This is a genomic window from Paraburkholderia nodosa, from assembly GCF_001718195.1.
Taxonomy (GTDB): Bacteria; Pseudomonadota; Gammaproteobacteria; order Burkholderiales; family Burkholderiaceae; genus Paraburkholderia; species Paraburkholderia nodosa_A.
In genome coordinates this window covers 455898-568234 of sequence record NZ_MCNV01000001.1, presented here as the reverse complement: position 1 = coordinate 568234, position 112337 = coordinate 455898, and the positions used below count along the sequence as shown (strand labels likewise).

At 65.1% G+C, this 112337-nt stretch carries 108 protein-coding genes; 55 read left to right on the top strand and 53 right to left on the bottom strand.

Annotated features, from left to right (window positions below):
• The first annotated feature begins 36 nt into the window (after positions 1-36).
• Positions 37-861 carry an IclR family transcriptional regulator gene (locus BFD71_RS02470; protein WP_069261668.1) on the top strand — a complete coding sequence of 275 codons (825 nt, stop codon included), beginning with the start codon at positions 37-39 and terminating at the stop codon, positions 859-861.
• A 60-nt stretch (positions 862-921) separates the two neighbouring features.
• Here BFD71_RS02470 and BFD71_RS02465 read toward each other — a convergent pair whose 3' ends face one another.
• From BFD71_RS02465 to phnF, 4 genes are all read right to left on the bottom strand, one after another.
• Entirely contained in the window at positions 922-1842 is a 921-nt protein-coding gene (locus BFD71_RS02465; protein ID WP_069261667.1) for a LysR family transcriptional regulator, read from the bottom strand.
• A 125-nt stretch (positions 1843-1967) separates the two neighbouring features.
• Complete coding sequence (phnN, locus tag BFD71_RS02460; RefSeq protein ID WP_069261879.1) at positions 1968-2519, bottom strand: phosphonate metabolism protein/1,5-bisphosphokinase (PRPP-forming) PhnN; 552 nt, start codon at positions 2517-2519, stop codon at positions 1968-1970.
• The gene (locus BFD71_RS02455) at positions 2516-3244 is read right to left on the bottom strand and encodes a DUF1045 domain-containing protein (protein WP_069261666.1); all 729 of its coding nucleotides are present in this window, start codon (positions 3242-3244) and stop codon (positions 2516-2518) included. Before BFD71_RS02455 ends, phnN begins: the two co-directional genes overlap by 4 nt.
• On the bottom strand, positions 3241-3996 hold the full coding sequence (gene phnF, locus BFD71_RS02450) for a phosphonate metabolism transcriptional regulator PhnF (protein ID WP_069261665.1): 756 nt from the start codon (positions 3994-3996) through the stop codon (positions 3241-3243). The genes BFD71_RS02455 and phnF overlap by 4 nt, the downstream gene beginning before the upstream one ends.
• A 220-nt stretch (positions 3997-4216) precedes the next feature.
• On the opposite strand from phnF, the gene phnG reads away from it, so the two are divergent.
• The 10 genes from phnG to BFD71_RS02400 all read left to right on the top strand — a co-directional run bounded on the left by phnG (position 4217) and on the right by BFD71_RS02400 (position 14435).
• A complete protein-coding gene (phnG, locus tag BFD71_RS02445) occupies positions 4217-4735 on the top strand; it encodes a phosphonate C-P lyase system protein PhnG (RefSeq protein ID WP_069261664.1) in 519 nt (172 codons plus the stop codon).
• The gene (phnH, locus tag BFD71_RS02440) at positions 4732-5373 is read left to right on the top strand and encodes a phosphonate C-P lyase system protein PhnH (protein ID WP_069261663.1); all 642 of its coding nucleotides are present in this window, start codon (positions 4732-4734) and stop codon (positions 5371-5373) included. The genes phnG and phnH overlap by 4 nt, the downstream gene beginning before the upstream one ends.
• Positions 5373-6497, top strand: a complete 1125-nt coding sequence (locus BFD71_RS02435; RefSeq protein WP_069261662.1) for a carbon-phosphorus lyase complex subunit PhnI — start codon at positions 5373-5375, stop codon at positions 6495-6497. Before phnH ends, BFD71_RS02435 begins: the two co-directional genes overlap by 1 nt.
• Positions 6494-7423, top strand: coding sequence for an alpha-D-ribose 1-methylphosphonate 5-phosphate C-P-lyase PhnJ (locus BFD71_RS02430; RefSeq protein WP_069261661.1), 930 nt, complete (start codon positions 6494-6496; stop codon positions 7421-7423). The genes BFD71_RS02435 and BFD71_RS02430 overlap by 4 nt, the downstream gene beginning before the upstream one ends.
• The gene (phnK, locus tag BFD71_RS02425; protein WP_069261660.1) at positions 7420-8190 is read left to right on the top strand and encodes a phosphonate C-P lyase system protein PhnK; all 771 of its coding nucleotides are present in this window, start codon (positions 7420-7422) and stop codon (positions 8188-8190) included. The genes BFD71_RS02430 and phnK overlap by 4 nt, the downstream gene beginning before the upstream one ends.
• 10 nt (positions 8191-8200) lie before the next feature.
• The gene (gene phnL, locus BFD71_RS02420) at positions 8201-8971 is read left to right on the top strand and encodes a phosphonate C-P lyase system protein PhnL (protein WP_176732806.1); all 771 of its coding nucleotides are present in this window, start codon (positions 8201-8203) and stop codon (positions 8969-8971) included.
• Between the two features lie 46 nt (positions 8972-9017).
• On the top strand, positions 9018-10151 hold the full coding sequence (locus BFD71_RS02415; RefSeq protein ID WP_069261658.1) for an alpha-D-ribose 1-methylphosphonate 5-triphosphate diphosphatase: 1134 nt from the start codon (positions 9018-9020) through the stop codon (positions 10149-10151).
• Between the two features lie 477 nt (positions 10152-10628).
• Entirely contained in the window at positions 10629-11396 is a 768-nt protein-coding gene (locus BFD71_RS02410) for an ABC transporter substrate-binding protein (protein WP_069261657.1), read from the top strand.
• A gap of 244 nt (positions 11397-11640) precedes the next feature.
• Entirely contained in the window at positions 11641-12756 is a 1116-nt protein-coding gene (locus tag BFD71_RS02405) for a succinylglutamate desuccinylase/aspartoacylase family protein (protein WP_069261656.1), read from the top strand.
• Positions 12757-13259: 503 nt separating this feature from the next.
• Complete coding sequence (locus BFD71_RS02400) at positions 13260-14435, top strand: porin (protein ID WP_069261655.1); 1176 nt, start codon at positions 13260-13262, stop codon at positions 14433-14435.
• Positions 14436-14598: 163 nt separating this feature from the next.
• Here BFD71_RS02400 and BFD71_RS02395 read toward each other — a convergent pair whose 3' ends face one another.
• Positions 14599-14940 carry a zinc ribbon domain-containing protein YjdM gene (locus BFD71_RS02395; protein WP_069261654.1) on the bottom strand — a complete coding sequence of 114 codons (342 nt, stop codon included), beginning with the start codon at positions 14938-14940 and terminating at the stop codon, positions 14599-14601.
• A gap of 167 nt (positions 14941-15107) precedes the next feature.
• Between BFD71_RS02395 and BFD71_RS02390 the strand changes: the two genes are divergently transcribed.
• Complete coding sequence (locus BFD71_RS02390) at positions 15108-15524, top strand: DUF6232 family protein (protein ID WP_069261653.1); 417 nt, start codon at positions 15108-15110, stop codon at positions 15522-15524.
• A gap of 55 nt (positions 15525-15579) precedes the next feature.
• Here BFD71_RS02390 and BFD71_RS02385 read toward each other — a convergent pair whose 3' ends face one another.
• Complete coding sequence (locus BFD71_RS02385) at positions 15580-18033, bottom strand: glycogen/starch/alpha-glucan phosphorylase (protein ID WP_069261652.1); 2454 nt, start codon at positions 18031-18033, stop codon at positions 15580-15582.
• Between the two features lie 602 nt (positions 18034-18635).
• Between BFD71_RS02385 and BFD71_RS02380 the strand changes: the two genes are divergently transcribed.
• A complete protein-coding gene (locus BFD71_RS02380; RefSeq protein ID WP_083245022.1) occupies positions 18636-19988 on the top strand; it encodes an MFS transporter in 1353 nt (450 codons plus the stop codon).
• Between the two features lie 86 nt (positions 19989-20074).
• Here the strand turns inward: BFD71_RS02380 and ltaE are convergent, their stop codons facing one another.
• Together ltaE and BFD71_RS02370 are read right to left on the bottom strand one after the other, a co-directional pair.
• On the bottom strand, positions 20075-21079 hold the full coding sequence (gene ltaE, locus BFD71_RS02375; protein WP_069261650.1) for a low-specificity L-threonine aldolase: 1005 nt from the start codon (positions 21077-21079) through the stop codon (positions 20075-20077).
• Positions 21080-21232: 153 nt separating this feature from the next.
• Complete coding sequence (locus BFD71_RS02370; protein ID WP_069261649.1) at positions 21233-21955, bottom strand: peptidoglycan DD-metalloendopeptidase family protein; 723 nt, start codon at positions 21953-21955, stop codon at positions 21233-21235.
• Between the two features lie 290 nt (positions 21956-22245).
• On the opposite strand from BFD71_RS02370, the gene BFD71_RS02365 reads away from it, so the two are divergent.
• Complete coding sequence (locus tag BFD71_RS02365; RefSeq protein WP_069261648.1) at positions 22246-22566, top strand: hypothetical protein; 321 nt, start codon at positions 22246-22248, stop codon at positions 22564-22566.
• 130 nt (positions 22567-22696) lie between these two features.
• Positions 22697-23509, top strand: coding sequence for a DUF2968 domain-containing protein (locus BFD71_RS02360; RefSeq protein ID WP_069261647.1), 813 nt, complete (start codon positions 22697-22699; stop codon positions 23507-23509).
• Here BFD71_RS02360 and BFD71_RS02355 read toward each other — a convergent pair whose 3' ends face one another.
• The 12 genes from BFD71_RS02355 to BFD71_RS02300 all read right to left on the bottom strand — a co-directional run bounded on the left by BFD71_RS02355 (position 23510) and on the right by BFD71_RS02300 (position 35602).
• A complete protein-coding gene (locus tag BFD71_RS02355; RefSeq protein ID WP_176732805.1) occupies positions 23510-24433 on the bottom strand; it encodes a dihydrodipicolinate synthase family protein in 924 nt (307 codons plus the stop codon).
• A 17-nt stretch (positions 24434-24450) separates the two neighbouring features.
• Entirely contained in the window at positions 24451-26178 is a 1728-nt protein-coding gene (locus BFD71_RS02350; RefSeq protein WP_069261646.1) for an IlvD/Edd family dehydratase, read from the bottom strand.
• 474 nt (positions 26179-26652) lie between these two features.
• A complete protein-coding gene (locus BFD71_RS02345) occupies positions 26653-26979 on the bottom strand; it encodes a DUF4148 domain-containing protein (RefSeq protein WP_069261645.1) in 327 nt (108 codons plus the stop codon).
• A gap of 209 nt (positions 26980-27188) precedes the next feature.
• Positions 27189-28601, bottom strand: a complete 1413-nt coding sequence (gene gndA, locus BFD71_RS02340; RefSeq protein ID WP_069261644.1) for an NADP-dependent phosphogluconate dehydrogenase — start codon at positions 28599-28601, stop codon at positions 27189-27191.
• A gap of 121 nt (positions 28602-28722) precedes the next feature.
• Positions 28723-29337, bottom strand: coding sequence for a DUF938 domain-containing protein (locus BFD71_RS02335; RefSeq protein WP_069261643.1), 615 nt, complete (start codon positions 29335-29337; stop codon positions 28723-28725).
• Positions 29338-29384: 47 nt separating this feature from the next.
• Positions 29385-30002 (bottom strand): pyridoxamine 5'-phosphate oxidase family protein, encoded by a 618-nt coding sequence (locus BFD71_RS02330; protein ID WP_069261642.1) that lies wholly within the window; start codon positions 30000-30002, stop codon positions 29385-29387.
• Positions 30003-30030: 28 nt separating this feature from the next.
• Positions 30031-30897, bottom strand: a complete 867-nt coding sequence (locus tag BFD71_RS02325; protein ID WP_069261641.1) for an NAD-dependent protein deacetylase — start codon at positions 30895-30897, stop codon at positions 30031-30033.
• Positions 30898-30918: 21 nt separating this feature from the next.
• Positions 30919-31179 (bottom strand): oxidoreductase-like domain-containing protein, encoded by a 261-nt coding sequence (locus BFD71_RS02320; RefSeq protein WP_069261640.1) that lies wholly within the window; start codon positions 31177-31179, stop codon positions 30919-30921.
• Positions 31180-31265: 86 nt separating this feature from the next.
• Positions 31266-32030, bottom strand: a complete 765-nt coding sequence (locus BFD71_RS02315) for an SDR family oxidoreductase (protein ID WP_069261639.1) — start codon at positions 32028-32030, stop codon at positions 31266-31268.
• Positions 32031-32057: 27 nt separating this feature from the next.
• Positions 32058-32999, bottom strand: a complete 942-nt coding sequence (locus tag BFD71_RS02310) for a transporter substrate-binding domain-containing protein (RefSeq protein ID WP_069261638.1) — start codon at positions 32997-32999, stop codon at positions 32058-32060.
• A 180-nt stretch (positions 33000-33179) separates the two neighbouring features.
• The gene (locus BFD71_RS02305) at positions 33180-34073 is read right to left on the bottom strand and encodes a LysR family transcriptional regulator (protein WP_069261877.1); all 894 of its coding nucleotides are present in this window, start codon (positions 34071-34073) and stop codon (positions 33180-33182) included.
• Between the two features lie 119 nt (positions 34074-34192).
• Positions 34193-35602, bottom strand: a complete 1410-nt coding sequence (locus tag BFD71_RS02300; protein ID WP_069261637.1) for a DUF2252 domain-containing protein — start codon at positions 35600-35602, stop codon at positions 34193-34195.
• A gap of 258 nt (positions 35603-35860) precedes the next feature.
• Here BFD71_RS02300 and gltS point away from each other — a divergent pair, with 258 nt between their 5' ends.
• The 3 genes from gltS (at position 35861) to BFD71_RS02285 (ending at position 38951) form a co-directional block, all read left to right on the top strand.
• The gene (gene gltS / locus BFD71_RS02295; protein WP_069261636.1) at positions 35861-37075 is read left to right on the top strand and encodes a sodium/glutamate symporter; all 1215 of its coding nucleotides are present in this window, start codon (positions 35861-35863) and stop codon (positions 37073-37075) included.
• A gap of 86 nt (positions 37076-37161) precedes the next feature.
• A complete protein-coding gene (locus BFD71_RS02290) occupies positions 37162-37782 on the top strand; it encodes a LysE family translocator (RefSeq protein WP_069261635.1) in 621 nt (206 codons plus the stop codon).
• A gap of 191 nt (positions 37783-37973) precedes the next feature.
• Positions 37974-38951: a 2-dehydropantoate 2-reductase gene (locus BFD71_RS02285; RefSeq protein ID WP_069261634.1), complete on the top strand. Its 978-nt coding sequence runs from the start codon at positions 37974-37976 to the stop codon at positions 38949-38951.
• Between the two features lie 123 nt (positions 38952-39074).
• Here BFD71_RS02285 and BFD71_RS02280 read toward each other — a convergent pair whose 3' ends face one another.
• Both BFD71_RS02280 and oxlT read right to left on the bottom strand, forming a co-directional pair.
• Positions 39075-40196 (bottom strand): LysR family transcriptional regulator, encoded by a 1122-nt coding sequence (locus tag BFD71_RS02280; protein WP_083245021.1) that lies wholly within the window; start codon positions 40194-40196, stop codon positions 39075-39077.
• Positions 40197-40218: 22 nt separating this feature from the next.
• On the bottom strand, positions 40219-41574 hold the full coding sequence (gene oxlT / locus BFD71_RS02275; RefSeq protein WP_069261632.1) for an oxalate/formate MFS antiporter: 1356 nt from the start codon (positions 41572-41574) through the stop codon (positions 40219-40221).
• A 371-nt stretch (positions 41575-41945) separates the two neighbouring features.
• On the opposite strand from oxlT, the gene BFD71_RS02270 reads away from it, so the two are divergent.
• On the top strand, positions 41946-42890 hold the full coding sequence (locus tag BFD71_RS02270) for a LysR family transcriptional regulator (protein WP_069261631.1): 945 nt from the start codon (positions 41946-41948) through the stop codon (positions 42888-42890).
• 94 nt (positions 42891-42984) lie between these two features.
• Here BFD71_RS02270 and BFD71_RS02265 read toward each other — a convergent pair whose 3' ends face one another.
• The 5 genes from BFD71_RS02265 to BFD71_RS38820 all read right to left on the bottom strand — a co-directional run bounded on the left by BFD71_RS02265 (position 42985) and on the right by BFD71_RS38820 (position 47504).
• Entirely contained in the window at positions 42985-43959 is a 975-nt protein-coding gene (locus BFD71_RS02265; protein WP_069261630.1) for a hypothetical protein, read from the bottom strand.
• Positions 43960-44010: 51 nt separating this feature from the next.
• Entirely contained in the window at positions 44011-44823 is an 813-nt protein-coding gene (locus BFD71_RS02260) for a fumarylacetoacetate hydrolase family protein (protein WP_069261629.1), read from the bottom strand.
• 16 nt (positions 44824-44839) lie between these two features.
• On the bottom strand, positions 44840-46087 hold the full coding sequence (frc, locus tag BFD71_RS02255) for a formyl-CoA transferase (protein WP_069261628.1): 1248 nt from the start codon (positions 46085-46087) through the stop codon (positions 44840-44842).
• Positions 46088-46558: 471 nt separating this feature from the next.
• Positions 46559-47287 carry a GntR family transcriptional regulator gene (locus BFD71_RS02250; RefSeq protein ID WP_069261627.1) on the bottom strand — a complete coding sequence of 243 codons (729 nt, stop codon included), beginning with the start codon at positions 47285-47287 and terminating at the stop codon, positions 46559-46561.
• On the bottom strand, positions 47268-47504 hold the full coding sequence (locus BFD71_RS38820; protein ID WP_081771534.1) for a hypothetical protein: 237 nt from the start codon (positions 47502-47504) through the stop codon (positions 47268-47270). Before BFD71_RS38820 ends, BFD71_RS02250 begins: the two co-directional genes overlap by 20 nt.
• 557 nt (positions 47505-48061) lie before the next feature.
• Here BFD71_RS38820 and BFD71_RS02245 point away from each other — a divergent pair.
• Positions 48062-48499: a DUF2917 domain-containing protein gene (locus BFD71_RS02245; RefSeq protein WP_069261626.1), complete on the top strand. Its 438-nt coding sequence runs from the start codon at positions 48062-48064 to the stop codon at positions 48497-48499.
• Positions 48500-48613: 114 nt separating this feature from the next.
• Here BFD71_RS02245 and BFD71_RS02240 read toward each other — a convergent pair whose 3' ends face one another.
• Positions 48614-49777, bottom strand: coding sequence for a porin (locus BFD71_RS02240; RefSeq protein WP_069261625.1), 1164 nt, complete (start codon positions 49775-49777; stop codon positions 48614-48616).
• A 616-nt stretch (positions 49778-50393) separates the two neighbouring features.
• Here BFD71_RS02240 and mprF point away from each other — a divergent pair.
• Both mprF and BFD71_RS02230 read left to right on the top strand, forming a co-directional pair.
• Positions 50394-53003: a bifunctional lysylphosphatidylglycerol flippase/synthetase MprF gene (mprF, locus tag BFD71_RS02235; protein WP_069261624.1), complete on the top strand. Its 2610-nt coding sequence runs from the start codon at positions 50394-50396 to the stop codon at positions 53001-53003.
• On the top strand, positions 53000-54373 hold the full coding sequence (locus BFD71_RS02230; RefSeq protein ID WP_083244998.1) for a virulence factor family protein: 1374 nt from the start codon (positions 53000-53002) through the stop codon (positions 54371-54373). The genes mprF and BFD71_RS02230 overlap by 4 nt, the downstream gene beginning before the upstream one ends.
• A 181-nt stretch (positions 54374-54554) precedes the next feature.
• Here the strand turns inward: BFD71_RS02230 and BFD71_RS02225 are convergent, their stop codons facing one another.
• The 4 genes from BFD71_RS02225 to BFD71_RS02210 all read right to left on the bottom strand — a co-directional run bounded on the left by BFD71_RS02225 (position 54555) and on the right by BFD71_RS02210 (position 58579).
• Complete coding sequence (locus BFD71_RS02225; protein ID WP_069261623.1) at positions 54555-54818, bottom strand: cupin domain-containing protein; 264 nt, start codon at positions 54816-54818, stop codon at positions 54555-54557.
• A 187-nt stretch (positions 54819-55005) separates the two neighbouring features.
• Positions 55006-56607 carry an alkyl hydroperoxide reductase subunit F gene (gene ahpF / locus BFD71_RS02220; protein WP_069261622.1) on the bottom strand — a complete coding sequence of 534 codons (1602 nt, stop codon included), beginning with the start codon at positions 56605-56607 and terminating at the stop codon, positions 55006-55008.
• A 187-nt stretch (positions 56608-56794) separates the two neighbouring features.
• The gene (gene ahpC, locus BFD71_RS02215; protein WP_069261621.1) at positions 56795-57358 is read right to left on the bottom strand and encodes an alkyl hydroperoxide reductase subunit C; all 564 of its coding nucleotides are present in this window, start codon (positions 57356-57358) and stop codon (positions 56795-56797) included.
• 312 nt (positions 57359-57670) lie between these two features.
• Positions 57671-58579 carry a LysR family transcriptional regulator gene (locus BFD71_RS02210; RefSeq protein WP_069261875.1) on the bottom strand — a complete coding sequence of 303 codons (909 nt, stop codon included), beginning with the start codon at positions 58577-58579 and terminating at the stop codon, positions 57671-57673.
• A gap of 167 nt (positions 58580-58746) precedes the next feature.
• Between BFD71_RS02210 and BFD71_RS02205 the strand changes: the two genes are divergently transcribed.
• The 5 genes from BFD71_RS02205 (at position 58747) to BFD71_RS42720 (ending at position 61619) form a co-directional block, all read left to right on the top strand.
• Positions 58747-59472 carry a pirin family protein gene (locus BFD71_RS02205; RefSeq protein WP_069261620.1) on the top strand — a complete coding sequence of 242 codons (726 nt, stop codon included), beginning with the start codon at positions 58747-58749 and terminating at the stop codon, positions 59470-59472.
• A 132-nt stretch (positions 59473-59604) separates the two neighbouring features.
• On the top strand, positions 59605-60018 hold the full coding sequence (locus BFD71_RS02200) for a DoxX family protein (RefSeq protein WP_042268447.1): 414 nt from the start codon (positions 59605-59607) through the stop codon (positions 60016-60018).
• 195 nt (positions 60019-60213) lie between these two features.
• Complete coding sequence (locus tag BFD71_RS02195; RefSeq protein ID WP_069261619.1) at positions 60214-60771, top strand: FUSC family protein; 558 nt, start codon at positions 60214-60216, stop codon at positions 60769-60771.
• Between the two features lie 265 nt (positions 60772-61036).
• Complete coding sequence (locus tag BFD71_RS41960; RefSeq protein WP_256094453.1) at positions 61037-61165, top strand: hypothetical protein; 129 nt, start codon at positions 61037-61039, stop codon at positions 61163-61165.
• A gap of 40 nt (positions 61166-61205) precedes the next feature.
• Positions 61206-61619: a rubredoxin gene (locus BFD71_RS42720; protein WP_083244997.1), complete on the top strand. Its 414-nt coding sequence runs from the start codon at positions 61206-61208 to the stop codon at positions 61617-61619.
• A gap of 26 nt (positions 61620-61645) precedes the next feature.
• Here the strand turns inward: BFD71_RS42720 and BFD71_RS02185 are convergent, their stop codons facing one another.
• Positions 61646-62500, bottom strand: coding sequence for a helix-turn-helix transcriptional regulator (locus tag BFD71_RS02185; RefSeq protein WP_069261618.1), 855 nt, complete (start codon positions 62498-62500; stop codon positions 61646-61648).
• Between the two features lie 130 nt (positions 62501-62630).
• On the opposite strand from BFD71_RS02185, the gene BFD71_RS02180 reads away from it, so the two are divergent.
• From BFD71_RS02180 to BFD71_RS02165, 4 genes are all read left to right on the top strand, one after another.
• Positions 62631-63461 (top strand): carbon-nitrogen hydrolase family protein, encoded by an 831-nt coding sequence (locus BFD71_RS02180; RefSeq protein WP_069261617.1) that lies wholly within the window; start codon positions 62631-62633, stop codon positions 63459-63461.
• A gap of 123 nt (positions 63462-63584) precedes the next feature.
• Positions 63585-64940: an APC family permease gene (locus BFD71_RS02175; RefSeq protein WP_069261616.1), complete on the top strand. Its 1356-nt coding sequence runs from the start codon at positions 63585-63587 to the stop codon at positions 64938-64940.
• Between the two features lie 94 nt (positions 64941-65034).
• Positions 65035-65328 carry a hypothetical protein gene (locus tag BFD71_RS02170; protein ID WP_069261615.1) on the top strand — a complete coding sequence of 98 codons (294 nt, stop codon included), beginning with the start codon at positions 65035-65037 and terminating at the stop codon, positions 65326-65328.
• A 385-nt stretch (positions 65329-65713) separates the two neighbouring features.
• On the top strand, positions 65714-66796 hold the full coding sequence (locus tag BFD71_RS02165) for a DUF2242 domain-containing protein (RefSeq protein ID WP_256094452.1): 1083 nt from the start codon (positions 65714-65716) through the stop codon (positions 66794-66796).
• A 74-nt stretch (positions 66797-66870) separates the two neighbouring features.
• Here BFD71_RS02165 and BFD71_RS02160 read toward each other — a convergent pair whose 3' ends face one another.
• Positions 66871-67497, bottom strand: coding sequence for a LysE family translocator (locus BFD71_RS02160; RefSeq protein WP_069261614.1), 627 nt, complete (start codon positions 67495-67497; stop codon positions 66871-66873).
• A 404-nt stretch (positions 67498-67901) separates the two neighbouring features.
• Here BFD71_RS02160 and BFD71_RS02155 point away from each other — a divergent pair, with 404 nt between their 5' ends.
• Complete coding sequence (locus BFD71_RS02155) at positions 67902-68384, top strand: Lrp/AsnC family transcriptional regulator (RefSeq protein ID WP_028202732.1); 483 nt, start codon at positions 67902-67904, stop codon at positions 68382-68384.
• 39 nt (positions 68385-68423) lie between these two features.
• Here BFD71_RS02155 and BFD71_RS02150 read toward each other — a convergent pair whose 3' ends face one another.
• The 6 genes from BFD71_RS02150 to BFD71_RS02125 all read right to left on the bottom strand — a co-directional run bounded on the left by BFD71_RS02150 (position 68424) and on the right by BFD71_RS02125 (position 74412).
• A complete protein-coding gene (locus BFD71_RS02150) occupies positions 68424-69086 on the bottom strand; it encodes an OmpA/MotB family protein (protein WP_069261613.1) in 663 nt (220 codons plus the stop codon).
• Between the two features lie 6 nt (positions 69087-69092).
• Entirely contained in the window at positions 69093-69896 is an 804-nt protein-coding gene (locus BFD71_RS02145) for a flagellar motor protein (protein ID WP_069261612.1), read from the bottom strand.
• 14 nt (positions 69897-69910) lie between these two features.
• A complete protein-coding gene (locus tag BFD71_RS02140) occupies positions 69911-71137 on the bottom strand; it encodes a cyclic nucleotide-binding domain-containing protein (RefSeq protein ID WP_069261611.1) in 1227 nt (408 codons plus the stop codon).
• 316 nt (positions 71138-71453) lie between these two features.
• Entirely contained in the window at positions 71454-71684 is a 231-nt protein-coding gene (locus BFD71_RS02135) for a DUF2783 domain-containing protein (protein ID WP_069261610.1), read from the bottom strand.
• A gap of 18 nt (positions 71685-71702) precedes the next feature.
• Entirely contained in the window at positions 71703-73415 is a 1713-nt protein-coding gene (locus BFD71_RS02130; RefSeq protein WP_069261609.1) for an FAD-dependent oxidoreductase, read from the bottom strand.
• Between the two features lie 37 nt (positions 73416-73452).
• A complete protein-coding gene (locus BFD71_RS02125; RefSeq protein WP_069261608.1) occupies positions 73453-74412 on the bottom strand; it encodes an MBL fold metallo-hydrolase in 960 nt (319 codons plus the stop codon).
• 274 nt (positions 74413-74686) lie between these two features.
• On the opposite strand from BFD71_RS02125, the gene BFD71_RS02120 reads away from it, so the two are divergent.
• Genes BFD71_RS02120 through BFD71_RS02110 form a run of 3 tightly spaced genes read left to right on the top strand, consistent with a single transcriptional unit; the run spans position 74687 to position 77926 of the window.
• On the top strand, positions 74687-75559 hold the full coding sequence (locus BFD71_RS02120; protein ID WP_069261607.1) for an IclR family transcriptional regulator: 873 nt from the start codon (positions 74687-74689) through the stop codon (positions 75557-75559).
• A 59-nt stretch (positions 75560-75618) separates the two neighbouring features.
• Positions 75619-76425 carry an IclR family transcriptional regulator gene (locus BFD71_RS02115; RefSeq protein ID WP_069261606.1) on the top strand — a complete coding sequence of 269 codons (807 nt, stop codon included), beginning with the start codon at positions 75619-75621 and terminating at the stop codon, positions 76423-76425.
• Positions 76426-76474: 49 nt separating this feature from the next.
• The gene (locus BFD71_RS02110; RefSeq protein ID WP_069261605.1) at positions 76475-77926 is read left to right on the top strand and encodes a cytochrome P450; all 1452 of its coding nucleotides are present in this window, start codon (positions 76475-76477) and stop codon (positions 77924-77926) included.
• 11 nt (positions 77927-77937) lie between these two features.
• Here BFD71_RS02110 and BFD71_RS02105 read toward each other — a convergent pair whose 3' ends face one another.
• The 3 genes from BFD71_RS02105 to BFD71_RS02095 all read right to left on the bottom strand — a co-directional run bounded on the left by BFD71_RS02105 (position 77938) and on the right by BFD71_RS02095 (position 80831).
• A complete protein-coding gene (locus BFD71_RS02105) occupies positions 77938-78849 on the bottom strand; it encodes a MurR/RpiR family transcriptional regulator (protein WP_069261604.1) in 912 nt (303 codons plus the stop codon).
• 76 nt (positions 78850-78925) lie between these two features.
• The gene (locus tag BFD71_RS02100) at positions 78926-79987 is read right to left on the bottom strand and encodes an ABC transporter ATP-binding protein (RefSeq protein WP_069261603.1); all 1062 of its coding nucleotides are present in this window, start codon (positions 79985-79987) and stop codon (positions 78926-78928) included.
• A gap of 61 nt (positions 79988-80048) precedes the next feature.
• Complete coding sequence (locus BFD71_RS02095; protein ID WP_069261602.1) at positions 80049-80831, bottom strand: SDR family oxidoreductase; 783 nt, start codon at positions 80829-80831, stop codon at positions 80049-80051.
• Positions 80832-81120: 289 nt separating this feature from the next.
• Between BFD71_RS02095 and BFD71_RS02090 the strand changes: the two genes are divergently transcribed.
• The 3 genes from BFD71_RS02090 (at position 81121) to BFD71_RS02080 (ending at position 84285) form a co-directional block, all read left to right on the top strand.
• Positions 81121-82353, top strand: a complete 1233-nt coding sequence (locus BFD71_RS02090) for an ABC transporter substrate-binding protein (protein ID WP_069261601.1) — start codon at positions 81121-81123, stop codon at positions 82351-82353.
• Between the two features lie 184 nt (positions 82354-82537).
• On the top strand, positions 82538-83443 hold the full coding sequence (locus BFD71_RS02085; protein ID WP_069261600.1) for a carbohydrate ABC transporter permease: 906 nt from the start codon (positions 82538-82540) through the stop codon (positions 83441-83443).
• A complete protein-coding gene (locus BFD71_RS02080; protein ID WP_069261599.1) occupies positions 83440-84285 on the top strand; it encodes a carbohydrate ABC transporter permease in 846 nt (281 codons plus the stop codon). The genes BFD71_RS02085 and BFD71_RS02080 overlap by 4 nt, the downstream gene beginning before the upstream one ends.
• A gap of 15 nt (positions 84286-84300) precedes the next feature.
• Here BFD71_RS02080 and BFD71_RS02075 read toward each other — a convergent pair whose 3' ends face one another.
• From BFD71_RS02075 to BFD71_RS02065, 3 genes are all read right to left on the bottom strand, one after another.
• Positions 84301-84504, bottom strand: a complete 204-nt coding sequence (locus BFD71_RS02075; RefSeq protein ID WP_069261598.1) for a glycine zipper 2TM domain-containing protein — start codon at positions 84502-84504, stop codon at positions 84301-84303.
• 63 nt (positions 84505-84567) lie between these two features.
• On the bottom strand, positions 84568-85509 hold the full coding sequence (locus BFD71_RS02070; protein ID WP_069261597.1) for an AEC family transporter: 942 nt from the start codon (positions 85507-85509) through the stop codon (positions 84568-84570).
• 69 nt (positions 85510-85578) lie between these two features.
• On the bottom strand, positions 85579-87066 hold the full coding sequence (locus tag BFD71_RS02065) for a DHA2 family efflux MFS transporter permease subunit (protein ID WP_176732814.1): 1488 nt from the start codon (positions 87064-87066) through the stop codon (positions 85579-85581).
• Between the two features lie 229 nt (positions 87067-87295).
• Here BFD71_RS02065 and BFD71_RS02060 point away from each other — a divergent pair, with 229 nt between their 5' ends.
• The gene (locus tag BFD71_RS02060) at positions 87296-87739 is read left to right on the top strand and encodes a MarR family winged helix-turn-helix transcriptional regulator (RefSeq protein ID WP_069261595.1); all 444 of its coding nucleotides are present in this window, start codon (positions 87296-87298) and stop codon (positions 87737-87739) included.
• 19 nt (positions 87740-87758) lie between these two features.
• On the opposite strand, the gene BFD71_RS02055 is transcribed toward BFD71_RS02060, so the two are convergent.
• Positions 87759-89249: an aldehyde dehydrogenase gene (locus BFD71_RS02055; RefSeq protein WP_069261594.1), complete on the bottom strand. Its 1491-nt coding sequence runs from the start codon at positions 89247-89249 to the stop codon at positions 87759-87761.
• Positions 89250-89329: 80 nt separating this feature from the next.
• Positions 89330-89881: a cupin domain-containing protein gene (locus BFD71_RS02050; RefSeq protein WP_069261593.1), complete on the bottom strand. Its 552-nt coding sequence runs from the start codon at positions 89879-89881 to the stop codon at positions 89330-89332.
• Between the two features lie 445 nt (positions 89882-90326).
• Here BFD71_RS02050 and BFD71_RS41950 point away from each other — a divergent pair, with 445 nt between their 5' ends.
• From BFD71_RS41950 to BFD71_RS01995, 12 genes are all read left to right on the top strand, one after another.
• Complete coding sequence (locus BFD71_RS41950; protein ID WP_236596917.1) at positions 90327-90551, top strand: hypothetical protein; 225 nt, start codon at positions 90327-90329, stop codon at positions 90549-90551.
• Positions 90552-90829: 278 nt separating this feature from the next.
• A complete protein-coding gene (locus BFD71_RS02045; protein WP_069261592.1) occupies positions 90830-91639 on the top strand; it encodes a gamma-glutamyl-gamma-aminobutyrate hydrolase family protein in 810 nt (269 codons plus the stop codon).
• A gap of 31 nt (positions 91640-91670) precedes the next feature.
• On the top strand, positions 91671-93005 hold the full coding sequence (locus tag BFD71_RS02040) for a glutamine synthetase family protein (protein ID WP_069261872.1): 1335 nt from the start codon (positions 91671-91673) through the stop codon (positions 93003-93005).
• Positions 93006-93025: 20 nt separating this feature from the next.
• Complete coding sequence (locus tag BFD71_RS02035; protein WP_069261591.1) at positions 93026-94468, top strand: aspartate aminotransferase family protein; 1443 nt, start codon at positions 93026-93028, stop codon at positions 94466-94468.
• Positions 94469-94543: 75 nt separating this feature from the next.
• The gene (locus tag BFD71_RS02030) at positions 94544-95665 is read left to right on the top strand and encodes a polyamine ABC transporter substrate-binding protein (protein WP_069261590.1); all 1122 of its coding nucleotides are present in this window, start codon (positions 94544-94546) and stop codon (positions 95663-95665) included.
• 250 nt (positions 95666-95915) lie between these two features.
• On the top strand, positions 95916-97067 hold the full coding sequence (locus BFD71_RS02025) for an ABC transporter ATP-binding protein (RefSeq protein ID WP_069261589.1): 1152 nt from the start codon (positions 95916-95918) through the stop codon (positions 97065-97067).
• Positions 97068-97080: 13 nt separating this feature from the next.
• Positions 97081-98052 carry an ABC transporter permease subunit gene (locus tag BFD71_RS02020; protein ID WP_069261588.1) on the top strand — a complete coding sequence of 324 codons (972 nt, stop codon included), beginning with the start codon at positions 97081-97083 and terminating at the stop codon, positions 98050-98052.
• On the top strand, positions 98049-98963 hold the full coding sequence (locus BFD71_RS02015; RefSeq protein WP_069261587.1) for an ABC transporter permease subunit: 915 nt from the start codon (positions 98049-98051) through the stop codon (positions 98961-98963). Before BFD71_RS02020 ends, BFD71_RS02015 begins: the two co-directional genes overlap by 4 nt.
• Positions 98964-99076: 113 nt before the next feature.
• Entirely contained in the window at positions 99077-100657 is a 1581-nt protein-coding gene (locus tag BFD71_RS02010) for a DUF3138 family protein (RefSeq protein WP_069261586.1), read from the top strand.
• A gap of 62 nt (positions 100658-100719) precedes the next feature.
• Complete coding sequence (locus tag BFD71_RS02005) at positions 100720-102012, top strand: NAD(P)/FAD-dependent oxidoreductase (RefSeq protein ID WP_069261871.1); 1293 nt, start codon at positions 100720-100722, stop codon at positions 102010-102012.
• The gene (locus BFD71_RS02000; RefSeq protein WP_069261585.1) at positions 102012-103316 is read left to right on the top strand and encodes an NAD(P)/FAD-dependent oxidoreductase; all 1305 of its coding nucleotides are present in this window, start codon (positions 102012-102014) and stop codon (positions 103314-103316) included. The genes BFD71_RS02005 and BFD71_RS02000 overlap by 1 nt, the downstream gene beginning before the upstream one ends.
• Before the next feature lie 115 nt (positions 103317-103431).
• Positions 103432-104406, top strand: coding sequence for an aldo/keto reductase (locus tag BFD71_RS01995; protein ID WP_069261584.1), 975 nt, complete (start codon positions 103432-103434; stop codon positions 104404-104406).
• Here BFD71_RS01995 and pdxR read toward each other — a convergent pair.
• Positions 104354-105886 carry a MocR-like pyridoxine biosynthesis transcription factor PdxR gene (pdxR, locus tag BFD71_RS01990; RefSeq protein WP_083244996.1) on the bottom strand — a complete coding sequence of 511 codons (1533 nt, stop codon included), beginning with the start codon at positions 105884-105886 and terminating at the stop codon, positions 104354-104356. The two genes, BFD71_RS01995 and pdxR, sit on opposite strands and share 53 nt — an antisense overlap.
• Before the next feature lie 108 nt (positions 105887-105994).
• Between pdxR and BFD71_RS01985 the strand changes: the two genes are divergently transcribed.
• The gene (locus BFD71_RS01985) at positions 105995-106459 is read left to right on the top strand and encodes a GNAT family N-acetyltransferase (protein ID WP_069261583.1); all 465 of its coding nucleotides are present in this window, start codon (positions 105995-105997) and stop codon (positions 106457-106459) included.
• Positions 106460-106477: 18 nt separating this feature from the next.
• On the opposite strand, the gene BFD71_RS01980 is transcribed toward BFD71_RS01985, so the two are convergent.
• From BFD71_RS01980 to BFD71_RS01970, 3 genes are all read right to left on the bottom strand, one after another.
• Positions 106478-107059, bottom strand: coding sequence for a DUF3501 family protein (locus tag BFD71_RS01980; RefSeq protein ID WP_069261582.1), 582 nt, complete (start codon positions 107057-107059; stop codon positions 106478-106480).
• Positions 107060-107098: 39 nt separating this feature from the next.
• The gene (locus BFD71_RS01975; protein ID WP_069261581.1) at positions 107099-108436 is read right to left on the bottom strand and encodes a heterodisulfide reductase-related iron-sulfur binding cluster; all 1338 of its coding nucleotides are present in this window, start codon (positions 108434-108436) and stop codon (positions 107099-107101) included.
• A 144-nt stretch (positions 108437-108580) separates the two neighbouring features.
• The gene (locus BFD71_RS01970; protein WP_069261580.1) at positions 108581-109003 is read right to left on the bottom strand and encodes a rubrerythrin family protein; all 423 of its coding nucleotides are present in this window, start codon (positions 109001-109003) and stop codon (positions 108581-108583) included.
• A gap of 305 nt (positions 109004-109308) precedes the next feature.
• Here BFD71_RS01970 and BFD71_RS01965 point away from each other — a divergent pair, with 305 nt between their 5' ends.
• From BFD71_RS01965 to BFD71_RS01955, 3 genes are all read left to right on the top strand, one after another.
• Entirely contained in the window at positions 109309-109668 is a 360-nt protein-coding gene (locus BFD71_RS01965; protein WP_042268533.1) for a DUF3564 domain-containing protein, read from the top strand.
• Positions 109669-109911: 243 nt separating this feature from the next.
• Positions 109912-110700 carry a DNA/RNA non-specific endonuclease gene (locus BFD71_RS01960; protein WP_069261579.1) on the top strand — a complete coding sequence of 263 codons (789 nt, stop codon included), beginning with the start codon at positions 109912-109914 and terminating at the stop codon, positions 110698-110700.
• 35 nt (positions 110701-110735) lie between these two features.
• A complete protein-coding gene (locus tag BFD71_RS01955; protein WP_069261578.1) occupies positions 110736-110996 on the top strand; it encodes a hypothetical protein in 261 nt (86 codons plus the stop codon).
• A 24-nt stretch (positions 110997-111020) separates the two neighbouring features.
• Here the strand turns inward: BFD71_RS01955 and BFD71_RS01950 are convergent, their stop codons facing one another.
• Positions 111021-112262 carry a dienelactone hydrolase family protein gene (locus BFD71_RS01950; protein WP_069261577.1) on the bottom strand — a complete coding sequence of 414 codons (1242 nt, stop codon included), beginning with the start codon at positions 112260-112262 and terminating at the stop codon, positions 111021-111023.
• Positions 112263-112337 lie beyond the last annotated feature (75 nt).

The window sequence follows — 112337 nt, the reverse complement described above, 5'->3', positions numbered from 1 at the left end:
TCTCCAAGCGCCGCAGCAAGACCGAACGCCACGCCCATGAATTCCGCTTCCAGTGCCTCGCCAGACCGCTCCGCCGACCAGCACGAGATTCCCGAAAAACCGGGCGACTCCTATGTGCAGTCGTTCGCGCGCGGGCTTTCGGTGATCCGCGCATTCAACGCGGAGCATCCCGAGCAGACCCTCACCGACGTCGCCGCCGCCACGGGCCTCACGCGCGCCGGGGCGCGCCGCATTCTGCTCACGCTGCAGACGCTCGGCTACGTCGAAGCCGAAGGGCGGCTCTTTCGCCTCACCCCGCGCATTCTCGACCTGGGCTTCGCGTACCTCACGTCGATGCCGTTCTGGAACCTCGCCGAGCCGGTGATGGAGGAGCTGTCGCAGGAAGTGCACGAGAGCTGCTCGGCGGCCGTGCTCGACCGCACCGAGATCGTCTATGTGCTGCGCGTGCCCACGCACAAGATCATGACGATCAACCTCTCGATCGGCAGCCGTCTGCCCGCGTACTGCACCTCCATGGGGCGCGTGCTGCTGGCCTCGCTCGACGAAGCCGCGCTCGACGAAACGCTCGGCTCCTCGCCGCTCTATGCGCATACGGGGCGCACGGTCACCGACGTCGGCGAACTCAAGAAGATCATCGCCCAGGTGCGCCAGCAGGGCTGGGCCATCGTCGATCAGGAACTGGAAGGCGGACTCATCTCGATCTCCGCCCCTATCCGCAACCGGCAGGGCCGCGTGATCGCCGCGATGAACATCAGCGGCAACGCGCAGCGCACGTCCGCCAGGCAGATGGTCAAGACCTTCCTCGATCCGCTTCAGCAAGCCGCGGCGCGTGTGTCCGGCATGGTCGCGCGGCGCACGTAAAAACAACGGATCGCAAGCGGGCGCGCCTGGGCAAGCCGCCCCGGCTGCGCTCGAGCCATTTCAGGCAACTTCGCCGAACACCTGCACGAGCCAGTCGGCGAAAGCGCGCACGCGCAGCGACAACTGGCGGTTCTGCGGGTAAAGCACCGAGACCGGCAAGGGCGGCGGCGGATGCGCGGGCAGCACGACGCACAGCTCGCCGTTGGCGAGCAGGTCGCGCACGCGGTAGCGCGGCACCTGCACGATGCCGAGCCCCGCCAGCGCGCCCGCCGTATAGAGTTCCGCGCCGTTCACGGCCACCGGGCCCGGCAGCGTCACGCGGGCGATACCGTCGGCGGTCGTGAATTCGAGCGGAAGCGCGCGGCCCGTGGCCGGCGACACATAGTTCACGGCCCGATGGCCGGGCCGGCCAGGATTGTCCATATGCGTGCCGGCGAGCGCCTCGATCGACTCCGGGTCGCCGTGCCGTTCCAGATACGCGGGGCTCGCGCAGGTCACCTGCTCGAGCAGCGCCACGCGCCGCGCGATCATCGAAGAGTCGGCCAGCTCGCCCGCGCGCAGCACGCAGTCCACGCCCTCGCGCACGAGATCGACGAAGTGATCGCCCGAGCCGATGAAGAGCTCGACGCGCGGATAGCGCGCGAGAAAGTCGGGCAGGCGCGGCATCACGAAATACTGCGTGAGCGTGCCCTGCATGTTCACCCGCAAACGCCCCTGCGGATCGGTGTCGCGAAACGCCTCCTCGGTTTCCTCGAGGTCGGCGAGCAGGCGCATGCAGCGCTGGTAGTAGGCATCGCCATCGAGCGTCGGCTTGACCTGGCGCGTGGTGCGTTCGAGCAGACGCACGCCTAGGCGCGCTTCGAGACGCTTGATCGAGTTGGTGACCGTCGCGCGCGGCAGGTTCAGGTCCTCGGCCGCCTGCGTGAAGCTGCGGCGGTCGACGATGCGCGTGAAAATTTGCATCTCCTGGAAACGGTCCAAGGGCATTCTCGTTGAGTTCTCGGGTCGCCTGCATCTTCTCACGGCAACCACGCCCAACCAAAAATCCCCCCGCCCATTCGAGCCCTTAAGCGACTGTTAAGCGGCGCTCGAGGACGGCGCGGAGACTATCCGGCCGCCACCTGCAGCACGAGCTTGACGAACGCCCCGCCCGCCTCCTCCAGGTGCCCGGAGTTGTCGATGCGCGCAAACGCGGCGCCCGACGGCACCTCGAACGGCGCGCGCCGCGCAAGACGCAACGCGACCTGCTCGGGCGTTTCACGCGCCCGGGAAGCGAGGCGCGCGGCGAGTACGTGCTGCGCGGCCTCGATGTGCACGAGCGTCATGCGCGGGTAGCGCTCGAACGCCTCGCCCGCGTAGGCGCGCGAACCGTTCACCACGACGGTGCAGCCGAGCGCCATCCATTGGTCGATCTCCACGCCCACGCCGTAGCGCAGCGCGTGGCTGCGCCATTGCAACGCGAAGAGGCCGCGCTGCGAGCGCGCCTCGAATTCGGCCTCGGTGAGCGCGATGTGGTTCTCGCCGCCGCTGTCTTCGCGCGTGATGTAGCGATGCGCGAAGACGACGTCTTCACCGGAGAGGCGCTCGCGCGCGTAACGCAGCAACGTGTCCTTGCCCGCACCCGAAGGCCCCATTACGTAGATCAGGCCGCCCTTCATGCGCGGGCCCCCGCGAACGGCAAGCGGCGCCACAGCGCGAAAGGCGCGCCCGGCTCGGGCTCGACGAAGAGCGCCGCGCCCTCCACCGGCAGCGGGTTGGCACCCTGCATCTGCGTGTTCCAGGCATCGACGAGTTGCGCGCACGTTTGCGCGTCGTTCAGCGAATCGGATAGCGTCATGTGAAAGCGGAATTCTTCGAACACGTACGGATAGCCCCACGCTTCGACGTAAGCGCGCTGACGCTGCGTGAGCGGCGCGTCGAGGCGCTTCGCGAGTTCGGCGGGCGTTTGCGGGGCGCGCAGCGAACCGAGCGCGCGCAGTGCGTTGGCAGCCAGTTCGCGCAGGGCGGTTTCGCCGGCATCGTCGGCGGGGCGCAGCGCCACGAAGCGGCCGAGCAGCGCCGCCTCGACATTGGCGTCGAAGCGCGCCTGCCCTTGCGCCCACTGCTGCGCGGCGGCGAGGAGCGCCGCGGGCGTCATGCCCGGCGCGAGACGAAACGGCGGCACGAGGGTGCCGTGCCAGCCATAGCGACGTGGCGCGACCGTGAGCGTTTCCAGCGGCTGCGGCAGGCCTGCGAGCCACGGCGGCGGCGCGAGCGTGTCGCCCGTCTCCGGATCGCGGCCAAGCCACGCGCAGCCCGCCTGCCACCACGCCGACTCGCGCGGCGGCGCATAGTAAAGCGCGAAGCGCGCGGCTTCGTTCCAGTCTTCGTGCAGCACGCTCATATGTCGTGCTCCACCATCAACTGCACGCGGTCGGCGGCGAAGTGCGTGATACCGTACTTGATCGGCACGCCATCAAGGTCGACGTCGACGTTTTCCACCCACAGCACCGGCTGCTGCCGGTTGATGTTCAGGCGCCGCGCCACCTCGGCCTCGGGCAGCACGCTGCCGATACGGCTCCACTTGCGCAGATAGTCGGTCACGCCGTATTCGGCGAGGGCCTTCGAGGTGCTGTCGACGCGCTCCATGACCCCGGGCAGATCGGCGAAGCGCGCGGCGGGGTACCAGCTGCGCGCGTAAGTGAGCGGCACGCCGTCCGACTCGTGCAGCGTTTCGAGCCGGTAGACGAGCGCGCCCGCGCGCAGCCCCAGGGCCTTGGCGACCGTGGGGTCCGCCTTGCCACGCGACGACGACAGCAGCTTGCCCGCCGCCGAATGCTGATGGCGCTTCAGGTTCTCGGTAAAGCGCGTGCGCTTGCCGATGGTGTAGTCGATCGCCCCGGGCTGCACGAAAGTGCCGCGCCCCTGTTCCACGCTCACGAGCCCCAGCGCCGCGAGGCCCAGCATCGCGCGCCGCACCGTGTGGCGGTTCACGTCGAAGCGGCGCGCAAGCTCGCCTTCGCTAGGCAGCCGGCCGTCTTCGCCGAAGCCCTTCGCGGCGATCTCGGCCGCGAGGATCTGCTCGATCTGCCGCCACACCGCCACACCCGCGCCGCGCTCAAGCAGGCTGGACGGCGCCTCGTCGTTCGATGTCATGGTGCTGTCATTCCTCTCGGTTCCAATAGCGTTTTGTGCATTGTAGTGCGCAGGGCGTGATGGAAATATGAAAACCTTCATTGCGTCCGCCTTGGACGACTGCACTACTAAACGTCTAGACGTTTAGATGAATAGATGGTTCAATCGAGGTCCAGGCAAGGCTGTTCGAAAGGCGCAGTTGCCATGTCCGTTCTCCCCCGTTCACGACACAGGAACTCCGATGAACGCTTCCTCCACCCCATCCTCCGCGTCGGCGACCCGGCGCGCATGGATGGCCGTTCTCGCGCATACCCCGCGCGCTGAGCTTGAAGCGGCGCTGAGCGCCGCGCTCGCCGATGCGCCCGAGCCCGCTTTCGACTGGCTGCGTCCGCCACAAACCGGACTGGCCATGGTACGTGGGCGCGTTGGCGGCACCGGCGACGCCTTCAATCTGGGCGAAGCCACCGTCACGCGCGCCACGCTGCGCCTGCGCGCCTCGAGCATTGAGCGCACCGCAGGCGGCGATGCCGGCCAGTCCGGCCCGGTCGGCGTGGCCTGCCATCTGGGCCGCGACAAGCGCCGCGCCGAGCTGGCCGCCCTCGCCGACGCGCTGCTGCAACTCCCCGCGCGCCACGACCAGTTGCACGCCCGGTTGATCGAGCCGCTCGCCGCGCGTCTCGCCGCACAACGCGACGCGCGCCGCGCCGACGCCGCCAGCACGCGGGTCGAGTTCTTCACGATGGTTCGAGGTGACGCATGAGCGACCAACGCAATGCCATGACGCCCGATCTGCTCGCGGCGCTCGCGCCCGGCTTCGGCGATCCGGTTCACGACACGCAGACGGTGTTCCGCACGCTGCTCGACGCGCTCGCGCGACCCGGCACGATCGGCGTGATCGAAACGCCGCTGCCGGCGCCCACGGCGGCGGATGCGTCCCCCGCGCGCGCCGGCCTCGCTGCCTTCGCCTCGCTGCTCGCACTCGCAGACTACGCCACGCCGGTGTGGCTCGCCCAGCCCGACGCCGCACTCGCGGCCGCGCTGCGCTTTCATGCAGGCGCGCCGCTTGCACAGCAGGCGCGCGAAGCCGCGTTCGCCTATGTGCACGACGCCGCCGCCCTGCCGCCGCTCGACGACTTCGCGAGCGGCACGCCCGAGTCGCCGGAGCAGTCGGCCACGGTGTTCGCGCGTGTCGATTCCCTCACCGGCGGCGCACCGCTCACGCTGCGCGGCCCCGGCATCGAAACGACCTGCAGCATCGCGCCCGTCGGTCTGCCCGAGCGCTTCTGGCGCGAACGCGCCGCCCTCGCGCCGCACTTCCCGTGCGGCATCGACTTCTATCTCGTGTGCGGCGACCGCCTGATGGGCCTGCCGCGCACCACTCTCGTGGAGATGCACTGATGTACGTCGCCGTCAAAGGAGGAGAGCGCGCGATCGAAGCGTCGTGGCGTCTGCTCGACGAGGCTCGCCGCGGCGATACGCGCGTGCCCGAGCTGAGCGTCGCGCAGATCCGCGAACAGATGCGTCTGGCCGTGGCGCGTGTGATGGCCGAAGGTTCGGTCTACGACGAAGAACTTGCCGCGCTCGCCATCAAGCAGGCCGCTGGCGATCTCGTCGAAGCGATCTTTTTGCTGCGCGCCTATCGCACCACGCTGCCGCGTTTTGGTTACACACAACCGGTCGAAACGGAAAACATGGTGGTGGAGCGCCGCATTTCCGCGACCTTCAAGGACGTGCCCGGCGGCCAGGTGCTTGGCGCGACCTACGATTACACGCAGCGCCTGCTCGACTTCGCGCTGCTCGCCGAAGGCGACGATGCCGCGAGCGCCACGCCTCGCGCGCCGCGAGCCACCCCGCCCGAAGAAGCGATGCCGCGCGTGGTCTCCCTGCTCGACAAGGAAGGCCTGATCGAGCAGGAAACGCGCTCGACGCAAGCACGCGAGCCCGGCGACCTCTCGCGTGAGCCGCTTGCGTTCCCTGCCGATCGCACCGTGCGCCTGCAAAATCTCGCACGCGGCGACGAAGGCTTCCTGCTCGCGATGGGCTATGCCACGCAGCGCGGCTACGCGCATTCGCACCCGTTCGCGGGCGAGATCCGCTTTGGTTCGGTCTGCGTAGAAATGATGCTGGACGAACTCGATGAAGCCGTGGAAATCGGCGAGATCGACTTGACCGAGTGCCAGATGATCAACCAGTTTGCGGGCGCGAAAGACGTGCCGCCGCAATTCACGCAAGGCTACGGTCTCGCGTTCGGCCACGCGGAACGTAAGGCCATGGCGATGGCGCTGGTGGATCGTGCGCTGCGCGCCGAGGAGCTGGGCGAGACGATCGCCTCGCCGACTCAGGACATCGAATTCATGCTCTCGCACAGCGATAACGTGGAAGCCTCGGGCTTCGTTCAACACCTGAAGCTGCCGCACTACGTGGACTTCCAGGCTGAGCTGGAACTCGTGCGCAAGCTGCGCGCGCAGCACGAAAGCGACAGCGACGCGAATGCCGACGAGCACAACAAGGAGGCTGCATGAACGCCCCCGATACCTTGCAATCCACCGCAGCCGAAGTCGCCTCGCACGAAACTCAGGCCGTCTCGGGTTACAACTTCGCGTACCTCGACGAGCAGACCAAGCGGATGCTGCGCCGCGCCCTCCTCAAGGCCGTGGCCGTGCCGGGCTACCAGGTGCCGTTCGCCTCGCGCGAAATGCCGCTGCCGTATGGCTGGGGCACGGGCGGCATCCAGGTGACGGCGGCGATCATCGGCGCGAAGGACACGCTCAAGGTGATCGACCAGGGCTCGGACGACACCACGAACGCCGTGAATATCCGTCGCTTTTTCGCGCGCACCACGGGGGTGGCCACCACGCGCCGCACGAGCGAGGCGTCGATCGTGCAGACGCGGCACCGAATTCCAGAAACGCCGCTCACGGACAAGCAGATTCTCGTGTATCAGGTGCCGATGCCCGAGCCGCTGTTCCGGCTCGAGCCGCGCGTGGCCGAATGCAAGAAGCTCCATGCACTGGCCGACTATGGCCTGATCAGCGTGAAGCTTTATGAGGACATCGTGCAGCACGGCAGCATCGCCACGACGTACGACTACCCGGTGACCGTGAACGGCCGTTATCTCACGTCGCCCTCGCCGATTCCGAAGTTCGACAACCCCAAGCTGCATATGAACGCCGCGCTGCAGTTGTTCGGCGCGGGTCGCGAGCGCCGCATCTACGCGATTCCGCCGTACACGCCGGTGAAGAGCCTCGACTTCGACGACCACCCGTTCGAAGTGCAGCGCTGGGAGCATGCGTGCGCCCTGTGCGGCTCGCGCGAGAGTTTCCTCGACGAGATGATCGTCGACGACTCGGGCAAACGCATGTTCATCTGCTCGGACAGCGACTACTGCCACGACCGCCGCGAGCAGATCGATGCGCACGCAACGAATGAAGCAGGAGAGAAAGCATGACGCCGCTGTTAAGCGCAAGATCGCTCACGAAGCAGTACGGCGGCCGCAACGGCTGCCGCGACGTGAGCTTCGACCTGTATCCCGGCGAGGTGTTGTGCATCGTCGGCGAATCGGGCTCGGGCAAGACCACGCTGCTCAACACGCTCGCACTGCGCACCGAATCCGACTCGGGCGCGCTGCACTACACGAGCGCGAACGGCGAAACGCTCGACCTGCGCACGCTTTCCGAGCCGCGCCGGCGCCTGCTTGCGCGCACCGAATGGGGCTTCGTGCAGCAGAATCCGCGTGACGGGCTGCGCGCGGGCGTCTCGGCCGGGGCCAATATCGGCGAGCCGCTGATGGCCGTCGGCGCACGTCACTACGGGCAAATCCGCAACACGGCGCAGCAGTGGATGCAGCGCGTGGAGCTGGACGCGCAGCGCATCGACGAATTGCCGTCGGCGTTTTCGGGCGGCATGCAGCAGCGCCTGCAAATCGCGCGCAATCTCGTCACGGGGCCACGCCTCGTCTTCATGGACGAACCCACAGCGGGTCTCGACGTGTCCGTGCAGGCGCGCCTGCTCGACCTCCTGCGCACGCTCACGACCAACCTGCATCTTTCGGTGTTGATCGTCACGCACGACATCGGCGTGGCGCGGCTGCTCGCGCACCGCTTGATGGTGATGCAAGGCGGCACGGTGGTCGAATCGGGCCTGACCGACCAGGTGCTGGACGACCCGCAACATCCCTATACGCAGACGCTGGTGGCATCCGTGCTGCCGGTCTAGGATGAAAGACATGACTCTGAACTCATCACCGGGCACGCGCGCGTTCCTCGAACGACCGGCGCTCATGCTGCGCGCCGAAGACGTGCGCAAGACTTTCACGCTGCACGGCCAGGGCGGCATCGGCATCGAGGCGCTTGCGGGCGTTTCGCTCGACGTGGAGCGCGGCGAATGCATCGTGCTGGTCGGCCCCTCGGGCGCGGGCAAGAGCACTTTCTTGCGCTGCCTGTACGGCAACTACCTCGCCAGCGGCGGCTCGATTGCGATCCGGGACGAGGGCGCGCCGCTCGAGCATCTGGAGATCACGGGCGCAGCGCCCCACGACATCCTGCGCCTGCGCCGCAACGTCGTGGGCTACGTGAGCCAGTTTCTGCGCGTGATTCCGCGCGTGAGCGCGCTCGACATCGTGGCCGCGCCGCTCGTTTCGCGCGGCGTGGAGGAAGACGAAGCACGCGAGCGCGCGCAAACGCTGCTGGCACGCCTGAACGTGCCGCAGCGCCTCTGGCCGCTCGCGCCCGCCACGTTTTCGGGCGGCGAGCAGCAGCGCGTGAACATCGCCCGGGGCCTGATCGCGCAGCACCGCGTGCTGTTGCTGGACGAACCCACGGCCTCGCTCGACGCAGAAAACCGCGAAGTCGTCGCGAGCCTGATTGGCGAAGCGCGCGAGCGCGGCGCGGCGATTGTCGGCGTATTCCACGACGAGGACACGCGCCAGCGCGTCGCCACCCGCGTACTCGAACTCAGCGCGCCGCGCGCGCAAGCGCCGCTCAGCGCCGCAGCCTGAAACCCGCCTGAACGGCGCAAACCGATATCTGATACGGAGCCTGACGATGTTGATCAAGAACGCTCGCATCGTGACGCGAGACGAAGTTTTCACCGGCACGCTAAGCGTGGCAGACGGCAAGATCCGCGACATCTCGCGCGGCTCGACCGCCGCGCCCGAAGCCGAAGACTGGGAGGGCGACTTCCTGCTGCCCGGTCTCGTCGAATTGCACACCGACAACCTGGAAAAGCACCTCGCGCCGCGCCCCGGCGTGCACTGGAACACCGACGCCGCATTCGTGATTCACGACGCGCAGATCGCCGCCGCCGGCATCACCACGGTATTCGACGCGCTGGCCATCGGCACGCGCCTGGCCGTGGGCGTGCGCGGCCGCGACGTGCAGCTCGCTAGCGCCAAGGCGCTCACGCGCTTTTCCGAGCGCAACCTGCTGCGCGCCGAGCACTTCCTGCACTTGCGCTGCGAAATCGCCACCGAAGACGTGATCGAGCTGTTCGACATGCTGAGCGACCACCCGCTGCTGCGCCTCGCCTCGGTAATGGACCACACGCCGGGCCAGCGCCAGTGGCACGACCGCGAGCAATGGCGCAAATTTCAGGAGCGCCACGGCAAGTGGACCGACGAGCAGACCAACACGATGCTCACCGAAATGGCCACGGAGCAGGAACGCTACGCCGACGCGCACCGCCTCGAAATCGTGCAGCGTTGCCGCACGCGCAACATCCCGCTCGCGAGCCACGACGACACGCTCGTGGAGCACGTCGAGCAGGCCGCGGCCGAAGGCATCGTGCTCGCCGAATTCCCGACCACGCGCGTGGCCGCCGAGGAAGCGAAAAAGCGCGGCATTGCGACGATCATGGGTGCGCCGAACGTGGTGCGCGGGGGCTCGCACTCGGGCAACGTCTCGGCGCTGGAGCTGGCCCAGGCCGGTTTGCTCGACATCCTCTCGTCCGACTACGTGCCGTCGAGCCTCCTGACCGCCGCATTCGACCTCGTGACCAAGGCCGACTGGACGCTGCCGCGCGCGCTCGCTACGGTCTCGTGGGAACCCGCCAGCAAGTCGGGCCTGCACGATCGCGGCGCGATCGAGCCGGGCCTGCGCGCGGACTTCGTGCGGGTGACGATGCTCGATTCGCTGCCCGTGCCGCGCGCGACGTGGCGCGCGGGCGTGCGCATAGTCTGACGTCGTCCACGCGGTGCAGCCGATTCGTTGCTGCACCGCGACAAAAAACGGCGCGTTGTCTGGCCCTATTCGGGCCGAAAACCAACGGCGCGCCGTCGAATCGATTTCAATTTCCATTCAGATTGCTGACGATGCCGCGACCGCGCGGCATCGCATTCTTCCGACTGTTGCGGCAGAGCATCGCGCAGCCCCTCCCAAGCCCCCGCATTGGCCTGTCCCCATTGGCCCGTTCGCCTTGCCCGACAAGGCTTTGCGTTAAATCGTACAAGCGCACGGGCGTACACTTACCGGCACCCTTTCCCGCTATCCGGTATTACACTAGCGACGCAGCAATTTTGACCTGGTAAGCTTGCGCGCGCTTCGCTGGCCGCAGGCTGGCAGGTCCAACAATAATCCGGCGCGAGCCGCGCCGGGAAGTGCGCCATGGCGGCACAACCGCACGCGGCGCGCCCTGAACCATCTCGAGGAGTACCCATAGTGAAGAAACTGCTTGCCACCCTCACGGTTGCCGTGCTCGCCGTCTCGGCCGGCGTCGCCCATGCGAAGGACTGGTCCACCGTGCGTTTCGGCGTTGACGCCAGCTACGCACCGTTCGAATCCAAAGCACCCGATGGCAAGCTGGTCGGCTTCGACATCGACCTCGGCAACGAAATCTGCAAGCGCCTGAACGCCAAGTGCGTGTGGGTCGAGCAAGATTTCGACGGCATGATCCCGGGCCTGAAGGCCAAGAAGTTCGACGGCGTGCTCTCGTCGATGACGATCACCCCGCAGCGCGAGCAGCAGATCGCCTTCTCGGCGAAGCTGTTCAACACGCCGACGCGCCTCGTCGCCAAGAAGGGCTCGAGCCTCGCCCCGACGGCCGACTCGCTCAAGGGCAAGTCGGTTGGCGTCGAGCAAGGCACGATCCAGGAAACCTACGCGAAGGAAAACTGGGCACCGAAGGGCGTGAACGTCGTTCCTTACCAGAACCAGGACCAGGTCTACGCCGACCTGATCTCGGGCCGTCTGGACGCTGCGCTGCAGGATGAAGTGCAGGCGGATCTGGGCTTCCTGAAGACGCCGCGCGGCGCTGGCTTCCAGTTCGCCGGCAAGGAAATCCCGACGGGCGCTGCCGCCATCGGCCTGCGCAAGGAAGACGCCGACCTGAAGGGCAAGATCGACAAGGCCATCGCCGACATGATCAAGGACGGTACCTATAAAAAGATCGAATCCAGGTACTTCGACTTCGACGTGTACGGCGGCTAAGCACCGCATCGCGCCGGCGCTGCATCACGGCGCACGAAGCCCGGGCTTTGTGTCCGGGCTTTTTCATTTCCGGATTTTTATTTCGGATTCCGTATTTTCAGACGATGCCGCAGGCGCGTGAGCGCGCGCCGGTTCCGGCGGCGCGTCGAATCGGCTAAGATCGGTATACGGCCCCCTGCATGTGCTTACGGGGCCATCGTTCACTCCAACACCTTTGCGGGCCGCCGCGCCTCGCGCATCCATCATGCAAACCCGAAACCACCCGTTGATCGCGCCCGCCCTCGGTACCGCGCGGGAACTTGCCAGTTTCCACTACGGCAAGGCCGGCGGTCCCAAGGTCTACATCCAGTCCTCGCTCCACGCCGACGAACTGCCGGGCATGCTCGTCTCGTGGGCGCTGCGCCGCAAGCTCGCGGAGCTGGAAGCTGCGGGCCGCCTTCGCGGCGAGATCGTGATCGTGCCGGTGCCGAACCCCGTGGGCCTGAATCAGCACTGGCTCGGGCATATGATCGGCCGCTTCGAATCGAACACGGCGCAGAACTTCAACCGCAATTTCCACGAGCTCACCGCGCTCGTGCTGCCCAGCATCGAGGCGCGTCTCGGGCCCGACGAAGCCGCGAACCGCACGGCCATCCGTGCGGCCATGGGCGAAGCGCTGGCCGCTCAGAAGCCGAAAACCGAACTCGATTCGATGCGCCTCGCGCTCCAGCACCTTTCGTACGATGCAGACATCGTGCTCGATCTGCATTGCGACTGGGAAGCCGCCATGCACATCTACACGAACCCCGAGCTGTGGTCCGACGTCGAGCCGCTCGCGCGCTATCTCGACGCCAAGGCGTCGCTCCTCGCGCTCAACTCGATCGGCAACCCGTTCGACGAGATTCACAGCTTCTGCTGGTCGGAGCTGCGCGAGCAATTCGGCACGCGCTTCCCCATCCCGTACGGCTCGATTTCGGTAACGGTCGAGCTGCGCGGCCAGCGCGACGTCTCGCACGAGCTCGCAGAGCACGACGCCCAGGCCATCGTCGACTATCTGATCGGGCGCGGCGTCATCGAAGGCACGGCCGCGCCGCTGCCGCCACTCGCCCATGCAGCCACGCCGCTCGCGGGCACGGAGCCGATCGTGGCGCCTGCCAGCGGCGTGCTCGTGTTTCGCGTGGATTGCGGCACGTGGGTGGAACGCGGCGCGGCCATTGCCGATGTCATCGACCCGCTCGCCGACACCGTGACGACGCTGCACGCGGGCGTGAGCGGCGTGATGTATGCACGCCATAGCGCGCGCTTCGCCACGGCCGGCATGGAAGTCGCACGCATTGCCGGCGAAAAGCCCATTCGCAGCGGCTCGCTTCTTTCGCTGTAACCTGCAACGCCTTGTCGTAAAAGGGCTCGCGCCATAGGTGCGAGCCTTTTTTATAGGCGTTTCCCGGTTATTTCAATTATTTCGGTTAACTAATTTTCTGCTTCGATGAATCGATGGCAATCAGACGTGTAAAGCGCGCATTGATCGGGCCGTTAATGCGCCCTTGAAATGAATCAAACTCAGCTTGAAGTCAGGTTCAAAAGATGGCTTAACCCGGCAAATAGAAGAAAGCTTAGGAAAAATTCTTATAAGGCCGATTGCCGCAGTCCAGTCTTTCAAATTGACAGGAAAATTGCCCGCGAAGCCAATAACGACGGGCTTCGGGCGCCGCTCTCCGCGGGTGCAACCCGTGTGTCGCTTCCACACAACAGAATGGCGACATTTTGCCTACAAAGTCTTACTGTCACATTCCTTTCGTTATCGACCCTTAAATTGCAGCCCGTCGCATTGACCGGCCCATAAGAGGCCGGAGTAGTCATCTCGTCCTTTACCCGGAGAAACAGTTGAATAAGAAAATTCTGACCACCGCTATTCTGGCCTCGATCGCAGGCGTTGCCCACGCACAAAGCAGCGTAACGCTGTACGGCGTGATCGACGCGGGTGTGAATTACATCAGCAACGTGAAGAACTCGAACGGTACGAACGGCAGTTCGCATCAGTTCTCGTACGGTGACGGCGTGGCGCAGGGCAGCCGTTGGGGCCTGCGCGGCACGGAAGACCTGGGCGGCGGCCTGAAGGCGATCTTCGTGCTCGAAAACGGCTTCAACAGCGGTAACGGCACGGCAGGCCAGGGCGGCGCGATGTTCGGCCGTCAAGCTTTCGTCGGTCTGACGCAGTCGAACATCGGTTCGCTGACGTTCGGCCGTCAATACTCGCTCAACACGGACATTCTCGGCGCGCAGTACTCGACCGGTGGCAACACGGTTTCGGGTAACTGGGCGTACCACTTCAACGACATCGACCAGCTGACGTCGAGCCGCATCAACAACGCGGTCAAGTTCCAGAGCGTGAACTTCTCGGGCTTCACGTTCGGCGCGTTGTACGGCTTCTCGAACTCGACCTCGTTCGCCGGCGCACCGGCAACGGGTCCGGCGGCCAGCCCGATCGCCGGCTCGTCGCGCGCGTACAGCTTCGGCGCGAACTACGGCTACGGCCCGTTCAGCATCGGCGCTGCCTACTTCAACCAGACGTACCCGGGCCAGACCACGCCGTCGACGACGACCACGATCGCCAACGTTGCACAGGGCACGCTGCGCGACACGCGTTCGTTCGGTGTCGGTGGCCGCTACATCGTCGGCCCGGCAACGCTGTGGGCCCTGTGGACCAACACGCTGCTTTCGCCGATCGCCGGTTCCTCGACGCTCTACAACGCGTACGAAGCAGGCGGCAAGTACGCCTTCACGCCGGCTCTCGCGGCTGGCCTTGGCTACACGTACTCGCGCACCTCGGGCAGCCAGACGGCTCACTGGAACCAGGTCAACGCATCGCTCGACTACGCGCTCAGCAAGCGCACCGACGTCTACGGCCTCGTGTCGTACCAGGACGCATCGGGCACGCTCGCGAACGGCCAGAAGGTACAGGCGCAGATCGGCGACTCGAGCTCGAGCATCTACCAGCCGTCGGGCACGGGTTCGCAGGATCAAGTCGCGGTTCGCGTCGGTATCCGCCACAAGTTCTAAGCAGCGTGACTCGCGCAACAGCGGCGGCCGGCGACTCATAGCGCCGGCTCTGCTCGGCGCGCCGCAGCTCGCGCTGCACGCCGCGCCTTACCGGACGGGGCATCCCTTGGGATGCCCCGCTTTTTTTTGGTTCATCGCAGTCGATGCACGACGACACCCTTCGTCACGCCTTCCTGACGAATTCCGATTTGAGGCTCATGGCGCCGAAGCCGTCGATCTTGCAATCGATATCGTGGTCGCTGTCCACCAGCCGGATATTCTTTACTTTGGTGCCCATCTTGATCACGCCACCCGAACCCTTGAGTTTCAGGTCCTTGATGACCGTGACGGTATCCCCGTCCTGGAGGACATTGCCGGCCGAATCGCGATACACCTTGCCCGCTGTTTCAGCCGGCGCGGTGGCTAGCGCCGACCATTCATGTGCACACTCCGGGCAGATGTAGACGTCACCGTCTTCGTAGGTGAACTCGGAATTGCATTTCGGACAGCGTGGCAGTGCGCTCATGGAGAATCCCTGGTGCCGACGGGGGCATTAAAAGCGCGCAAGTATAGCGGCTCCGGCAGACGGCCCACCCCGCCATGCGTGCGGCCTGCGACGTTATGTCCGCTGCGACCCCGCCCTGGCCCCGCTTCTGGTACGCTGCGCTCTCTCACCTCGCAGCGATCGAACCGATGGAACTCCCTTTCAACGAAGCCGCCGTCTCGGTGACGCGCAACGCGCTTTCCGCAGCCGGCCAGGTCTTCCCCATGCGCGACATCGAGGACGTGCGTATCGTCATCGGGCGGCGCAGCCGCGTGGTGCCGATCGCGATCAGCCTGGTCGGCGCCGCCGGCGCTGTCGTGGGTGGTGTGCTCGGCTCGGCGTCCGGTCTCGCGTGCGGCGTGATGGTGATCGTGGTGGGCTGGCTCGCGTGGCTCTGGCAGGAAGCCGTGCACCGGCTCTATGTCGTGACGGGCGGAGAATCGCGCGAGGCGGTCACGAGCCTCGACCCGGCATTCCTCGAACGTGTGCAGGAAGCGGTGCGCATCGCCAAGGCCGCGCAAGCGGCGCAGGCCGAAGGCGGCACGACGCGGCCCTCAGCGCCCTGATACCGCCGGAAGTACTGCCGGAAGTACTGCCGGAAGCACCGCGGGCGCTCGCCCCTCACTCCATCTCGATCGACTTCACGTGCCAGATATCGCGGGCGTATTCCGCGATCGCACGGTCCGACGAAAATTTCCCCATCCCTGCCACGTTTTCGATCGCGCTCGCGGTCCACGCGGGGACGTCCATGAAACGCTGGTCGGCGGCGTCCTGGGCCTCGATGAAGGCCGAGTAGTCGGCCAGCACGAGGTAGTGGTCGCCCCAGTCCACGAGCGTGTGGAAGATGTCCGTGTAGCGTGCCGAATCGTGCGGTGAAAAGAAGCCCATACGGATCTGGTCGAGCGCGCGGCGCAGCTCGGCGTTTTCCTCGTAGACCTGGCGCGGCCGGTAGCCCGCGCAACGCAGCTGATCGACCTGGTCGGACGTGTGGCCGAAGATGAAAATGTTGTCCTGCCCCACGGCCTCGCCGATCTCGATGTTCGCGCCGTCGAGCGTGCCCATGGTGAGCGCGCCGTTGAGCGCGAGCTTCATGTTGCCGGTGCCCGACGCTTCGGTGCCCGCCGTCGAGATCTGCTCGGACAGGTCCGCCGCGGGAATCAGCGCCTCGGCCACGCTCACGCCGTAGTTCGGCACGAACACCACCTTGAGCCGATCGCCCACTGCGGGATCGTTGTTGATCTTCGTGGCCACGTCGTTGATGAGGTGGATGATCATCTTCGCCATGCGGTACGCCGACGCGGCCTTGCCCGCGAACAGCACGACGCGTGGCACCCAGTCACGCTCCGGCGCTTCGAGAATGCGGTTGTAGCGCGTGATCACGTGCAGCACGTTGAGCAACTGGCGCTTGTACTCGTGAATGCGCTTGACCTGCATGTCGAACAGCGCGTCGGGATTGAAGACGATGCCCGTGCGCTGCAGGGCGCGATGTGCGAGGCGCACCTTGTTGCTGCGCTTGGCCGCACGGAAGGCGGCTTCGAACGACGCGTCGCCGCGCAGTTTGCGCAGCGCGCCCAGCTCGAAGAGATCGCTGCGCCAGCGCGGCCCGATCGCTTCGTCCACGAGGCGCGCGAGCGGCGCGCTCGCCTGCGCGAGCCAGCGGCGCGGCGTGATGCCATTAGTCACGTTCGTGAAGCGGTCGGGAAAGAGACGCGCGAAGTCGGCGAAGATATCGCGCGTCATCAGTTGCGAGTGCAGCTTCGAGACACCGTTCACCTTGTGGCTCGCCACGATCGCGAGATAGGCCATACGCACGCGGCGCTGACCGTATTCGTCCACGAGCGAGATGCGGCGGATCAGGTCGAGGTCGTGCGCGCCGCGGTCGCTCGCTTCGCGCAGGAACGCGGCGTTGATGTCGAAGATGATTTCGAGGTGGCGCGGCAAGAGGCGCGCCAATAGTTCGACGTCCCAGGTTTCCAGCGCTTCGGGCATCAGCGTGTGGTTGGTGTACGAGAACACACGGCGCACGTGGCCCATCGCCTCGTCCCACGGCAGATGATGCACGTCCACGAGCAGGCGGATCAGCTCGGGAATGGCCAGCACCGGGTGCGTGTCGTTCAGGTGCACCGCGACCTTTTCGGAGAAGCGCCCGAACGTGCTGTGCGTGCGCAGGTAGCGGCGAATCAGGTCCTGCATCGTCGCGGAGACGAAAAAGTATTCCTGGCGCAGACGCAGTTCGCGCCCGGCCATCGTCGAGTCGTCGGGATAGAGCAGCCGCGAGACGTTCTCGGAGATGTTGCGCGCTTCCACCGCGCGCTGATAGTCGCCCTGGTTGAACGCCGAGAGATCGAGTTCTTCATCCGCGCGCGCGGACCACAGCCGCAGCGTGTTGGTCGCGCTAGTGGCGTAGCCGGGAATGACCGTGTCGTAGGCCATGGCGTTCACATGCTGCGCGTCGACCCATTCCACATGGCCGTTGCGCTGCATGGTGCGCCCGCCGAAGCGCACGGGATACTGGACCTCGGGCCGCGGAAACTCCCACGGATTGCCATAGCGCAGCCAGTAGTCGGGCGCTTCGACCTGTTCGCCGTTCACGACCTGCTGGCGAAACATGCCGTAGTCATAGCGAATGCCATAGCCGAAACCCGGAATGCCGAGCGTCGCCATCGAATCGAGAAAGCACGCCGCGAGCCGGCCGAGACCGCCGTTGCCGAGCGCCGCGTCGGGCTCGTAGTCGAGCACCGTGTCCATGTCGACGCCCACGCTCGCCAGCGCCTCTTTCATCTGGTCGTGGATGCCGAGCGCGATCAGCGCGTTCGAGAATGTGCGGCCGATGAGAAATTCCATCGACAGGTAATAGACGCGTTTGACGTCCTGGTCGTACTGGCGGCGCGTGGTGATCATCCAGCGCTCGACGAGCCGGTCGCGCACGGCGAGCGCCGCAGCATGCAGCCAGTCCTGCGGACGGGCTGTCACGGCGTCCTTGCCGACACCGTACATCAGGCGATTGGAGAGGGAACGACGCAGCGCTTCGACGCTGCTTTGCAACTGATCGAACTCGAGACCGATGGCTGTCATCTACTGACTCCTGTCGACCGCACCTGGCAACGAGCGCCTGGTGCGGTCCCATGCAATGCGCCGGAAATGGCGGCGCGCCCATAAAAGGTGTAGGGCGCGCGGTTGTTCTGGGCCTGCGCCGCACGTGACGGAACGGGACAATGACGCGTCGGCGCCGCGGCGCAAAAGGCCGGCACCGCTCGCCAGCGAGCGCAGATCAATTTGCAGAGTAGTGCATTTTCAAATGGCGTGCGGCGGCGCGCCAGCCGGGCACGGAGCCCGGCCGCCGGCCACGCGGAACCCGCCGTCCGCCTCGATCCCTTGCCATGCGGTGGGTTGCGCGCGCGCAGCGCGGCGTCACGTCTGCGCGTGACGGGCTTGGCGGTTAGTTGCGATTGCTGAGCCGTGATGAACGATCGAGTGCTACCCAAGGCCTTACAGTCACCCACGCCCTGAGGCTTCCCCTGCAGAACCGGGCGGGCTCTGTAACAATCGCAAAATTCGTCCGCGCGGCCCGCGCCGCAGCCTTCATCGTCCATCCGCCCGAGACTGTCTTGTCCGAAACCTTTTCCGCGGCGCGCGAAACCCGCAACACCAGCGATATCGAGCCGCCCGACGCGCCCATGTCCGCGAAGAACCGCCGCGCCATGGGCGCGGTGATGCTCGCCGTTGCGCTCGCCACGCTCGACACCGCCATCGCCAACACCGCGCTGCCGGCCATCGCCACCGACCTGCACGCGGCCCCCGCCGCCTCGGTGTGGATCATCAACGCATACCAGCTCGCGATGGTCGCCACGCTGCTGCCGCTCGCCGCGCTCGGCGACATCATCGGCCACCGGCGTATCTATATCAGCGGCCTCGCGATCTTCACGGTCGCTTCGCTCGCCTGCGCGCTCGCACCCACGCTGACCGCGCTCGCCGGGGCGCGCGTGCTGCAGGGGCTCGGCGCGAGCGCCATCATGAGCGTGAACACGGCGCTGATCCGCTTTCTCTACCCGCCGCACCGGCTCGGGCGCGGGCTCGGCATGAACGCGCTGATCGTGGGCGTTTCGTTCGCCGTGGGTCCGACCATGGCCTCGCTGATCCTCTCCGCGGGCACCTGGCCGTGGCTCTTCGCGATCAACGTGCCGCTCGGCGTGCTCGCGCTCGTGTTCGCGCTGCCCGCGCTGCCGCAGACGGCGCGCGGCAAGCACGCCTTCGATCCCGTCGCGGCGGTGCTCAATGTGATTACGTTCGCGGCGCTGATCTTCGCGCTCGGCGAGGCCGCGCAGCGCGCGCCCGGCATCGAAGTGGGCATTGCGGCCGTCGTGGCGCTGGTGTTCGGCGCGCTGCTGATCCGGCGCGAAGCCGGCCATCCCGCGCCCATGCTGCCCGTGGATCTGTTCCGCCGGCCGGTTTTCGCGCTTTCGTCGGTCACCGCGATCTGCTCATTCGCGGCGCAGGGCCTCGCGTTCGTCTCCCTGCCGTTCTATTTCGAAACCGTGCTGATGCGCAGCCAGGTGGAGACCGGCTTCCTGATGACGCCCTGGCCCGTGGTCGTGGCCGCCGCCGCGCCCATTGCGGGGCGCCTCTCCGACCGCTATCCGCCGGGCCTGCTCGGTGCGATCGGGCTCGCCATTCTCTCGGCCGGCATGGCGTCGCTGGCGCTGCTGCCCGCGCACCCCACGGTGACTGACATTGTCGTGCGGATGGCGATCTGCGGCGCGGGCTTCGGCTTTTTCCAGTCGCCGAACCTGCGGGCGATCATGGCGAGCGCGCCGCCCGAGCGCAGCGGTGGCGCGAGCGGCACCGTCGCGGTCTCGCGTCTGCTCGGGCAGACTACGGGCGCTGCGTTGGTGGCGCTGTGCTTCCAGATCGTGGGCCGGCACGGCCCGACGCTCGCCTTAAGCCTTGGCTGCGCCTTTGCGGGCGCGGCGGCCATTGCGAGCGGGCTGCGGCTTTTCGCGCCGTCGCACCGGGCGGTGCAGCGCGGGTGATGCGATTGATGCGGTCCGTGCGGACGGCTGAAGTCTGACGCAAAGGCACGCGGGAAAAGCGCGCCTTCGCCAGCCCGTCTACCGGCTTATCGCGCGAAGTAGCCCTTCACCGCCGCCACGAACGTGTCGATATCGGCGGCCGTCACGTCGAGGTGCGTGACGAAGCGCGACGCGTACAGCATCTGCGTGAGGATGCCGCGCTCCTTGAGATATGCCTCCAGCGGCGCGCAGTGCTCCTGCGGGAACTGCACGAACACCATGTTCGTCGCCTGCGACATCACCTTCACCTGATCGATCTGCGCGAGACCGGCTGCGAGACGCGCGGCGTTCGCATGGTCGTCGGCGAGACGCGCGACGTTGTGATCGAGCGCGTAAAGGCACGCGGCCGCGAGCACGCCCGACTGGCGCATACCGCCGCCCAGCACCTTGCGCCAGCGATGCGCAGCGTCGATGAGCGCGCGGCTGCCGACCAGCACCGATCCCACCGGCGTGCCCAACCCCTTCGAAAAACAGATCGACACCGAGTCGAAGCCCGCCGTGAGCGCCTCGAGCGGCTGGCCCGAGGCGACCGTCGCGTTGTACACGCGCGCACCGTCAAGGTGCGTGGCGAGGCCGCGCTCATGCGCAAGCTGCGTGGCCTTCGCGACGTAATCCGCCGGCAGGACCTTGCCGCCGATGGTGTTTTCGAGCGCGAGCAGACGCGTGCGCGCGAAATGGTCGTCGAACGGCTTGATCGCTGCAGCGATGCGCTCGAGCGGGATCGAGCCGTCTTCGGCGTTGTCGAGCGGCTGCGGCTGGATGCTGCCCAGCACGGCCGCGCCACCGCCTTCGTACTTATAGGTGTGGGCCGCCTGGCCGACGATGTACTCGTCGCCGCGCGCGCAATGCGCCATCAGCGCGGCGAGGTTGCTCTGCGTGCCGCTCGGGAAGAAGAGTCCCGCCTCCTTGCCCGCCTCTTGCGCCACGCGCGCCTGCAGGCGCAGCACGGTCGGGTCGTCGCCCCATACGTCGTCGCCGGTTTCGGCGCGGGTCATGGCGGCGAGCATGGCCTCGCTCGGACGGGTGACGGTGTCGCTGCGCAGGTCGATCATTGCGATGAAATCCTCGTGGTTGAAGCACGCGCGGGACGCACGGGCGCGCGCCTGGTCGGGCGCGCGCCCGTGCGGCGTGGAACCATCGAGTGTATTTTCAAACGGCGGCCCAGCGCAATGCCGGGCCGGGCACGGAGCGCGCTTTCGCCGTGGCTAGTGCGCGAGCAGCGGCAGCGGATCGACGGGCTTGCCGTCGCTACGGACTTCGAACTGAACGCCGCCGGTGCCCATTTCCGCGATCGGCTGGCCTTGCGACACGGCGTCGTCTTCCTTCACGAGCAGCTTGCCGTTGCGGCCATAGGCCGTCACGACCTGGTCGTTGTGCTTGATGATCACGAGCGGCCCATAGGCCTCGATACCCGTACCCGCGTAGACCACGCGGCCGGCGGCGGCGGCCTTGACCTCCTCGCCGGGCGAGCCGCCGATCACGATGCCAGTGGACTTGCCCGGCACGAAGCGCTGCAGGATCGGCCCGCGCGCGGGCCACGCGAGCGCGATGCCCGGCGCAACGGGTGCGGGCATGGCTACGCCAGCGGCGGCCGGTGCGCCGCCAGGCATCTGCGCCTGCGGCGCAGCCGTTGCGTAGTTGGGCGGGGGCGCGACGCGCAGCACCTGGCCTGGCAGGATCTGGGCGTTGGCGGAAGGCAGCTGGTTCCAGCTCGCGATGTCCTGGGGACGCTGGCCGAAGGCCCCGGCGACGCGCGAGAGCGTGTCGCCCGGATTGACGCGGTAGTAGCCCGCGGGCACGCCGCTCGTGGACATTGGGGGGGCGCTCTGGGATTCCCATGGCGCGAAGGTGCTGCTACAGGCGCTGCAGACGAGCGTGAGGGCGGCGAGCGCCGCAGACGCGCCCGGGTTTCGCCGTTGTCGATTCATCTTGCTGTTCCTCGCTTGGTCCTCGCGTATGACGAAAAAATACGCATGTGGAGTGCGCGGCGGGCCGCAGGCGTTCGCTTGCGCGCCACCTTCCGCGCGAATGAAGCCGGAATAAGCCGGAAATGGCGAACGTCCCCCATTATATCGTTCATGCTCCAGCCGCCTTTTTTCGCCGGCATGCTCGCCCGGCCTGCGTTTGCGCGGGTCTACGCCTATACTGGTTCACGCGTCACCCGATAATCAGATGAAAGGCCTCTCGCTGCAGTCCCATGGCCCTGAGGGATCCGAGAATGAACAAAGCCACCTTTCTTTCGCTGCAGCTCAACGTCGAAGATGTCACGTCGTCGCCGGGCCTCGTCGAATTGTTGAACAACCATCTCGTCTTTGCGGCCGACGTGGCCGAAGCCGCCGACGAACTGGTCCAGCACGCCAGCATCGCACGGCTTTCCGGCGCCACCGAGGCGTCCGTGGAAATTCCCGCCGTAGTCATCGAGCGCTTGCGCGACGCGCTCGATACGCTGAGCGGCTATGACGAAACCTGGCTTTTCGCGCTCGAGCCCGGCCGTGCGCTCTTCGACGACATCGCACGCCGGCCTCGCCTGCTTCACTAGTACGCGAACCCGGAGCGGACGGCGCCCTACCCGCATCGCCCGCCCCATTTGCCTGCGCGCCGGCGCCCGTGTGCCACGCTGCCGCGCGCGGAGCGCCTTGTTTTTGGCGCGCCAAACTGGGGGAACCGCCGTGAAATCCATTCTGAACCGCCGTAACACCGCGCTCTCTGGCGCGCCATCACGAATCCTGGCCGTCGCCCATGATGCCGCCACGCAGCGCGCCGTCGCAAGCGAAGCCGCGAGCCGCGTCTCGCAATCCGCGCCCGAACCCACCGTTACGCCGCCCGAGGCTCCCGTCGAGGTCGAGTCGCGCGGGGAGCCTTCCGCAGGCGCAGCCGTGCAGCCCGAAGGCGCCGGCGGGCCTCGGCCAGTGTCCACACTCCATCCGGTGCCGGTCATGCCCGCGCACCTCAATGGCCGCCCCGTGCAGATCGCCGACGGCGCCGCATTCGAAGCGCTCCACGCTGCCGACGAGCTCCTGACCTTCCGCGTCTATCGCTGCTTCGCCTATACGGTCAGCCTCTTCTTCCATCCGCCCACGCTCGGCTACTTCGTCGCGCTCCATCAAGAAAGCGTACTGTGGCGCGCGCTGAAAGCCAACGACCTCGACGCGGCCGGCTCGGCATTTCACCTGATGCAGGAGCAAGCCACGCGCCTCGCCGACGGCGAAACGCGCCGCGTGCAACTCGTCGCGCAAAATGCGGAGCTCACACGGCAGATCGAGGAGTCGGAAGCCCAGGCCGAACGCCTGCGCGTGGATCTGCAGCGCCACGCGGAACAAGAGCAGACGGTGACGGGCCGCCAGCACCAGATACGAAAGGACGTCGCTCAGCTGGAGGCGCAGCGCATTGCCGCGCAGGCCCAGTTGAACAAGGCGCACCGGGCGCTGCATCAGCTCAAGGTCGCGACGAGCGAGGGCGTGCCCCATCTGCATGCGCGCTGATCACGCGAGCGGGCCGAGCTGCCGCGCGAATCGCCGGGCGGCTTCGAGGCCGAAACTACTCGGCGCCAGCTTCACGTCGCGCTCATAGTCGACGTCGATGCCCATGCGCCACGCCGCAATGCGCTTGCCGTAGCAAATCAGCGTATCGAGCGACTGCATGACGAAGACGATGGCGGGCAGCACCTGCTGGTACAGGGCTTGCGCGCGCTCGAGATCGCCTGCGCAATACGCGGCGTAGACCTGCCGCTGCCAGTCGAAGCAGTCCGGTGCGACGATCATCCCCGCACAGCCGGCGCGCAGGTTGTCGAGCAATTCCAGGCCGCCGCGGCCGTTGAGCACGGGCATCAGGTCGCCGATCTGCGCGATCGTTTCGGCGATCGTCACCGCCGGGCCTTCGCCCTTGAGCACGCGGAAGTTCGGGCATTGCGCGGCAAGCGCGCGCAAACTGCCCGGCGAGAGCCCGACGCCCAGATACTCTGGCGCGTTCTGTATGCCGACCGTCACGTCGAGCCCTGCCATCACGTCAGCGAAGAAGTCGAAATAGAACGATTCGGATTGCGCAGGCTCGCCTTGAGCGCGCACGGGAGGCTGGAGGATTAGCCATGCCGCGCCGCGTTCGATCGCGTGTTGCGCGAATTCGCGCTGCGCCTGAACCGTGGGACCGCTCACCGTGACGGCGAGCGGCAGCGCGCCGCCGCTGTCCTCCTGCGCCCAGCCGATCACCTGCTCGCGTTCGGCGCGCGAAAGCTTGTCGACCTCGGTCGCGAGCCCGAGCACCGCAATGCCCGGCGCGCCGCCGCGCACGGCCGCTTCGACCTGGCGTCGCATGGCGGCGCGGTCGAGGCGGTTATCGCGATCGAAGTACGCATAGAGGATCGGGTAGATGCCGGCGATCGCACCGGCGGATTTGGCTGGCGCGCTCATCGTGTGCTCCTGCGCGATCAGTGGGAGTCGCGCGGCACGGCCGCGCCGCTCGCGCCGACCAGAAAGTCCAGATCCGCGCCCTTGTCGGCCTGCAGCACGTGCTCGACGTAAAGCCGGTAATAGCCGCGCTCGGGCAGCTCGGGCGCCGTCCACTCGGTCTTGCGGCGCGCGAGTTCTGCGTCGGAGACTTCCAGATGCAGGCGCCGCGCCGCGACGTCCAGCTCGATCATGTCGCCCGTGCGCACGAGCGCGAGCGGGCCGCCCGCAGCCGCTTCGGGCGACACGTGCAGCACGACCGCACCATACGCCGTGCCGCTCATGCGGCCGTCCGAAATGCGCACCATGTCGGTAATGCCCTTTTGCAGCACCTTCTTCGGCAGCGGCATATTGCCGACCTCGGCGAAGCCCGGATAGCCCTTGGGTCCGGCGCCTTTGAGGACCATGACGCAGTGCTCGTCGATATCGAGCGATGCGTCGTCGACCTTCGCGTGCAGTTCCTCGACGTTCTCGAACACCACCGCGCGGCCGCGATGCCGCAACAGCGCCGGCGTGGCGGCCGAAGGCTTGATGACGGCGCCGTCGGGCGCGAGGTTGCCCTTGAGCACGGCGATGCCGGCTTTGGGCTTGAACGGCTGCGCAAACGAGGTGATGACTTCGGGGTTGTAGTTCGGCGCGTCGGCCACGTTTTCCCAGAGGGTTTTACCGTTGACCGTCAACGCGTCCCGATGCAGCAGCCCTTGCTCGCCCAGTTGCCGCAGCACCGCGGGCAGACCGCCCGCGTAATAAAAGTCCTCCATCAGATGATGGCCGGAAGGCTGCAGATTCACGAGGCACGGAACATCGGAGCCGAGTTCCCAGTCATCGAGCGAAAGCGGCACGCCAATGCGCCGCGCGAGCGCGATCAGATGCACGACGGCGTTGGTCGAGCCGCCGATGGCCGCGTTGGTGCGGATCGCGTTTTCGAACGCCGCGCGGGTGAGGATCTTCGACATCGTGAGGTCCTCGCGCACCATCTCGACGATGCGCCGCCCGGCGAGTTGCGCGAGCACCTGGCGGCGCGCATCGACAGCGGGAATGGCCGCATTGTGCGGCAGCCCCATACCCAGCGATTCGACCATCGAGGCCATCGTGGACGCCGTGCCCATGGTCATGCAGTGGCCGCGCGAGCGGTTCATGCACGACTCCGCCTCGACGAATTCGGCCTGCGACATTGTTCCCGCGCGCACTTCCTCCGACATTTGCCACACCCCCGTGCCCGAGCCGATCTCATGGCCCCGGAAACGCCCGTTGAGCATTGGGCCGCCGGAGACGGCGAGCGCGGGCAAGTTGCACGACGCTGCGCCCATCAGCAAGGCCGGCGTGGTCTTGTCGCAGCCGACGAGCAAAATCGTGCCGTCGATCGGATTCCCGCGAATCGACTCCTCGACGTCCATAGAGGCGAGGTTGCGAAACAGCATTGCGGTGGGCCGCAAGTTCGATTCGCCGAGCGACATCACGGGAAACTCGAGTGGCAGACCGCCGGCTTCGTACACGCCTTTTTTCACGTACTCCGCGAGTTCGCGAAAATGCGCGTTGCACGGCGTGAGTTCCGACCACGTATTGCAAATGCCGATGACGGGGCGGCCGTCGAACGCGTCGTGTGGGATGCCCTGATTCTTCATCCACGAGCGGTGGATGAAGCCGTCCTTGTCGGCTTTGCCGAACCAGGCCTGACTGCGCAAGGGCTTGCGGGGGGAGCGGGTCATGGCGGGGCGTCTCCTGTAGCGGGGCAACTTCAGGGAAACTGCCGCCCGATCATAGGAGTGACGTTCGGACCCGTCAATGTTCGGTATGGCGTCCTTAGATATGGACAAAGCGCGCCACAAAAAAGTACGGGCCGGTGGAGAACCGGCCCGTGCTGGACTGCCTGTTGCAACAACGTACTGCCTACTGCGTTCTGCTACTGCACGGCTGCACCTCTCACTGCGCCAGCCAACTTCAACTACCTTCTGCTCTCTGCGTACTTCCTGACTGCAACAACTCACCTACTGCGTACTGCGTACTGCAACTGCACACTGCGAACTGCACCTTCTACTGCAACCACTCACTGCGTCTTGCAACTGCAACTTCTAGTGCACTCACTGCTTACTTCTGCTGCAACAACTGACTGCGTACAGCGACAACTCACTACAGGGGGTAGCTTGCCGGAACCGCCTGAAGCGGTTCCGTTCGGTCAGGGCTTAGTGGCCGAAGTAAATGCGCTGGTTCGGGGCGACTTGCGCCGGTTGCACCGCGGCACCCGACTGCGACGTGCCGACCGCCGGAGCGCCGTAGCCGCTGGTGTCGCCGGCGGCGAGCTTTTCCTGGGTCACGCGCGCTTGCGCGGCCTGCAGGTTTTCCGGGTAGTTCACATGGTCAGCCGACGGGTTGTAGCCAGCGTGCTCGAGTTGAACCAGTTCCGCACGCACCTGGGCGCGGGTCAGGCCTTGTTCGCTCGACTGGGCGAACGAGATTGCCGGCATGGCAAGCGCGGCGGCAACGACGACTGCGGGGATAAGCTTGTTCATGATCGGACCTCCATCTGTTTTATTTCCGCTTCAGAACACCGTGTTCGTCAGCGATTGATTACAGTGTAGGCGTCCGATCACGCTAGGGAAAACCCTAATTCGTCAAAACACCATTGCGATTTCGGTAATAAAAAAAGGTGAGCCCTGCGGACTCACCTTACGATTCCAACAAAGACCGCAACGACAATGCGGCCTTCTGTCTTGCGACCTTACGACCAGTCCGCGTGGAAGCTGCCCGGCTTGTCGATGCGCTCGAACGTGTGTGCGCCGAAGAAGTCGCGCTGTGCCTGCACGAGGTTGGCGGGCACGCGCTCCGAGCGGTAGCCGTCGAAGTACGCAATGGCCGACGAGAACGCCGGCACCGGCACGCCCGCGTTTACCGCCTGGATCACCACGTCGCGCAGCGCCGACTGATAGTTGGCCGCGATGTCACGGAAATAGGGATCGAGCAGAAGGTTATCGAGCTGAGGGTCCTTCGCGTAGGCGTCCGTGATCTTCTGCAGGAAGCGCGCGCGGATGATGCAGCCCGCGCGGAAGATCTTGGCGATCGTGCCGTATTGCAGGTCCCACTTGTACTCGTCGGAAGCCATGCGCAGTTGCGAGAAGCCTTGCGCGTACGAAATCACCTTCGAGAAATACAGCGCGCGGCGCACCGACTCGATGAACGCCTTGCGCTCGCCCGAGAACGGCTTCGCGTCCGGGCCCGAAAGCACCTTGCTCGCGGCCACGCGCTGCGTCTTGAGCGACGAGAGCACGCGCGCGAACACGGCTTCGGTGATGAGCGGCAGCGGCGCGCCGATATCCAGCGCATTTTGGCTCGTCCACTTGCCGGTGCCCTTTTGTGCGGCGCGGTCGAGAATCACGTCGACGAGATCCTTGCCGGTTTCCTCGTCCTTCTTGCCGAAGATCTTCGAGGTGATCTCGATCAGATAGCTGTCGAGCTCGCCTTCATTCCATTCGGTGTAGACCTTGCCCAGTTCTTCGTTCGAAAGGCCGAGCACCTGCTTGAGCACCGCGTAGCTTTCGGCGATCAGCTGCATGTCGCCGTATTCGATGCCGTTGTGCACCATCTTCACGAAATGGCCCGCGCCGTCCGGGCCCATGTAGGCCACGCACGGCTCGCCGTCCGTCGGCGCCTTCGCGGCGATTTCAGTGAGGATCGGTGCAACCAGATCGTAAGCATCGCGCTGGCCGCCCGGCATGATCGACGGACCCTTGAGCGCGCCTTCCTCGCCGCCCGACACGCCCGTGCCGATGAAGTGCAGGCCCGACTTCGCGAGTTCCTGGTTGCGGCGGATAGTGTCGGTGAAGTGCGTATTGCCGCCGTCGATCAGGATGTCGCCCTTCTCCAGCAGCGGCTTGAGCGCGGCGATGGTGTCGTCGGTGGGCGCGCCGGCCTTCACCATCATCAGAATGCGGCGCGGCTTTTCCAGCGAATCCACGAACTCTTCGAGCGTGTACGCCGGCACGAGCTTGCGATCCGCATACTCGGCGATCAGCTCGTCGGTTCGGGCGCGGCTGCGATTGAACACCGAGACCGCGTGGCCGCGGCTTTCGATGTTGAGCGCCAGATTGCTACCCATCACGGCCAGACCTACAACGCCGATTGGCTGTTTGCTCATGTTGTTTCTCCACTTCATTCATTGACGGCGCCGCAACGGGGCGCCAACCGTGCAAGCATAAGGGAAACGTAGCGGCGCTGCGCGAACGCGCGCATGCGCGCCGGACGTTTGCCGACCTCGCTTACTGTTTTCGGAACACCAGGCTGAAATTGTTCGCGGGCATCGGCACGCGCGCTTCGCACGCGAAGCCTCGCGCCTGCGCCAGCGCCTCCACTTCCTCCATGTCGCGCACGCCCCAGGACGGGTCGCGCGCGCGCAAGTCGGCGTCGAAGGCCTCGTTGCTCGGCGCCGTGTGCGCGCCTTCGCGCCGGTACGGCCCGTAGAGCACGAGCGCTCCGCCCGTAGCAACGCGCGCGCCCGCGCCTTTCATGAGCGCCTGCGCCGCTTCCCACGGCGCGATGTGAATCATGTTGATGCAGACGATGGCGTCCACACCGTCGATCGGCCAGGGCTCGCGGCACACGTCGAGATCGAGCGGCGCACGCAGGTTGGCGAGACCCGAGTGCTCGCGCCAGGCCTCGATCGAGGCGCGGGCGCGCGCGTCGGCGTCGCTCGGCTGCCACGCGAGGTCAGGAAACGCGGCCGCGAAGTGGACGGCATGCTGGCCGGTGCCGCTCGCGATTTCGAGCACGGTGCCCCGCGCAGGCAGCGCGCCGCGCAGCACCTCCAGGATCGGCGCGGCGTTGCGCTCGGCGGCGGGCGCGGATAGGCGTTGGACGGCTTGCGGTTCGTTCATCGTCTTGCGGTCTTTCGGCGTTTGGTTGAAGTTCAGTCGGCGTTCACTCAGTACAGCGTGGTCTTGATGCGCTCGGCGAGACCGGCTTCGTAAGTCTCGGCGTCGAACGTCTCGCCATATTGCTCCTCATTCACGCGGCGTAGCATCTCGCCCGCGCTCGGCAGGTGCGAGCGTTCGACGTGGTGCGACGGGTCCCACAGCTTCGAGCGCACGATGGCCTTGGAGCAATGGAAGTACACGCTTTCCACGTCGATCACGAGCACCGAGCGCGGCGGCTTGCCATCCACGGCGAAGCTCGCGAGGAGCGCGGGGTCGGTACTCACGCGGCCACGCCCGTTCACGCGCAGCATCTCGCCCACGCCCGGCACCATGAACAGCAGCCCCACCTGCGACGAAGCGACCACGTTGCGCAGACTGTCCACGCGATTGTTGCCGGGCCGGTCGGGCAACGCGAGCGTGTGCTCGTCGAGAATGCGCACGAAGCCGGGTGCATCGCCGCGCGGCGAGCAGTCGAGGCCATCCGGGCCGCCCGTGGCGAGCACGACGAACGGCGAGCTTTCGATGAAGCGCCGGTAATCCACGTTGACGTGATCGATTTCCTTGCGCAACGCGCGTTCGTGCGGCGTGCCGTAGTGCGCTTCGAGTTCGGCTAGCGTGGTCAGCATGTCGTCGGTTCCGTGAGGTCGTGGAGTGTCAGGGGACGAGGCGCGCGCCCAGCGCGTCGAGCACGGCGGCGCAGGGGGCTTCGAGTTTGAGGGCGAGGAGCGGGTCGGCGCGCGTCTTGCCCATGTTGATCGCGGCCACGGGTTTGCCGCGCTGCTGCGCCCAGGCGCAGAAGCGGTAGCCCGAATACACCATCAGCGAGGAGCCGACTACGAGCACGGCGTCGGCCCCGTCGAGCGCGTTCGAGGCGCTCGCCACGCGCTCGCGCGGCACGTTCTCGCCGAAGAACACCACCGAAGGCTTGAGCATGCCGCCGCACGCGGCGCACGCGGGCACGTGGAAGGCGTTCGCGCCGTCGAAGTCGAGATGGGCGTCGCCGTCGGCGGCGGGTTCCGCGCTCGCGCCCACGATGGCCGGGTTGCGCGCCTCGAGTTCCGGCTGGATCGAGGCGCGCGTATACTGCGCGCCGCAGTCGACGCAATGCACGTGCGCGATGCTGCCGTGCAGCTCGATCACGTCGCGGCTGCCCGCGCGCTGATGCAGGCCGTCCACGTTCTGCGTGACGAGCGTGCGCGCGTAGCCCGCCGCACCGAGGCGCGCGAGCGCGTGGTGCGCGCCATTGGGCTGCGCGAGACCCACCGTGGGCCAGCCGATCAGGCTGCGCGCCCAGTAGCGGCGCCGCATGCTCTCGGAGCCGAGGAATTCCTGCAGCGTGATGGGCGGCGAGCGCTTCCAGGCGCCGTTCTCGTCGCGGTAGCCCGGAATGCCCGAATCTGTGCTGATGCCCGCGCCCGTCAGCACGAACAGGCGCGGATGGCGCTCGACGAACGCCTGCAGCGCGTCGAGGGCGGCGGCGTCGAGGACGGGAGCGTTGGGAACGAGGATGGATTCGGTCATGGCGGCAGGCAGCAATGCAGTTCAGCGCGAGGGCTTGCCGCCCGACGGCGCGGTCGTTGGCGGAGCCGGTTTTGCGGGATGCTTGCGCGGGGCTTTCGCCTGCGCCTGCCGTTCCGCTTCGCGCGCTTCCCACGCGGCCAGCGCGGCGCGGTAGCGGCCGAACTCCTCGTCGTACAGATCGAAGATGCAGGGGTCGCAGCCGCTATGGCAGCAGTCGTCGTTATCGGGGCATACGGGCGGCTGGGGGCGCGGATCGTCGTCCGGACGCGGGGGCAAAGACATGGGCGCTCGGGCGTCGTGGTGGTTCAGCAGCCAGTATACGGGACGCGGCGGCCGAGCGTGCGACAGCGCCCGCCCGGCCTGCGCGCTCAGCCGCGCCCTACGAACGGCATCTTCGTCGCCATGATCGTCATGAACTGGACGTTCGCTTCGAGCGGCAGTTGCGCCATGTGCAGCAGCGCGTCGGCCACGAGTTCCACGTCCATCAGCGGTTCGACGGCGATTTCGCCGTTCGCCTGCGGCACACCGCGCGCCATGCGCTCGGCCATCTCGGTCGCCGCGTTGCCGATGTCGATCTGCCCGCACGCGATGTCGTAGCGCCGGCCATCGAGCGAAACGGTTTTCGTGAGGCCCGTGATGGCGTGCTTGGTCGCCGTGTAGGCGGCACTGAACGGCCGCGGTGCGTGCGCCGAAATCGAACCGTTGTTGATGATGCGCCCGCCGCGCGGCGTCTGCCGCTTCATGAGCCCGAACGCCGCGCGCGTGCACAGGAACACACCGGTGAGGTTCGTATCGATCACGGCGCGCCAGTCGTCCACGGAAAGCTCGTCGATGTCCACGGCCGGCGCGTTGCGGCCCGCGTTGTTGAAGAGCAGATCGAGCCGGCCGTAGCGCGTGCGGATCGTCTCGAAGAGCGCCTCGACGGCCGCCGCGTCGGTCACGTCGCAAGGCGCCGCCAGCGCTTCTTCGCCGCGCGCGCGGGCCTCGCCCTCGAGCGCTTCGAGCGGCGCGGCCCGCCGGCCTGCCAAAACGACGGCGAAGCCGCTGGCCAGCAGCTTTTGCGCGCACGCGCGGCCAATGCCGCTGCCCGCGCCCGTCACCAGTGCGATCTTGCGTTGTTGCGTATCACTCATCGTTGCCTCTTTCTTTCGGTTGAGCCTTCAATCGAGCGGCTGGTCGTTAGGATTCGCGAAAAGCGCCTTCATCGGCTCCGAGATCGGATAGTCGAGGTTCACGCCCGCGGGCGGAATGGGCGACTCGAACCAGCGTCGGTAAAGTACGAGCGCCTCGCCCGAGCGCTCCATCTTCGCGATGGTGTCGTCGGCAATGCGCTTGAAGGCCGTGTCGCCGCGCCGGAACATGCAGCCGTACACCTCCGACCTGGCCGGCCTGCCGACGATCGCGAAAGCGTGCGCGTCGTTCCGGATACGCGCGCTTTGCTCGACCGGCGCGCCCGGCGTTTCGCTCGCCACGTAGCCGGTCGCGAGCGCGGCGTGCAGCAGCGGCTCGTCCATCACGAAGGCAACGGCGCGTCCCGAGCGCACGGCTTCGACGCAGTCGCCGTGAGTCTTCGCGACGACGATGCGCATGTTCATCGCGCGGTCCACGTTCCAGCGGCGCAGCAGGCGCTCTTCCGACGTGCCCGCCGTCGTGACCACCGTACGGCCCGCGAGATCGCCGAAGTCCTTGACCGGCGAGCCGCGCTTCACGAGCATGCGCACGCCGTACTCGAAGATGCTGTTGGAGAACGCGACGTCGTTCTCGCGCTCGCGCGTATGCGTCGTGGTGCTGCACTCGAGGTCGATCGTGCCGTTCTGCACGAGCGTGATGCGGTTCTGCGGCGTGACGACGAGTTCGCGCACGCGGAGTTCGGGGAGCTTGAGCGTCTCGCGCACGTTCTCCACGATGCGCTGAGTGATCTCGTACGAGTAGCCCGTTGCGTGCTCGCCGCCGGCCATATAGGAAAACGGCACGGTGGCCTCGCGCACGCCGACGACGATCGTCCCGGTGTCGCGAATCTTGCGCAGCGTGGGGCTTTCCAGTTCATCGGCATGCACCGCGCCTGCAAACGCGCAGGCGCTCGCGAGCGCGACGTAGCGCATGTGGCCGCACAGCCTTCTGACGATACCCAACGGCTTCGACTCGCGCTTCAACCGTGTCTCCCCCGGATCTCTCGTTCGTTCGCATGAAGCGCACGCACAGCAACGCTCCCCTCTGCGCGCGATTGTACCGGCGCCCGTGCCGGCTCGCGTCTTGCGGCCTTGGCTCCCGTGTCCGGGCGCTCACGCGGCGCACGTAGCGGCGAGACAGCCGCGCAGCACCTCCACGAACGCATTGCCTGCCTGCGAGTCCATGCCGCCTTCGCGCCACATCGCGAACACGCCGACCGTGAGTGCCGGTTCGACGCGCCGGATCGACACCGGATCGCCCGCCCCGCGCGCGCTGAGTTCGTCGAGCAGCACGCGGCCGATGCCGCGCGCCGCGAGTGCGCGCGCGACGTGCCACGTCTGCGCCTCGACGGCCGCGAGCCGGTCGTCCACGCCTTCGGCTTCGAGCAGGTTGCCGATCGCCTCGCCAAGCGGATCGACGTTGCCGATGCTGATCCACTCGCCATCGACCAGATCGCGCAACGCGAGCGGCATGTGTTCCGGCGTCGGGTCGTCGGGCGGCGCGACGCAGACCACGGCCGTGCGCGCCAGTTCGACCGCGGCAATGCCCGGCCGCGTGGGTGGATTGAGCGCGACGCCCAGATCGAGTTCGCGTGTGAGCAGCGCGTTGAGCAGTTCCGCGGTGTGGCGCGTCTGGATCCTGAGCGACACCTCGGGATAGCCCGCGCGAAACGTCTGCACGGCAGCAGGGATCAGGCTCATGCCGAGGCTCGGCAGACAGCCGATGCGCAACAGCCCTTGCGGACGCAACACAAGATTGCGCGCGAGATCGCGAATGCTGTCGAGGTTCGATTGCAGCTTCTGCGTTTCGGCGAACAGCAACTCGGCCTCGCGCGTGGGCTGCAGGCGGCCGTGCGCGCGGCTGAAGAGCTTGAGGCCCGCACTGCGCTCCGCATGCGCGAGCACCTTGCTGACCGCGGGCTGCGAAACGCAAAGCAGCTCAGCCGCCTTGGACAGCGAGCCGGTGCGCATGATCGCGTGAAAGACTTCGATATGACGTAGACGCATGGGGCGCGTGCCGTGCATGCGTACGAAGCTCATGCGCGGCGCGATGAAAGAAAAGCGCAAGGATAGCGCGTTCCGCAGCACGCTTGGGCCTTGGCCTGCAGGTTCGACTCAGCCTTTGCTCATACGCGGAAATCGGCGGCCATGTCGTCGTCGCTGCGCGCGACGATGGCGCCGCTGCGCGCGGCCTTGAGGAACACGTCGTAATCGCGCTCCACCTGGTCTGCATAGCTGAATGCGTAGCCCGTGAGCGCCTCCGCGAACTGGTCGCTGCGGCCGATGTACGAAGAGATTTCGATGGCGGCGCTGCCCGACTTCGCGTGCGCACGCGCGAGCGCCCAGCCGCACAGACGCGCATAGCCGCAGAGCAGGGGACTGTCGAGCAGCTGCAGATCGACCGAGAGCTTCATGTCGCGCAACTGGCGCACGTAGAAATGACGTCCGTTGGGCCCCGTGGTCCAGCCGAGGAAGATATCGCTCGCCGCCTGCAGCAGCCGCTGGCCGTGCACGACGCGCGCGCCTTCGTGCTTGATCGAAGGCGACTTGAAGTACTGCGAAACGACCGAGCGGCGCGCCTCTTTCACCTGCAGGAAGAGTGGCTTCTCGTGATGATCGACGAGCAGCATCACGAGGCAGCGCGTGCCCACGCTGCCCACGCCCACCACCTTGAACACGAGGTCCTGAATCGCGAAGTGATCGAGCAGTTCGCGCCGGTCCGGTGCGAGCGTCTTCGCGTAAGCCTCGTACATGGGCTCGATCAGCGTGCGCCAGTCGCCAAGCGCGAACCAGTCGTCTTCGGGTTCGAACAGCGTGTTGACGCCGTGCACGTGAAAGAGCGCGGGCGGTGCGTCGTGAATCGTCCAGTGGTCGCCATCGCGCTCCGCGAGCTTTTCGAGCAGATTCTCGTGCGTGCGGTTCGCGGCCTTCTCCATGCCGCGCCGGATCAGGCGACGGCCTTCGGGCGTGAGCGCGGTTTCGACCATGCGGTCGAAGGTGATTTTGTCGTACCAGAGATCGAGTGCGCCGTACTCCGCGTACTGGCGCAGCCGGTCGCGATAGCTGGTCACCGCCGTCATCACCAGCTCCTCGGCCACGCCGCGCGAGTAGCGCATGTGCCGCGCCGCCACGACGAAGCTCGCCACGAGCCGCTTCACGTCCCACTCCCAGGGGCCGGGCGCGACCTCGTCGAAGTCGTTGAGATCGAAGACGAGCTGGCGCTCGGGCGTAGCGAAGGCGCCGAAGTTCAGCAGATGCGCGTCGCCGCAAATCTCCATCGTCATGCCGGTGTTAGGCACACCCGCGAGGTCGTGCGCCTGGAGGATCGCGCTGCCGCGGAAGAAGGTGAAGGGCGAGACGATCATGCGCCCGTAGCGCAGTTGCACGAGGTTCGGCACGCGGCCTTCGCTGCTCGCGCGCAGCAAGGCGAGCGGATCGCGCTTGATGGTGCCGGTTTCCTTGTGGCTCGAACGTTTCGAGCGCTCGCGCGCGGCACGCCCGGCCGCCTCGCGTTCAGCAACGGTACTCCCATTCATGACCTTCTCCGATTCTTGTACGGTCTCGCGCCATCGTGGCAAACGGGGAAATGCGGGGGTATTCGTCCTGCATGGGCGGCGGCTTTGCGCCTGTGAATGCCTGCCAATTTAAGCGTGGGGCCCCGTTTCGTGCAAGCAACGCGGCCAGAACCGGCACCTGGCTGCGCACCATGCGCGCAATGCGCAGGCGCCTGGTGTACCGTGCGCGAAAGATGCGCCGCCAGCCTGGCCCTCTCATCGCCCCGCCGGACACTCGCCATGAACGTCAAAGTCTACGGAACGCTCGTCGTCGCATCGCTCGTGCTGCTGATCGGCCAGTGGCTCGTCGCCGCGGTGCCGATCCTGCGCAAATGGACGATACCGGAACCCGTGGCAGGCGGCATCGTCGCCGCGCTGATCGTGTTCGGCCTGCACAGCTTCGCGCACACGGACGTGGTCTTCGACACCTCGCTGCAGGTGCCGCTCATGCAAGCGTTCTTCGCCACGATCGGCCTCAATGCGAATCTCGCCAACCTGAAACAGGGCGGCCCGGTACTCGTGCGCTTTCTTGCCGTCGTGGTCGCCCTGCTCGTGCTGCAAAACGTGTTGGGCATCGCACTCGCCATGGCGTTCGGCGTCGATCCGCTGTTCGGGCTGCTGGGCGGCTCGGTCTCGCTCGCGGGCGGCCATGGCACGGGCGCCGCATGGGGTGCGGTGTTCACCGAGCATCACGGGCTGCAGTCCGCGACCGAAGCGGCGATTGCGTGCGCCACCTTCGGGCTGGTCATGGGCGGCATTCTTGGCGGACCCGTTGCGCAGCACCTCATGAAACGCATCGGCGCACAGGCGGGCGCCGATACGCCTGGCGCCGGCGGCGCGGCAACGCCCGATCCCTACGCATTCGAGGAGCCGAAAGCCGAGCAGCCCACCACGCCGGGCGCGTTCATCAACACGCTCACGCTCATCGCCATCAGCCTCGCCGTGGGCGAAGCGCTTTCCGGGCTGATCGCAGGCACCGCGTTCGAATTGCCGACCTTCGTGTGCGTGCTGTTCGTCGGCGTGCTGCTCGCCAACGGGCTCGCGCTCATCGGGCGGCCCGTGGCCGAGCATGCCATCGCGCTGATCGGCAACGTGAGCCTCGCGCTCTTTCTCGCCATGGCGCTCATGACGCTGCGCCTGTGGGACCTCGCCGCGCTCGCGCTGCCGGTGTTCACGATCCTCGCCGCGCAAACACTGCTCATGGTGGTCTACGCGATCTTCGTGACGTTCCGCGCGATGGGCGCGAACTACGACGCTGTCGTGCTTACGGCGGGGCACTGCGGCTTCGGCCTCGGTGCAACGCCCACGGCGATTGCGAACATGCAGGCGGTCACGGCGCGCTTCGGCCATTCCCATCTGGCGTTTCTCGTGGTGCCGATGGTGGCCGCGTTCTTCATCGACATTGCCAACGCCATCACCATCAAGCTCTTTCTCATGCTGCCGATTTTCCATTGAGCGGCCTGGTGGCCCGCGCGAGGCGCGCTAGAATGTGCCGATTCACGGCGCGCCGCGCACGGCGCTAACGTTCTTCGAGCGTCATCATGTCCCTCACCGCCTGGCTCTTCTTCCTGCCCGCCTGCTTCGCCCTGAATATGGCGCCAGGCCCGAACAATCTCCTCTCGATCAATGTGGCCGCGCGGCACGGTTTTCTGCGCGCCTTCCTCGGCGGCACGGGCCGGCTCGTTTCGTTCGCCGCCATGATCGCGCTCGCAGCCACGGGTCTGGCCGTGGTGCTGCGCGCTTCCGAGGCGGTCTTCTTCGTCATCAAGCTTGCGGGCGCCGCTTACCTCGTGTGGCTCGCCGTACAGCTCTGGCGCAGCGACGCCAACCCCATCGGCGAAAGCATGGATGGCGACGCCTCGCTCGCGCGTCTCGCATGGCGCGAATGCCTCGTGGCGGCGGGCAACCCCAAAGCGATTCTCGTTTTCACGGCTTTCCTGCCGCAATTCGTCGATGTCGCCAGGCCCATCGCCCCGCAGTTCGGCGTGCTCGGCGCGAGCTTTCTCGTGCTCGAATGCGTGGCCATCGCGCTCTACTCGCTCGCCGGCATGTACCTCGGCCGCTGGCTCACCCGCACCACCGTGCGCCGCTGGTTCAATCGCACCTGCGGTGCATTTCTCGGTCTGATCGGCGTGAGTTTTCTGCTCGTGCGGCGCGCCTGAACAGCCTCGTCACGCGCCCCTTCGTCCATAAGCTTCTCTTGATGATTTTCGCGAGAAACTTTAACTGTCGTTAATCGACAGCACCCCCTATGCTCAAACCATCGTCCGGGGGCGCGGCGAGCGGGCAGCTTCCCCATCGCTCGCGAAACGCCCTGCGGACAAGCGGTTTTCAACGTCATTGGGGTTTCAACATGAAGATCTGCATCTTTGGAGCGGGCGCTATCGGAGGCATGATGGGCGTGCAACTCGCCCGTGCAGGCGCCGACGTGAGCTTCGTCGCCCGCGGCCCGCATCTGGCCGCCATGCGCGAGAACGGCGCACGCCTGCTGATGGACGGTGAAGAGTACGTGGCGAAGGTGCGCTGCACGTCCGATCCGCGCGAACTGGGCGTGCAGGACGTCGTCATCATTACGCTCAAGGCGCATTCGGTGGCGGGCGTGATCGACGCGATGCAGCCGCTCCTCGGCAAGCACACGGCCATCGTCACGGGCACCAACGGCATTCCCTACTGGTACTTCTACCAGCATGGCGGCAAGTTCGCGGGCACCCGCCTCGAAAGCATCGATCCGGACGGCGCGCAATGGAACCGTCTCACGCCCGAGCGCGCGATTGGCTGCGTGCTTTATCCGGCGGCCGAAATCGACGCGCCTGGCGTGATTCGCCACGTCTACGGCAAGAAGTTTCCGATCGGCGAGCCTTCGGGCGAGCGCACGCCGCGCATCGTCCAGCTTCATGAAGCCATGGAGGCCGCCGGGTTCGATGCGCCGATCCGCGAGAACATCCGCGACGAAATCTGGCTCAAGCTGTGGGGCAATCTCTGCTTCAACCCGATCAGCGCACTCACGCACGCCACGCTCGACGTCATCACCAGCGACCCGGCCACGCGCGCCGTAGCGCGCACGATGATGCTCGAAGGCAAGCGCATTGCCGAGCGCTTCGGCGTGAACTTCCGTGTGGACGTCGAGCGTCGCATCGACGGTGCGGGCGCAGTAGGCGCGCACAAGACCTCGATGCTCGTCGACCTCGAAACCGGCCGGCCGATGGAGATCGATCCGCTGATTACCGTCGTGCAGGAAATGGGTAGCCTGGTTGGCGAGCCGACGCCGGCCATCGACACCGTGCTCGCATTGGTCAAGCAGCGTGAGCGGATGGCGATGCAGCCAGCGTAACGTAAGTCGCGGCGAAGGGCGGCGCGAGCGCCGCTTTTTTTTGCGCCTCGGTTCTGGTGCTGGAAAAACAAAAACGGATCGCTTCGAGCGATCCGTTTTGCTTTGCAGAAGAAGAAACGCGCGCTATTCGATGCGGGCGTGGGTGCGGGTCACCCGAAGCGGCGGCGGCGTATCGGCGCCGCGCAACGCGACGCGCATCGGCGTGCCGTTCGAGCCACGCATCGGCGAGCCGTCGATGGACGTTTGCGGCAACGCCTCGCTATCCGGCGATGAGGTCTCCGGGTCCGAACCGTCCGCGACTGGCCCGTCCTGCATGAACTGCGACCACGCCGCCTGAGCACAAGGCCGTAGCGAACGATGGCGACGCCGCACGAGCATCGTCGTCACGTTGACGACCGGATGCAGCAAACGCGTGACGAACGGCCCCGCAGGCACGGGCCAGTGACACGTTGCGTGCGCAACGTCGCCCGCACGCTGCGCGTGCCCCCCGCGCGCGCCATCCGTGCACACCGGCAACACGCCGATGCCCATGCCGAGCTGCGCCATGCGCGCCACGCCCGCCACGTGCGCGAACTCCTGCAGCGGCCTCCCCTCAGGCCGCAGACCGTCCAGCGCACGCATCACCGCGCCGCGGCAGCCAGCGTCACGATTGAGCGTGACGAGCGGTTCGCGCGCGAGATCGTCCCATCGCAGCGCCCCCTGTAGCGCAAGCGGATGGTGGGCAGGCAAGAGCGCGCAAAGCGGCGTGGCCGAGAGCGGTTGCACATCGAGGTTGCCGCTCGCGAACGGCACGCTTTCCGCGATCACGCCGAAATCGGCCTCGCCCTGCTCGACCGCCTGCAGCACGGCCGCCTGCGGCAAGTCCTGCAACTGCAGCGTGAGCGAAGGAAAAGCCGCTGCACAGCGCGCGAGCGCAGCGGGCACCCAGGTCGACGAGAGCACCGGGTTGCTCGCCACGAGCACGACGCCGCTGTGCGCCTGGTGCGCGTCGCGGCCCTCGTTGAGCGCCATCTCGATCTCGTCGAGCAGGCGGCCGATGCGTCGCTCGAAGCCGCTGCCCGCGAGCGTGAGCTCGACCTGGCGCGTGGTGCGGTCGAAGAGCTTGAGTTCGATCGCTTCCTCGAGTTCGCGCACGCAGCGGCTCACCGCCGACTGCGTGAGCCCGAACTCGCGCGCGGCGCGCGTGAAGCTGCGCGCCCGCGCCACCGCGACGAACACCTTGAGCTGCTGGAGCGATACGTTCATCGACATGGCGGGCCAGCGCGCCTCATTCGCCGCTTTGGTTGGACCAGTGCGGCAACCCCGCGCCCGTATTCGTGGCCAGCGTGACGTTGGGCTCGTTGCTCGCGTCAGCGCTGGCTTCGCTGCTCTGTTCGATCAGACGCTTGCGCATCGGCGCGAGGAAGAACTTGGCGCTCACGCCCGCCGCGATCGTGATGACCGCAGCCGCGATGAACACCGCGCTCCAGCCGCCCGTAGCAGACAACACCGAGGCCACCGGCACGAGCAGCGCTGCCGTGCCCTTGGCGGTGTACAGCGTGCCGGCATTCGATGCGGCGAACTTGCTGCCGAACGTGTCCGCGCAGATGGCCGGGAAGATCGAGAAGATCTCGCCCCAGAACAGGAAGATGAGCGCGGCGAAGGTCATGAACGCATACGGGTTCGTGCCGAACTGCATCATGCCGAGCAGCGCGAGCCCTTCACCCACGAAGATCAGGAACATCGCGTTCTCACGGCCGATCTTGTCGGAGATGAAGCCGCACAGCGGACGCGTAAAGCCGTTGCAGATGTTGTCGATCGACAGCGTGAGCGTGAGGAGCGGCAGCGTCATGCCGAACACCGTCATCGGAATGCGGGCGAGGCCCCAGTCCTTGGCGATCGGCCCGATCTGCGCCGTTGCCATCAGGCCGCCGGCGGCCACCGCGACGAAGCAGATATAGATCACCCAGAATACCGGCTGCTTGACCATCTGGCCCGGCGTGTAGTCAACGCGCGAGACGAGACGGCGGCCCGCCGCGGCGACGGGGCGCGTCACCGGCTTCACGAGTACGAGCGAGAGCACGAGAATCGACACGCCCTGCAGCACGCCGAAGAAGAAGAACGTGTGCTCGTAGCCGGAGCGCGTGATCATGTTCGCAATCGGAATCACCGTCACGGCGGCGCCGGCGCCGAAGCCCGCGGCCGTGAGGCCCGCGGCGAGACCGCGGCGGTCCGGGAACCACTTGAGCGCGTTGCCCACGCAGGTGCCATACACGCCGCCCGCGCCGATACCCGCGATCACGGCCGACACGTAGAGCATCGGCAGCGTCGTGACGTAGGAGTTGATCACCCAGGCGAGGCCTGCGCAAACCGCGCCGCCCGCCACGACCGGACGCGGTCCGAACTTGTCGACGAGCCAGCCTTCCACCGGCACGAGCCAGGTCTCGGTCAGAATGAAAATCGAGAACGCCAGTTGAATCTCCGCCTGGCCCCAGTGGTGGCGCGAATTCATCGGCGCGACGAACAGCGTCCATGCGTATTGCAGATTGGCAACGAGCGCCATGCATAGCATGCCCACCACCAGTTGAAACCAGCGGTTCGTCCAGAACGGACCGCTCTCGCTCCTCTGACCGATTGCATTCATATCGCTTGTCTCCGCTATCTATTCATTGCAGCCTGCATGATTACGGGTCTGCATAAATCAAGGCTTATGGTTTTAGCTTTTCACTTCGCCACGCTGTGTTTTTTATTCGCCGGCTGAATCAAGAATCCGATTGAATAGTCGTCAATCCTCATTCACCCTGGCATTACGTCAGACCCTGAAAACATCGTGAAACAAGGGCTTTTCTCAGTGTTGTCCCTTATGAAATCGTAATTCCGAGCGTTAACCCGAACCTGGCTTCGAGCGCTTTGCACGGCATTCGGACTCCTTTCAACTTATGCTAGGGTGATTGCTGAATTACTCACAATTAAAGTTTGTTATTATGTGGATTCAGTATCCTTTATGGTTCGGCCATGACGATGCGAAACGCCACGCTGCGCCAGCTCAAGGTCTTCGAGACCGTGGCGCGCCACCTCAGTTTTTCGCGTGCTGCGGAAGAGCTGCATCTCACCCAGCCGGCCGTTTCCACGCAGGTTCGGCAGCTCGAAGATCACGCGGGCCTGCCGCTCTTCGAGCAGCTCGGCAAGAAGATCTATCTCACGCCCGCGGGCACGGAGATGCTCCACTACAGCCGCGCGATCATGCAGCAGTTCCACGAAGTGGACGAGGCGATGAGCCAGCTAAAGGGCGTCTCGGGCGGCAAGCTCAACGTCGCCGTCATTAGCGCCGGCGATTACTTCTTTCCGCGCCTGCTGGCCGAGTTCACGCGCCGCTACAAGGGCGTCGCGCTCAATCTCTCCGTGCACAACCGCGAGCAGCTGCTCCAGCAGCTCGCCACCAATCAGACCGATCTCGCCGTGATGGTGCGTCCGCCCCACGCGACTGACGCCATCAACGAGCCGTTTGCGCCTCACCCGTACGTGATCGTTGCGGCGCCCACGCATCCGCTCGCCAACAAGCGCGCCATCAAGCTCAGCACGCTCGCCAACGAGGCGTTCATCGTGCGCGAGCGCGGCTCGGATACGTGGAACTCGATGGAAGAAGGCTTCGCGGGGAAGATCACGAACCTCAAGATCGCCATGGAGATCCAGAGCACCGAGACGATCAAGCAGGCCGTGATCGCGGGCATGGGCATCGCCTTTCTTTCGGCGCACACCATCAGCCTCGAACTGCAGGTCGGTCACCTCACCGTGCTCGACGTCGAAGGCTTCCCGGTCATGCTCAACTGGTACGTCGTGCACCGGAAAAACAAGCGCCTGCCGCCCGTCGCGCTCGCGTTCAAGCGCTTCCTCATGGAGGAAGGCGCGCCGCTCATCGAGAACATTACGAAAGTGTCAGAAGCGAGCTTGCATAAGTAAGATTTAATGGATAGCCAAGAAACCATCATGCATGACTAATCATTCGCGTCATATTGCGCGTTCTGTTGTTTTCCCCTGCTCCCGCAGATAGACGTCAGTGCGGTCCTTGCCGCTGACGCAGCGCACCGCCCCGGCTGCGTCGCCGCCGTGGCAAATCCTGTGACGCGTGATGACCCGCGCGCCCTCCGCTTCCGTGCGGCGTGTCGCTCGCGGCCAGCCAGGCGGGTTCGAACGCGCCGCTGCCGCAGGCCGCGACCAGCAGTTCATCCGGCACACCCGCAAAACTTGCATGGAATGTTGCGCTGAAGGGCTCGCGTGGCGGTGACGCCTCGACGGCGCCCGTGCGGGCGAGCCGCGGCCGCCGCGCGCCGCTCATGAGCCGCACGCCCAGCGCCGCGCACAGCACGCTCGCCGCGACCAGCACGGAGATCTCGAAATCGGGCGAAGCTCGCGCGCTCAGGAATTCGTAGCCGAGCGCAGCGCCCAGCAGCAGCGCGATGACCTGCATGACACGGTCGCCGCGGCCGAACGGCACGCGCCTGCGGACCGAGCCGCTCGCTTGCGCGCCACGGCTGAGCAAACGCAGCGCGCAGCCTGTCAGCAATGCGCCGGTCGCCGCCGCGACGAATAGCGCTACACGCTCGCCAGCACTCCGCTCAGGCTGCAACACGTAACCAACGAACGCGCCGATCAAGACACTCGCGCCCGATACACCCCCCAGCAGCGCCGCCGTCCGCGCGCCGGGCGTGTGGTCGCGCCGGCCCGCGAGGCACAAACCGCCCAGCACGCCGGCTTCGACCGCGACGGTCGCGTCGGGCCCATGCATCCAGCCCGCAGCGATCACGCCGGGCGGCACGGTCAGTAGCAATGCGAACGAAATGGCGAAGGCGAGCCGATGCCTGCGCGGCGCACCAGCGCGCCTGGCGCAGGACGGCGTGGAGCGGGAACGCGACAACGGCCACGCACGCACCGGCGCGAGCGCCGCCAATTGTGCAAATGCACAGCCAAGCCATGCGAACAGCGCGCCAGCGCCCAGCCACGCCAGGTCGCCAGCCAGTTGCTCCGGCATTTCTCCTCCTCGCGCGGCATCGCTGCCGCGCGCGTCTTTGGTTTCAGGCCGTCAAGCCGCGCCCTCTACGGCGGCGACCGACTCGATTTGCGCCGACGCGGCGCCCAGCGCATTGCTCAACGTACCGATCCCTTCGATGGTGACCTCGACCGTTGCGCCATCAACGATCGAGCCTACGCCGAGTGAGGTGCCGCACGCAATCACGTCGCCGGGTTCGAGCGTCAGATCCTGAGAAATAAGACTCACCTGCTGCGCCGGCGAAAACACCATGTCGTCGAGCGGATAATTCTGCCGCTCCACGCCATCGAGTTTCGTGACGACGCGTGCGCGCTGCCAGTCGAACCCGGAAACGATCGCCGGACCCAGACAACAGAACGTATCGAAACCTTTGGCGCGGCACCATTGCGGGAAGTGCGGATTCTCGGTGATGAGGCCCGCTGCCGTGACGTCGTTGACGATCGTGTAGCCGAAGATCGCCGACTCGGCTTCCTTCACGCTCGCATCGCGGCAGCGCTTGCCGATCACGATGCCGAGTTCGCCTTCGAAGACGATTTTTCCCGCATAGTGAGCAGGACGCCGAATCAATTCAGAAGAGCCGATCACCGAAGCCGGCGGCTTGATGAGAAAGAGCGGGTGCGATGGCACCGGCTTTTCGAGTTTCGCGGCGAGCGCGTGAAAATTGTTCCACAGCGCAACGATCTTGCCGGGTGCACAGGGCGCGAGCGGCGTAAGCGCGCGCAGCGACAGCACTGCGCCAGTGGGCACCGGCTGATCGAGCCCTTCGTATTCGTGCAGGTAACCGTTCTCGACGCGGCCGAACACGATGCTGCCGTCGCTCGCCATCAAACGCATCCACGTTTCCATGTTTCGCTCCTCGGTTTCAAACGGCGCCAGACGCGCGCAGCGAGTGGATCTCGTCCTTCGTGTAGCCGAATTCGGCGAGCACTTCGTCGGTGTGTTCGCCCAGCATCGGCGAACGCGTGACTTCGGTCGGGCTATCCGAGAGCTTGATCGGGTTGCCCACCGTGAGGTACTTGCCGCGCACCGGGTGATCCACCTCGACGATCGTGCCGCTCGCGCGCAGCGATTCGTCGCTGGCGATCTCCTTCATCGAGAGAATCGGGCCGCACGGAATGTCGTAGCGGTTGAGCACGGCCATTGCGTCGAACTTCGTGCGATGCATGGTCCAGTGCTCGATCTCGTCGAAGATCGCCTTCAGGCGCGGCAGGCGCGCATTCGGCGTGGCGTAGTCCGGATCGTCGATCCACTCCTCGCGCCCGATGAGCTTGCAGATGCGGTCCCACACGGGTGCCTGCGCGATGAAATAGATATAGGCGTTCGGATCGGTCTCCCACCCCTTGCACTTGAGAATCCAGCCCGGCTGCCCGCCGCCCGACGCATTGCCGGCGCGCGGCACGGCCTCGCCGAAGCCGTCGTTGGGATACTGCGGGTACTCTTTCATGACGCCGGTGCGCTCGAGCCGCTGCTGGTCGCGCAGCTTCACGCGGCACAGGTTGAGCACGCCGTCCTGCATGGCCGCAAGCACCTTCTGGCCGCGCCCCGTGTGCGTGCGCTGATAGAGCGCGGTCACGATGCCGAGCGCGAGATGCAGGCCCGTGCCGCTGTCGCCGATCTGCGCGCCGGAGACGACCGGCGGGCCGTCGTCGAAGCCTGTCGTCGACGCCGCACCGCCCACGCACTGCGCGACGTTCTCGTAGACCTTGCAGTCCTCGTACGGGCCGGGGCCGAAGCCCTTCACCGAGGCGACGATCATGCGCGGGTTCAGCGTCTGTATACGTTCCCAGCTGAAACCCATGCGCTCGAGCGCGCCCGGCGCGAAGTTTTCGACCAGCACGTCGCAATCGCGAATGAGCCGCTCCAGCACGCGCTTGCCTTGCGGGTTCTTCGTGTCGAGCGTGAGCGAACGCTTGTTGCCGTTGAGCATCGTGAAGTAGAGGCTGTCCGCGTCCGGCAGGTCGCGCAGCTGCTCCCGCGTGATGTCGCCTGCGCCTACGCGCTCTACCTTGATCACGTCCGCGCCGAACCAGGCGAGCAGTTGTGTGCAGGTGGGTCCCGACTGCACGTGCGTGAAATCGAGGATGCGCACGCCGTTCAATGCCTTGCCCATGTCATGTCTCCTTATCTAATCGTGGCCGGGCGAGTTTTCGAAAATCGGTGGGGTTGCGTGGGCAGAGGCGTTTCGCGCGATGGCGCGTCATCTGCGTCCTTGAGCAATACGGTATGTGATATATCAGAACGAAGCAAGAGGAGAATTGCCCATCGGGAATGCCATTAGAATCGCGTCGAAGCCTTATCCACCATGGCTTTGGTGCAAGTTCGTTGGCATTGACGCGGTGCACACGAGGGAAAACCCCGAACATTTGCCGCATCTGATATGCCAGATTCCGTGTGAAGGATGGCTGTCCCGCACCGGGATTTGGTCAGGGCTGCCAGGGGTTGATGCGCATAAAGTCGGCTGTCGGAGGCCGTTCTGCCGACGCGTGATGAATGAGCATGATGGGACGCGAAGGAACGTAAACGCAAAACGGGAGACCCGAAGGTCTCCCGTTTTGCCTAGAGGCGGCGTCAGCCGCCTGCGTCAATCCAGAAAATCGCAGTTCTTCTCGACATAAGCCGCGAGATCGAGCGAATGCTGGCGCACGAGCTTTTCCGCCAGCTCGGTGTCACGCTTCTCTAGCGCCTCGATGATGCGCAGATGATCGACGATCGAGCGCGAAGCCCGGTCGCTCTGCGAAATCGTCATGCGGCGGATGGCACGCACGTGCACGAAGATGTTCTTGATGGTGTCGAGGATGATCTGCGAGCGGGAAAGCTCGACGATCGCCTGGTGGAACGCGATGTTGGCGTCAGAGTACTCGGCGATGTGTTCGGCGGGCGTGCTGTCGCGGAAGTCGTCGAACATGTGGCGCAGCCGCGCGATTTCCTCGTCGGTGGCGTGGATCGTGGCGAGACGCGCGGCCATGCTTTCGAGCGCGGCCCACATCTGGATCATCTCGACGATCTCGCGCTTGCTCTTGCGCACGATATAGATGCCGCGGCGCGGCACCATGCGCAGGAAGCCCTCCTGCTCGAGCAGCGTCATGGCCTCGCGAACCGGCGTGCGGCTCACGCCGAGCGATTCGCTCAGCACGCGCTCGTCGAGCCGGATTTCCTCGCGCGACTGGTAGATATCGGCGTCGGCAATGGCCTGGCGCAGCATGGCATAAGCCTGATCGCGCAGGCTCAGTGTGGCGTTGATGGGCTGCAGCGCCAGCTTGAGCGGCGCCGCTTCCCGGCTTGCTACAACTTCAGTTTGTTCTGACGACATTGATTACCTCTTTTCCGACCTGCGGACGGATTCGCGGACCGAATTGTGCACGACGAACGGCCCTGGCGCGCGGTGCTTCGCCCAAACCAGCGTACCGGCCATGCTGCGCAGCCTGCTCAATGGCGGACTGCGGCAGCCACCTGGCGATCATGACCGTAGCAGCTGCACCCAGACCCACGACCGCTGCACCGAACAGTGCGAGAGAAACGAAATCCATTTGAAGCTCCGCATGATTGAGTAATCGAATAACTCAATCATATGTTGCGTCGCCACAAAAAGCAATATTCTGTATGTGATATATCAGATGCAGTCGTTTCCACACAACACGTCGATGCCGCGAGGCGTATCAGGGAGTACGCCCCCACATTGTGGGACGGTTCGACGGATATCAATAAAAACAACCAATCCTAGTGAGAAAACGGTGCTGCCCGCAAGAGGATATGCCATCGAAGGGCACGATCGCGTCATGCAAAGGTGCGAACGAGACTCGCACGCAACACAAACTGCGGCTGCCAAAGCCCATTTAAGCATTTCCGGTTGACAGCGCTGCAAGGCACCCCGCACACTCAAGCCATGCACACGTCCTCCACCCGCCTCGTCATCGCAAACACGATGAATCATCCGTGGAAAACCCATACGGGTAACCCACGGGGATGGTGTGCGTACTAGCAGTCTGTCGTCACGCAAATCACAAGCCCCGCCGGCATCGACGGGGCTTTTTGTTTTTCTGGGTGATAGCGCTCCGTCCGTCGGCTCCAAAAACTGGAGAAAACGATGGATGACGCTTTTCAGGCAGCTTCACTGACCGCTTCGCAACCCGCTTTACAGCCCGCCTCGCAATCCGCGCCGCACGCCGTTGCGGACGCAACCGACCGGCTCGACGATCCGTTGCCCATCCAGTCGGTCCATTTCGCCGTGCCGCCCATGCGCACTGTCACCTGGCGCGTGAGCGCATCAGCCACGCTGCGTGTTCAGGTAGCCCAGGTATGGGTCACGCGCGCCCGCTCGCCCTACGACCACTGGGTGCAACCGGGCGAGACGCTTCGGCTCGAGCGTGGCGAACGTATCTGGCTCAGCACTGAGGCCGCCTTGCCGGCACGCGTGAGCATCACGAGCGCATGGCAGCCGCCGTTCGCGGGCGTGCGGCGCGGTATGGAGCGCCTCGCCGCCTGGCTTGCGCTGCTCACGCTCCGGCGTTCGCGCGAGGCGTGACGCGCGATGCCCTGACGCTTGACGCGCCTTGAGCCGAACCCAGGGCCGCACACGCCAAAACGCCGGATGCGCCGCCCAGTTGGCGCATCCGGCGTTGTCGATCGAGGCCGTCGCTCAGAACTTGTGCCGCAACCCGAAGTTCACGATGGTCTGGTTCGAGGTGCCCGAGTAACCGTACGAGCCGACCGAAGCCTCGGCCGGCATCGAGCCGCCCGTGCCGTTGCCGGTATCGCCGCTCGCATGCTGCCAGGCCGCCGTCATGTAAAGGTCCGTGCGCTTCGAGAGGCTGTAATCCGCGCCGAGCGACACCTGGTTGTAATTCGCCGACGTATCGCCGTTGGCATGCGTGTAGCTGTAGCCAATGCCGAGCAGCAGCGCCGGGTTCAGCTGATAGTTCATGAAGCCCTGGCCGGTGTTGTACTTTTGCGTCTCGCGGAACACCGAACTCGCATCGGGCGAGTAGCGCGCGTTGCTGTAGCCGAGGCCGAAGGTGAACTGGCCGAGCTGGTACTGCGCCGCCGCGCGCGCAATGGTGAGCGAGTGTGCCGTAGCGTAGCCGGAGTTGATCGGGCCGTCGAAGGTGCCGTCCGAGGTGCTCGTCCAGCCGCCGGTGCGAATGCCGTTGACGGCCTGGCTGTTCGCCGCGTAGAAGTAGCCGCCTGCCAGCGCGAGCGGACCGTTGGTGTAGTTGACCGCCGCCGAGTACGACTGCTCGGCGCCTGTCGAACCCGCGATGCCACCAAACGAGTACATCGCCGCAGCCTGGAGGCCGCTCCATACGGGCGTGGTGTACTTGACGGCGTTGTTGACGCGGAAGCTGTTGTCGTAGTTATCCACGTCGCCGGGCGTTGCGAACACGGAGCCGAAATAGTTGTCGGCCGTGATGCCCTGCACGAGGTCGATGAGCGGGTCATACTGCCGCCCGAGCGTGAGCGACCCGTACTGCTCGGCCGTCAAGCCCACGTATGCCTGTCGGCCGAACAGCCTGCCGCCCTGCGCAAGCGCGCCTGTGGACGGGTTGAAGCCGCTTTCCAACTGGAAAATCGCCTTGAGGCCGCCACCGAGATCTTCAGCGCCCTTCAAACCCCATCGCGAGCCGGAGAGATTGCCGAAGCTGCTGTTGCCGAGCGTCCAGAGGTTCTTGCTGCCGTCGGCGTGGTTGACGTAGGTAATCGAGGTGTCGATGGTGCCGTACAGCGTCACGCTAGTCTGTGCCTGAGCCGTGCCAACAACCCCGAGCGCGGCCAGTGAAAGGGAAGTCAAGGCTAGTCTTTTCACGTCATTCTCCCGGCACGGTAAAACAACTCTTGACCAAAGCAGACTAACTCGCCCGTCGAGCATTGTAAAAGGATTAAACGAGCTGTCTCGAATTAGTGACAGCGATTTCAGAAAGTGCCTGGTTAACACCCAAAACATCATCTCCGGCTGCCAACCAGGAGTGCCTGCAACGCCCGCCACGCAAGGCTTTCGGCGAACCAGCCCACTCGGCGCGCGTTTCAGCACGCGATCTGCGCCCGCCCATTACTCACAAGTTAACGATTACCTTGCCGTTCTGGCCGCCTGTTAATCTGGCCCTGCAAACATCAATCGCAAAAAGATTATTCCCTAATTAAATCCACTAGTTACGACGCGTCATCGCGTCGAATTGATCTGCACCCAATAGCGGTTTCTTGCACCGGGGCGTCAACCGGCGGGTAGTCCCATGCGTTTGCTGAGCTTAACTAGTCCTTTCCGAACGATTACGATTCGGCTCGAATTTCCGGTTCGCGCGCATGATGCGCGAGACCCGGCCTCGAAAGAACGTAAGCGCAAAACGCGAATAAACACGATGTCACCGCCGGGGAAGCTGTAACAGTCGATACGGCGACATCGCAGAGAGCCACCAGACCGATCCATGTCCCAATCGCATTCTTCGCGCGCGGCGCGCGCCCTCGGGGCGCTGCGCCGCCGTGCCGGTGCCCTGCACCTGCAGCGCTTTGTCGCGCCGGTGTTCGCGCTCGGTATCTGCGCGCTGCTGCTGGTCGTGTTCCAGCACCTCTCTCGCACGGTCGACTACCACTCGGTGATCCGCCAGCTCTGGACGCTCACGCCCGCGCAATGGGTCGGCGCCCTCGCCGCCACGGCCGTGAGCTTCGTCGCGCTGGTCGGTCGCGACGCCGTGGGCCTGCGCTACCTGGGCGCGCGCGTCTCGCGCGGCGCGTTGTGGGCCGGCGCGATCGCCGGCTCGGCGCTCGGCAACGTGACCGGCTTCGGCGCGCTCACGGGCGGCGCAGTGCGCTGCCGCGTGTATGGCGGCGCGGGCGTCACCGCCGCGCAGATCGGCCGCATGACGGTGTTCACGAGCGTCACGCTCGCCCTCGCACTCGTGTTCATGACCGCGCTCGGCATGGTGGGCGCCGCAAGCACGCTCTCCGGTCTGCTGCACCTCTCGCCCGACGAACTGCGCCTGATCGGCGGCGTGGTGCTCGGCTGCGGCGCGGTGATGGTCATCGTTTGCCCCGCAAGCGCGCGCGAGATCGAGCCGTTCGGCCGCGCATGGCTGCGCTTTTCGGTGCCGGCGCGGCGCGACCTCGTCGCGCAACTGCTGCTGGCCGCGCTCGACGTGGTCGGCGCCGGGCTCGCGCTCTGGTCGGTCATGCCGCATGCGCTTCTCGGCTTCACCGACTTCCTCACCGTGTATTGCGCCGCCATGCTGCTCGGCCTGATCGGCCACACGCCCGGCGGCATCGGCGTGTTCGAAGCCGCGATGGTCTACGCGCTCGGGCCGAGCGTGCCGACCTCGAAGGTGCTTGCCGCGCTGCTCGCCTATCGCGCGATCTACTTCGGCGCGCCGCTCGCGCTCGCCGCCGCGGTGCTCGCCGTATTCGAGGGCCGCGCGCTCAAGACACCGCTCAGCGCCCGCTTTGCGAAGCGCGGCGCCGATGGCGTCTCGCAACTCGCGCCGCTCTTCCTCGCCATCGTGACGTTCGTGACCGGCAGCATGCTCGTGATCTCGGGCGCCACACCCGCGTTCTCCAAGCGCATCGCGCTGCTCCAAACCATCGTGCCGCTCTGGGTGCTCGAAAGCTCGCAGCTGATGGGCAGTCTCTTCGGCGTGTTGCTCCTGTTCGTCGCGCGCGGTCTGCTGCGGCGTCTGGACGCCGCCTGGTGGCTCGCGCTCGTGATCGCCGTGGCCAACCTCGCGCTCTCGCTCGCCAAGGGCCTCGCCTTCGTCGAAGCGGGCGTGCTGTGCGTGCTGATCGTGCTGCTGCTTGGTACGCGCAAGCGCTTCAATCGCCACTCGTCGATGTTCAGCGAGCGATTCACGCCGGCCTGGCTCGCCTCGGTCGGCTGCGTGATCGCGCTCGCCGTGTGGGTGCTGCTGTTCGCGTTCCGCGATGTGCAGTACTCGCAAAGCCTCTGGTGGCAATTCGCCTTCCACAGCCGCGCCCCGCGCGCGCTGCGCGCCACGCTCGGCGCCGGCGTGTTCGCCGCCGCGCTCGCACTGTGGCAATTGCTGCGCCCCGCCGCCGGCCGCTTCGTGATGCCCCCGAGCGAAGACCTCGAAGAGGCCGCGCGTATCGTGCGGGCGCAGGAACGCAGCGACGCGGGCCTCGCGCTGATGGGCGACAAGAGCTTCCTCTTCTCCACCTCGCGCAAGGCTTTCCTGATGTACGCGAAGCGCGGCCGCACGTGGGCGGCGCTGCACGATCCGGTTGGCCCGCGCGAAGAGTGGCCCGCGCTGATCCGCGAATTCGTCACGCTCGCGCACGCACACAACGGCCGCGCGGCGTTCTACCAGGTGCGCGCCGACGCGCTGCCGCTCTATCTCGACGCCGGCCTCACGCTGATGAAGCTCGGCGAGGAAGCGCGCGTGATGCTGCAGGAATTCGACCTCAAGGGTCCGCAGCGCGCGCATCTGCGCTACGCGCTCAAGCGCGGCGAACGCGACGGCTTTTCGATCGAACATATCGAGCCCACGCAGATGGGCGCGAGCCTGCCGGTGCTGCGCGCGATCTCCGACGCGTGGCTGCAGGACCGCGAAGCGCGCGAGAAAAGCTTCTCGGTGGCCGCGTTCGACGACGACTATCTCGCCGCGCAGTCCGTCTTGCTCATCCGTCAGAACGGCGAGCCGCTCGCCTTCGTCACCTTCATGACGACCGATCTGAACACCGACGCGACGGTGGGCGTCATGCGCCATATGCCGGGCGCCTCGCCCTACGCGATGGAATATCTGTTCACGCAGCTCGCGCTGCATCTGAAGGCCGCAGGCTACCAGTCGCTCTCGCTCGGCATGGCGCCGCTCTCGGGCATGGGCCCTTCGCCGCTCGCGTCGTCCTGGCACCGGCTCGCGGGTTTCATCTGGCGCTTCGGCGGCCGCTTCTATAACTTCCGGGGGCTGCGCGGCTTCAAGAACAAGTTCGCGCCGCGCTGGGAACCACGCTATCTGGCCGCCTCTGGCTCGATCAGCGTGTTCATCACTCTCGCTGATCTATCGCTGCTGGCAGGAGGCTGGCGCTCATGACATTCCGTATTCCCAGGCTGCCGCGCATTGCAGGCACGGCAGCGGGCGCCGCTGCGCTGGCGTTTTGCGCGGTTCACGCCAACGCGGCTTCGACGCCCGTCTCGACGCCCGCCTCCGCCGCGACGATGCACGTTTCGGGCGGCCGTTACGGCGAAGTCGCGGTGACGAAACCGAGTGTCGCCATGCGCGGCTTCACCGTGCTGTTCTCGGCGGACAAGCACTGGAGCGCCGCCGACCAGACGCGCGCCGACGCGCTCGCGCAGCATGGCGCGCTCGTCGTGGGTGTTGAAACGGAGCGCTATGCGCAGAACCTCGCCGCCGTGAAGAACGAGACCTGCCATAAGCTCTACAGCGACGCCGAAGCGCTGAGCCACCAACTCGAACGCCAGCTAGGCTCCAGCGAGTACTACGCGCCGATCGCGATCGGCAGCGGCGAAGGTGCGCTCATCGCACAGCGCATGCTCTCGCAGGCGCCGGCGAACACGATGGCGGGCGCCGTGTCGCTCGATCCGGCCGCAAAGCTCGACGCGCGCTTCGCGCCCTGCCCGGCCGACCCCACGCTCTCGCGCGGCAATGGCCTGCCCGGCTTCTTCGAGCAGGGTGTGACGACGAAAGATGTGCACGCAGCCACTTCCGGCGCTCCGCGCGCCTTCGCCCCCAGCGTTGCCGACGCCGACAAGATCGTTGCGCTCACATCGAATCACCTGCGCGTCGTGACGGAGAGCGAAGAGGACGTGTCGGACCTGCCGCTCGTCGAACTGCCCGCGGCGCACCCCACCGACATGCTCGCGGTGGTGATCTCGGGCGACGGCGGCTGGCGCGATCTCGACAAGACGATTGCAGAAGCGCTGCAAAAGCAGGGCATTTCGGTGATCGGCTGGGACGCGCTGCGCTACTTCTGGAGCGAAAGGACGCCCGAGCAAACGAGCCACGATCTCGCCCGCGTGCTGAAGACTTACGGCTCGCGCTGGCATGCGCAGCACATCGCGCTGGTGGGCTACTCGTTCGGCGCGGACGTGATGCCGTTCGCCTACAACCGTCTGCCCGACACGTTGCGCGCGAAGGTTTCGTACATGTCGCTGCTCGGCTTCGCGCCGGACGCCGACTTCCAGATTCGCGTGACGGGCTGGCTCGGCATGCCCGCCAGCGACAAGGCACTGCAGGTGCGCCCGGAACTCGCGAAGGTGCCGCCTTCTATCGTGCAATGTGTGTATGGCGCGGGCGAGAAAGACACGCTGTGCCCGGCGCTCGCGAATACCGGCATCGACGTCGTGAAGACGAACGGCGATCACCACTTCGACGGCGACTACAATGCGCTCGCCGGGAAGATCATCGCGGGGTGGAAGAAGGAAATCGCGGCGCGGGGGTGAGGGAGCGAGTCGCCTTAGCGCCAGCGCTCCCACGTTAGTCTTCGCTGGCTATCGGAGCAATGGATCCTCGGTCGCTGTTTCATTTGCAACACCTCGGCTGCTCACGCAGGTTGTGGAGTGCTGCATCGACCCGTTGAATCCGCTCGGAGCTTCGGCCCCTCGCGGCATAGGCGCCTCCCCCTCACTTCCTCCCCACCAGGTACTGCACGCCCTGCGGCCCATAGCGCTCGGCGTGCGGCAGGTTGGCGGCGAGATGAAACACGTCGCCGACCTTGTAGTGTCGCTCTTCGTCGCCTACGCGGATGTGCAGTTCGCCCTCGATGACCAGCGCCTTCGCTTCGAACGGATGCGAATGGACCTCCATGACGCCGGCTTCGCGCGTCACGACAACGGGCTCCGGAAAGCCCTCCTCGGCCAGGCTGCGGATGAATGTTTCGCGCTGCATGTTTCGTCTCCTCGATCGACGGTGTCGACCAGCAGCCAGTTTGGCACGCACACCGAGACGCTGTTCATTTAATTTCACATATTCTGTAAAAGGCAGCCCGCTCGTCCAGGACTGAGCCGTCTTCTTGCGCGAAACCATAAAAAAACGCCGGCGTGAGCCGGCGTAAAGAGAGACTGCTACAAACTGCTTAGGCGACCACGGGCGCCGCCTTCGCATCCTCTTCCTGCTCCACGGAGGAGCGGATCAGGTAGTCGAATGCGCCCAGCGATGCCTTCGCGCCTTCGCCCACGGCGATCACGATCTGCTTGAACGGCACGGTCGTCACGTCGCCCGCGGCGAACACGCCCGGCACCGACGTCTGGCCCTTCGCGTCCACTTCGATCTCGCCGTGCTTCGACAGCGCCACCGTGCCCTTGAGGAACTCGGTGTTCGGCACGAGGCCGATCTGCACGAACACGCCTTCGAGTTCGAGATGACGCTTCTCGCCCGACGTGCGTTCGAGAAAAGCGAGACCCGTGACCTTCTGGCCGTCGCCGGAAATCTCCGTGGTTTGCGCGTTCAGGTGCACCGTGACGTTCGGCAGGCTGCGCAGCTTGCGTTGCAGCACTTCGTCCGCACGCAGTTGCGCGCCGAATTCGAGCAACGTGACATGGCTCACGATACCGGCCAGGTCGATTGCCGCTTCCACGCCCGAGTTACCGCCGCCGATCACCGCCACGCGCTTGCCCTTGAAGAGCGGGCCGTCGCAGTGCGGGCAGTAAGCCACGCCCTTGTTCTTGTACTGCTGCTCGCCCGGCACGTCGACATTGCGCCAGCGCGCACCGGTGGCGAGCACCACGCTCTTCGCACGCAGCGTCGCGCCGCTTTGCGTACGCACTTCGAAGCCGTTGCCCGAGGGCACGAGCGCTTCGGCGCGCTGCAGATTCATGATGTCGACGTCATAGGCGCGCACGTGCTGCTCCAGCGCCGTGGCGAACTTCGGCCCTTCCGTTTCCGTGACCGAGACGAAGTTCTCGATGGCCATCGTGTCGAGCACCTGGCCGCCGAAGCGCTCGGCAAGCACGCCGGTCTTGATGCCCTTGCGCGCCGCGTAGATCGCAGCCGCAGCGCCAGCGGGGCCGCCGCCGACGATGAGCATGTCGAAAACATCCTTCTGGTTCAGCTTCTCGGCAGCACGCGACGATGCGCCGGTATCGAGCTTCGCGAGAATCTCTTCCACGCCCATGCGGCCCTGGCCGAACACTTCGCCGTTCAGGTAGATGGTCGGCACGGCCATGATCTGGCGCTTCTCGACTTCGTCCTGATACAGCGCGCCGTCGATCGTGACGATCTGCACGTTCGGGTTGAGCGAAGCCATCGCGTTGATCGACTGCACGACTTCCGGGCAGTTCTGGCACGACAGCGACATATAGACTTCGAACGAGAACGCGCCGTCGAGCGCCTTCACCTGTTCGATGGTGTCGTTCTCGAGCTTGACCGGGTGGCCGCCCACCTGCAGCAGCGCCAGCACGAGCGACGTGAATTCGTGGCCCATCGGAATGCCCGCGAACGTGACTTTCACGTCGGAGTTCGCGCGCTTGATATCGAACGAAGGGGTACGCGCGTCGCCGGCTGCGGCGCCACGGCGTGCTTCGTAGGAGATGCGATTCGAGAGCGATGCGATGTCCTGCAGCAATTGCTGCAGTTCTTGCGACTTCTCGCCATCGTCCAGGTACGCAACGATCTCGATCGACTGCGTGACTTTTTCGAGGTAGCTTTTGAGTTGATCTTTGAGGTTGGCGTCGAGCATGGCTTTTTTTCCGGCTAGAGAAGAAGCGGGGAAATTCTAAGTATTGCCTGGCAATTTCGCCGTTCCGCTTATGGCGTCAAGAGGCGAACAGGCACCCGGACCGCGGCCGAGTGGGCGCGGCCCGGGGATACAGCTAGTGAGACTTCGGCGTCATGCGATCAGGGCGATCGCATTTGAACAGCGACGCTTAGATCTTGCCGACGAGGTCGAGCGACGGCTTGAGCGTTTCAGCGCCCGGCGTCCACTTGGCGGGGCAGACTTCACCCGGGTGTGCTGCCACGTACTGAGCAGCTTGCACCTTGCGCAGCAGTTCCTTGGCGTCACGGCCGATGCCGTTGTCATGGATTTCGCACAGCTTGATCTCGCCTTCCGGGTTGATCACGAACGTGCCGCGCAGTGCCAGACCTTCTTCTTCGATCATGACGTCGAAGTTGCGCGTGATTGCGCCCGTCGGGTCGCCGACCAGCGGGTACTGGATCTTGGCGATCGTGTCCGACGTGTCGTGCCATGCCTTGTGCGTGAAGTGCGTGTCGGTCGACACACCGTAGACTTCGACGCCCAGCTTCTGGAATTCCGCGTACTGGTCAGCCAGGTCGCCGAGTTCGGTCGGGCACACGAAAGTGAAGTCGGCCGGATAGAACACGACGACCGACCACTTGCCCTTGAGGTTTTCCTCAGAGACCGGAACGAACTTACCGTTGTGGTATGCGGTTGCCTTGAACGGCTTGACTTGCGTGTTGATGAGAGACATGCGTTGTTTCCTCGCTCTGGGTTGGGAAAAGGTATGGACGAAGATTACGGGAACCGCGTCCGTTTGAAAAATTGGTTGCTTTGATCGCGGGTATTAACCCTGCCTATCGGACCCCATAGCGTCCGTCAAAGCCCGCCAGTATGGGGTTCCGCGCCTGCATCGCGCGGCCCGAGCAACCCTCGGGGCGGTGAGCATACAACGAAACTGCGACAAGGCGCCTCACGCGGCCGCGCTGTCATGTTGCGTTCACGAAGCTTTATGCGTTAGATGCAGGCGCAACGGCCCTTCTGCAAGGGCCGCACGCTTGCTGCGTCAAAGCGCCCCGCCACGCGCGGTTGCCGCACGCGCCGCGAGCCGCTCGCGCAGGTATTGCGTGAATGCGCGAATCGTCACGGAAGCTTCACGATGCTGCGGGTACAGCGCATGGAGCGCGTTGGGCGGCGGCATGAACGGCTCCAACACCTCCACCAGCAGCCCCGCATCAACCGATCCCGCCACGATGAAGTCCGGGAGGTAGCAGATGCCGAGCCCGGCAATGGCCGCGTCGCGGATCACTTCGCCGTTGTTCGCGCGCAGCGGCCCATGCACGTCGAAAGGCGTGCGCACGCCATCAACGATGAATTCCCACGGCGCGCGGCCCTGCTGCCCGTACGGCAGGCAGGCGTGCTGCGCGAGATCGGCAGGCGTTTGGGGCGCGCGCCGGCGGCGCCGGTAGCCGGGACTGCAGCAGGCGATCATGCGCACGTCGATGAGCTTTTGCGCGACCAGCGTGGAATCCGCCAGCCGGCCGATCCGCAGCGCCATGTCGAAACCCTCGCCGATCACGTCGACGGTGCGGTCGCTCAGATCCATGTCAAAGCGCACGTCCGGATGCTCACGCAGAAATTCGGCGACGAGCGGCGAGAGGTGCGCCATGCCGAACGACATCGGCGCGCTCACTTTCAGCAAGCCGCGCGGCTCGCTGCGCCGGTCCGACATGGCCTGCTCGGCCTCCGAGACGTCCGAAAGGATGCGCTTCGCGCGCTCGTAGAAGTCCTGGCCGAGGTCCGTGACCGCCAGTTTGCGCGTGTTGCGCACCAGCAGGCGCGCGCCCAGATCGCCCTCCAGCGCCGCCACGCGCCGGCTCACGAACTGCTTGGAAAGCCGCAGCCGATGGGCCGCCGCCGTGAAATTGCCCGCATCCACGGTGGTCACGAAGATCCGCATGTCGTCGAGTTGCATTTCGATTGTCCACTTCATCGTGACAGTGAGTCGTATTTTACGGTGATTCCAGTCGATTTGATTGACCTAAAATTCTTCCATCGCAACCAATCAATCGAATCCCATCAACCCAATGGGGCCAGGGTAAGGCGCTAAAGCGCCAACTCTGCCCGACAGGAGAGACGAAAATGATCGAACTTCGCAAGGCAGACCAACGCGGCCGCGGTGAACATGGCTGGCTCAGCTCGCGCCACACGTTTTCGTTTGCCAACTACTACGATCCGAAGCAAGTGGGCTTCTCGGACCTGCTCGTGATCAACGACGACCGCGTGGCCCCGGCGCGCGGCTTCGGCAAGCACCCGCACCGCGACATGGAAATCTTCTCGTACGTGCTGGAAGGCGCGCTGGAGCACAAGGACTCGATGGGCACGGGCTCGGTGATCGTCCCCGGCGACGTGCAGCTGATGAGCGCCGGCACCGGTGTCGCGCACAGCGAGTTCAACCACTCGGCCGACGAAGGGGTGCACTTCCTGCAGATCTGGATTGCGCCGAACGTGAAGGGTGCGCAGCCGCGCTACCAGCAGAAGAACATCGCCGATGAGGAAAAGCGCGGCAAGTTCCGCCTGATCCTCTCGCCGGACGGCGCCGACGACTCGCTGCTGCTGCGCCAGGACACACGCGTCTATGCAGGCCGCCTCGACGGCGCGGAAACGGCGAAGATCGGAGTGGGCGCCGACCGCTACGCTTACGTTCACGTGGCGCGCGGCAGCGTGAAGCTGAACGGCGTGGAACTGGGCGAGGGCGACGGCGCGCGCATCCGCGCCGAGCGCGAGTTGAGCTTCAGCGACGGACACGATGCAGAGGTCCTCGTGTTCGATCTGCGTAATATCGAAGTGTCGGAGCTGTGGTCCTGACTTCGGCGTTGCGCCTGAGGTTATGCTTGCGCAGACCGGCGCGCGGCGGTCCATTCACTCAAAGTGGGCCGCCGCCCGGCAAAGCGCGAACTGATACGTAGTGAACTGCTTAAAACTTATTCGGAGAAAACCATGCGATACAACCTGTTCGGGCCGGGCAACGACGTCGTGCTGCTGGTCTCACGCATTCTGCTGACTTCCCTGTTCATCCTGTTCGGCTGGTCCAAAATCACCGGCTTTTCGGGCACCGTCGACTACATGGCGCACGTGGGCGCGCCCGTGCCGATGCTGTCGGCCGTCATCGCCGTGATCATGGAGTTCGCGGTCGGCATCCTGCTGCTCGTGGGTTTCTACACGCGGCCGCTCGCCGTGCTGCTCGCGATCTATACCGTTGCGACGGCCTTCATCGGCCATCACTTCTGGACCATGACGGGCGCCGATCAAATGGCGAACATGATCAACTTCTACAAGAACATCAGCATCGCCGGCGGACTGCTCGCACTCGCGGTAACGGGTCCGGGCGCGATCTCGATCGACAGGAAGTAACGCACGGTTTTTCGGCTGTAGAAAGGCGCGATGCCGGTTGGCATCGCGCCTTTTTTTGTCTCGCTCCTGCGCCACGCGGCGACGCCGTTGCGCATGCATCGCCTGCCCGACGATCCGCATATTGCAAACACGGCTTGATATGCTTGGCAACGCGCCCGCCCAGCCTCACGTTCTCCTTACGACCGATCACGCGCAATGCACGACCCACAAGACAACCTCTACGCCTACCTGACTTCGCTCCAGCAATCGGCGCTGGGCACGCTCAAGCGCCTGCCGCTCAAGAGTCGCGCCGCGCAAGGCACGCTCATGGCGATGCGCGCCGTGTGCGCGGCAGGCCTTGCATACAGCATCGGCCGCGCGCTCCACACCGAACAAGCGTTCTGGGCCGCGATCACGGCGATTGCCGTCACCCAGCACGATTACGCCGATACGCTTGCGCAGTCGCGCGACCAGTTCATCGGCGCGATTGCGGGCGGCGCGGTGGGGCTCGCGACGGCGGCGTTCGGCCCGGAAAATCTCGCGGCCTACCTCGTCGCCGTGAGCGTGGTGATCATCGGCTGCTGGTGCCTGAGCGTGAGCACCGCCGCGCGACTGGGCGCGATCACCACCACGATCGTGCTGCTCGTGCCCATTAACGGACCAGTGTGGGACGTCGCGCTCTTTCGCGTGGCGCAGGTCGCCATCGGCATGGCGTGCGCGGTGCCGGTCAGCTGGCTGTTCTCGTATGTCGAACGGCGCTGGCTGCAGTTGTGAGCCGCTTCTCTCAACGCCTGCGAAATAAACCATCTCCGCGCGCTCAGGAATCCGGCCCAGATTAGCGGCGATAATCGATGCCGCTGTGCGGCGCAGGTTGCCGCGGCGAAATCTGCGGCGCGTGCGCACAGTCGCCCCGCAAATGCCCCCGCCGATGCGAAATCGTGCGAAACTCCCCCGCCGCGCTCTGCCGCCGTCATGCCGATGATGGCGACTTTTCGGGGCGCAATCGAAATCGCAACCCACGCCGCCGCAAATTCACCCTATGAACACCACCACCCGTCCCACGGCTTCGAACGCCAAGTCCAGCAAGTCCATCACGCTCCTGCAAATGCTCGCGCTGATCGGCGCTGGCGGCATCGCGGCCTCGCTGCTGTTCCGCTACTTCCTGTAAGCGCAGCGCGTCCGGGGCATCAAGCCAACCGTTTTCGCTTATGTACAAGAAAGGCGTCGCCCTCGAAATCCAGTTCTCTCCTGAACGCCTGAATGACGGCGCAGGCGACCCATACTGGATCGACCTCACCGCCGACGAAGCGGCCGCGCTGCTCGCCACGCTGCAAAGCAAGCTCGCTGAACGCGAGAGCACCGCAGCGCCGCTCGTCGTCGCGCTCGACACCCCGCCCGAAGGCGCCACGCCCGAGGCCTCCTCAAGCGCCTCGACGGCTGCGGCCAGCGCCGACGACGGGCTCAAGCAATGGGTCTGTGTGATCTGCGGCTGGGTGTATGACGAAGCGGCAGGCGCCCCCGACGACGGCCTCGCTCCCGGCACCCGCTGGGCCGATGTGCCCGACGACTGGCGCTGCCCGCTCTGTGACGTGGGCAAGGAAGACTTCGCGCTCGTGTTCTGACGCGCGCCGTCGAAGGCGCGCGGCGCTCATACGCCCGCGCGCCCGAGCGGCTCGTAGAAAAGCGCAAACAACTCCGACTGCGAACTCACGCCGAGCTTCGCGTAAATATGCTTCTTGTGCGCGCGCACGGTCTCGAACGAAATGGCGAGCCGCTCCGCAATCGCGCGCGTGGAAAAACCGCTCAGGCTCAAACGCACCACTTCGATCTCGCGCGCGGTGAGCGGCACGCGACCGCTTTGCTGCGTGACCGCCTCGATGCGACTCGCAAAGCCCGCCTCGCTCAACTGCCCCTGCTGCGCCGCGCTGTCGGCTTCAGATACGTCAGACGCGACTGCCTCGGCAACACCCTCGGCAAACGTCTCATACGCAAGCCGCTGCTTCATGAGCGCGATCACCCACGGCGCGAACATCGCGAACAACGCAATATCGCGCTCCGTGTAATGGTGCTTTGCGCCTAGCGAGAAAATCAGCGTGCGCGCTTCGTCGAGAGGCACGTTGAACTGCACTTCGTCGCCGATGATGTTGCTCTTGAAGTAGCGCTGATAGTAATCCGTCATGCGGAAATTATCGGGCGCGACTTCGGCCAGCGTGACGAGTCCTGCGCGCGGCTTTTCGCTGGCGTTCAGATAGAACGGATCGAGCAGGTACATCCCCTCCAGATACGCGCGGAACAAGAGATCCACGGTGCCGTCGGGCATGGGCGACTCGGCGCATACGAGCGGCGCGCGATCGCGCCGGAAGACGAGCGCAACCCAGTTGTCGAACGCGACGAAGCGCTCGATCACACGCGTCATGCGGGTCCAGAAGTCGGGGCCGTCGAGGGCGTCGATCAGCGTCGCGATATGGTGATGGAACGCACGGTCCTGCCAGTCCAGTTCCATGAGGGGCTCCATGGGTCCTCCGATCAGGGTACCCCTGCAGGGTAATTTCTCGACAAAAATATCGTGGAGATAATAGCCGCTCCAGACGCCCGCGCGGTGCTTTACGTAATACATAAGGAAGGAGACAGGCATGCAACTCGAACTCGCGCAGATCCCGATCGTGGATGGCGCAGTCGCTCCCAACCTCGCCCGCGTACTCGACGCTATGGCCAAAAGCCATGAAGGCAGCGATCTCATCGTCTTCCCCGAAGCCACGCTCACGGGCTTTCCCACCCGCGAAAACGTGCGCGACGTAGCCGAATCGCTCGAAGGTCCGTCTTTGAGCAAAGTCCGTGACGCCGCTCGCGCCGCGAAGATCGGCGTGGCGGTCGGCCTTGCCGAGCGCGACGGCGACCGCTTCTACAACACGACCGTCCTGATCGACGAACGCGGCGACATCGCGCTGCGCTACCGCAAGACGCATCTGTGGGCCACGGACGTGGGCGTATTCACGCCCGGCGACCGCTTCGAGGTGTGCGAATTCAAGGGCATGACCGTGGGTCTCCTGATTTGCTACGACATCGAGTTTCCCGAAACGGCGCGCGCCGTGGCCTCGCTCGGCGCGGAAATGCTCGTCGTCACGAACGGCAATATGGATCCGTTCGGCCCCGTGCATCGCCGCGCGATCGTTGCGCGCGCAATGGAGAACCAGATGTTCGCCGCGCTCGTGAACCGCACCGGCGACGGCGACGACAACCTCACGTTCCCCGGCGAAACAGCGCTCGTGAGCCCGTTCGGCGACGTGCTCTGCGAGTTGAAGAACGAAGACGCGGTGCTGCACGCGAAAGTGGATCGCGCGCTGCTCGCGCAAAGCCGCGAACACTACAGCTATCTGCACGACGCACGCATTGCGCTCAATCTCGCGGACGAGAACGACGCGCAAGGCCGTCGCTCGCTCAACATCCGTCCGCGCACGCGTTAAAGACGCGTAGCACTAGTACCCGGTAACAAGCCCGGCAACCAGCGATCCGGCAAGCCGCCCTGCGCGGCTCGCCAGGCTCGCCCATGCCTGCCAGAACCGCAGCACCCAGGAGACAACTGCATCATGAAGCCTGCCTCGCCGTCGCATGAACGCGGCACTCAAGAACCTCACCTGAAGCGCACGCTCGGCCTGCCGTCCGTGCTCCTGTTCGGCCTCGCCTATATGGCGCCGCTGATCGTCTACGGCACCTACGGCGTGCTCGCAGGCGCGAGCCAGGACACCGCCGCCCTCGCGTATCTCATCGCGCTAGTCGCCATCGTCTTCACGGCGCTCAGCTACGGCAAGCTCGCGCGTCTTTTCCCGGTGGCGGGTTCGGCCTACACGTACACGCGCAAGAGCTTCAATTCGCACCTGGGCTTCATGATCGGCTGGGCCACACTGCTCGATTACTTCTTCCTGCCGATGGTGATCTGGCTGATCGGCGCGGCGTATCTTGGCGCGGCGTTTCCGAGCGTGCCCACGTGGATCTGGATCGTCGCGTTCATCGTGCTCACGAGTGTGCTGAACGTCATCGGCATCGAACTCGCCGCGCGTTTCAACATCGTGCTGATGATCGTGCAGCTCGGCATCGCAGCAATGTTCGTTGTCCTGTGTTTGCACTACGCCTCCGCGGCCGCAGGCCCGGGCGGGCTCATCACGGCGCAGCCGTTCTTCCAGCCGCACGTGCCGCTCTCGGCCACGATGGCGGGCGCTGCGATCGCCGCGTATTCGTACCTCGGCTTCGACGCCGTTTCCACGCTCACCGAAGAAACCATCGAGCCCGAAAAGACCATCCCGCGCGCCATCGTGCTGATCGCGCTGGTGGGCGGCGCGATCTTCGTGATCGCCGCGTACACGCTGCAGCTCGCGCACCCGGGCGCCGTGTTCAAGGACCCCGATTCGGCCGCGTTCGAAATCGCTCGCAAAGTGGGCGGCGATATCTTCGTGACGATTTTCCTCGCGGGCCTGATCCTCGCGCAGTTCGCCTCGGGCATCTCGGCGCAGGCCAGCGTGGGACGTCTGCTCTACGCGATGGGCCGCGATGAAGTGCTGCCGAAGTCGATCTTCGGCTACATCCACCCGCGCTTTCGCACGCCTGCGATCAACGTCGCGATTGCCGGTATCGTCGGTTTGATCGCGCTGAAGCTCGACGTGGCCACGTCCACCTCGTTCATCAACTTCGGCGCGTTCCTCGCGTTCACTTCGGTGAATCTGTGCGTGATCCGCCAGTACTTCAGCGGCGCGGCGGGCACGCGTGGCTTTGGGTTGCTCGGCGGTCTGGTGTTCCCGCTGATCGGCGCCGTGACCGACATCTGGCTGCTGTGCAGCCTCGAAAAGACCGCCATCGTGCTCGGCGTGATCTGGTTCGTGCTCGGCCTCGTGTACCTCGGCTGGATCACGCGGTGCTTCCGCCAGGCGCCGCCCGAAATGGCGGTGTAAGCGCAGCGCTGCACACTCAAGTCTGCTTCAAGAAAAACGGCGAGCGTCCGCCGATGGCGCGCTCGCTTCGTCAGGCGGCAGCCCGCTCGACCAGATGCCGGGTGGCAAGAGCTATGTCGAGCGCTACACCAAGCGCTTCAACAAGCCGGTCGAGCTGTATTCGCCGTACGCGTATGACGGCACGCGCGCCGTGTTCGCCGCCATGAAGAAGGCGAATTCGACCGATCCGCACCTCTACCTCGCCTCGCTCAAGACGACGAACATGAAGGGCGTGACCACGAACGAGCTGGCCTACGACCAGTACGGCGACCTCAAATACGGCGGCGTGACGGTCTACAAGGTCGTGAACGGCAAGTGGCAGCCGCTCACGACGGTCGGCACGAAGTAAGTCGACGAAGTGAACCGATGAAGTGAGCCCCCACTCACGCCGCGTTGCGGGCGCGGCGCCAAGTGTGGCTCGGACGATTTGGCGCATCGCGCACAGAACAGCCGGCGGTACCCGGCTGCGGCGCACGCCAGCGGGTTCTCTTCTCCGCTCGCTGTCCCGGGCGCCGGCTTGATACGGGCTTTCGCGTTGGACGGAAGCCCGTTTTTTTTGTCATGTGGGATGTAAGCTTCGAGACGCCTTCGTCCGGCTTTCGAAATGCCTCGAAAAAACGAGCGTTCGGTCGTGCGCAGCGGAACCGAACTACAATGCATGCCGTCCGATGCAATGCCGCATTGCTGCCCTGTTTGCCCCGAATATGTCCCGTTTTTTAAAAGTTTTCCCTCGTTTGCCCGTCCCGCTTCGCAGCGCCGCTCTCGCCGTCATCACGGTGACGCTGGCTGCTGCGCTCGGCGCGTGCTCCTCGCCCAAGCCCAAGTTCCAGGAAGATCAGCTGCTGAGCACCGCGCCCAGCCAGTTCTCGCGCAGCTTCAACTACGCGAGCACTGACGCCTGCGAATCGTCGCGCCGCGCACTGCTGAGTCAGGGCTACATGACGACGATGACGCGCGACGACACCGTCGACGCCACGAAGAACTTCCAGCCGACGTTGGATCAGCACATCGTCGTGGAGGTGCACGTGGTCTGCACGCCGGGCGACGCGAGCAATACGAGCATGGTGTACGTGAACGCCGTGCAGAACGGCTACGCGCTCAAGAAGAGCGATACATCGGCGAGCGTGGGGCTCTCGATTCTGGGGTCGGTTTCGCTGCCGATTCGCTCGAACAGCGACGAGATGGTCAAGATTTCGAGCGAGACGATCCAGTCGGGCCCGTTTTACTCGCGCTTCTTCGATCTGGTGGGGCGCTATTTGAGCGCTTCGGCACGCAGCGAGCCTGTGCCGGGCGGCGGCGCGATCAAGATTTCGCCGTTGCCGCCGCCGATCGAGCCGGTCACGGCAAGCGCCGCACCCGCCGCGACCACGGTGGGGTCGGCCGCACCGGCGGCCGCCGCTGCGGCTGCCGCGACGGGTGCGGCGGTGTTGCACAGCAACGCGCTGCCGGCCGCGCCGGTTGTGACAGCGCCACCGGCTGCGCCCGCGCCAACGCCGGCGCCTGCCACGGCGGCGCCCGCGCCTGCCGCTTCTGCGCCGGGTGCATCCGCACCGGTCGACCACGGCGCCGCAACCGCGGCGGCGATCATGGGTGTGCCGGCGCCGGTTGCGGCAAACCCGCAATCTGCGGCGCTCGCGACGAGTGTGACCACTCACAATGCCGCGACGCCCGTGGCGGCGTCGGCTAGCGTAGCGACGGCACAAACGCTCGCCTCGGCCTCGACGATCTCCGGCACCCAGAGCGTGCCAGCGGAATCGGCAACACCCTCAGCGGCCATGCCGACCGCAGCGCCGGCCGCATCGACCACCTCGCCTTAAGCATCGCCGCGCGCCAAACCCGCGTCACGCCACCCGGTTCGCGCGCCCGCGCGAGCCATCCGCCGCCTGCGCGCTCAGCGCAAGCCGGCCATCATCGCGCCCATACCCACGAGCAGGCTGCCCATCAGGCGATTCACGGCGCGCATGCGCCTCGGCCGCTGCAGCACGTGGCGCAGCCGGTGCGAAAAGAGCGCCATCGAAGCCACGCCGCCCGCAAACAGCAGCGCGAACGTCGCCGCCAGCAGCATATATTGACGATTGGCGCTCCAGGGCGCATCGGCGCTCATGAACTGCGGGAAAAACGACGGGAAGAACAGCAAGGTCTTCGGGTTCAGCCCGGAAGTCGCGAATCCGCGCCAGAACAAATCGCGACGGCTCGCGCCATCGGCTTCGGCAGGGGCATCCGTGCCCGTCAAGGAGCGGCTGCGCCACTGCTTGCAGCCGAGCCAGACCAGATAGGCCGCGCCCAGCCATCGCAAGACCGTAAGTGAATGCTCACTAATGAGCAGCAGCGAATTGAGACACAGCGCCGTCACAGCGAGCTGGAGGAGCACCGCGAGCGTGCCGCCCCAGACGCAGGGCAGCGCGTGACGCCAGCCGGCATGGAGCGCCTGGCTCATGGTGAGCACGTTGACGGGACCGGGCGTGTAGACAAGGACGAGCGCGGCGGCGAGAAAAGAGAGATACAGCTGGATCGACATTGCGGGGCGTGCTGGCGAAGACGGATGACGAACGGCGCTCGGGGTCGCCGGGGTTATTAAAAACGGGTATCGAAAACGGGCAACAAAAAACCGCGCGAAAGCGCGGTTTTCAAATGCCATCTGCCTGACCGGACATTGCTGGCAGCGCGGTGAACGCACGCAACGCCCGGTAGCCGCCGCAGAATGCAACGGAAACGGCCCTGACGGACCGCCGCGGCTCGTGGCTGCGACGGCGCTTCCCACTGCGGGGAGGTGGCCGCGTGGGTCGTGCCAGGCAAGAAGGCATGCGGAAAATATACCGGGGAATAGCGTGTATAGGCTTCCGGTTTTCAGGCAGAATTGGCCAATTGACGGAATCTTCTTCCGTTAAAATTGCCACAACCTGGACAAGATTCTTTTTCGCCATGAGCCCTCGTGAACGCCCGCCCAAAGCGCTCGACAACCAGGACCGCAAGATCCTCAGCGCCCTGCAAAAGAACGCCCGACTTTCGAACGCCGAACTGGCCGAGCAAGTGGGCATGTCCACCACCGCGTGCTGGAACCGCACGCGCCAGCTCGAAGCCGATGGCTATATCGACGGCTATGTCGCGCTCGTGAACCAGCAAAAGCTGGGCTACGCCGACATCGTGATTCTGGAAGTGACGCTCGACCGTCACGAAGACGACGCACTCGCGCGCTTCGGCGCAGAACTCGCGGCGCTGCCCGAAGTGCTGGAGGCCTATCTCGTCTCCGGCGAGTACGACTACTGGATCAAGGTGGCGGTCGATGGCACCGCCGGCTACGAACGCTTCCTGCGCGAGAAGCTCTATCGCATCTCGAGCATTCGCCACAGCCGGTCGATGTTCGCCTTGCGCTGCATGAAGGACGTGCCGTCCATGCAAGTGTGACGCGCGTTTGCTTTGGCGATCACGCGTAGGGCATGAGCTTCAGCGCTGCACGATCAGCGTCACGCGCCGGTTCAGCGCGCGGCTCGCGGGGTCGTTGCCTGCCACGAGCGGGAAGTTGTCGGCGCGGCCAATCGCAGCGAGCCGGTGAGGTTCGATGCCGCGCTCGACCAGATAGCGCACCACCGCGCCCGCACGCGCCGATGAGAGTTCCCAGTTCGACGCGAATTTCGCGTTCGAGATCGGCGTGCTGTCGGTGTGCCCTTCCACGAGGATGTTGCCCGCCGGCGCCGCGCGCAACACCTCGGCGATACGGCCCAGCACGCCAAGCGATTCGGGCAGCAGCGTGGCATCGCCCGCGTTGAACAGGATCTTCGCGTTGATGCCGATCTCCACGCCGCGCGCCGCCGGCACGATCGTGATTTCGCCGCGCTGGCGCAGCGTTTCGAGCGCGGCGAGCAATGCCTGATCGACGGCGGGCATTTTCACGGCCGCTGCCGCCGTGCTCGTCGATTGCGCTGCCGATCGTATTTCGGATTCCTTATGCTTCGCCAGCTGCATCGCGTAGAGCGCGAGGAACAGCACCATCAGCGTCGTGATCAGGTCCGCGTAGGAAATGAGCCAGCGGCCGGAACTCGATTCGCCGCCCTCGTCCTCGTCGTGATCGAACTGTGCCGTGAGCGGCAAGTCTTTATCGGAAAGCATGGGCGGTCAGCTCGCGTGCGTGGTGTCCAGCGCCCATACGTTCGCTTCGCCCTGCAAACCGCCGCTCTTGCCGCCCACCTCGCCAGCGAGACGCGTGGCGATCGTGTGCGGCGACTCCTTGCGCGAAATGGCGAGCAGGCCGTCGAGATAGAGCTTGCGCAGGCGCAGTTCGCTTTCGATATGCGCGCGTATCTTGCCATACAGCGGCAGAAAAACGAGGTTCGCGAAAGCAAGTCCGTACAGCGTGGCGATGAAGGCCACGGCAATGCCGGGCCCGAGTTCGGCAGGCTCGATCAGATGCCCCGTGACCTGAATGAGGCCGAGCACCGAGCCGAGAATGCCAAACGTGGGCGCATAGCCGCCCGCCTGCTGCCACACGCGCGCCGCCGCCATGTGCTTGCGCCCGGAGGCTTCGAGTTCGCGCTGGAGCGCATCTTCGAGCACGGCGGTCGAAACACCGCTCGCAAGCAGTTCGAGCCCACGCCGCGCGTACGGATGAATGCCCTGCAGGTCCATCGACTCGAATGCGAGCAGTCCGTTGAGCTTGGCCTGATCGCCCCACTCCAGCACGGCGGCGAGGCTCGCTTCATCGACGCGCGGCGCTTTCACGAACGCCATGCGCAAATGCTTGATGGCGTCGAAGAAGCGCGCCCACGTGTTCTGGATCATCACGGCGCCGAGCGTGCCGCCCAGCACGATGGCCAGCGCCTCGGGCTGGAGCAGCGTGACGAAATGGCCGCCTTCGAGCGAGAAGCCCGCGACCACAGCGAGCGCGCCAATGGCGATACCGATCAGGGTAAGCAGATCCATGCGTGTCTCCCAACTCAGCGATCTGCCTGGCGTCCGCCAGGCGACTTGAGTGCACGCACCGCTTCAAGCAGGCGCTGCTCGATATCTTCGACTTCCACGGGATCGATCTTGATGTCGCGGCGCATGACCCACGACACTTCATTCTTGCGTGCGTCCGCCATTACCGAGAGCAGGCGCTCGGATACGGCCTGATCTTCGATCGAGGCGAGCAGTTTCGCGAGATCGTAGGTATCGAGTGCGCTCACGGCTTCGAACAGCGTGCGTTGATCGACGAACAACAGATCGTCGAGCGACTTGAGTTCGCCCGAGCCTCGCCCCGTGCGCTTCGAGAAATACGCCACGCCCTTTTGCTCGACGAAGTTCAGCACCTTCGACTTGCGGAACGCGAAGACCTCATCGGCGATTTCGGCGTGCGAGAGCTTGTTGAGAATGACCTTGCGCTCCACGCCGATCAGCGCTTCGAGATCGCCCAGCTCGATCAGTTCGAGTTCGCTGTTGATCGACACATCGAGATCGCTGTCTGCGACCTGCGTCGCGCGCTCCACGATGCGTACGGGGTCGAACGTCACCAGCTGGCGGCCCAACGCGCCTTCTGCCGCTGCCGCATTGTTGGCGAGATGCGTGGCCTGCCCGCTTTGCATCGCGACGAGATTGAGCTTCTCCATGCGCCGGAGCATGGCCATCACATGCGGACGAGAATGGCCGGCCACGGCACGGCATTTCTGCACGACGTCGGCGAGCGGCACGCTCACTTCGGCACCACTCGCGCCCTGTCGCGACCAGGTATCGCCGCCTTCGGCGCGATCGCTCGCCCCTGCGATCAGCGCGAGCACATGCGCGTACGACAGTACGCCCGGCATGAAGTCGGCATGGGTGTAGGTGGCGAGCAGATCGTCCTTCGCCTTGACGCGCCGCGTGAGCGTGCGCACCACATGGCGCAGCATCGGCGTGACGCGTTCGAGTTCCTCTTCGATTAGAGTCGCCGGCACGACGGTCAGCTGGCAAAAGCTCAGCGCTTTCGCCGTGTTCGATCGTGGTTCCGCACCGAGCAGCGCCGTCTCGCCGAAAAATTCGCCGCGTCCGAGCGTGGCCATGACGACTTTCTTGTCATCGCAACGGGTGGAGATTTCGACCTTGCCGTCGGCGATCACGAAGATCAACCGTTCGCCTGCAAAGCCTTCCGAATAAATGATCTCGCCCGGCGCCGCCGTACGCGACCATGTTTGACTGCTGCGATTCAAGTTGTATCCCCGGAAAACGATTTCATCGCCCGCATTTGTCTGACTATCTATGCGTTTGCGAAGTGAGTGCTATGTGCCGCGTTTACGGCGTTTCCCAAGGTGTTCTTGAATCAGCTTGCATAGATGGCACGCGTGGAAAGCGAGCCGAAAGGCGTTAGCGCAAGCCTGTGCGCCGGTGTGTCATGCGCGCATTGCAAGCGCAAACGATTGCTTGCGCGAGAAGTGCTGCAAATGGGCTGTGAATTGCGTGACGTAAATAAATGCGGCCAGTTCGCACTGGCCGCATGTGTCAACGCTATCCGTCTCTTTCAGGCTTTCACGCCGCAAGTTTTCCCGTGTCGCCGTTGCTCGCCGGCGCGCTCACGCCTGCGCGCGCGAAGCGAAGCGCTTGCATCAGCGTTTCGTGCTCGCCGATGTGGTTCGCGAGCAGCAGGATCAACTGCGCATTGACAGATTGACTCTGCGCCTCGTCGAGATCGCGATGCATGTCGATCAGCGCTTCATAAAAGTCGTCCGGTCTTGCCAGATTCGGTTGGGTGTTCAGCATGGTTGCCTCCTCGTTCCTCTATGCCGTGCCTTGCACGCACAGCGCCCGCTTGAGCGCGCTCTGCACGCGCGCCGCATCGGCGCGCCGCCAGCGCGCGCTCACGTGCTGGTCCGGACGAATCAGATAGAACGCGCCGTCCTGCGCGCCGTAGCGCTGCGCCGCCAGCCCGTGCACGTCGCGCAGCACCGCGGTCGATGCAGGCAGACCCGCGGGCACAGCCGCGTTGCCTTCGAGCATCACCACGAACTTGAGCGGCACCGCGGAACGCGAGAGCGCCTGCAGCGTGTCGAGCGTCGCGGTATCGAAGGCCGAGCCCGCGCGGCTGAACACGAGGCCCGCGAACTGGTCGCCCAGATGCGCGAGCAGCCAGCTTTCGCCGCCCGCTGCGTTTTGCACCGGCGCGTCTACGCACGAAGCGCCTGGCTCCATCTGGCCGTCGAACGTCTCTTCGTCGGGCGTGTTCAAGGTCGATTCGCGCAACACCGCCGGCACGGAAAGCCGGCCGCTGTTCACGAGTTGCCGCGCAAACGCATGCTCGCGGGCGAGCGTGAGCACGGCGTCGCGGAACACGCGGCTCACCGCGCTCTTGGGCGTGATGAAGTCGGTCGAGCGCGTGGAGTTGCGGATGTTTTCGTCGGCTGCATATTCGCGCTCGCTCGCGTAGGTGTCGAGCAGCGCGTCGGGCGCGTGGTTCTCCAGCACCATCGCGAGCTTCCATGCGAGGTTCTCGCCGTCCTGGAAGCCGCTATTCGCACCGCGCGCGCCGAACGGCGAAACCAGATGCGCCGAGTCGCCCGCGAACAGCACGTTGCCCTGGCGGAAGCTGTCCATGCGCAGACACGAGAACGTGTAGATGCTCACCCACTCCAGCTCGAACTTCACGTCGGGCCCGAGCAGCGCGCGCACGCGCGGAATCACGCGCTCGGGCGTTTTTTCGAGCACCGGGTCGGCGTCCCAGCCGAGCTGGAAGTCGATGCGCCAGACGTTGTCGGGCTGGCGATGCAGCAGCACCGACTGGTTCGGATGGAACGGCGGATCGAACCAGAACCAGCGTTCGGTGGGGAAGTCCGCTTCCATCTTCACGTCGGCGATCAGGAAGCGGTCCTTGAAGGTGCGGCCGTGGCTGTCGAGGCCGAGCAGTTTGCGCAGCGGGCTGCGCGAGCCGTCGGCGGCCACGACGTAGCGCGCGAGCAGCGTGTATGGGCCGTCGGGCGTTTCGATTTCGAGCGCGACGTGCGCATCGGCGGCGCCCGGCGTGCCATGCTGCGCGACGCCCGTCACCTTGTTTTTCCAGCGGATTTCGAGGTTCGGCAACGCCTGCGCACGTTCGAGCAGGTAGCCTTCCACATAGTACTGCTGAAGATTCACGAAAGCCGGCCGATGATGGCCGCTTTCGGGCAGCAGGTTGAACGTGTAGACGAGTTCGTCCTTGCGGAACACCTTGCCGACGTTCCAGCTCACGCCCTTTTCGACCATGCGGTCGCCGCAGCCGAGGCGGTCGAAGATATCGAGCGAGCGCTTGGAAAAGCAGATGGCGCGCGAGCCCGTGGAAAGCGTGCAGTCGTCGTCGACTAGCACCACCGGTACACCTTGCCGCGCGAGGTCGATGGCCGTCGCGAGACCCACTGGCCCCGCGCCGACCACCACGACCGGACGCACGCACACGGCGGCGTCCGGAGTTTGTTCGCTGCATCGCGCGTAGTCGAAGGTCAGCGTCTGATAGTCGATCATTCTTGTCTCCTGCCACGTATTCCAGACGTTTGTCGCTTCAGTCCTGCAGCGCGTCCCACATCTCCTTGTCGCGCTGCGCCGTCCAGATGCGCGGATGCGTAATGCCGCTCGCCTCGTCATATGCGCGCGTCACATCGAACGGCAGGCAATGCTCGTAGATGAACACGTGGCCGAACTTCGGGTCCATTGCCTCGCGCGTGAGCGACATCGCACCTTTCAGGTCGAGCTTCTGCGCCACGGCGGCGCGGCCTTGCGCGAGCAGCGTAGTCACGAAGTCCTTCGTGTAATCGAGACCCTTGTTGACTTCCGCAGGATTGAGCAGCGCGGGGCCGCGGCCCGGCACGAGCTTTTCAGCGCCAAGCGAGCGCAGCGCTTCCAGCGTGGCGGGCCACTCGGCGAGTTGAGCGTCGCCGCAATAGCACGCAGCGTCGTATTCGACGAGGTCGCCCGAGAACAGCACCTTCTGCTGCGGCAGCCATACGACCGTGTCGCCCTTCGTGTGACCCGAGCCGAGGTGCGCGATCTTCACTTCGAGCTTGCCGAGGAACAGCGTGATTTCCTTCTCGAACACGAGCGTGGGCCATGTGAGGCCCGGCACCGTTTCGACGCCCGCGAACAAGCGCGGAAAGCGCTCGATTTCCGACTTCATGTCGGCTTCGCCGCGCTCGACGATCATTTCATACGTGCCGCGGCTCGCGATGATCTGCTGCGCGCCTTCCTTGAAGTACGCCGAAGCGCCCAGGACGCGCACCGCGTGATAGTGCGAGAGCACGACGTATTTGATGGGCTTGTCGGTGACGGTGCGAATCTTCGCGATGAGGTCCTGCGCCATGGCGGGCGTGGCCGTGGTGTCGACGATCAGCACGCCGTCGTCGCCGATGATGACGCCCGAGTTGGGGTCGCCTTCCGTGGTGTACGCGTATGCGTTTTCCGAGAGCTGCGTGAAGGTGACCTTCTTTTCTTCGAGGTCGGCCTGGGATGCGAACGCCTTTGCCATGTTGAGTCTCCGTATCGAGGGGCTCTTGAAGCCGGGGCGGGGCGAAGCGCGCCCGGGCCGGGCGCGTTGGGCGCCAGCCCGGGTTGTCTCGCCCCGTTTGAAATTGAATTGGACCGCTGTTGTGCCGGGGTGAGGCCATCATGGTCTTCCCGTTTTTATTTGTCAATAGCGAATTACATCGCTATATGCTAATTTCCGACCAAAGCACGCTGCAGTCCGTACGCCTGCCGCCGTTCAGTTAACATGGACCCTTTTTCAGCCAGAGAAAAGCGCAATGAGACGTCGCAATGAAAGCGCTGCGTCCGCGCCGGAAAGCAGCGCGACGGCCGCCCGCACGCAGCGCGGCATCCAGAGCGTGGAAGTAGGCGGACGCCTGCTGCGCGCCCTCGCCGACGCGCGCGCGCCGCTTGGCGCCACCGAACTCGCGGCGAGCGGCGACATTCCGTCGAGCCAGGCGCATGCCTATCTCGTGAGCCTGACGCGCCTCGGGCTCATCAAGCGCGACGCGCTTTCGGGGCGCTATGAACCCGGCCCGCTCGCGCTGCGCCTCGGCCTGCTGCATCTGGCGCAGCAACCGGCGCTGCGCGAGGCCGTGCCGCGCGCCGCCGCGCTCGCGCAGGCGCTCAACTGCAGCGTCGCGCTATGCATTGCCGGGCCGCAAGGGCCGACTATCGTGCGCTACGAGCATGCGAGCCTGCCGCTGCACGTGAACCTGCACGTCGGCACGGTGATGTCGCTGCGGGCCACGGCCACGGGCCGCATGTTCTGTGCGTTCCTCGCGCCCGAGGCGCTCGAAGCCGCATGGGCCACGCAAACCGCGCAGCCGGTGTGGCGCGGCACCAGCCACGTGGCCAGTGCCGCCGGCGCGCCCCCGGAAAGCACGCCGGATGCCGCCTTCCTCGCCTCGCTCGACGGCATCCGTGCACGCGGCTACGAACTCGCCATCGACGCGCCCAGCCCCGGCGTCAGCAGCGTGTGCGTGCCCGTGCTCGGCCCTGGACAAGAACTGAGCCTCACCCTCACCGCTATCGGCGCGACCGGCGTGATCGACGTGCGCGCGAACGGCGCGGTCGTGCGCGCGCTGCGCGACGCCGCTGCCGAAATCACCGCCGCCGCTTTTTCATCGACACCGACATGCCCCGAGTAAGCTCCAGGCCTGCGCGCGACGACGCAACGCAAGCCGCCGGCGAAGACGCCGCAACCGGCATGGCAGCCGAAGCCGCCGACAAACCGCAACGCGGCATCCAGTCACTCGATGTCACGGGCGAGCTGCTCGCCGCGCTCGTCGCGGCGGGCACGCCCTTGCCGCTGCGCGACCTCGCCGCCGCCGCGGGGATGGCGCCCGCCAAGGCTTTCCCGCACCTCGTGAGCCTGCAGAAGATCGGCCTGCTCGCGCGCGACGCGGCTGGCCGCTACGAAGCGGGACCGCTCAGTCTCGAACTTGGCCTGATCGGCCTTGCGCGTCTTTCGCCGGTTCGCGAAGCCGATGCCGAGCTGGTGGGCCTCGCCGCCGCCACCGCGATGAGCGTCGCGCTCGCGGTGCCGGGGCCGCTCGGCCCGACCGTCGTGCGCCTCGAAGAATCGGCGCTGCCGCTGCACGTGAGCCTGCGCCCCGGCACGGTGATGTCGCTCGTGAACACGTCGATCGGTCGCGTGTTCGCCGCGTGGGTCGACGACGATGTGCGCGCAGCCTTCCTCGCCCAGGACGAACTGCGGCTCGCTGGCGCGAAGCCGCGCGAAGGCGCCACGCCCGCCTACCTCGCGCGGCTCGCCGCGATTCGCGCCGAGGGCGTGGACACGGCGCTCGACAAACCCATTCCCGGCATCAGCACCGTGACCGCGCCCGTGTTCGACCACACCGGCAGCGTGTGCCTCGTGCTCGCGGTGATGGGCCCTTCCGGCAGCCTCGACATCGCACGCGAAGGCACGGCAACGCAACTGCTGATCGCCGCCGCGGAACGCCTCTCGCGGCGCTTCGGTTACATGGAAGGCGCGGCGGCCGCGCCGCTATGAGCGCCTTTCGCACGCGATATAAAAACGACCACATGATGAGAACCACCCCATGAGCACGGCATCCACCGGACAAGCATTGCGCCAGATCGCCGACCTGCCCTGCCCGCGCGGCCTGCCGCTCGTCGGCAATCTGCTGCAGCTTTCGCCACCGCGTCTGCATTTGATCCTCGAGCAATGGGCCGCCGAACTCGGCGCGCCCTACCGCTTCCAGGTGGGCGGCATCCCCATCACGATCTGGACCGATACCGAATTGATCCAGCAGATCATGCGCGAGCGTCCGCATCGCTTCCGCCGCTATCAGCCCATCGAAGCGGTGTTCGAGGAGATGGGCTTCAACGGCCTTTTCTCGGCAGAAGGCGTTGCGTGGGAACCGCAACGCAAGCTCGTGATGCAGGCGCTCTCGATACCCAACATCAAGGCGTTCTACCCCACGCTGGCCGATATCACGCAGCGTCTTCACACCCGCTGGCAACGCGCGGCCGAGCGCGGCGAAACCGTCGAGATGACCGACGACCTCAAGCGCTACACCGTGGACGTAACGAGCGCGCTCGCGTTCGGCGAAGATCCGCGCACGCTCGAGCGCGATCACGGCGTGATTCAGGAGCACCTGGAGCGCATCCTGCCGGGCGTGATGAGGCGCACCAACGCGCTCTTTCCGTACTGGCGATATGTCAAACTGCCGGCGGACCGCAAGCTCGAGCGCTCGCTCGAGGAAGTGCACCGCTACGTCAACGCGATGATGGCGCGCGCCCGCGAGCGCATGCGCGACGAGCCGTCGGATGCGCCGCGCAATCTGCTCGAAGCGATGCTCTCGCAACAGCAGGCGCCGGGCGGCGAGACGACCATCAGCGACGCGCAGATCCACGCAAACGTGCTCACGCTCCTGATCGCGGGCGAAGACACGACCGCTGACTCTATCGCGTGGACGCTGCCCTACCTCGCCACGGATCCGGCCTTGCAGCGGCATCTCGGCGACGAAGCCTCACGCGTGCTCGGCAATTCGACGGTCTGTCCCGACTACGCCACGTTGAAAGACCTCGATATTTTCGAGGCGATCTGTATCGAAGCCACGCGTCTGCGTCCGGTGGCGTCGGTGCATTCGTTCGAGCCGCTCGAAGATGTCGTGGTGGACAACGTGGCGTTGCCCAAGGGCACGCGCATGTTCTTCGTCGCGCGTCCCGCCATGCTCGACGCGAAGCATTTCGCCGATCCGCTGCGCTACGATCCGTGGCGCTGGATGAGGCGCGGCGAACGCGAAGCCGACGATGGAAAAGCCCATGACGTGCGCGCGTATCTGCAGTTCGGCGCCGGGCCGCGCGTGTGCCCTGGCCGCCATCTCGCGACGGTGGAAATGCGCCTCGCGCTCTCGATGCTGATGAAGTCGTTCACGATCGAACTGGCGATCGATCCCGCAAAGATTCAGGAAGTGCAGGCGTTTACGATGGTGCCGGATACGATGCCGGTGAAGCTCAAGCCGCGCGAAGGCGCTGCGGCTGCGTAAGCTTCAACGCGTCAACGCCCGTCTTCGGGTGTGCCGACCGTGGAAGCATCGTCGGGCGCGCCATCGCTGCGCGCCTGCGCGTCGCGCATCTTGGCAAGCGCCTTGGGCCCGAGCCCGAGCGACACGCCTAGCGCGAGCGCATCGAGCACCGCGAGATGCGCGATGCGCACCACGGCGGGCGCGTGTGCATCGCTCGCGGCGGGCACGCGCAGCAAGAGTGGAATATCGACCACCCACGCGAGACGCGAACCCGCACTCGTGAGCGCGATGGTCGTCGCGCCGCGCTCCTTGGCGATCTGAATGCTCTCGTTCACTTCCACGCTGCGCCCCGACTGGGAGATCGCGAACGCCACGTCGCCAGGTTCGAGCAGCGCCGCGTAAAGGCGCTGCAGATGCGCATCCGTGAACGCGCTCGCGGCGATGTCGAGCCGTAGCAGGCGCAGCGCCGCGTCTTGCGCAACGAGCCCAGAACCCGCGCCCACGCCGAAAAAGTACACGCGACGCGCGCTGGAGAGCGCCGCGACGGCAGCCTCGAACACCGCCGTATCGAGTGAAGCGCGCGCGTGGGTCACGCCCTGCACGACCGACTCCGTCACCTTGTCGAGCAGGGTGCCGACTTCGCCGGCCCACCCGGCGCCGCTTGCCTCGCCGCCCGTCATCTCGGTGGCGAGCGCGAAGGGCACGTTGCCCGCCGCGCTCTGCGCGAGCCGCATCTTGAAGTCGCGCAGGCCGTGCGCGCCCACCGCGCGGCAAAAGCGCGTGACGGAGGGCTCGGACACGTCCGCGCGCAACGCGAGTTCGGTGATGCTCCCGCGCATGGCGAAGTCGATGTCGGCGAGCACCATCTCCGCGACCTTGCGCTCGGCGGGACGCAGCGACTCCGCGACATTGCGGATGTGATGGATCAGGTTGGAGACCGGCAAGCTGTTTTTCCCGTGGAAGATACCAGGTTCTGCTCACATGAGGGCCCGCTATCCAGTTTCGATGCGTGCTTCCGCTTCAATCGAGCCGCTTGCCGCTTTCAGTATCGAACAGATGCAGGTGCGCCAAAGGCAAACCTAGCGTCATGCGCTGGCCCGGAGAAACGTCCGGGCGCGCGCGCGTGGTGACGCACCATGTGGTCGCGCCTATTTTCCCGTACAAGTGGGTCTCCGCGCCAGTCGGCTCGATCACATCGACGGTGAATGGCACGTCGCCGCCCGCCTCGATGTGCTCGGGCCGCACGCCGAGCGTCACGCGCGCCCCCGCCTGGGCCTTGCCTTCCGGCAGCGCAATACGCACGCCGTCTTCGAGCACGAGCGCCGTGCCGCGCGCGTCGCTCATCACCGTGCCCTCGGCGAAGTTCATCGAAGGCGAGCCGAGGAAGCTCGCCACGAACAGGTTGCCCGGTTTGTCGTAGAGGTCGAGCGGGCGGCCGATCTGTTCGATGCGCCCCGCGTTCATCACGACGATGCGGTCGGCCATCGTCATCGCCTCGATCTGGTCGTGCGTGACGTACACCACCGTGTTGCGCAGACGCTGGTGCAGCGCCTTGATCTCGGTGCGCATCTGCACGCGCAGCTTGGCGTCGAGGTTCGAAAGCGGCTCGTCGAACAGGAACAGCGCGGGCTCGCGCACCACGGCGCGGCCCATGGCGACGCGCTGGCGCTGGCCGCCCGAGAGCGCGCGCGGCAGGCGCTCCAGGTAGCTCGACAGGTTGAGCATTTTCGCGGCGGCTTCGATGCGCGGCTTGAAACCATTCTCGCGCTCCTTGCGAATGCGCGGACCGAACGCGATGTTGTCGTACACCGACAGATGCGGGTACAGCGCGTAGCTCTGGAACACCATCGAGATATTGCGCTGCTGCGGCGGCAATGCGTTCGCGCGCGTGCCGCCGATGGTGAGGTCGCCGCCGGAGATGTCTTCGAGGCCGGCGATCATGCGCATCACCGTGGTCTTGCCGCAACCCGAGGGACCGACGAGCACGACGAATTCGCCGTCTTCGATGTCGAGGTCGACGCCGTGCACGACCTGGGTGTCGCCATAACGCTTGTAGATGCCGTTCAGTTGTACCGCTGCCATGCTGTCCTCGTTTGCGTGAAGTCTTGTCAGGTCGCTCAGATCAATTCGCCGCGTGCGCGCCTCAGAACGGATCGAGCGTCAGCTCGTTCGCCATCATCCGGTTGCCCGCCATGAGGCCCGCATCCACGGGCAGCGCCACGCCCGTGATCACGCGTGCTTGCGGCGAGGCGAGAAACTGCACGGCGTCGGCGATATCCTCGGGCGTAGCCACGTCGCCTAGCGGATACCACTTGCTCAGTTCTTCGAATATCTTTGGATGCTGCTCGATGCGCGCGCGCCACGCGGGCGTCTTCACCGTGCCGGGGCAAACGATGTTCGCGCGTATGCCGTGCGGGCCCAGCTCCATGGCAAGCGCCTTCGTGTAGCTCACGAGGCCCGCCTTCGCCGCGCTATACGCGGGGTGGCCGAGTGCCGACAGGCCGTTCACCGAGCCGATCAGCACCAGCGCGCCGCGCCGGCGCTCGATCATCGAGGCGCGCACGGCTTCGACCGTGTAGTAGGTCCCGTTCAGGTTCAGGTCGATGTCGCGCCGCCAGCTCGCGGCGTCGGTATGCGCGAGCGTCGTGCCGAGCGCGCCGCCCGCGTTCGCCACGGCCACGTCGACCGGGCCACGCGCCGCCACGCCGCGCGCCACGGCTGCGGTCACGGCGGCTTGATCGCTCACGTCGGCGCCGAGCGGTTCGAGGCGCGCCGCGCCCGCTTCGCCGAATTCGGCCGCGAGCTGTTGCACGCCCGCCGCGTCGCGGTCGAGCGCGAGCACCGTGTCGCCCGCTTCCAGAAACCGTTTGCATAGCGCGCGGCCTATGCCGCCGCTCGCGCCCGTCACCAGGACCACCCGGCTCATGTCGACTCTCCGTGCGGCTCGCCAGCCTTGCCGGAGAGCCTGAAAATTTCCTACATACGAATATGGACAATGGTCCGTATGCGGGTTTATACCGAGCGCACGCCGCTGCTGCAGCGCATGAATTTCCCCTGTTTTACAGCATGTTATGCAAATTCCGGCGCTCGAAACAATATCGAGTTTACCAGGTGACAACGCTTTTTTCATCCTGTAGGATTTTTTCAAACAACGCAACCCAGCAGCCGGGTCACGGCGGCGACATAAGCAGGAACAACCACTTAGGAGAAAGAGAATGTCGTTTCAGGCACGTGCAACCACCATGCTCGGCAAGCTCGCCGTCGCGCTAGCGTTCGCCGGCATCACCGCCGCGGCGCACGCCGATACGGTCCGCGTGACCGTCGCCCACTACAGCGACGCCACCGCGCCGTACTTCGAGAAAATGGCCAAGCAGTTCGAGGCCGCCAATCCAGGCATCACGATCAAGATCGAAGACGTGAACTGGGACTCGCTGCAACAGAAGCTGCAAACGGACATCTCCGGCGGCGCGAACGCCGACCTCGCGATCATCGGCACGCGGTGGCTCCTCGACTTCGTGAAGGACGACATTGCCGAGCCGCTCGACCCGTACATGGACGCGAACTTCAAGGGCCGCTTCATCGGTCCGTTCCTGGCCCCGGGTCAGATCAACGGCAAGACCTACGGCCTGCCGATCGCCGCTTCGGCGCGCGCGCTGTACTACAACAAGGACATGCTCGCTTCGGTTGGCTATCCGCAAGGCCCGAAGACGTGGAACGACGTGATCGACGCGTCGAAGAAGCTCAAGGCGAAGGGCATTGCGGGCTTCGGTCTGCAGGGCAAGGAAATTGAAACCGACGTGTATTTCTACTACGCGTTGTGGACCCACGGCGGCGAAGTGGTGGGCAAGGACGGCAAGGCGGCATTCAACTCGCCGGCTGGCGTGAAGGCCGCAACGCTCTACAAGTCCATGATCGACGAAGGTCTCACGCAGCCGGGCGTGACGGGCTACAGCCGTGAAGACGTGCAGAACCTCTTCAAGCAGGGCCGCGTGGCGATGATGATCTCGGCGCCGTTCCTCGCCAAGCAGTTGCAGAAGGAAGCACCGAACATCAAGTACGGCATCGACCCGATCCCGGTAGCCACGACGCCCGCCACCTACGCGGTGACCGACTCGATCATGATGTTCAAGAACTCCAAGGTGAAGCAGAGCGCCTGGAAGTTCCTGGACTTCCTGTTCACGAAGGAACCGCGCGTGCAGTTCACGAGCACGGAAGGCTTCCTGCCGACCACGAAGGCTGAAGCGAGCGACCCGGCTTTCCAGAATCCGGACACGCAAGCCTTCATCGCGCTGCTGCCGCATGCGAAGTTCGCGCCCACCGTGACGGGCTGGGAAGACACCGCCAAGGCCGTGACCAACGCGATGCAGTCGGTCTACCTTGGCAAGGCCAAGCCCGCCGATGCGCTGAACCAGGCGGCCACCGAAGCGAACAAGTCGCTCGGCAAGTAAGTCTGGCAAACAAGCCCTGATGGCAACACCGGCGCGCGCCTGAAGTTTCCGGCGCGCGCCGGAGCGCCTGAGAACCGACGTTTCGAAGCACTGACGATTCGACATGACTACGGGTCCCCTGAAGCCCTCGCCCGCCACAGCACCGGCCGGCGATGCCCCCGACCGATCACGCGCACGAACCCGCATGAGCCGACTACCCCGCGCCGTTTCCGCGCCCCGCGCGCCCTGGCTCCTGATCGTGCCGAGTCTCGTGCTCGCGCTCTTCATCATCAGCTATCCGATCTTCAACATCGTGTATCAGTCGCTGCACGAGGTGTCGCGCTTCGGGCAGATTCGCGACTTCAGCGGCCTGCAGAACTTCTATAACGTATTCGGCGACCCGGTGTTCATGAGCGCCCTGAGGAACACGCTGATCTGGACATTCTTCGTCGTGGTGGGGACGGTGGGGATTTCCGTGCCGGTCGCGCTCGTGCTCAATCAGGACTTTTACGGCCGCGGCATTGCGCGCACGATCGTCATGCTGCCGTGGTCCGTCTCGCTCACGATGACGGCCGTGGTCTGGCGCTGGGCGTTCAACGACGACTACGGCATGGTCAATGTCACGCTGCAGCGCCTCGGGCTCACTACGGGGCCGATCCACTGGCTCGCGACGCCCGAGTATGCGTTCCCGGTGGAAATCTGCGTGGGCATACTCGTGTCGATCCCCTTCACGACCACGATCCTGCTGGGCGGCCTTTCCTCGGTGCCGGGCGATATTTACGAAGCCGCGCGCATTGACGGTGCGAGCGCCTGGCAACAGTTCCGCAAGCTCACGCTGCCGCTGCTCAAGCCGTTCATCAACATGGCGGTCCTGCTGAACGTGATCTACGTGTTCAACTCGTTCCCGATCATCTGGGTGATGACGCAAGGCGGACCCGACGACAGCACGCATATTCTCGTCACTTACCTTTACGAACTCGGCTTCCGGTTAGGACGACCTGGCGAAGCGGCCGCCGTCTCGCTCATCATGCTCGTCATCCTGTTCGCCTTCTCGGTGGTCTACCTGCGCCTGCAGGCAAAACGCGGCAGCGCCGAAGGAGACCTGGCATGAACCGCAAGCTCAAACGCTCGATCTGGTGCTGGCTCGTGCTCTCGCCGCTCGTCGTGGCCGTGCTGTTCCCGTTCGCGGTGATGTTCTTCACCTCGTTCAAGCCGGCTTCGGAAGTGTTCGTCTATCCGGCGCGCTGGCTGCCGATGCAGTGGCGCTGGCAGAACTACGTCGACATGTGGCAGGCCGCAAACTTCGGCGTCGCGCTGCGCAACAGCATCGTGGTGAGCTGTCTTTCCACCGCGCTCGCGCTCGCCGTGAGCCTCCCGGCCGCCTATGCGCTCGCGCGCTTTCCGTTCCGCGGGCGCGGCCTGTACCGCCAGTTCCTGCTCGTCACGCAGATGCTCTCGCCGATCCTGCTCGTGGTCGGCCTGTTCCGGCTCGCCGCGATGATTCCGTACGGCGACGGCAATCTCGTCGATTCGAAGATCGGCGTGATCGTCTCTTATGCGGCGTTCAATATCGCGTTTGCCGTGTGGATGCTCTCGTCGTATTTCCAGACCGTGCCGCGCGATCTCGAAGAATCGGCGTGGCTCGAAGGCTGCAGCCGCACGGGTGCCGTGTTCCGCGTGTTCCTGCCGCTCGCGGTGCCGGCCGTGGTGGTCACGGCGATCTTCACGTTCATCAGCGCGTGGAATGAGTTCGCCGTGGTCTACACGCTGATCCGCTCGCCCGAGAACAAGACGCTCACGGTGCAGGTCACCGACATGGTGGCCGGCAAGTACACCGTGGAATGGCAGCTCGTCATGGCGGCCACGCTCGCGGCCACGCTGCCGGTTTCCGTGGTGTTCGCCTGGCTGCAGCGCTACATGGTGAAGGGACTCGCACTAGGCGCCGTGAAGTAACAGGAAGTCTCGCGCCTACTTGCTCAATTCATGGCCGATCACGCCGCCGGCCACGGCGCCGCCCACGGTGCCTACTGCGCTGCCGTTGGTGGCCCGGTTGCCAACGTAGCCGCCCGCGGCGGCGCCGCCCAGCGTGCAGGCTCCCGTGCCCGCTGCGGTGAGCACGACGGTGATGACGAGTGAGGCGCGCGCGGCGCTCGAGCGTCGTAGCCAGTTCATCGCCGATTCTCCTGATCGATGGTCCTGGCTTTTATGCCAGCAAGCATCGTGCCGCGCCGGCTTTCAGCCGTGGTGCAGATGCAGCAGGATCAGCGTGAGCGTGACGAGTGAACCGAGTGTGGAATGCAAAATGGTACGCGACGTCACGTGCGCCTCGCGCCGGTAGTACTCGGCGAGCATGAACGGGCCGGTGCCCGTGGGCAGCGCCGCTAGCAACACCGCGATTTCCACGAGCGGGTCAGGCAACCCGAATACGCGATCGGCCAGCCACCACGTGAGCAGCGGCTGCCCGACGAGCTTGCAGAGCGTGAGCCACCACGACGACTCGCGCGGCGCCTCGCCGCTCGCGCGACGCTCGGCGAGAAACAGCCCGAGGCTCACAAGCGCGCACGGGCTCGCCGCGCCGCCCAGGAGCTTGAGAAACGTTTCCGCGCTAGCGGGCAGCGTGACATGCGCGGCCGAAACGACCGCCCCCAGCGCCGGCGCCACCAGCAGCGGATTGCGCAGCAGCGAGCGCACCACCTTGATGGCGAGCCGGTGCGGACGCCGCTCGCTTTGCAGTCCCGTTTCGATCAACACGATGGCGATGGCGAACAGCACGCAGACCACGAGGATCGTCGCGATGGTCGTGGGCGTGAGGCTCGACGGCCCGAAGGCGATCATGCACAGCGGGAAACCCACGTAACCGGTATTCGGATACGCGGCGGCAAGCCCGTCGATGCTCGCATCGGCGAGTGGGCGGCCGAGGAACACGCGCGCCCCCACCACGGCGACGAACACGGCGAGACCGGCAAGACCGAAGGCGGCGACGAACGCCGGCTGATAGAGCTCGTGCCACGTTGCGTGCGCAAGGATATCGAAGAGCAGCGCCGGAAGTGCGAGCCACACGACAAAGCGGTTCAGCTCGGAAGCCGCGGCGGCCCCGAGGACATTCGTGCGACGGCAGGCGAAGCCCGCGAAAATGAGACCGAAAACCGGCAGGAGAATGGAAACGGCAGAAAGCATCGGGATTCTTGAATGCAAAGCGCGCGGACGTGCCGCGCGCCAGGGTGAAACGGAAGACGAGCAGGTTCGCTAATCCATCGCCGCGTGACTCGTATCGACGGTGGCGGCGCTCGGGCCGGTGCGGATCAGAAAGAGCAGCGGAATCACGAGCAGCGTCGCCACGAACATCATCTTGAAGTCGTTCAGATACGCGATCATCTGGGCCTGCTGCGTGATCGACTGGTTGAGCACGGCGAGATCGTACCGCGAACCGCTTTCGAGCATCTGCTGAACCGCCGGATTGAACGGCGTGATGTTCGCGGCGAGGTCCAAATGCGCGATCTGCGTGCCGCGCGTGACGAAGGTCTGCACGATCGAAATGCCGATACTGCTACCGATGTTGCGCATCAAGCTATAGGTGGCCGTGCCGTCCGCGCGCAGTTGCGGTGTCAGCGTCGAGAACGTCAGCGCGGAAAGCGGCACGAACACGAAGCCGAGGCCAAAGCCCTGCACCACGCCCGGCCACACGATATCCGAGGGCGAAAGCACGAGCGTGTACTGCATCATCTGCCAGAGCGCGTAGGCGGAGACCACAAAGCCGAACAGCAGCATAATGCGCGCGTCCACGCGTTTCAGTATGCGTCCGGCTATCAGCATGGCGACCATGGTGCCCGCGCCGCTCGGCGCGGTCACGAGCCCCGTAGTGGCGACCGGATAGCCCATGAGGTTCTGCAGCATGGGCGGCAGCAGCGCGCGCGTGGCGTAGAGCACTGCGCCGATCACGAAGATGAAGAGCGTGCCCGTAGCGAAGTTGCGGTCCTTGAGGAGCTGGTAGCGAAAGAACGTGCCGGGCCCCGAGGTGGCCGTATGCACGACGAAGAACGCGAAGGCAATGACCGCCACCAGCGCCTCGATGCGGATCTCCAGCGAGCCGAACCAGTCGAGCTGCTCGCCGCGGTCGAGCAAGGCCTGCAACGCGCCGATGGCAAGCGCGAGCGTGGCGAAGCCGAACACGTCGAAGCGCTGCGTGCGGCCAGGCGCGCGCGCGGGCATGAAAGTCGAGACGCCGAAAAACGCGAACAGGCCCACCGGCACGTTGATGAAGAACACCCAGCGCCAGTTGTAGCTATCCGTGAGCCAGCCGCCCAGCGTGGGCCCCAGCACGGGACCGACCATCACGCCCATGCCCCAGACCGCCATGGCCTGCCCCTGGCGCTCGCGCGGATTGATGTCGAGAAGAATGGACTGCGAGAGCGGCACGAGCGATGCGCCGAACACGCCCTGCAACAGCCGCGACGCGACGATCTCGCCGAGCGTTTCGGAAAGCCCGCACAGCGCCGAGGCCACGGTGAAGCCGGCAATCGCCATGCCAAGGAGCCGCTTGACGCCGTAACGGTCGGCGAGCCAGCCCGTGAGCGGCGTGGCGATGGCGGCGGCGACGATATACGAGGTGAGCACCCAGGTGATCTCGTCCTGGGAGGCAGACAGCGTGCCCTGCATGTGCGGCAGCGCGACATTGGCGATCGTGCTGTCCAGCGTCTGCATCAGCGTGGCGAGCATGATCGAGAGCGTGATCATGCCGCGATTGAGCGGGGCTTCCTTGACCGGCTTCGCCCGATGCTGCGCGGCGGTGCCGTCCTGCATGACTGCGGTCATCGTGCGGGTGTCTGGCGGCTATCTTGATTGGGGGGCGGAGCGCGTCGAATTAATAAGCCTGCTTATTATACGACTCGCACCTGCTGACGCAATCGGTATCGCCAGGGACGCTCGTGCGAAGGCGCGAGCCGCCCGCCCGTATAATCGCGCGATGACTACCGACCTCGAAAAGCGCTTTGGCTTCCTGGTCGTCGACGTGGGCCGGCTCTATGGCAAACGTTACGACGAGCTTGCGAAGTCGTCGCTCGAACTCACGCGCGCGCAGTGCCGCATGATCGCGTACCTCGCGCACTACGGCGACATGAACCAGGCGCGCCTCGCCGAACTGCTGGAAGTGGCGCCCATTTCCGCGGGGCGGCTGCTCGAGCGCATGGAAGAAGGCGGCTGGGTCGTGCGCACGCCCAACCCGGACGACCGCCGCGAATTGCTGGTTAGCCTGACGCCCAGGGCACAAGGCGTGCTCACGGGCGCGCGCCGCGTAGGTGACGAAGTCCAGGCGGAAGCCCTGGCGGGCTTCACGCCTGAAGAAGCTGAGCAGTTCGGCGCGATGCTTCAGCGGGTGCGCGCCAATCTCGGCGCGCTGGTGGAACGGTAACTCCGAGCGATAACTCGCGTTATCGCAGCCGCACGAGCGTGGACTTGAGTTCCGTGTACTTCTCGAGCGCGTGCAACGACTTGTCGCGACCGTTGCCGGATTCCTTGAAGCCGCCGAACGGGAAGTTCATGTCCCCGCCTTCGTCGTAGCAGTTCACCCACACCGTGCCCGCACGGAGCCTGCGCGAAATTTCATGCGCGTGCGTGAGGTTCGCCGTCCAGACCGCAGCCGCGAGCCCGTAGTCACTGTCGTTGGCAATGCGCACCGCTTCGTCGATCGTGCTGAAGGTAATGACCGACAGCACCGGCCCGAAGATTTCCTCGCGCGCGATCTTCGTGTCGTGATGCGTATCGAACACCGTGGGCTGCACGTAGAAGCCCCCACCCTCGGCATTCACGCGTTCACCGCCTGTCAGCAGCTTCGAGTCCTTGCGACCGGCTTCGATATAGCTCAGCACCCGCTCCAGCTGAATCTTGTCGATGATCGCGCCCATCGACACATCCGGATCGAGAGGATTGCCTGGCTTATAGGCCTTCGCCGCCTCGACGAGCTTCGCGAGGAATACGTCCTTGATCTCGTGATGGACGAGCAGGCGCGATCCCGCCGTACACATTTCACCCATGTTGTAGAAGATCGCGCCCGCCGCCGCGTTCGCCGCACGGTCGAGGTCCGGGCAGTCGTGCAGCACGATATTGGGCGACTTGCCGCCAAGCTCCAGCCACACGCGCTTGAGATTCGACTGCCCCGCGTACTGCATGATCTGCTTGCCCACGTTCGTCGAGCCCGTGAACGCAATGCAGTCCACGTCGCGATGCAGGCCGAGCAGCTTCCCGGGCTCCCCGCCACCGGGCAGCACGTTGAATACGCCGGCCGGAATGCCGGCCTCGTGCGCAAGCTGCGCCACGCGAATGGCCGTGAGCGGCGACTTCTCCGAAGGCTTGAGCACGACACTGTTGCCCGCCGCGAGCGCGGGCCCGAACTTCCACGAGGCCATCAGGATCGGGAAATTCCACGGCACGACGGCGGCGACCACGCCAATGGGCTCGCGCGTGACGAGGCCCACCAGATGATGATCGGCGGGCACGACTTCGCCACCCACCTTGTCGATGGCCTCCGCGAACCATTCCACACAATAAGCCGCGCCTGGCACATCTACGGTCGTCGTGTCGCCAATCGGCTTGCCTGCGTCGAGCGTTTCGAGCAGCGCGAGTTCGTCGAGATGCTCGCGCATGAGCGCGGCCCAGCGCAGCAGAACGGCCTTGCGCGCACGCGGATTCAGGCCAGCCCAGACGCCTTCGTCGAACGCGCGGCGGGCAGCGCCGACCGCGGCATCGACATCGGCTGCGCCGCAATCGGCCACGCTCGCGAGCACGCGGCCGTCGATCGGGCTCACGCAATCGAACGTGCGGCCCGAATATGCATCGCGATACGCGCCGTCGATGAATGCGCGACCTTCGATCGGAAGCGTCGCGGCCCTGTCCTGCCAGTAAGCGAATGTTTTCTTTTCCATCAGGATGCCTCAATGATTTGCGATCCACCTTGCACGCTGCAACGCGGCGTCAGGTGAAACGGGTTCGCGCGATCAGGGAGTCAGAAGGTGGGCGGCGAGTTCGCCGACACCACTTCGCAGACTTCGTTCGCGCTGGGATTGCGAAACCGGTGCGGGAAGCGGCTTTCGAAATAGTAGCTGTCTCCGGGGTCGAGCAGCCAGGTCGTGCCCTCCACGGTCAGCTCGAGTTGTCCGGCGACCACCACGCCCCCTTCGTGCCCCGCATGCACCAGCATTTCAGGGCCGGTATCGGCCAGCGGCTGATAGACCTCGCGCATGATGCCCATGTTGCGGTCCTTCACGTTCGCGCCGGCCAGATAGAACTCGATCGATTCGTTGCCGAGGTTCGGCATTTCGCCGCGCCGCGACACGACTTCTGTCCCTTCGGTCAGGTCAAATGTGAAGAATTCAGCGAGGCTCATTGGTATGCATTCGAGCAGCTTCTTGAGCGACCCCACCGAGGGACTGACGCGACTTTGCTCGATCAGCGAGATCGCGCCATTGGTCACGCCTGCGCGCTTGGCGAGCTCGCGCTGCGACAAACCATAGCGTTTGCGGACATAACGTAGACGCGTGGCGACTTCGGATGACACAGAGGCGGACTCGGACACGATGAAGGACCGTTGGCAGTGAACGCGCGAGGAGAGGGCGCGGTGGACGTGTTGAATATTCTAATCAGTTTGCTTTATTTTGCGTCAGTACAAACCCCTGTAAGTTATTCGAAATATAAGTGCAGGAGCCGATATTTCGCAGAGCGAGCTATTTCAAAGGGCGCTCGGGGAAAGTGCTGACATCAAAAACTTGAAAAAATAATTGACGCCCTTTTTGACTCGTATATGCTGAACTACAGGTCGAACACTGCATCGTTTCTATCGCGTTGCAACGCAAAAACCGCGTTTTATGCGAGGAACATAGCAAGTCGGCTGAGTTTGGAAAGCAATACATCGATGTCGTTCAATGTTTGATGCATCGCTGAATTTGACGACCTCGAATGCTTGAACCAAACGCCTTTTTCAACGCAACCAGTCGAGTGTTATTGTGAGAGTCCGTGGCCCTCTGGTGAGGTGGGATCGTAGTCATGCGAGGTGTCTTCGCAGTGACTGCACCGCCATCGCCGACGGCAGTAGCGGCAGGCTTGCCTCTCGCCTGTTCCTGTCCGTCTTCACGATCCTTTCCCGCCGCTCTGTTCGGCGTCACAACTCGGTCTCTGCACGCGCCTTCATTGCCGTCCACACGGACGAAGTCGCGTCGCTTCTGCCCTAGCGCCTCTCCTTCCCGCGCTGTTCGTTTTCTTCGCCGTCGTTGGTTCGCGAAGTGTCCTGTCGCGCCTTCGCGATGTGGCTGCGCACGCCTGAACACCGTTGCGCCTCACAACGGCAAGAAACGAACCGCCTACATGATCTCCACGCGCAGCGCCATCCGTTAGCGCCGCTGCGCGGAGCACACAGGGTTTGTAGTTTTGCGTCCCGCAAGGCTGCAAGGTCATGTCACGCCCGTAGCGCCGACACACTACGCACGGGCAAGCAACCGAATCATTAGTCATGCGAACCAGACCATTAGTTGGCGTCACGGCCGACCGCACGATGATGGGAGCGCACGCGTCACATGTTGCCGGCGAGAAGTACATCGCCGCGGCTGTGGATGGAGCAGGCGCGCTCGCACTCGTGCTGCCCGCCCTGGGCGAGCGGCAGACTGCGGCAGACATTCTCGAAGCCGTGGACGGACTGCTTTTCACCGGCAGCTATTCGAACGTCGAGCCGCATCGTTACGGCGGCCCGGCAAGCGAGAGCGGCACGCTGCACGACCCCGCTCGCGACGCCACCACGCTGCCGCTCCTGCGCGCCGCGATCGAGGCCGGCGTGCCGGTGCTCGCGATCTGCCGCGGCTTCCAGGAGATGAACGTGGTGTTCGGCGGCACGCTGCATCAGCAGGTGCACAACGTTGCGCGCTACGACGACCATCGCGAGAACAAGGACGATCCGCTCGACACGCAATACGGTCCGGCGCACGCGTTGAAGCTCGTGGAAGGCGGTGTGCTGCAACAGCTTGCGGGCGGCGCGCGCGAAGCACGCGTGAATTCGCTGCACGGTCAGGGCATCGAACGGCTGGGCGCGGGCCTCGTGGCCGAGGCATTCGCACCCGACGGCCTTATCGAAGCCGTGAGCGTTGCGAACGCACCCGGTTTTGCGCTTGGCGTGCAGTGGCACCCCGAATGGAAGTACGCCGACGACGCGCTGTCCACCGCTATCTTCCGCACGTTCGGCGAAGCCTGCCGCAACCACATGCTGGCCCGAATACCGGGCGGGGCCGGACACGACGTGGCGCATGCGCCGCGCGCCGCCCACGCCTGATGCCGGCCCATACAGAACAGAGAGAAAGATCATGCATGAAATCGACGAATTCCTGAAGAAGCACCACATCACCGAAATCGAAGCCATCATCCCCGACATGGCGGGGATTGCGCGCGGCAAGATCATCCCGCGCAGCAAGTTCGAATCGGGCGAGGCGATGCGCCTGCCGCAAGCCGTGATGATCCAGACCGTAACGGGCGACTACCCCGAGGACGGAAGCCTCACCGGCGTCACCGACCCCGACATGGTGTGTGTGCCCGACCCTTCGACGATCCGCATCATTCCATGGGCTGTCGATCCCACCGCGCAAGTGATTCACGACTGCGTGCATTTCGACGGCACGCCTGTCGAGATCTCGCCGCGCCGCGTGCTGCGCCGCGTGCTCGACCTGTATGCCGCGAAGGGCTGGAAGCCGGTGATCGCGCCGGAACTCGAGTTCTATCTCGTCGATATGAACAAGGATCCGGATATTCCGCTCGCGCCGCCCATCGGCCGTACAGGCCGTCCGGAAACGGGCCGCCAGGCGTATTCGATCGAAGCGGTGAACGAGTTCGATCCGCTGTTCGAAGACATCTACGAGTACTGCGATATTCAGGATCTCGAAGTCGATACGCTGATTCACGAAGTGGGCGCGGCGCAGATGGAGATCAACTTCCTGCACGGCGATCCGCTCAACCTCGCCGACCGCGTGTTCCTTTTCAAGCGCACGGTGCGTGAAGCCGCGCTGCGCCATCACATGTACGCCACGTTCATGGCCAAGCCCATGGAGAACGAACCGGGCTCGGCTATGCACGTGCATCAGAGCCTCGTTTCGGAGGAAAGCGGTCAGAACCTCTTCACGGGTTCGGACGGCAAGCCCACGGACATGTTCTACGCGTATATCGCTGGCATGCAGAAGTACACGCCAGCGCTCATGCCGATCTTCGCGCCGTACATCAACTCGTATCGCCGCCTTTCGCGTTTCATGGCCGCGCCGATCAACGTGGCATGGGGCTACGACAACCGTACCGTGGGCTTCCGCGTGCCGTACTCGTCGCCGGCTGCGCGCCGCGTGGAAAACCGCATTCCCGGCGTGGACACCAACCCGTACCTCGCGATCGCCGGCACGCTGGCCGCGGGCTATCTGGGGATGACGCAGCATCTCAAGCCCACCGAACCGCTCGTAAGCGACGGCTACTCGCTGCCCTACCAGCTGCCGCGCAATCTCGAGGAAGGCCTCACGCTGATGGGCTCGTGCGAGCCGCTCAAGGACATCCTCGGCGAGAAGTTCGTGCGCGCCTACCTCGCGCTCAAGGAAACCGAATACGAAGCCTATTTCCGCGTGATCAGTTCGTGGGAACGCAAGCACCTGCTGCTGCACGTGTAAAAACGAAAGGAGATACAGCAATGAGCTATCGAATCGACGCCCCGGCCAGCGCGCTGCAGGAAGTGCCGACGACGCTACGCGCGCAATCCAGCCGAACGGCGCGCTCGACGAGCGAGTACCGCGCGCTGGACGCCGCGCATCACATTCACCCGTTTTCGGATATGGGCTCGCTCAACCAGACGGGCAGCCGCGTGATCGTGAAGGCGAAAGGCGTATACCTGTGGGACTCGGAAGGCAACCAGATCATCGACGGCATGGCCGGACTCTGGTGCGTGAACGTGGGCTATGGCCGCAAGGAACTGGCCGACGCCGCCTACGAACAAATGCTGGAACTGCCCTTCTACAACACCTTCTTCAAGACCACGCACCCTCCGGTCATCGAATTGTCGGCGCTGCTCGCGCAGCTTTCGCCCGAGCCGTTCAACCACTTCTTCTATTGCAACAGCGGCTCCGAAGGCAACGACACGGTGCTGCGCATCGTGCATCAGTACTGGCTCACGCAAGGCAAGTCCTCGAAGAAGATCGTCATCTCGCGCCGGAATGCGTACCACGGCTCGACCATCGCGGGCGGCACGCTGGGCGGCATGGGTTACATGCACGAGCAGATGCCCTCGAAGGTCGAGAACATCGTGCACATCGACCAGCCGTACTTCTATGGCGAAGCGCAAGGCAACATGTCGCCCGAGGAATTCGGCCTCGCGCGTGCGCAGCAGCTCGAAGCGAAGATTCTCGAAGTGGGCGCGGAGAACGTGGCCGCCTTCATCGGCGAGCCGTTTCAGGGCGCGGGCGGTGTAATCTTCCCGCCCTCGACCTACTGGCCGGAAATACAGCGCATTTGCCGCAAGTACGACATCTTGCTGTGCGCCGACGAAGTCATCGGTGGCTTCGGCCGCACCGGCGAGTGGTTCGCGCATCAGCACTTCGGCTTCGAGCCCGACCTCATCACGATGGCCAAGGGCCTCACGAGCGGCTACGTGCCGATGGGCGCCGTGGGCATTCACGACCGCATTGCGAAGGCGCTCATCGAGAACGGCGAGTTCAATCATGGCCTCACGTACTCGGGGCATCCGGTCGCCGCCGCCGTGGCCGTGGCGAACCTCAAGCTGCTGCGCGACGAAGGCATCGTCACGCGCGTGAAGAACGACACCGGCCCGTACTTCCAGCAACGCCTGCGCGAGACGTTCGCCAATCATCCGATCATCGGTGACATCTCGGGCGCAGGTCTCGTGGCGGGCCTGCAGCTCGCCGAAGATCCGAAGGCGCGCAAGCGCTTCGCGAATGGCGGCGACGTGGGCACGCTGTGCCGCGACTTCTGCTTCAACGGCAACCTCATCATGCGTGCCACGGGCGACCGCATGCTGCTCTCGCCGCCGCTCGTCGTCACGCGCGGCGAAATCGATGAAATCGTGTCGAAGGCGAAGAAGGCCATCGACCAAACCGCGCAACAACTGGGTCTTTCTTAACGCGACTTGTCCACGGCGGGCGGCGCAACGGGGTGCTGGGCCTCCCGCCGATCTTCATCTTCAGGGGAAAGCAACATGAGTGTTAGTCATCTTCGTCATGCGGTCGCGATCGCGGCCCTCGCAGCGTGTGCAGGCCTCACGGCCATTCCCAGCGCGCCAGCGCACGCGGCAGACGGCGATCTGAACGTCTACAACTGGTCCGACTACATTGCGAAAGACACGATCCCGAACTTCGAAAAAGAAGCGGGCATCAAGGTCAAATACGACAACTACGACAGCGACGACACGCTCCAGGCCAAGCTGCTGGCCGGCAGCTCGGGCTATGACATCGTCGTGCCCACCTCGAATTACATGGCCAAGCAGATTCAGGCGGGTGTCTACCAGAAGCTCGACAAATCGAAGATCCCCAACCTCGCGAACCTCGATCCCGTGCTCATGCACATGATCTCAGACGCGGACCCGGGCAACCAGTACGGCGTGCCCTGGGCGTTCGGCACCGATGGCATCGGCTACAACAAGCAGGCCGTGGAAAAGGCGCTCGGGCCGAACGCGCCGGTCGATAGCTGGGCGCTCGTGTTCGATCCGCAAAATCTCTCGAAGCTCAAGGGCTGCGGCGTGTCGTTCCTCGACCAGGCCGTGGACGTGTTCGCCGCGACGCTGCAATACATGCACAAGGACCCCAACAGCACGAACCCCGCGGACTATCAAGCCGCATTCGAAGTGCTGAAGAAAGTCCGCCCGTATATCACCCAGTTCAATTCGTCGGGCTATATCAACGACCTCGTGAACAACGATATCTGCGTTGCCGTGGCATGGTCGGGCGACGTCGGCATCGCGCACCGCCGCGCCGAAGAAGCCAAGCGCTCGTACGACGTCAAATTCTCGAACGTGAAGGAAGGCGGTCTGCTGTGGTTCGACGTGATGGTCATACCCAAGGACGCACCGCACCCCGAAAACGCGATGAAGTGGATCAACTACATCTCGGATCCGAAGGTCAACGCGCAGATCACCAACGAAGTGTTCTACCCGACGGCGAACAAGGCCGCACGCCAGTTCGTCACGCCGGCAGTCGCGCAGGACGCGACGGTGTACCCGTCGGAAGACGTGCTCAAGAAGATGACGCTGATGAAGCCGATGCCGGCCGACATCCTGCGCCTTGAAAACCGTCTGTGGGCCCAGTTGAAGACCGGCCACTGACGCGTTGATTCCCCCCTGAAGGAAACAAGAAGGAGACGACGCGGAAGAGGGATCGCTCGACCCCTCTCCGCCTGAAGTACGCAATTCCGAAGTCAGGCCGCGCAGCGCCGCCCCCCTGCTTTGACGACGCGCGCGAGCCTTTTCCGAGCTCCGTTCGCAGTACTAATCGCGAGTCGCGTCAGCGCCCCGTGCAGGCCGGCTCGCGCCTGAAAAACGTGTACTGCGATCAGAAAGGAACCAAGGTCAGATCATGAATTCGACGTCCAAAGTCAACGCCCCAGAAGCTTCGCGCGCCAACGCGACCCCGGCAACGAACGATGCGTTCGTGCGTATCGAAAACGTCGTCAAGAAGTTCGGCGATAGCACTGCCGTGGACAACGTGAACCTGAACATCGCCAAGAACGAGCTTTTTGCGCTGCTCGGCAGCTCGGGCTGCGGCAAGTCCACCCTGCTGCGCATGCTCGCGGGCCTCGAAACGGCCACGTCGGGCCGCATCTTCGTCGATGGCGAAGATCTCGCGTCGCTGCCGCCGTACCGCCGCCCCGTCAACATGATGTTCCAGTCGTATGCGCTCTTCCCGCACATGAGCGTGGAGTCGAACGTCGCGTTCGGCCTCAAGCAGGAAGGCGTGCCGAAGAACGAAATTCGCGAGCGCGTGGCCGACGCGCTCAACCTCGTGCAGATGGGCCGCTACGCCAAGCGCAAACCGCATCAGCTTTCGGGCGGCCAGCAGCAGCGCGTGGCGCTTGCGCGCTCGCTCGTGAAGCGCCCCAAGCTCCTGCTGCTCGACGAACCGATGTCGGCGCTCGACAAGAAGATCCGCCAGAAGACCCAGCTCGAACTCGTGAACATCATCGAGAAAGTCGATGTCACCTGTGTGATGGTCACGCACGATCAGGAAGAGGCGATGACCATGGCCAACCGCCTCGCCGTGATGAGCGAAGGCCGCATCGTCCAGATCGGCTCGCCCGGCGAAGTCTACGAATTCCCCAACAGCCGCTTCTCGGCCGAGTTCATCGGCTCGACCAACCTGTTCGAAGGCAAGGTCGTCGAGGACGAGCCCGATCACATCTTCGTGGAAAGCGATGACCTCGAAACGCGCATGTACGTGAGCCACGGCGTGACCGGCCCGCTCGGCATGCCCGTGGGTATTTCGGTGCGGCCGGAGCGCGTGCGCGTGACGCGCGAGAAGCCCGGCACGCCGCACAACTGGGCGCGCGGCGTGGTCACGGATGTCGCCTACATGGGCAGCTATTCGCTTTATCACGTGCGTCTGCCGGGCGGCAAGGTGGTCGTCTCGAACCTCTCCAGTTCGCATCTCATGAACGATGGCGCGCCCGCCTGGAACGACGATGTCTACGTGTCCTGGTCGCCGGCCAGCGGCGTCGTGCTCACGCAGTAAGGAGACCTCCATCATGAGTACCACCATTCCCGCCACGCCCGGCTCAGGCCGCGCCGCCGCAGACGCTCGCCGGGGCGCGCTCGCGCGCTTCTTCTCGCGCTTCGTGCCCTCGGGCCGCACCGCCGTGATCGGCGTGCCGTTCATCTGGCTCACGCTGTTCTTCGCGCTGCCGTTCGTGCTCGTGCTGAAGATCAGCTTCGCCGACCAGGTGATGGCCGTACCGCCCTACTCGAATCTCGTCGAGATGAAGGACGGCGTGGTGCACTTCGCGCTGCAACTGGGCCACTACGCGTTCCTGCTGCAGGACAGCCTGTACGTCGCCACGTACATCAGCTCGCTGAAGATGGCGGCAGTCTCGACGATCTTCTGCCTCTTGATCGGCTACCCCATCGCCTACTACATCGCGCGCTCGAACCCGGCCACACGCAACCTGCTCATGATGGCCGTGATGCTGCCGTTCTGGACTTCGTTCCTGATCCGCGTGTACGCGTGGATCGGCATTCTCAAGGACGACGGCCTGCTCAACCACGCGCTCATGGCCGTCGGCCTGATCCACTCTCCGCTGCGTCTCTATCACAGCGACGCGGGCGTCTACATCGGCATGGTCTATTCGTACCTGCCCTTCATGGTGATGCCACTCTACGCGCACCTCGTGAAGATGGACCTCACGCTGCTCGAAGCCGCCTACGACCTGGGCGCGAAGCCCTGGGTGGCCTTCACGCGGATCACGCTGCCGCTCTCGAAGAACGGAATCATCGCGGGCAGCCTGCTCGTGTTCATTCCCGCCGTGGGCGAGTACGTGATTCCCGAACTGCTCGGCGGCGCCGACACGCTCATGATCGGCCGCGTGATGTGGGACGAGTTCTTCAACAACATGGACTGGCCTATGGCGTCCGCCGTCACCGTCGCGATGGTGCTGCTGCTGCTCGTGCCGATGGCTCTCTTCCAGCACAACCAGGTCAAGGAACTGGAGGACCGCAAATGATCAAGCCCAATCGCGCACTCTCCGCAGGGGTGCTCACGCTCGGCATGCTGTTCCTGTATATCCCGATCGTCAGCCTCGTCGTTTATTCGTTCAATGAGTCCAAGCTTGTCACCGTCTGGTCGGGCTTCTCGCTGAAGTGGTACGCCGCCCTGCTGCAGGACGACGAACTGCTCAGCGCCGCGTGGCTGTCGCTGAAAATCGGTCTGATGACGGCGTTCGCCTCTGTCGCGATCGGCACATGGGCCGGCTACGTGCTCGCCCGCATGGGCCGCTTCAGGGGCTTCGCGTTCTTCGCGGGCATGATCAACGCGCCGCTCGTAATTCCCGAGGTCATTCAAGGCATCTCGCTGCTGCTCCTCTTCGTTGCAATGGAGCAGTTGCTCGGCTGGCCAAAGGGACGTGGCGTACTGACCATGTGGATCGGCCACGTGATGCTGTGCGTGTCGTATGTCGCGATCATCGTGCAGTCGCGCGTGAAGGAGATGAACAAGTCGCTCGAGGAAGCCGCGCTCGATCTCGGCGCCACGCCGCTCAAGGTGTTCTTCGTCATCACGCTGCCGCTCATCTCGCAGGCCCTGCTCTCGGGCTGGCTGCTCTCGTTCACGCTTTCGATCGACGACCTCGTGCTGTCCGCGTTCCTTTCCGGACCGGGCTCGACCACGCTGCCGCTCGTCGTGTTCTCGCGCGTACGTCTCGGCCTGAACCCGGAGATGAACGCGCTCGCCACGCTCTTCATCAGCGCGGTGACGATCGGCGTGATCGCCGTGAACCAGCTGATGAGCGCACGCGAGAAGAAGCGTATGCGCGACATGCAGCTCGCCTTCGTCCAGCCCGATGCCGCCGAAGCCGTCACGCCAGCCGCCGCCCCTGCCGGCGCGGTGGGTGCGCCGATCGGACGGCGCGCGGCGTGACGAGCAATCCATAAGAAGCCTATGCGACCCGTGCGGGTGGCGGTGCGCGCCGCCCGCCGCGCCCCAGCCACACGCCGAAGTATCTGTATTAACGACCAACAAGGAGAATTCCAATGAAGAAGAAGTTAATCTGTCTGCTGGTGGCCGGGGCGTTGCCAGGGCTCGCTTTTGCCGACTCGACCAGCGAACAGATCAAGGCCCTGCAGGAGCAGCTCAACGCCCTGCAAAAAGAGGTCAAGTCCCTGAAGACCGAGCTGGCACAGTCGAAGAGCAGCGGCAAGGTGGTAGCCGCAGCACCGGTGACACCCGTAGCCGCAGCAGCGCCGGTCGACATCAGCTCGCCCGACTACGGCAAGGCGCAGGCGAACCTGACCAACGACCAGGTCGATGCGATGAAGCAGCAGATCGCGAACCAGCAGCTCAAGGTCGATTCGCTCACCGACGCCGCCAACACCGGTCCGCTCGCGGGCTTGTCGATCACCGGCTACATCGACCCGACGTACATCTACAACCGTGCACCGGGCACCTCGTCGTTCCTGTTCGCGAACCACACGGGTTCGTATAACTACTTCAACAGCACGTTCGGCGATGTCTATCTCGACATCAAGAAGACCTTCGGCGTGGGCCCGATGGCGCCTTCGGCCGAAATCACGCTCATGCCCAACCGCGGCAACGGCATCACGCTGCTGCAGAACGAGCACGGCGAAATTGGCAACAACATCCTGAACACGGCAGTCGTTACTGTGCCGGTGACTGCCACGGGCACGTTCGTCGCCGGTCTCATGCCGAGTTTTGGCGGCTACGAGGTGCAGCAGTCCAACCAGATGCTCACGCTCACGCATAACCTGCTCTACGACTTCTCCGATCCGGGCAGCTATGTGGGTATCGGCTGGAACTACACACCGAGCGGCAGCCAGTGGGCGTTCAAGTTCATGATCGGCAACGAGCAGTACCGCACCAATGGCGCGGTCGTGCAGACGGGCCAGAACGCGCTGGGCGACCCGATCACCACGAGCAACAGGATCCCGACGTTCACGGCGCGAGCCGACTACACGTGGTCTAGCGCACTCGACATCGGCGGCTCGTTCAACATCGGCCGCCAGACGCTGCCGAGCGCGTTCGATTCGACGACGGGTCAGGCCGTGTACGGCGTGGGTGGCCAGGCATCGAGCTCGGGCGGCTACTTCTTCTTCGGCGAAGTGGACGCAAGCTACACGCTCGCGGACATCCAGTACAACGCCGAAGTCGATTACGGCCAGCAGCAGCGCGCGGCATTCAACGGCGGCAACGCGCAGTGGTACGGCTTCTCACTGCTCGCGCACCGCAAGTTCTTCGCACCGGTGGTGGGCCGCATGGGCGTGACGGCGCGCTACGACCTGCTCGCGAACGGCAAGAACGGCGGTGGTGGCGGCGGCATCGTGCTCAACTCGAACGGCATGGATACGGCCAACGGCTTCGGCATTGGTGCGGACTGCCTGGCAAACTCGAAGGCCGGCGGCGGCTTCGGCTTCGAGTGCAAGGGTGCAACCCGTCAGGACGTCGCGCTCGACCTGCTGTTCTTCCCGACGCAGCAGATCCAGGTGAAGGTGGAATATCGCCACGACTGGGCCACGCAGCGCGTGTTCCTGAACAGCGACGGCTCGTACAGCAAGAGCAACGACTTGCTGGGCGCGCAGTTCATCTACTCGTTCTGATGAAGTCGCGGCGGGCGGCGGCCTCGTGCTGTCGCCCGCTGTTTCCTGATTCGCTTTCCGCTATGCTCAAATTCGCCAATCAGCCTCATGCCCCGTCCTGGTACGCGGCCACCGCCCACGACTCGACCACGCACCCCGCGCTCGAAGGCGTGCTCGATGCCGATGTCTGCGTGGTCGGCGCGGGCCTCACGGGTGTTTCCGCCGCGCTGAATCTCGCCGAACGCGGCCACCGCGTCGCGCTCGTGGAAGCCTCGCGAGTGGGGTGGGCGGCAAGCGGGCGAAACGGCGGGCAGTTGATTGGCGGTTTTGCCTGCGATATCGACACGTTCGCGCAGTTCATGCCCGAAGCGGAGGTCCGGCAGATCTGGGACATGGGCCTGGAGACGCTCGACATCGTGAAGCGGCGCGTCAAGCAGCACAACATCGACTGCGCGCTCACGGAAGGCTATTTCACCGCCGCAAACAAGGCGCGCGACGTGGATGCGCTCAAGCGCTGGCGTGACGAGGCGGCGCAGCGCTTCGGCTACGACCGGTTCCAGTATGTAGACGGCGACGGTGTCGGACGCTACGTCGCGTCGTCGCGCTATCCGGGCGGCCTCTACGATCCCGATAGCGGGCATCTGCATCCGCTCAACTACACACTCGGGCTCGCGCGCGCGGCGATCGAAGCGGGCGTGCGCGTGTACGAAAACAGCCCTGTCACGCGACTGCGCGAAGAAAACGGTGCGCATGTGGTCGAAACCGCGCGTGGCAGCGTGCGCGCGAAGTTCGTCGTGCTCGCATGCAATACGTATCTGGGCGATCTCGCTCCCGCGCTCGCGCGCAAGATCATGCCCGTGGGCACTTATGTGATCGCCACCGAAAAACTCGGCGCCGAACGCATGAATGCGCTGATGCCCGCCCAGGCTGCCGTATGCGACAGCCGCTTCGTACTCGACTACTTCCGTCCCGCCGCGGACACGCGCCTGCTCTGGGGCGGCAAGGTGAGCTATTCCACCTTCGCACCGCCCAATCTGGGCGAAGCCATGCGTCGCGACATGCTGAAGACGTTTCCGCAACTCGCCGACGTAAAGGTGGATTACGCGTGGGGCGGCTACGTGGACATCACGATGAACCGCGCGCCGCACTTCGGCCGCCTCTCGCCCACCGTGTACTTCGCGCAGGGCTTCTCGGGTCACGGCGTGAACGTCACGGGACTCGCTGGCACGCTGATCGCCGAGGCGATCCACGGCCAGGCCGCGCGCTTCGACCTGTTCGGCAAGGTCCGTCACCGCGATTTCCCGGGCGGCGCTACACTGCGAACCCCTGCCCTCGTGCTCGCGATGGCGTGGTATCGGATGAAGGACCTGCTTTGATGACACTCGACCTCGACGCCCAGGCGGACGCCCTCGCCCGCCACTCGTACTACGAAGCCACCGCCACGCGCCCCGCCGACGACGACCCCGTGCTCGAAGGCACGCTCGACGCCGACGTCTGTGTGATCGGCGCGGGCTTCGCCGGACTCTCGGTCGCGCTGGAGTGCCGCGCACGCGGCCTTTCGGTCGTGGTGCTCGACGCCCATCGTCCCGGCTGGGGCGCCTCGGGCCGCAACGGCGGGCAGACGCTCGTGGGCTTTGCGAAAGACGAAGTGCTCGAAAAGCAACTCGGCGCGCAAGGCATACGTGCGGCGTGGGCGCTCTCCATCGAGGGCGTGAACCTCGTGCGCGAGCGCATCGCCCGCTATGGCATCGATTGCGACTTCACGCCGGGCTATCTGACCGTTGCGACGAAAACGAAGCGCGTGCCCGATCTACGCGCATGGATGGACGCCGCACGCACGCGCTGGGGCTACGATCGACTCGAATGGCTCGACACCGACGCCACGCGCGCACGCGTGGCGTCAAAGCGTTATATCGCGGGGGTCTACGATCCCGTTTCGGGGCATCTGCATCCACTCAAGTACTGTCTTGGCCTCGCCGACGCAGCGCGCCGCGAAGGCGCGCAACTCTTCGCGCATACGCGTGCGCTCGAAGTCGTACGCGGCGCGCGGCCCGTGGTCAGAACGACGCACGGCGAAGTACGCTGCAGCTTCGTGGTGTCGTGCTGCAACGCCGCGCCGGGCGGCGTGCTGCCCGGCAGCGTGGCCGCGCGTATCGCGCCCATCGCCTCGTACATCATCGCGACCGAGCCGCTGGGGCGCGAGCTGGCCGACTCGTTGATCGCGCAACGTTCAGCCGTATGTGACAACAACTTCTTTCTCGACTACTTCCGGGTCTCGGCGGACAACCGCATGCTGTTCGGCGGCCGCGCCGATTCGACCGGTGCCGCGCCCGAGCGCCTTACAGCGGCCATGCAAACGCGCATGAGCGATACCTTCCCGCAGCTCGCCGGTGCGCGCGTGGAATACGCATGGGGCGGCTTCGTCGATGTCACGCGCAACCGCGCGCCCGACTTCGGCGTGATCGACCCGAATTATTACTATGTGCAAGGCTTTTCGGGGCACGGCGTGGCGCTCACGGGCATGGCGGGGCGTCTCGTTGCGCAGGCCATCGTCGGCGAGCGCGCCTCGTTCGATCTGTTCGCGCAGCTGCGGCACGCGCGCTTCCCCGGCGGCCCCGCGTGGCGGCGGCCTGCGCTCGAAATCGGCATGCTCTACCACCGTGTGATGGAAATGTTCTGACGCGGCACGCCCTGCACGTTCCGCCGGCCTGTTATACCCTTGCGAAAGTCCGCCGCGCTCGCGCGGCGCACGCACTTCCTCTGCTTGAAACGCCTATTCGCAAGGAGCACCAGCAATGGATTACGTCAGGTTCGGCTCGACAGGGCTGCAGGTTTCGCGTCTTTGTCTCGGTTGCATGACCTACGGCGTGGCCGAACGCGGCGCGCACCCGTGGACGCTCGGCGAGGACGCCAGCCGCCCGCTCATCCGCCAGGCGCTCGACGCCGGCATCAACTTCTTCGACACCGCGAACACCTATTCGGACGGCACCTCGGAGGAGATCGTCGGGCGCGCGCTGCGCGACTTCGTCAAGCGCGACGACATCGTGCTCGCCACGAAGGTGTACAACCGCATGCGGCCCGGCCCGAACGGCCAGGGCCTGTCGCGCAAGGCCATCCTCACGGAAATCGACCATAGCCTCAAGCGCCTCGGCACCGATTACGTCGATCTCTACCAGATCCATCGCTGGGACTACAACACGCCCATCGAAGAAACGCTCGAAGCGCTGCACGATGTCGTGAAGGCCGGCAAGGCGCGCTATATCGGCGCTTCTTCCATGCACGCGTGGCAGTTCAGCAAGGCGCTCTACACCTCGCGCCTGAACGGCTGGACCGAATTCATCAGCATGCAGGACCACGTGAACCTGCTGTATCGCGAGGAAGAGCGTGAAATGCTGCCGCTGTGCGCCGACCAGGGCATTGCCGTCATGCCATGGAGCCCGCTCGCGCGCGGCCGCCTCACGCGCGACTGGAACGAGACGAGCGAGCGCGAGGCCACCGACAAGTTCGGCAAGACGCTCTATGGCGCCGATGCGGACAAGGCTATCATCGATGCGGTCGCCACCATCGCGCGGGCTCACGACGTCCCGCGTGCGCAGGTCGCGCTCGCGTGGCTGCTGCACAAGCCCGCCATCACGTCGCCGATCATCGGCGCGTCGAAGCCACAGCACATCGAAGACGCTGTGGCGGCGCTTTCGCTCAAGCTCTCGGACGAAGAGATCAAGACACTCGAAGCGCCGTATCTGCCGCATGTGATTGCGGGCCACCAATAAGCGATGGAGCCGCTGGCAGACGTTCGCGCACGATGCGCGCGAGCGTCTGCATGAGCGCGTCGGCGACCTGCGGCGGCGTTTCCGCATAGCCGAGCAGGAAGCCGTTGTAGCGCGCGGCGTCCGGGGCATCGACGCAATACGCGCTCAACGGCGATAGATGCAGGCCGTGTGCGCGCGCGGCTTCGCTCACATCGGCGTCGGCGAGCGGCGCGTCGAGGCGTACGCTCAAATGCATGCCGCCCGCGTCCGCCGACACCGTCATCACGCCGGCCAGATGTTTGTCGATGGCGGCGACCAGACCGTCGCGGCGCTCTTCGTAGAGCTTGCGCATGCGCCGCAAATGGCGCGCGTAACGCCCGCTTTCGATGAATTCCGCGAGCGCCAGTTGTTCCGCCACGCGCCCCTGGCGCACGAGTGTGTGGTGCGCCTGCGCGAACTGCGCGGCCACACGCCGCGGCACGATCATGAAGCCGATGCGCAGCGCCGGAAACAGCGTCTTGCTGAAGGTGCCGAGATAGATCACGGGCGCGTCGTCGGCGAGGCCCTGGATCGACGGCAGCGGCGGCCCGTCGTGGCGCAGCTCGCTGTCATAGTCGTCCTCGACGATCCACGCGCCGCACGCGCGCGCCTGCTCGATCAGCGCGAGCCGCCGCTCGAGGCTCAGCACGCAGCCCAGCGGATACTGGTGCGACGGCGTGAGATAGACGAGTCGCGGCGGCCTCTCGCGCCAGTCCTCGGGGCGCGTCGACATGCCCGCCGCATCCACACTCATCGGCACGAGTTGCAGCCCCGCGGCCGTGAACGCCACGCGCGCGCCGAGGTAGCCCGGATTTTCGATCCACGCGCGTTCGCCCTCGTCCGCGAAGAGACGCGCACACAGGTCGAGGCTCGACTGCGTGCCGTCCGTGACGAACACCTGGTCGGGCTGGCAGCGCACGCCGCGCGACACGCGTACGTATTGCGCGATTGCCTGACGCAGTGCGGGCATGCCCGCGCTGTCGCCATAGCCGAGATCGTGCGCGCGCAACTCGCGCAGCGCGCGTTCGACCGCCGTGCGCCATTGCGCGTAAGGAAACGCGTCGAGCGCGGGCACGCCTGGGCGCAGCGCCTTCGAGCCGTCGCGGCCCGCGCGGCGCGGCGGCAGTTCGCGCACGCGGCGCGCAAGCGCAGGCACGGGTTCTTCGCGCTGCGTGGTCTGGGCCGGGGTTGCGACTGCACCGGCGCTGACCGCGTTGACGACCGAACCGTGGCGCGTCGCGCTGACGAAGCCCTCTTCCACGAGCCGCTCATACGCATAGAGCACCGAGTTGCGCGCGATGCCTAGCTGCTCCGCGAGCGCGCGGCTCGACGCGAGGCGCGTGCCGCGGCCAATATCGCCGTCGAGGATCGCGCGGCGCAGGCTCTCGTAAAGCAGGTCCTGCTGCGTGAGCTTGCGCACGGCGCGCTTCGCATAGGCCGTCATCATCAACGCGTAGTCCAAACCCGTGGCTCCATTGTTTTTAGTTTCGGTGGGACTAACAATGGTGCCACAAGTCGCTTACGCTTGGGAGTCCGGGAAAGCCTGTGAACAAGGAGAAGGAGACAACACATGACCGACACGACGCTTGTGGTCCGCGCCGTCGCACCCGACGATTTCGCTGCATGGCTGCCGCTCTGGGACGGCTACAACCGCTTTTACGGCCGCTTCGACGCCACCGCGCTGCCGGAGCACATCACGCGCACGACCTGGTCGCGTTTCTTCGACGGCTACGAGCCCATGCACGCGTTCATCGCCGTGCGCGGCGAACGCGTGCTCGGCCTCGTGCACTTCATCTATCACCGCAACACGATTCTGGAAGGGCCGATCTGCTATTTGCAGGATCTCTTCACCGTGGAAGACGCGCGCGGCCAGGGCGTGGGCCGCGCGCTGATCGAGGCCGTGTATGCGCACGCGAAGGCGTCGAATTCGGCGCGCGTGTACTGGCACACGCACGAGACGAATCACACGGCCATGCGGCTTTACGACGACGTGGCCGTGAAGCCTGGCTTCGTCATGTACCGCAAGGACGTTTGATGGGGCGTCCGAAGCGCCTCAGGCGAGATCCTTGAGCAACGAGGCACGCACCTCGCCGTCGATGGTCTGGGTCGGCACGCGGTAATTCGGATGATCGCAGCCTATCGTGAGCGCGGCGCCTTCGCGCAAGCGCGTTTTCATCTGCGGCGTGAGTTCGAAGCGAACGAAATGCACCGCCGAAGTCTTTTCGGCGTTCTCGCGTTCGAGGTCCTCGTCGGCAATCGCGTAGACGGGCGGCTCGCCATCCACCTGGACGAACACCTTGTCCTCGATGCCGATCAGCCGCGCCAGCGCCGCGCGCCGCTCGACTTCACTCTCGTATTCGAGCTGCATGGTCGCCTTCAGGTTGCCGCCGTCGGGCACGAGCGGCAGATAGGCTGCGAGTTCGCCCTGAATGCCGTCTTCGTCGAAGATCTTTTCGATGTGCAGCATCTCCTGAATCTGGTAGCGGATCGTCGTCTCGTCCTCGAACAGGAACGTGAGGTGATTGCCGAGCGATACCACGCGCTGCTTTTTGTGCTCGATGATGCGTTTGCGCATGTCGCCCCGCACCCTGGCGTAGGCTTCCAGCGTCAACAGCGAATTTCTCGCGATCGTCATGAGTCGTGCCTCGTGAATGTTGCGGGTTGGCGTCGGGGCCTAGATGCCGTAGGCGCGGCGCAGCAAGGTAATGGGGTGAGCGAGCGGCGGCTCGCCTAGCTGGTTCTCTTCGATGCCCTGCGCAATGTGATGCCCCGCAAGCTGGCAATCGGACGAGATGAAATTCGGTTCGGCCTGCCCCATCTGCTTGAACACGGGCGTGCCGATCTTCATCGACATGGCGTGGAATTCCTTCTTCACGCCGAACGTGCCCGCGTGGCCCGAACAGCGCTCGACTACGGTCACTTTTGTTTCGGGCACGAGCGAAAGCAGATCGAACGTCTTGCGGCCGATGTTCTGCACGCGCGCATGACACGGCACGTGATACGACACGTTGCCAAGCGGCGCACGGAAATCGGTCTTGAGCAGGCCGTCGCGATGACGCGCCACGAGATACTCGAACGGGTCCCAGAACGCGTCGCTCACGGCTTTCGTGTTGGCATCGTCGGGAAACATCAGCGGCAGCTCATGCTTGTACATGAGGACGCAACTCGGCACCGCGCCGATCAGCGCATAACCTTCGCGCGCGTAACGCGCGAGCATCGGCATGTTCTGCGCCTGCTTGTGCGCCACGCCCTCCAGATTGCCCTGCTCCAGCAGCGGCATGCCGCAGCACCATTCGCTCTTCACTAGCTCGTAGGGAATCTCGTTGTGGTCGAGCACCGCGAGCAGATCGTGGCCGATGCCGGGCTCGTTGAAGTTCACGTAACACGTCGCGTAAATGGCGACCTTGCCCGGCGTGCGCTCGCCGTCGCGCACGTCGCTCGAGCCCGCGCGTTTAGCAACGTTACGAAACTTGTGTGTAGCGAAATCGGGCAGCCACGCCTTGCGATCGACGCCCAGCATCTCTTCCATCGCGCCGCGCATCGCTTTCGTGTGATTGATCGCGTTGACCGTTTGCGTCACGACGGGAATGCCGGCGATCTGGCCGAGCGCGTCGGTATTCGAGAGCACGCGGTCGCGCAGCTTCACTTCGCCCTTGCGGTAATGCACGGCCTTGGCACGCAGCATCAGATGCGGAAAGTCCACATTCCACGGATGCGGCGGCACGTAGGGGCACTTCGTCATGTAGCAGAGATCGCACAGGTAACACTGGTCGACGACCTTGTCGAACGCCGCCTTGTCGACGTCGTGCGCTTCGCCGCTATCGGTTTCATCGACGAGATCGAACAGCGTGGGAAACGCGCCGCATAGCGACACACAGCGCCGGCAGCCCGCACAGATATCGAACACGCGCGCGAGTTCCGTATCGAGCTGGCCCTGGTCGTAAAAAGCGTCGGAGCGCCAGTCGAGCGGATGGCGGGTCGGCGCTTCGAGACTGCCTTCCTTGTGGGGCATGACGTCTCCTTCTTTTATTTATCAGCCCAATACACGGCTAGGTGGGCGCGCGCGAACGCGCGCCGGTGCTTGCCCGGCACGCGAAACAAAAGCGCGCGCGTCATGGGCGCGTGCCGTCAGGCACGCGGCGATGCCCAATGCGCCTCAGTCCGCCAGCACGTCCAGCGCCTTCGTATAGCGGTTGGCATGGCTGCGCTCCGCCTTGGCCAGTGTCTCGAACCAGTTCGCGATTTCGTCGAAGCCTTCGTCGCGCGCGACCTTGGCCATGCCGGGGTACATATCGGTGTATTCGTGCGTTTCGCCCGCAATGGCCGCCTGCAGATTCAGACGCGAGGTGCCGAACGGCAGCCCGGTGGCCGGGTCGCCTACCGCTTCCAGATATTCGAGGTGGCCGTGCGCGTGGCCGGTTTCGCCTTCAGCGGTCGAGCGAAACAGCGCCGCGACATCGTTTTGTCCTTCTACGTCGGCCTTGGCTGCGAAATACAGATAACGGCGGTTGGCCTGTGATTCGCCGGCAAATGCATCCTTGAGGTTCTGTTCCGTCTTCGAGCCCTTTAGCTGTGCCATCTGTGCCTCCATCGTTCGCCTGAAATGTGGGGACGCGACGCCATTCGCCTCGTGCAATGCAGCATGCGTGGGCGACTTCGCCGCACTATTAATCTAGGTTGTGGCGTTTGCGTTCCCAATTGTGAATTTCAATCCCGGCGATAGCGTAGCGGGGTTTACGCGAGCCGAAATGCGCGGAAAGGGGGCGGGTTCAGGCACGCGCCGTGCGCGCGACGAACTGTCCTGCACTCTTCACTTTGCGCGCGCGCGGAGTCGTCCTAGACTTGGAAATTGCCGACGCGCCCGATCAATTTTGCGGAGATGCCATGCGACTTACAATCTTGATCAACGGTTCCGATCCGACCGTCAATCACGACTATGCAGTGCTCTGGCTCGATACCGACCAGCAACGCTGGTCCCGCGAGTCTCACGAAGGGATCGACCTGCCAGAATGGGGTGAATTGCGCGACGTGAATGGTGTCACGTCGCTGTGCGCACCGCTCGAAAACGAGCCGCTGTGCACGTTACGCGGCCTGCATGTAAACCGCCGCCAGGAAATCAGTTCAGCACACGGCGACGCGACATGGTCGTGCGAAACCTCGCACTCGCCGATGGAGGGCCAATGGCGACTCCAGGCTGTGGACCGCCAGATGGTCCGCGCCGAGCATTCGCTTTTTGCAGGCTGAGTCGTTGTTGATGATCTGACCGATTGAATGCAGGCGGCATCATTTGCCGCCTCGCTCCTCGCGCAGCAACGCAACGCTGCCGCGCTCATTGCAGCTGTTTGTGCGTCACCTCTCGCTTGCGCCCGCCCTTGAGCGGGCGCGCGTTTTTTTGCGCCTGCATTTTTTCTTCCGCCTCCACGCGCGTCATGCGCCCGCTATACTTTCAGCCCGCTTGATCCTACCCCAGTCCAGCCTGTCCTTTCGATGAAGAAGCTGTTTGCCTCGCTTGTTGCCTCCCTGCTGCTCGCCGCCGCGAGTCATGCAATCGCCGCACCGGCCTGTTCGCAATTCGTGCCCGACGGCCAGTTCCCAACGCTCACGAATCAGCGCATGGCGCCGAAAACGCGCATGCTCTGCTATTCGGATTTTGCCGTGCTGCATTCGGGCGTCACGCACGGGCCGTTGTGGTCCGCCGAGCATCTCACGCGCGACCACCTCGAAGCCGCGAAGGACATGACGCGCACGAACCGCTTCTTCGAGGACGACCGCCTGCCCGAAGGCGAAGGCGCGACGCTCGCCGACTACAAGCGCAGCGGCTTCGACCGCGGCCACATGAGCCCCGCAGGCAACCGCTGGAATGCACAGGCGATGGCGGAATCGTTTTCACTCGCCAATATCGTTCCGCAGAATCGCGACAACAACCAGCGCCTTTGGGCCCATATCGAAAGCGCCGTGCGCAAGCTCGCGTCGAAGTATGGCGAAGCCTATGTCGTGACCGGTCCGCTGTTCACAGGCGCACAGCTCCAGACGATCGGCGCGACGCGCGTGCTCGTGCCGACGCAGATCTTCAAGGTCGTGTACGTGCCTTCGCAGCAGCTCGCGTTCGCGATCGTCGCGGACAATACGGCTGTCGATCGTTACGACGTGCGCTCGGTGCGCGATCTCGAAGCGCAGAGCGGCATTTCATTCCCCGGAATTCCGGCGAATGTCGCGGCGAAGGAAAAAGTTTCGTTCAATGGCCGCGGCTTTGCCGTGAGCAAATGGGGCTGGTAGGCGCGCCCCCCATTACGCATAAGGAGGATCACAAAGTGTTCGACGCATACGCAAACGACAACGACGTGCTCAACGTGCAAGGCGACGCGCTCACGCTCACGAACGGCACGACGCGCGTGACACTCGCCGGCACGCTGGAACTCACGCGCGACAAGCGCGGGCTCGCCGCTGCGCTGGCGCTGAAGGCGGCGCTCGACGACGTCGTGAAGACACTGCAGGCCGATCCGCACCTGCCCGCGAAGGTCGCCGACGAGCCGGACCGGAAGCCCGGGGTCGTCGACAATCCGTTCAACTGATCAGGCCCACGCGAAGCGCACGCTTTAGAACGGCTTGCCTTCGCTCTCGCTCCAGGCGCGCGCCATGAGCGTGTTCGAGGGCAGCGTTTCGTCGAGCAGCTTCTTCGCGCTCTGTGCCCCCGCGATCGGCAGGCCGGTGGGATCGATCGCGCCGATCTGCGCGAGCACCGACGCCTGATCCCAGTAGATGTGCTCGTTATAGAGCTTGTTGCCGCGAAAGCAGATCACGGCGAGCATCGGCACCTCGAAGTACTTGCCCGTGGGCGCGAGGCCCGGCAGCAGCCAGTCGATCTCGCGGTCGTGGGTGCAGCAGAAGATGAACTCGTCCACCACGCGGTCCGAGCCGATCGTGCGCGAGATCGGGATCAGGCGCGTGTCCTCCGGGTTCGAATGCACGAAATGGTGCGTGTAGAAGCGCTTGAGCTCGTCGTGGCCCACGCCGCCCGTCATCGTCGGAATGTGGTTGACGTAGGGCTGCGCGACCATGGTCGGCATCACGTCGCTCGGGTTGCGCGCGACGAACTCGTGGTAGCAGTGCTCTTCCCACAGCGCGTTGAAGTCGTAGATCGGGCCGAGCACCCGGCGCAGCATGGCGAGCGTGCGCGAGTAGGCCATCATCGTGGCGGGCTTGTCGTACGTCGAGCGGGAAGACGAAGCGAACGCGTGATCGCAGCCAGGGTACGTATACAGCTCGACGCCAGGCTTGCCCGCCAGCGCCTGCGCGATGCGCTCGCGCGTGGCGGCGTCGCAGTGGGCGTCGTCGGCGCCGAAGTGCAGCATCAGCGGACACGTGATGCGCGAGGCTTCGTCCAGATCGTTTTCGAGGCCCACGGCGTAATAGCCGATCGCGCAATCGACATCGGTGCGCGTCGCGCTCAGGTACGCGAGCTTGCCGCCCAGGCAGAAACCCACCACGCCGACTTTGCCGCGATGTTGCGGGTGCGCGCGCAGCGCGGCGAGCGTTTGCGCCACGTCCTGCATCGCGAGGTCGACGTCGAAGCGCTCGTAGAGCGAGAACGCCTTCTGCGCGTCGGCGCCTTCGTAGCCAAGATCGACGTTCGGCTCCAGACGCCAGAACAGGTCCGGCACCATCACGACGTAGCCTTCCTCGGCATAGCGGTCGGCGAGCGCGCGCATGTAGCCGTTCACGCCGAAGATCTCCTGCAGCAGCACGAGGCCGGGGCCGCTGCCCTCGGGCGGCAGCGCCGTGTAGGCGCGGAATTCGCCGCCGTCGTGCGACTTCACCTGGGTCCATTGTCCGTTCATCGGGGCTGTCTCCTCTCTTCGGTCTGGTTTAGCTGCCGTAGATTAGCGTCGATCGCGCGCCGCTGCAGCGCGTCG

What these genes read in the sequence shown, in the direction of transcription:
- BFD71_RS02430 (WP_069261661.1), top strand. Translation starts at nt 6,494, where the DNA reads ATGAACGCCCCCGATACCTTGCAATCCACCGCAGCCGAAGTCGCCTCG.
- BFD71_RS02230 (WP_083244998.1), top strand. Translation starts at nt 53,000, where the DNA reads ATGACATTCCGTATTCCCAGGCTGCCGCGCATTGCAGGCACGGCAGCG.
- BFD71_RS02000 (WP_069261585.1), top strand. Translation starts at nt 102,012, where the DNA reads ATGACACTCGACCTCGACGCCCAGGCGGACGCCCTCGCCCGCCACTCG.
- BFD71_RS02305 (WP_069261877.1), bottom strand. Translation starts at nt 34,073, where the DNA reads ATGCGTCTACGTCATATCGAAGTCTTTCACGCGATCATGCGCACCGGC.
- BFD71_RS02285 (WP_069261634.1), top strand. Translation starts at nt 37,974, where the DNA reads ATGAAGATCTGCATCTTTGGAGCGGGCGCTATCGGAGGCATGATGGGC.
- BFD71_RS02045 (WP_069261592.1), top strand. Translation starts at nt 90,830, where the DNA reads ATGCGAACCAGACCATTAGTTGGCGTCACGGCCGACCGCACGATGATG.
- BFD71_RS02055 (WP_069261594.1), bottom strand. Translation starts at nt 89,249, where the DNA reads ATGGAAAAGAAAACATTCGCTTACTGGCAGGACAGGGCCGCGACGCTT.
- gltS (WP_069261636.1), top strand. Translation starts at nt 35,861, where the DNA reads ATGAACGTCAAAGTCTACGGAACGCTCGTCGTCGCATCGCTCGTGCTG.
- BFD71_RS02245 (WP_069261626.1), top strand. Translation starts at nt 48,062, where the DNA reads ATGGATGACGCTTTTCAGGCAGCTTCACTGACCGCTTCGCAACCCGCT.
- BFD71_RS01995 (WP_069261584.1), top strand. Translation starts at nt 103,432, where the DNA reads ATGGATTACGTCAGGTTCGGCTCGACAGGGCTGCAGGTTTCGCGTCTT.
- BFD71_RS42720 (WP_083244997.1), top strand. Translation starts at nt 61,206, where the DNA reads ATGTACAAGAAAGGCGTCGCCCTCGAAATCCAGTTCTCTCCTGAACGC.
- BFD71_RS02385 (WP_069261652.1), bottom strand. Translation starts at nt 18,033, where the DNA reads ATGACAGCCATCGGTCTCGAGTTCGATCAGTTGCAAAGCAGCGTCGAA.
- BFD71_RS02380 (WP_083245022.1), top strand. Translation starts at nt 18,636, where the DNA reads ATGTCCGCGAAGAACCGCCGCGCCATGGGCGCGGTGATGCTCGCCGTT.
- phnF (WP_069261665.1), bottom strand. Translation starts at nt 3,996, where the DNA reads ATGACATCGAACGACGAGGCGCCGTCCAGCCTGCTTGAGCGCGGCGCG.
- BFD71_RS01980 (WP_069261582.1), bottom strand. Translation starts at nt 107,059, where the DNA reads ATGACGATCGCGAGAAATTCGCTGTTGACGCTGGAAGCCTACGCCAGG.
- BFD71_RS02125 (WP_069261608.1), bottom strand. Translation starts at nt 74,412, where the DNA reads ATGGCAAAGGCGTTCGCATCCCAGGCCGACCTCGAAGAAAAGAAGGTC.
- BFD71_RS02150 (WP_069261613.1), bottom strand. Translation starts at nt 69,086, where the DNA reads ATGCTTTCCGATAAAGACTTGCCGCTCACGGCACAGTTCGATCACGAC.
- BFD71_RS02290 (WP_069261635.1), top strand. Translation starts at nt 37,162, where the DNA reads ATGTCCCTCACCGCCTGGCTCTTCTTCCTGCCCGCCTGCTTCGCCCTG.
- BFD71_RS02130 (WP_069261609.1), bottom strand. Translation starts at nt 73,415, where the DNA reads ATGATCGACTATCAGACGCTGACCTTCGACTACGCGCGATGCAGCGAA.
- BFD71_RS02365 (WP_069261648.1), top strand. Translation starts at nt 22,246, where the DNA reads ATGAACAAAGCCACCTTTCTTTCGCTGCAGCTCAACGTCGAAGATGTC.
- BFD71_RS02225 (WP_069261623.1), bottom strand. Translation starts at nt 54,818, where the DNA reads ATGCAGCGCGAAACATTCATCCGCAGCCTGGCCGAGGAGGGCTTTCCG.
- BFD71_RS02065 (WP_176732814.1), bottom strand. Translation starts at nt 87,066, where the DNA reads ATGATCACGCTCTCGATCATGCTCGCCACGCTGATGCAGACGCTGGAC.
- BFD71_RS02115 (WP_069261606.1), top strand. Translation starts at nt 75,619, where the DNA reads ATGGCAGCCGAAGCCGCCGACAAACCGCAACGCGGCATCCAGTCACTC.
- oxlT (WP_069261632.1), bottom strand. Translation starts at nt 41,574, where the DNA reads ATGAATGCAATCGGTCAGAGGAGCGAGAGCGGTCCGTTCTGGACGAAC.
- BFD71_RS02300 (WP_069261637.1), bottom strand. Translation starts at nt 35,602, where the DNA reads ATGAATGGGAGTACCGTTGCTGAACGCGAGGCGGCCGGGCGTGCCGCG.
- BFD71_RS02185 (WP_069261618.1), bottom strand. Translation starts at nt 62,500, where the DNA reads ATGGAACTGGACTGGCAGGACCGTGCGTTCCATCACCATATCGCGACG.
- BFD71_RS02355 (WP_176732805.1), bottom strand. Translation starts at nt 24,433, where the DNA reads ATGAGCGCGCCAGCCAAATCCGCCGGTGCGATCGCCGGCATCTACCCG.
- BFD71_RS02270 (WP_069261631.1), top strand. Translation starts at nt 41,946, where the DNA reads ATGACGATGCGAAACGCCACGCTGCGCCAGCTCAAGGTCTTCGAGACC.
- BFD71_RS02265 (WP_069261630.1), bottom strand. Translation starts at nt 43,959, where the DNA reads ATGCCGGAGCAACTGGCTGGCGACCTGGCGTGGCTGGGCGCTGGCGCG.
- BFD71_RS02005 (WP_069261871.1), top strand. Translation starts at nt 100,720, where the DNA reads ATGCTCAAATTCGCCAATCAGCCTCATGCCCCGTCCTGGTACGCGGCC.
- BFD71_RS02040 (WP_069261872.1), top strand. Translation starts at nt 91,671, where the DNA reads ATGCATGAAATCGACGAATTCCTGAAGAAGCACCACATCACCGAAATC.
- BFD71_RS01975 (WP_069261581.1), bottom strand. Translation starts at nt 108,436, where the DNA reads ATGCCCCACAAGGAAGGCAGTCTCGAAGCGCCGACCCGCCATCCGCTC.
- phnG (WP_069261664.1), top strand. Translation starts at nt 4,217, where the DNA reads ATGAACGCTTCCTCCACCCCATCCTCCGCGTCGGCGACCCGGCGCGCA.
- BFD71_RS02060 (WP_069261595.1), top strand. Translation starts at nt 87,296, where the DNA reads ATGACTACCGACCTCGAAAAGCGCTTTGGCTTCCTGGTCGTCGACGTG.
- BFD71_RS02405 (WP_069261656.1), top strand. Translation starts at nt 11,641, where the DNA reads ATGCAAACCCGAAACCACCCGTTGATCGCGCCCGCCCTCGGTACCGCG.
- BFD71_RS02020 (WP_069261588.1), top strand. Translation starts at nt 97,081, where the DNA reads ATGAGTACCACCATTCCCGCCACGCCCGGCTCAGGCCGCGCCGCCGCA.
- BFD71_RS02415 (WP_069261658.1), top strand. Translation starts at nt 9,018, where the DNA reads ATGTTGATCAAGAACGCTCGCATCGTGACGCGAGACGAAGTTTTCACC.
- BFD71_RS02095 (WP_069261602.1), bottom strand. Translation starts at nt 80,831, where the DNA reads ATGAGCCGGGTGGTCCTGGTGACGGGCGCGAGCGGCGGCATAGGCCGC.
- BFD71_RS02135 (WP_069261610.1), bottom strand. Translation starts at nt 71,684, where the DNA reads ATGCTGAACACCCAACCGAATCTGGCAAGACCGGACGACTTTTATGAA.
- BFD71_RS02120 (WP_069261607.1), top strand. Translation starts at nt 74,687, where the DNA reads ATGAGACGTCGCAATGAAAGCGCTGCGTCCGCGCCGGAAAGCAGCGCG.
- BFD71_RS02335 (WP_069261643.1), bottom strand. Translation starts at nt 29,337, where the DNA reads ATGAACGAACCGCAAGCCGTCCAACGCCTATCCGCGCCCGCCGCCGAG.
- BFD71_RS02330 (WP_069261642.1), bottom strand. Translation starts at nt 30,002, where the DNA reads ATGCTGACCACGCTAGCCGAACTCGAAGCGCACTACGGCACGCCGCAC.
- BFD71_RS02345 (WP_069261645.1), bottom strand. Translation starts at nt 26,979, where the DNA reads ATGAACAAGCTTATCCCCGCAGTCGTCGTTGCCGCCGCGCTTGCCATG.
- phnH (WP_069261663.1), top strand. Translation starts at nt 4,732, where the DNA reads ATGAGCGACCAACGCAATGCCATGACGCCCGATCTGCTCGCGGCGCTC.
- BFD71_RS02260 (WP_069261629.1), bottom strand. Translation starts at nt 44,823, where the DNA reads ATGGAAACGTGGATGCGTTTGATGGCGAGCGACGGCAGCATCGTGTTC.
- BFD71_RS02435 (WP_069261662.1), top strand. Translation starts at nt 5,373, where the DNA reads ATGTACGTCGCCGTCAAAGGAGGAGAGCGCGCGATCGAAGCGTCGTGG.
- phnN (WP_069261879.1), bottom strand. Translation starts at nt 2,519, where the DNA reads ATGAAGGGCGGCCTGATCTACGTAATGGGGCCTTCGGGTGCGGGCAAG.
- BFD71_RS02030 (WP_069261590.1), top strand. Translation starts at nt 94,544, where the DNA reads ATGAGTGTTAGTCATCTTCGTCATGCGGTCGCGATCGCGGCCCTCGCA.
- BFD71_RS41960 (WP_256094453.1), top strand. Translation starts at nt 61,037, where the DNA reads ATGAACACCACCACCCGTCCCACGGCTTCGAACGCCAAGTCCAGCAAG.
- BFD71_RS02070 (WP_069261597.1), bottom strand. Translation starts at nt 85,509, where the DNA reads ATGCTTTCTGCCGTTTCCATTCTCCTGCCGGTTTTCGGTCTCATTTTC.
- BFD71_RS02315 (WP_069261639.1), bottom strand. Translation starts at nt 32,030, where the DNA reads ATGAGTGATACGCAACAACGCAAGATCGCACTGGTGACGGGCGCGGGC.
- BFD71_RS02170 (WP_069261615.1), top strand. Translation starts at nt 65,035, where the DNA reads ATGCCGGGTGGCAAGAGCTATGTCGAGCGCTACACCAAGCGCTTCAAC.
- BFD71_RS02010 (WP_069261586.1), top strand. Translation starts at nt 99,077, where the DNA reads ATGAAGAAGAAGTTAATCTGTCTGCTGGTGGCCGGGGCGTTGCCAGGG.
- BFD71_RS38820 (WP_081771534.1), bottom strand. Translation starts at nt 47,504, where the DNA reads ATGGATTTCGTTTCTCTCGCACTGTTCGGTGCAGCGGTCGTGGGTCTG.
- BFD71_RS02195 (WP_069261619.1), top strand. Translation starts at nt 60,214, where the DNA reads ATGCACGACCCACAAGACAACCTCTACGCCTACCTGACTTCGCTCCAG.
- ahpC (WP_069261621.1), bottom strand. Translation starts at nt 57,358, where the DNA reads ATGTCTCTCATCAACACGCAAGTCAAGCCGTTCAAGGCAACCGCATAC.
- BFD71_RS02035 (WP_069261591.1), top strand. Translation starts at nt 93,026, where the DNA reads ATGAGCTATCGAATCGACGCCCCGGCCAGCGCGCTGCAGGAAGTGCCG.
- BFD71_RS02075 (WP_069261598.1), bottom strand. Translation starts at nt 84,504, where the DNA reads ATGAACTGGCTACGACGCTCGAGCGCCGCGCGCGCCTCACTCGTCATC.
- BFD71_RS02145 (WP_069261612.1), bottom strand. Translation starts at nt 69,896, where the DNA reads ATGGATCTGCTTACCCTGATCGGTATCGCCATTGGCGCGCTCGCTGTG.
- BFD71_RS02100 (WP_069261603.1), bottom strand. Translation starts at nt 79,987, where the DNA reads ATGGCAGCGGTACAACTGAACGGCATCTACAAGCGTTATGGCGACACC.
- mprF (WP_069261624.1), top strand. Translation starts at nt 50,394, where the DNA reads ATGTCCCAATCGCATTCTTCGCGCGCGGCGCGCGCCCTCGGGGCGCTG.
- BFD71_RS01985 (WP_069261583.1), top strand. Translation starts at nt 105,995, where the DNA reads ATGACCGACACGACGCTTGTGGTCCGCGCCGTCGCACCCGACGATTTC.
- BFD71_RS02320 (WP_069261640.1), bottom strand. Translation starts at nt 31,179, where the DNA reads ATGTCTTTGCCCCCGCGTCCGGACGACGATCCGCGCCCCCAGCCGCCC.
- BFD71_RS02210 (WP_069261875.1), bottom strand. Translation starts at nt 58,579, where the DNA reads ATGCAACTCGACGACATGCGGATCTTCGTGACCACCGTGGATGCGGGC.
- BFD71_RS02455 (WP_069261666.1), bottom strand. Translation starts at nt 3,244, where the DNA reads ATGAGCGTGCTGCACGAAGACTGGAACGAAGCCGCGCGCTTCGCGCTT.
- BFD71_RS02280 (WP_083245021.1), bottom strand. Translation starts at nt 40,196, where the DNA reads ATGAACGTATCGCTCCAGCAGCTCAAGGTGTTCGTCGCGGTGGCGCGG.
- BFD71_RS01965 (WP_042268533.1), top strand. Translation starts at nt 109,309, where the DNA reads ATGCGACTTACAATCTTGATCAACGGTTCCGATCCGACCGTCAATCAC.
- BFD71_RS02085 (WP_069261600.1), top strand. Translation starts at nt 82,538, where the DNA reads ATGAGCCGACTACCCCGCGCCGTTTCCGCGCCCCGCGCGCCCTGGCTC.
- BFD71_RS02110 (WP_069261605.1), top strand. Translation starts at nt 76,475, where the DNA reads ATGAGCACGGCATCCACCGGACAAGCATTGCGCCAGATCGCCGACCTG.
- gndA (WP_069261644.1), bottom strand. Translation starts at nt 28,601, where the DNA reads ATGAGCAAACAGCCAATCGGCGTTGTAGGTCTGGCCGTGATGGGTAGC.
- BFD71_RS02390 (WP_069261653.1), top strand. Translation starts at nt 15,108, where the DNA reads ATGGAACTCCCTTTCAACGAAGCCGCCGTCTCGGTGACGCGCAACGCG.
- BFD71_RS01950 (WP_069261577.1), bottom strand. Translation starts at nt 112,262, where the DNA reads ATGAACGGACAATGGACCCAGGTGAAGTCGCACGACGGCGGCGAATTC.
- BFD71_RS02200 (WP_042268447.1), top strand. Translation starts at nt 59,605, where the DNA reads ATGCGATACAACCTGTTCGGGCCGGGCAACGACGTCGTGCTGCTGGTC.
- ltaE (WP_069261650.1), bottom strand. Translation starts at nt 21,079, where the DNA reads ATGATCGACCTGCGCAGCGACACCGTCACCCGTCCGAGCGAGGCCATG.
- BFD71_RS02325 (WP_069261641.1), bottom strand. Translation starts at nt 30,897, where the DNA reads ATGACCGAATCCATCCTCGTTCCCAACGCTCCCGTCCTCGACGCCGCC.
- BFD71_RS01970 (WP_069261580.1), bottom strand. Translation starts at nt 109,003, where the DNA reads ATGGCACAGCTAAAGGGCTCGAAGACGGAACAGAACCTCAAGGATGCA.
- BFD71_RS02310 (WP_069261638.1), bottom strand. Translation starts at nt 32,999, where the DNA reads ATGCGCTACGTCGCGCTCGCGAGCGCCTGCGCGTTTGCAGGCGCGGTG.
- BFD71_RS02015 (WP_069261587.1), top strand. Translation starts at nt 98,049, where the DNA reads ATGATCAAGCCCAATCGCGCACTCTCCGCAGGGGTGCTCACGCTCGGC.
- BFD71_RS02470 (WP_069261668.1), top strand. Translation starts at nt 37, where the DNA reads ATGAATTCCGCTTCCAGTGCCTCGCCAGACCGCTCCGCCGACCAGCAC.
- BFD71_RS02205 (WP_069261620.1), top strand. Translation starts at nt 58,747, where the DNA reads ATGATCGAACTTCGCAAGGCAGACCAACGCGGCCGCGGTGAACATGGC.
- BFD71_RS02175 (WP_069261616.1), top strand. Translation starts at nt 63,585, where the DNA reads ATGAAGCCTGCCTCGCCGTCGCATGAACGCGGCACTCAAGAACCTCAC.
- BFD71_RS02025 (WP_069261589.1), top strand. Translation starts at nt 95,916, where the DNA reads ATGAATTCGACGTCCAAAGTCAACGCCCCAGAAGCTTCGCGCGCCAAC.
- BFD71_RS02395 (WP_069261654.1), bottom strand. Translation starts at nt 14,940, where the DNA reads ATGAGCGCACTGCCACGCTGTCCGAAATGCAATTCCGAGTTCACCTAC.
- ahpF (WP_069261622.1), bottom strand. Translation starts at nt 56,607, where the DNA reads ATGCTCGACGCCAACCTCAAAGATCAACTCAAAAGCTACCTCGAAAAA.
- BFD71_RS01960 (WP_069261579.1), top strand. Translation starts at nt 109,912, where the DNA reads ATGAAGAAGCTGTTTGCCTCGCTTGTTGCCTCCCTGCTGCTCGCCGCC.
- BFD71_RS02090 (WP_069261601.1), top strand. Translation starts at nt 81,121, where the DNA reads ATGTCGTTTCAGGCACGTGCAACCACCATGCTCGGCAAGCTCGCCGTC.
- frc (WP_069261628.1), bottom strand. Translation starts at nt 46,087, where the DNA reads ATGGGCAAGGCATTGAACGGCGTGCGCATCCTCGATTTCACGCACGTG.
- BFD71_RS02080 (WP_069261599.1), top strand. Translation starts at nt 83,440, where the DNA reads ATGAACCGCAAGCTCAAACGCTCGATCTGGTGCTGGCTCGTGCTCTCG.
- BFD71_RS02250 (WP_069261627.1), bottom strand. Translation starts at nt 47,287, where the DNA reads ATGTCGTCAGAACAAACTGAAGTTGTAGCAAGCCGGGAAGCGGCGCCG.
- BFD71_RS02155 (WP_028202732.1), top strand. Translation starts at nt 67,902, where the DNA reads ATGAGCCCTCGTGAACGCCCGCCCAAAGCGCTCGACAACCAGGACCGC.
- BFD71_RS02160 (WP_069261614.1), bottom strand. Translation starts at nt 67,497, where the DNA reads ATGTCGATCCAGCTGTATCTCTCTTTTCTCGCCGCCGCGCTCGTCCTT.
- phnK (WP_069261660.1), top strand. Translation starts at nt 7,420, where the DNA reads ATGACGCCGCTGTTAAGCGCAAGATCGCTCACGAAGCAGTACGGCGGC.
- BFD71_RS02180 (WP_069261617.1), top strand. Translation starts at nt 62,631, where the DNA reads ATGCAACTCGAACTCGCGCAGATCCCGATCGTGGATGGCGCAGTCGCT.
- BFD71_RS02370 (WP_069261649.1), bottom strand. Translation starts at nt 21,955, where the DNA reads ATGAATCGACAACGGCGAAACCCGGGCGCGTCTGCGGCGCTCGCCGCC.
- phnL (WP_176732806.1), top strand. Translation starts at nt 8,201, where the DNA reads ATGACTCTGAACTCATCACCGGGCACGCGCGCGTTCCTCGAACGACCG.
- BFD71_RS02350 (WP_069261646.1), bottom strand. Translation starts at nt 26,178, where the DNA reads ATGACCCGCTCCCCCCGCAAGCCCTTGCGCAGTCAGGCCTGGTTCGGC.